This window comes from uncultured Duncaniella sp., from assembly GCF_910577345.1.
Classification (GTDB): domain Bacteria; phylum Bacteroidota; class Bacteroidia; order Bacteroidales; family Muribaculaceae; genus Duncaniella.
This window is the reverse complement of the sequence record NZ_CAJTMT010000005.1, coordinates 57,672-147,501: the sequence shown is the minus strand read 5'-3', so window position 1 is coordinate 147,501 and position 89,830 is coordinate 57,672. Positions and strand designations below refer to the sequence as shown.

Genomic DNA, 89,830 nt, shown 5'->3' with positions numbered 1-89,830 from the left:
GGGTAAGGGTGGTTTCTACCGGGCGGATGCGCGTGGGATTGTCGAGAGTGTTGTCGGCATCCGGGTCATCCGACGAGAGGGTGATGGCGCGCCCTTCCGTCAGCTTGCGTCCCTTCTTCATGCCGTCGAAGCGGAGTGTGAGCTCACGTGGAGAGTCGGAGGTGTTGGCGGCTTTGACGATATACTCACCGCTTGCATCATCGACGACTGCCGAGGCGTAGAGGCCGTTCTGACCCTCGGCTCCGGTGACAGATTTGCCTTCCATGGTAAGGGGGAGGACGCGGGTGCCTTTATGGGTGGAGTAGAGCTGCTGCACGAAGTAGCTTGCGGTCGGGATGGAGTTGAGATTGTCGAACCATATCATGTCGGGTCGCCACTGCCACCCCTCGACATGGGCGAAGAGAGGAGCGTAGGTGGCCATCTGCACGATGTCGGCGTTGCGTTCCAGACCGGTCATGAAGGCGGCTTCCATGAGGGCGGCGTTGAAGTGGTTGTATTTCTTCCCCTTGCCGTGGCAGGCATATTCTCCGGCGAAGACTTTCGGGCCTTTGCGGTCATACGAGTCGTAGCGGTCGGCCTGGGTGAGGAAGAACTCTTCGGGGCAATAGTAATGCTCGTCGACGAGGTCGGCTTTCAGGCGCTTCATCTCAGGCCAGAGGTAGTCAAATTTCTCGCCGGATGCGCTCGGGCCTGACGAGCCTACAATCTGAATGTCGGGATACTTCGCGCGGATGGCTTTCATGAAGGGTTCGAGGCGTTCGGGATACTCGGGGCCCCACTGCTCGTTGCCGATGCCGATGAATTTGAGGTTGAACGGCTCGGGGTGACCCATGTCGGCGCGGAGTTTGCCCCACTCGCTTGTGACGGGGCCGTTGGCAAACTCGATGAGGTCGAGTGCGTCGTCAATGTAGGGCTGGAGGCTGTCGACGGGGACATGCGCGTCCATACCCTTGTTCTGATACTGGCAGGCGAGGCCTACGCTCAGGACGGGGAGGGGTTCGGCACCTATCTCTTCGGCGAGCTGGAAGTATTCGAAAAATCCGAGTCCGTAGCTCTGGTAGTAGTCGGGGAAGAAGCGGTGGGGGAAGGTGTAGTGCCAGCGGTTTTCGTTGAGCGGACGGTTTTCCACGGGACCGACAGAGTTTTTCCACTGATAGCGTGTGGCGAGGTCTGTACCCTCGACGATGCAGCCGCCGGGGAAGCGGAGAAGTCCGGGATGGATGTCGGCGAGTTTCTGCGCGAGGTCCTTGCGCAGTCCGTTCTCATGTCCCTGCCAGGTGTCGGTCGGGAAGAGCGAGAGGTGTTCGAGGTCGCAGGCCTCCTTTGAGTCGAGAAACACTCGCAGACGACCCTTGCTGATTGTTTCCTTAGGGGTAAGCCGGACGGTGTAGCGCTTCCACTCTCCGTCGGTGATGTCGATTGTGGCGCTTGCCATCACCTGTGTCTCGCCCATTGCGGCGGGGTCGGTCAGCTCGACGCGGATTTTGGACGGGCGGTCACCGGCGCTGCGTGCCCACACGCTGAAACGATATTCCTCCCCCTTGCGGAAGGCTACACCGAAGAAGCCTTCGTTGGTGAGGGCGGTGCGTTTGTGGCCGTGGCCGGGAGGGGAGAGGCGGACGTAGTGTGGGTTGCGCTCGAAGGGGCCGTCGTCGCGGACACTGACTTTGCCTGAGCTTTCCCAACCCATGAGTGACTGTGGGAATTCAAAGGAGCGGTTTTTGATCATCTCGGCGTAGAGTCCGCCGTCGGCCGCATAGTTGATGTCCTCGAAGAAGAGGCCATACATGGTGGGTTGCACTGCGGCCCCGGGCTTGTCGGTGCGGATGACGAATTCTTCGGCGTTCATTCCGGAGACCGCCCCAGCGAGAAGCGCGGCAGTGAGTAGGGTTGATCTGAGATTCATGAATATTATGATTTATGATGAAAATCTAATGGGATACAAAAGAACATAAGGGCAAAAGGGGGGAGATACAGAAGGACAGAAGGGCAAAAGGGACAGAAGGGGTGGGGAGATACAAAAGAACAGAAGGGCAAAAGGGACAAAAGGGTTAATCAGAGGGGAGTTATAGGATATAAAAGATATAAGAGGTCGGATAGGCCATATAGGTCGGATAGGCTATAATTATGTAGAGTATCCATCTGCTATATATAAAAACTTTTGTCTCTTATGCTCTTTTGTTCTTTTGTATCTCTTCTTTTGCAAAGGTAGTGTTTTTCTGCAAATGAGGAGGGTAAAAAATATGTCACAAATAATCGGTTAATTCTTCAATGCCACATCGGGGAGGGGCTAAAAATATGGCCACCCGACCTTTTCCCTTGCGGGAAAGAAGCCGGGTGGCGCTCAGATTGAAATAAAGGGGCGGGTTTTTAAGTATTAAGTGGTAAGGATAAAGTATTAAGTTTTAAGTTTTAAGTGCTATTGCTCTATACTCTATACTTTAATCTCTATACTAAACAAATACTTATTTTACAACTGTTGCAGTGTAGGGGAGTTTGCTGAGGTCGAGGGTGATGGTGACTTCGCCGGTGAGGGGAGCGGGGATGTCGGCTCCGTCCAGAGTGAGATCCTGAAGCGAACCGCCGAGGTTGATGGGCCAGTCGTTGTTGGCACGGAACTTGAATACTCCATCTTTAAGGGTGGTCTTCAGGGTCCATGTGAGGAAGTCAGCTGAGGGAGTCATCACTGTCTCAGTTACCCATTCGCCTACAGTAGCATCACCAATGATGGCGATGGTATTGATCTTGGTGAGTGCATAGTCCATATCAACAAGATTAGCATCGCACCAATAGAGAGCGTTTGCAATAGGATCACCGTTCTGGTCAACCTTAATGTTGGTATCTCCGGGTTTTGTAGTGAGCTTGCCTTTTTCTTCCGAACCGTAGGCGGTAGCTTGCCAATTAGGCTCTACAGTGAGCTTGAACTCTGTGTTAAGGTGAGCGTAACCGTAATAGGTGATGTTATTGCTGGTCTGGAGAATCTGTGCCTTGGCAAAATCCCAGTCACAACCGGTGCCGATTACATAAAGCTGCTCAACAGCGTTGATCACCTTGTAGCTGCAAAGACCGTCTTCATCAGGTCGCATATTGACGATAATCTGGTAAGGACCTGCCTCTGTAATAGTGGCATAGGCGGGATTTGAAGAATATTCGCTAAGGAATCCTTCTCTTTCAGTCGCAAGTTCCGAATCAGACACGCCAAAGATTGTACCTGAACCGGCAGTGAGGGTAGAGCGGGGAACTACAGCCCACTGATAACCATTGTCGGCTTCATCGGTTGAAACTTTGATTACTGCTGAGAATTCGGGATTGTCGTAGGGGCTGCCACCACCGTTTGACAGTTTGATGGCCTTAGAGGCGTCGATGGCACCGTTGGAGCAAGTGCCGATGAGGTAGTATTCCTCCTCAACGGTGAATCCGGGATTGAGGGGAGTCATGGTTGCGGTCATCGGGCAGAAGTAAACGTTCTCGCCTCCGAGACGTATAGTTGCAGAACCGTTGACAGCGTATGCCTTGTAGCGGATATTGACAGTATTTTCAGCGTTGGGATCGATTGTGTTAAAAAACTTATGGTAGCCTGCATCGAGGTCATCGGGGTTGGCATAGACGATGTTGTCAGCAACAGAAGTTGCGAATTCAAAAGAATTGCTGAAATCGTCCGATGTTGCCATCTGACCGACGAAGGAAAGCTGATAGTCCTCGGGAAGATTTTCGACGGTGACAACATTGGCGAGGGCCACGAGAGAGTTGTCATTGTTCACCTGATCGAGATTTACAATTCCGTTGACACCGGAGGTGAGTTCGAGATCTGCAGTCTCAAAGATAGGCTCCTGAGGATTGGACTGTCCCGGAGGGTTGGGGAAGTCAAAATCATTGTCGCAGGATGCAAGACCGAATCCGAGCGCTAATATGCTGAAAAATGCAAATTTTTTCATTATTGTTGTTGTGATACTGATTTTGAATGTAGAATGGAGTGAATCCGATGTAGGGACGCGCTGTAGCGCGTATGCCGGGTGAAGTCCGGAATTATCTTCGGGATGCCATTGGAATTTTGCGCAAATTCATCCGGCATACGCGCTGCAGCGCGTCCCTACAATCTGAATCGTTTTTACTCAGCGGCTTTTACGGTGAGTGTTGCGGGTTCCACAGAGGTGTCGAGGGTGAATTCGAGTTTACCACCGCCCCAGTTGAATGTCCAGCAGCCTTCGCCGGTCACGCACTTGTATGCGTCGCCGAGTGTCATCTGCATGTCTGAACCTCCGTTGTCGGATGAGTAGGGAGTTGCGCCCCATCCGGTGAGTGCAGGATAAACGCGGAAGTAGAGGTCACCTGCAGCGATGTCGAAGGTGTTGGAGTAGATGCGTGTTCCACCTCGGTCAACAAGACGCCAGTTCTCATAGGTGGCTGCGTTTGCTTCGTTGGGTTCAGCCCATCCTGCCATTGAACCGACAAGATAGACGTAGGTTTCCTTCAAGAATTTACCTTCTTTGGCAGTGATGACGGGATTTTCCGAGTCTGTGAGGTTAATTTCGAATGTCACATCGCCACCAACCCATGTCTCGGGAGTTGTCCAGTTGTTCTGGGTAAGGGTGATTTCGGGCAAGTCGATTGATGTCGATGAGAAATTAACCACGGCTTCGTTGGTTTCAGGACCGTAGCAGGTACCGCTCCATCCGGCGAGTTCGGTGTAGAGACGGAACCATTGCTTACCTGCGGGGACGTTGACTGAACCGATGAAGATATTGGTTCCGACACCGGTCTCTTCGAAGCGGAGATCGTCGTAGGCAGTGGCATTTGATTCTGAAGGTTCAATCCAACCGGGAGAGCCAACGAAGTAAATGTAGCCGGGTTCCGGTGAATAAGGATTATAGAGTTGAACTGATTCGAGAACAATGTTGTTTGAAACACATGCGCTTGACGCTATGTTTGTAATCCATGCATGGGCGCGGATTGTCAGCTTGACGGGGGCAATACCTTCTTCAGGGTACTTAGCGAAACCGGAAATGCCCATAAGATCACGAACGATAGCAAGATCGAGCGTTTTTGCTTCAAGACTGATATTGGCTAAAGTCGGTGAATTTGGCGTGAGAGTAATGTAGTTTGCCTCCGTTGCCGGTTCTGTCTCTGTTGCCTCCTTGGCTTCGACGAACTCATCAGCGAGAGTAACGTCAACTGAGTAGTTTGTTACGGTAGACACTCCATAGTCGGGCTGCGATGTGGTGAGTTCCACATTACCGCCTGTTTCCAGAATATATGTCTGATTGGCAAAAGGAGGAGTGTTGAGGACAAAGGTTGCAGGATCGGGAGCGTAGTAGACAGGCTCCTTGTCCGCCTCACAGGAGGTAAATGAGAAGGCGGCTACTGCAAGTGTTGCTAAAATATATAACTGTTTCATTGATAAAATCATATTAAGATATTAGTAGCCGGGATTCTGACCGAGGGTCGGAATCATCTGGGTCGGGATAGCGTAAAGGTTACGGGTTTCGGCAGTGGCTGCACCGGCAGCGGCTGCACCCTTCCATGACCATACATAGTTTGAACCTGCGAATTTGCCGAAGCGGACGAGGTCGGAACGACGGTGTCCTTCCCAGTAAAGCTCACACATGCGTTCGCGGAGAATGTTTTCGGCAGTGAGCTGAGTCACTTTATCGAGACCGGCGCGTTCGCGCACTTTGTTCATCATGTTGAGACCGTCGCAGCCGGTAGCTCCGTTGAGTTCACACTCGGCAAGCATGAGGTAAACATCGGCGAGACGGAAGAGGGGGAAGTCGGCGGGATTGAATATAGTGTTGCAGTAGGGTTCTGCTTGCTTTTCGTTGTAGTAGTCATCCTCGGGAGTATAGACATACTTGATACACATGTAGCCCTGGTTTTTGTCGCTGAGGTCAAGGATGTCCTTGGTATAGTCACCCTCATAGATGAGACGGCGCTTGTCGTTCATGGCGAGAGCGTCGGCAAGTTCCTCACGCACGCGGGGGCCTTCCCAACCGGAGACTGCTACGCCGAGAGTCTTGAGGAGGTCGGAATCGCCACGATAGCTACCGCCTGAGAGGTAGGTTGTACCGCCGAAGGTTGTAAGGGTGGTTGCATCCTGAGGAATGCCCCAGAGGATTTCGCCGTTACCGACATACTTGTCGTTGGTTGCGCAGAAAAGATACTTGTAGGTAGGAGCGAGATTGTCGATTGTCTCTCGAATCTTGTTGCAGGCATTTGCTGCTTCCTGCCAACGGGCAACGCCGGTGTAGACCTCAGAGTTAAGGTAGAGTTTCGCGAGGAGCATGTAGCCGGCCTCACGCGATACACGGCCATAGACCTGCTTGGCTGCGGGCACAAGGTTGGGAATGGCGGCCTCGAGGTCGGCAACGACTGCATCGAAGAGCTGAGTGCGGTCGTAGGTGGGAGGGGTTGCGCCCACGATGGAGGACTCTGTTGTCCAGGGACCGCGACCGAAGATGTCAATCATGTGGTAGTATGAGAGGGCACGGAGCGTGCGGGCCTCGGCATCAAACACGTCAACTGAGAGGTTGTCGGTTCCGGGAAGGAGGTTGCCGTAGGCATGGAGGTCGCGGATGAACTGGTTGACAATTGAAATCTGATAGTTGAAGCGCGAGAAACACTCATAGAGCCAGTGGTTATCGGTCGACCATGTCGAGTAGACAAGCTCGTTGATACCTGCGTCAGCCCAGTTAGAGCCGATGAGAGTTTCGTCAGTACTGAGTTCCTGGAGGTTCCAGAGCTGACGGGAGTAGACACCTGCACCGCCGTCGTCAACGGTGATACCGCCTTCGAACACGAGGCCTCCGTAGATACCGGCAAGTTCGCCATAGAGTTCCTCGGCAGAAGTTATTTCTGTTTTGGTTGTAGGGTTCTCAGGCTTGACATCAAGGTCGCCTACACAAGCTACGAAAGCAGGGGAGGTGAGGGCAATGGCACCGAGAACGATATATTTTGATAATTTCATTTTGATTCTTCTTTAAGGGGAGTATGGATTTTTTAGAATGAAGCCACGATACCGAAGGAGAATGTCAAGGGATGGGGGTAGACATTATTGTCGATGCCGGAGAAAATTTCCGGGTCAAGACCCTTGTACTTGGTTATCACGAATGGATTCTGACATGCACCGTAGAGGCGGAGGCGGAGATTGTCGTTGAGAAGATTGTCCCAAGTGTAGCCGACAGTGATGTTGTCGCAGCGGAGGAATGAAGCGTTCTGCACGAAATAGCTGCTGCAGGCAAGCTCGTTTGTAACCGTGTTAAAGAGGAACGAGTTGGTGTTCAGGTTGGCAAGGGGAAGAGAGTTGTTGACTTCCTTGACCGCTGTGCTTGCTTGAGTGTCATTATAGACCCAGTTTCCGAGACTTGCTCGGAGAGTGATGCCGAAGTCCCAGTTCTTGTAGTTGAAGGTGTTCGACCAGTTCATTGTCACCTTGGGATCCTTGCTGTGGTAGATGATTTTGTCGGCGGCATTGATTTCTCCGTCACCGTTCTGGTCAACATAGACACCTTCGATAGGATTGCCGTCTTTATCATAAACCTGCTCGTAAACGTAGAAGCTGAAAGCGGGATAGCCTACCTGATGTTTCTGTATTTTGTTGGCTTTACCAAGTGAGATGCCTGAATCCTGAACCACTGTGTCTGCACCATCGGCGAGGTAAGTAATCTTGTTCTTGTTCCAAGCGATGTTGAAAGCGGAAGTCCAACGGAACACATCGTTGACGATGGGACGGGCGGTGATATTGAATTCGAGACCTATATTCTCAAGGTCACCGAGGTTCATCGGACCGACATTGGTGAGGTTTGAACCTGCGGGATAAGGAGATTTGGTAAGAAGGTCTTTGGTCTTACGCTGATAGAAATCCAAGCTACCGAGAATGCGGTTGTTGAGGAAGCCGAAGTCAATACCGGCATTCCATGTGTGGGTTTCCTCCCATTTGAGGTCGGCATTGTAGGATGCTGCATAGAAAGGATAGGTTGAGGTTCCCTGACCTGTGATGGAGGGATAGACTGCACCACCACCGGTCCACTGGTTGTAGACAGGGAGATAGGGGAAGTAGTCGTCACCAAGGTCCTGCTGACCGGTCACACCGTAACCTGCGCGGATCTTGAGTTCGTTCATCACGTCGCGTGCGCCTTCCATGAAGTTTTCCTCAAGGAGCTTCCAACCAAGGGCTACGGAGGGGAAGGTACCCCAACGGTGCTCTTTGGAGAAGCGGGAAGTACCGTCGCGACGTACAGTAGCGGTGATGAGGTACTTGTTGAGGAGTGTGTAGTTGATACGACCGAAGAATGAGACGAGCTGATGGGGATGGATGGTGATACTGGTGGGGTCGGCCTGATTGCCGAGATACTTTTCGTTTTCAGCGTCGACAACCTGGAACACGCGGCTGTAGTCGCGCTTCTTGTTGTGGAACTTCTGCCATGAGTAACCGGCGGTCACGTCGAGGGTAGAGAAGTCGCCGAAAGAGTGATTGTAGTTGAGGTAAAAGTCGAGAAGGAGGTTGACACGGGTTTGGTACTCATAAAAACGGCTTACACCACCGTCCTTGATGTTGATACGGTTGCCGTTGTCAAGAACGGTGTAACCGTTGTTCCACGCTTTCGGTGAGTTGATGAGCGGATTCGAGTAGTTTTCTCCGTGCTGATAGTCATAACCGAGGTTGAGGTTGGCGCGGAGGTCGGTGAGGAAGGGCATCTTGAGGTCGAGCTGGAGGTTACCGACTGATTGGTATGCCTTACCCTTAGAGATTGCTGCTTCATTGTCGGCAATCGGGTTGAGGGGTGAGGTGGTCGAGTCGATGGTCGAACCGATTGCATCTGGGCCTGCGATGATACCGCCGTTGACGTATGAAGTATAGTAGCCGAAGAGGGGTGAACCGTTGGGATCCTTGACAGGGAGGGTCGGGTTCATGCCGGCTGCCGCGCGGAGGGTGTTTGCACCGTAGTTGTTGGTGATGTAGGCACCCTTTACATTTGCATTTACAGAGAGGAGGTCGTTGAAGAACTTCGGAGTGAGGTTGATTGATGCGGTAACACGGTCCATGTCGGTATTCTTGATGATACCGTTGTTGTCAGTGTATGTCACACCGACGCGATAGGGGAGCCACTTGTAAGTGCCACCTACGCTGAGGCTGTAGTCAGACGAGAAAGTTGTGCGAGTGAGTTCCTTCTGCCACTCGGTGTTGTAGTCGCCGAGTTGACCGGCCATTGCGGAACCTTCACCGTACTCGCTGATGATGAATTTACGGAATTCACCGGCGCTCATCATGTCGAGATACTTCTGGGTAGTGTTGATGTAGCCGTTCATGGTGAAGTTGACCTGAGGCTTGCCCTTGGCACCTGACTTGGTGGTGATGATGATGACACCGTTTGATGCACGGCTACCGTAGATGGCAGTTGCGGATGCATCCTTGAGGATGGTCATTGACTCAACGTTTTCAGGAGATACGAGTGCGAGGGGGTTTGAAGAACCTACGATGCCCTTGGTGTCCATAGGCACACCGTCGATTACGATAAGAGGGGCATTGGATGCGGCGAGTGATGCACCACCACGGATCTGGATGTCACCGCCTGACGAGGGGTTACCTGAGGTGGTCACGACAACACCGGGAGAGGCACCTACGAGGAGGTCCTGGGCTGAAGTAGCGAGGCCGGCTTCAATTTCCGAGGGCTTGATAGTCGCCACGGAGCCGGTGGCGTCGCTTTTCTTGACGGTACCGTAACCGATGGCTACGACTTCGCCGAGCATCACGGAGTTTTCAAGAAGAGTCACGTTGATTTCGGTACGGCCGTTGATTGCGATTTCCTGAGTGTCGTAGCCGACGTAGGAAACGATGAGTGTACCGTCAGAGGGGGCGGAGATTGTGAACTGACCATCGAAGTCAGTGGCTGTGCCGAGGGTTTCGCCCTGGACCACAACACTTGCGCCGATGAGGGGTTCGCCCTCTTTGTCAACTACAGTACCTTTGACTGTAATCGTTTGCGCGAAAGCGGGGAAAGCAGCACAGAGCGCCATGAAAGCGACGAGCCACACTTTCCGAGTCATTTGAAAACAAATGTTCTTCATGCACGAATTGTTTAGAAAAATTTAGTAAATATGATAATCTCAAATAAAAAATTCAGTGTTGGTCAAGGCCTGCTGTCGGAGCAGACGGAGCAGAGTGATGAGTATTGGAGAATAGTCAAGGAATCAATCGGTGTCGTGACCGTGCATGGTTTTATCTGTTGACCATGGATGGTTTATTAAGGCAAGAAGCGTCAGGTGAAAAGAGTCCGTGTGGCCGGTAAGATGAGCCATGTTGGGGGTGTGATGACAACATTGCATGAAGAATGGAAATGGTGTCAGTTCGGGGGCTACCGCGATGCCACGGGAAGATGATGAAATCTTCGGTGACAACACGCCTGCTTGCTGAAAATCTCTACAAAATGATGATACTAAAATGTTCCTTTATTTCAATCTCTTTCTCTCTACATTCTGCAAGCCGCGGAGGCCTGCCGGTGAAAAGGGGAAGCGGAAATCATACGCCGGTCTTCGACCGTGTGTGAAATCCGCGACAAATATAAAACTTTATTTTGGTTTGGTCAAACAAATTTAAGAAAATCTGCGAAAAAGATTTGTTTTGGACTAAAAATCTGTGTTTTGGGGACGAAAAGGGGGCTGAAATGTAATGATTGGGTGATTGGAGGAGGTTTTCGTTGTCAGCGCTCGACAGGCCAGGGGTAGGAGTGGAGGAGGCGGATGAGGATGCGCTCGCGGCCGCCGCAGTAACGGTCGCAGAGAGAGTGGAATTCGGGGGTGTGGCCCGGACAGGAGAGGTGGGCGAGTTCGTGGTGGATGATGTAGTCGCGGAGCTCGGGGGTGAGGAAGACGTTGAGGAAGGAGAGGCGGATGCGGCGTTGGCGGGGGTAGCAGGTGCCGAGGACATTCATGCCGTGGGCGATTTCCCAGCGGTCGACACCGAGGCCGAGGTTGGAGGCGAGTTGGCGTGCGCGCGGAAGGAGTATGGCGGGTGCGATGCGCCGGGCTATGGCTTTGACGGCTGTGTCGATGGCAGACTGGATGGCGGGATCGGCTGTGTCGGCGGAGGGTGGGAGGAGGATGTTGAAGCGCCCGGTGGTCGGAACGGTGAGGGTGAGGCGGGTGATTCCGGGGGCGGTGAGGATGGATATTGTGATGTCGGTGGCGGGGATGGGGATGATGGTCCCGGGGTGGTAGCGCGGACGTGGACGGATGCGCTCGAAGTCGGCTGCGTGGCGCTCGATGGTGTCGGCAATCCGGCGGCTGGAGAGTCCGGCGGGGATGTTGACTTTGAGCTGTCCGGATGTCCAGCGGGCTGAGATTTTGCCTGAGCCGGATCGCTCGGTCACGGTGATGTGGCCGAGTGTCGGGTGGGTGAGAGTGAATGTGCTCATTTAGGTAATGTGGCGACGGAAGGGCGGACGGACATAAGGCTTGGGCTTACTGCTCGTCGCGTTTGGAGATGCCCCAGAGGAGTTTGGCGCGGAGGGTGTCGATGAAGTTGTGGTCGGGAGTGTGGACGACTTTGGTGACGAAGGGTGCGCGGCGCAGACGGAGCTTAACGTCGATCGGGAGGATGAGGGAGCGGCCATCGAGGGTGACGCGGTAGGTGTCGGTGCGCGATTCGACGGAGATGTCGATGATGTGGCTGTCGGCAACGACGAGGGGGCGCATGGTCAGCGAGTGGGGTGCGATGGGGCTGAGGACCCAGCAGGGGGCTGTAGGTTGCACGATGGGGCCTCCGACCGAGAGATTGTAGGCGGTGGAACCGGTCGGGGTGCTGACGATGAGGCCGTCGCCCTGATAGGATGCCACGGGCATTCCGTCGAGGAGGGTGTTGACGGTAATCATCGAGGCGGTGTCCTGGCGGAGGATGGCGATTTCGTTGAGTGCGAAGCCCCATCCTGAGACTCCGGCTTTGACCTTTCCGCCGATGCCTTTGCCTTCGAGGAGTGAGCGGGATTCGACGGTGTAGTCGCCCGCGATGAGGCGGTCGATCATCTTCGGGGCTTCGGAGATGGACTGCTCTGCGAGGAAGCCGAGGTGGCCGGTGTTGAAGCCGATGATGGGTATTTCTTTGGTGGCTACTCGGCGGGCGGTGCGGAGGAAGGTGCCGTCGCCTCCGATGCTGAAACAGAAGTCGGCAGTGAAGTCATCTTCCTCGAAGACGTCGTCGACAGGGAGCGGAGAGCCTGTTGCGCGCGACATTGCCTCGAAGAAGTGGCGGTCAACGCTGACGAAGATGTCAAGCTCTGAGAGTCGGTCGAGAAGAGCCTGGATATGGCGGATGTCGTCGGGGCTTTGGCGGCGTTTGCCGAAGATGGCTATTTTCATATCTATTACAGTAAGCTATTACTATTATATTGTGTATGCACTATGGGTTACACATTCCGCAAGGAATGCAATCATGCATCATGAACTATGCATCATGCATCTCCCTCAAAGACCGAGGTAGCGCATGAGTTCATCGTAGCGGTCGCGCATGAGGGAGTCGTCGGCAAGCGGGGTCCCCTGGGCGTCGATGACCTCGTAGCCGTAGCGTTCGAGCGAACGGCTGACGGATTCGGGGTTGCGGTGGCTGACGCGGAGTTCGGCAATGATGCGGCTGTCGGCCTCACCGTCGGAAGTGACGTTGAGGTTGAGGAGATGAGCGTCGCAGTCCTCGACGGCGCGGGCAATGCGCGATGCGCTGTAGTCGCCGCGGCGACAGGCGAGCACAAGGGTGCTGCTTTCCTCGACGAGAGGGAAGAGGCGGTCGAGCTGTTCAGCCGGAGAGGCGGAAATTGCGACGTTTTGGACAGATGTATCGTCTTTTCGGAGCAAAATATTTCTATGTTTTAGTTTTTCTGCCTAATTTTGCAATCACAAACTTGTCGGGAATGAAGCTACAAAATTACTAATAATACTTTATATAAAGAACCACTCAGCCCGACAAAAAGATTTCATTGCAAGGAAAAATGACAAATCTAAGCGTAAACATCAACAAGATAGCCACTTTGCGCAATGCGCGAGGTGAGAATGTGCCTGACCTCCTTAAAGTGGCGGCAGACTGCGAGGCTTTCGGGGCCGACGGCATCACGGTGCATCCCCGTCCCGACGAGCGCCATATCCGCCGCGACGATGTGTATCGTCTCCGTCCGTTGGTCAAGACGGAGTTCAACATCGAGGGCTATCCCTCGCCGGAATTCATGGAACTCGTGCTTCAGGTGAAGCCGGAGCAGGTGACTCTTGTGCCCGATGCTCCGGGTGCCATCACTTCGAATGCGGGTTGGGATGTCGGTGAGCACATCGAGTTTCTTACCTCGATTGTCGACCGTCTGCGCGATGCAGGCATCCGTTCGTCGATTTTCGTCGGCACGGATGTTGAGAACATTCAGCTTGCAGCCCGTGCGGGCGCTGACCGTGTGGAGCTTTTCACCAAACCTTACGCGGACCTTTATCCGAAAGATCCCGAGGCGGCGGTGGCTCCTTTCGTCGAGGCTGCCCATGCAGCGTTCTCGGCCGGACTGGGTGTGAACGCCGGTCATGACCTCAGCCTTGTCAACCTTGAGTTTTTCCACCGCAACATTCCCCGTCTGAGCGAGGTTTCGATTGGCCATGCGCTCATCTGCGATGCTCTCTATCTCGGTCTGGAGAAGACAATCAGGGAGTATAAGGAATGTCTGAGGTAAGGATTAAGTATTAAGTACTAAGTATAAAGTATTAAGGATTAAGTATAAAGTAAGATGATTCAGCAGGAATTTGTCGACACGGTGGCCACTGCCGCCATGAATTACAACGAGGCGGTGCAGGCTCAGGCTGCAACCGTGGCTCAGGAGCTTTCGGTGTGGGACCTCACGATGCGTGGCGGATGGATCATGATTCCGCTTGCCATACTTTCGATTGTGTGTATCTATATTTTCGTTGAGCGCTGTCTGGTGTTGCGCCGTGCGCAGAAGGAGGATAACTCTTTCATGGACCGTATCCGCGAGTATATCCACGATGGCGAGATCGAGAGCGCGCGCAGACTTTGTGCGAAGACCGACACACCTTATTCACGACTCATCGGCAAGGGTATCAGCCGCATCGGCCGTCCGATGAACGACGTGCTTGTCACCATCGAGAACACCGGCAACATCGAGATTGCCAATCTCGAAAAGGGTCTTGCATGGCTTGCCACCACTGCTGCCGGAGGCCCGATGATCGGCTTCCTCGGAACCGTCATCGGTATGGTGCAGGCCTTCTTCAACCTTGCATCCGCAGGTTCGAGCGCCAACATCGCAGTACTTGCCGACGGTATCTATGCCGCGCTCGTCACCACTGTCGCCGGTCTGATTGTCGGTATCATCGCCCTCTTCGCCTACAACTATCTCGTGGCACGCATCAATAAGGTGATGAACGCTCTTGAGGCGAAGACCATGGAGTTCATGGACCTTCTCAACGAGCCTGCATAAGCGCAGGGTCCCGAAATTGTCAACCTAATCAGTCCTTTTGACTATGGCTCTGAAACGACAAAACACCATGATGGCGGCTTTCTCGATGGCATCCATGACCGATGTCATCTTCCTGCTGCTCATCTTCTTCATGGTCACATCGACCTTCGTGTTCCATACGGCTCTTGAAGTGAATCTTCCCCAAAGTTCGAAGCAGACGGCTCTGAAGCCTTCCACCCGCGTGTATATCGACAAGGCCGGTGTTATCTATGCCACCGCCGATGAGAGCGAGCCGGTGGCGATGGATATGGGCGCGCTGCTCGACTTCCTCAGCCAGCAGGCATCGCGTCCGGAAGGCGCTGAGGAGTATATCGCTGTCTATGCCGATGAGGAGGTGACCTACGGGACACTCGTCAAGGTTCTCGACCTCGGTGCGCAGAACAATCTGAAGATGGTCCTCGCCACCAAACCGGCTCCTGCGTCAGCCCGTCCCGCCGAGTAGGCTCTTGTCTTCTCGGTATACGTAATCATTCTAATGTAACAGTTCTCTTATTCATATAGCAATCCACATGTCTGACACCGGAAGTGACCGTCGCCGTCACCATCTGATAGCTTTGCTTGTAACAGTGCTCTTCCACGTTCTCGTGGTTGTGGCTTTGCTCACCATTTATCTGCGTCCGGTCGCTGTTGATTCCGAACGCGTCTGGCCCCCTGTCGATTCTGCAGAAGTGCTTTTCGGCGGTGAATATGTGATGGTCGGTGACCGTCCGGAGATAGCTGAAGCCAATTCCGAACCGGCTCCTGCCGAGACGGATGCCGAAGCCGTACCTGCTCCGGAGGTTGAGGCTCTCGAAAATTCCGGCGAGGAGGCAAAACCGGCTCCTGTCGTGAGCAGCGAACGCCCGTCGCCCGCGAAGGTTGAGAAGAAGGCTGTTCCCGAGAAGACCGGTCCGACCAAGGCGGAGATAGCCGCTGCTGAAAAGGCGAAGCGCGAACAGGAAACCCGTCAGGCGATTGCCGGAAAGGTCAAATTCGGCCAGACCGGGACAGGCACATCCGGTTCCGGAAGTGCCGGCAGTCCTAATGGAAACGCTACGGTCGGTGCCGTCAGCGGCAGTCCGGGATTCAATCTTAAAGGCCGTACTCTTGAGGATTGGCACCGTCCAGCTTCGGCTCCCTTAGGTACTATTACCATCCGTGTGAGTGTCAACCGTCAGGGTCGTGTGACGGCTGCAAGCTATCAGTCCGGCACGGGAGCGGCTGCTGCAAGCCAGTCGGCCCGTCAGAGTTGCATCGAGGCTGCGAAGCGTTCGCAGTTCTCGGTCGACGAGGATGCTCCCGCTACCCAGACCGGAACCATCACCTACAACTTCAAGTAAAACTCTTGCAAGGTAAATAAGGGCACAAAAGGACATAAGTTCAGAAGGCACATAAGTTTATATAAAGCTTACTTGTACAATCAAATAGCTAAAATAAACTTATGTGCCTTCTGAACTTATGTCCTTATGTGCCCTTTCTTATTCTTCCGGAATTTCGAAGATTGAGAAGTTGACCGAGCCGTAGGCGCGATGTTCGGAGAAATGCGGGAGGGATGAGAAATCGTATTTTTTAGAATGTTCGATGATGAAGATGCTCCCGGGATGAAGGAGCTTCGAATCGAGGACCATCTGCGGGATGTCGCCAAAGCCTTCGAGGTCGTAGGGAGGGTCTGCGAAGACGAAATCGAAGGTCGATGCCGAGTCGCGGATGAATCTCAACGCATCCGTGCGCAGCAGATGGAGATTGCGGTCGTCGAGTTCGCGTTTCACCTTCTCGATGAAACGTGCCTGCGTAGCCGATTTTTCGACAGAGGTGACCGATGCCGCACCTCTCGAAAGCAGTTCGAAGCTCACGGCTCCGGTTCCGGCAAAGAGGTCGAGGCATTTGAGTCCCTCGATGTCGACCATATTCTCGATTACATTGAAGATATTCTCGCGCGCGAAATCGGTGGTCGGGCGTGCGGTGATATTGGTCGGGACGTTGAAACGCCGGCGGCCATATTTTCCTCGGATTATTCGCATAGTGGGAGTGTTATGAGTTCGAATGGTGCGAGCATGGCATCCTTCCCGGCCTTGAACATCTGTGGCGGGAAGATGATGGGCACAACGCGCGCCACGAAATTGCGTAGCATCGGTGTGAGTCTGTCGCGGAGTTCCTGGTCGCCTGCAAGCAGAAGCTCGTCGTTCCGCTCGTCAAGGCCGAGGCGCTGACGGATGGCAAGCAGATAGTAGACGGCATCCTCCGGATTGTGATAGCTGAAAGTGTTGGCCATCAGCAGACGGCGTCCGTCGGTGATGACAACGTCTATTGAATCCTGACGGATATTCGCAATCATCTTGACCTTGTTGCCGTGAGTGCCGTTTATGGCTGCGTAGCGGCAGAGCGCGGCTATGTGGCTGACAACCGTGACGCGTTGGAACGTACGGTTGATGAAGCCTCTCAGTTCCGGCTCTATTCCCGTAAGCACGAGTGCATTGACAGTGCCGGTATCGTCGGCGGTCATTTCGAGTTTGCTGTCGGGATATGCGGTATCGAAAAGCAGTCGGCGTTGCTCTTCACTCTCGCATTGGGCCGGAACAACGGTGTAGTCGCGCGTTTCCACCACGCAATAGACCCTGCGGAAATCACTCAACAGGGCGGGATGGTCGTAAATCACATTCTGTATGGCACCGATCCACGACGTGGAAGCAGTGTCGAGTGCAAAACGGCGGTAAATCAGCGAATTGTCCTCGACAATTGAATATATCACCACGTCAAGGGCATCGTGGCTCAGACGCAGCAGGAGATTTCTGATTTCAGGACTTTCAATCCTTTCACTTAAAGCTTCGGGTGTCATTCAGGGGATGTTTATAGAGGCAAAATTAGTCAAAAAACTCATATCGCGCAACTGCGGTCGATGGCTTTTGCTGATTTTCAGGCCGGGGAGGTGCGGAGAGGACGGTCGGAGCGTGAAAAAATGGGTCAATTTGGAAATCCGGTGGAAAAGGGATACAAACGAACAGAGTAAACAAAAGAAACAAAAGTATAATTTACTTTAAATTAACCTTTTGTATCTTCTGACCTTCTGTCATTATGTGCCTTTTTCAGATATTACGGCTTGTGCCAAGGAAGCGGATGGAAAACAAATATCCCATGCAAAGATAATACCTTGCATGGGATTAAAAGGTGCGTTAATACAAACGTGGTATGTAATTTTTATTGCTGCACGAGATTAGGCACTCCACCCCATTGGTTGGGGACGGGCTGACTCGGTTGAACTACGAAATACAGATAGACTAATGTTCCGAGGAAAGGTATGAGATTGATGAAAATCCACCAGCCTGACCGGCCTGTATCATGCAGACGGCGCACTGCCAAGCCAAGAGACGGAAGAAGAAGAGCAAGCGAGAAAATACCGCTCACGATAGTTTCAATTGTTTCGCTCCAGAAGAAAAGTGCGGAAATCACTGCGCCTACAATAAAGCAGAACAAGGCAAACCACCAATATTCCGAACGTGAAGCACGGCCCTGGAAATTGCAATAGTTGACTGTGACGGCGCGTTGCACAGCCTCACCGAAATTAAGTTGACGTTGATACATAGTTAATAAGGTTTGTGGTTGTAAGAGTTGTACCCGACTGCATGATCCAATACAATCGGGAGGGAGTATAATGCAAAAATACGCTTATTATCCATGAAATCCAAATATCCATCAGTGGAATTGTGAAATTTGTGCATATTTATTTATGTGGAAAAATCGAGTGGAAAATTTTTCAGTCAAACTCTTTTCATATATCAGGGATGCAGATTCTCGCTATTTTTCGCTAACTTTGCACCCTAAACGGTTTATCCCCCGAGGGGGATGGATTTGCTTTCTGACTGCATATCCACAATATACATAATAAACATACACCCAAAAGAATACACAGTAATACTACAATGGCAAACTGGTTTGAAACTAAGGTCCGTTATGATAAGACGATGGAAAACGGCGCCATCAAGAAAGTAACTGAAGCATATATGGTTGATGCCCTCTCTTTTACTGAAGCAGAGGCCCGCATCTCAGAGGAAATCGCCCACTTCACTTCCGAATTTTCCGTATCGGCCGTGAAGCGCACCAAGATTGCCGAAATCTTCCGTGAGCGTACAGGCGACAAATGGTATCTCGTGAAGGTGGCCTTCATCACACTTGATGAGAAGACCGCTGTTGAGAAGAAATCCATTTCCCAGATTCTCGTGGCTGCCGACAGCTTCAAGGAGGCTTTCGATAATTTCATGGAGGGCATGAAGGGTACGATGGCTGATTTTGAAATCAATACCATCCAGGAAACCCTTATCATGGATGTCTATGACGCCAACCTTGGCGGTGAAAACAAGGAGGGTTGATTGTCATGACCGTCAGTCAACGTCTGCTCGAACTGCGCAAGTCCATCCCTGAGGGGGTGGAACTTGTTGCCGTGTCGAAATTTCATCCCTCCGAGGCTATCATGGATGCCTACGGAGCAGGTCAGCGTGTGTTTGGCGAAAGCCGTGCGCTTGAACTTGAGGCCAAGGCCGGGGAGCTTCCTGCCGACATAGACTGGCATTTCATCGGTCATCTCCAGACCAACAAAGTGCGCAAGGTGGTGGCCCATGCCTCGCTTATCCACAGTATTGATTCCGAACGTCTGCTCCGTGCCGTGGACGATGAAGCAGCCAAGGCCGGACGCGAACCCGGAGTCCTTCTTCAGCTACATGTCGCTAAAGAGGAGACAAAATTCGGTTTCACACCCGAAGAATTGCTTGACTTTGTGACTCCCGAGCTTCTTGCCTCGCTGAAAGCGGTTGAAATCCGTGGGGTCATGGGTATGGCCTCGAATGTTGACGATGAAGACCGTATCCGCAGTGATTTCCGTGAGATCCGTACTGCGTTCGACAGTCTCCGTGCCGGTGTCTTCGCCTCCTCTCCTTCATTCTCAATCGTCAGCATGGGCATGAGTCATGACTGGCCTATTGCCGTGGAAGAGGGGGGCAACATGATTCGTGTCGGAACCTCGATTTTCGGCGAAAGGGAATATTAACAGGAATAAATCAGCATTTCGAATGACCGGAATAAGGAAAATAGCGATAGCCACAGGCACACGCGCCGACTGGGGACTGCTCAGCGGAATTGCCCGTGCGCTTGCTGCGCGCGAGGATTGCCACGTCGACATTCTTGCGACAAACATGCATCTGAGCGAACGCTATGGTCATACGATTGACGAGATAATCGCCGACGGTTTCGCGCAGCCGTTCCGCATTGAGATGCCCGATTCGACTGACTCCCCAGTCGGCACCGTAAAGGCTATGGGCGAGTGCATGACCGGCATGGCTACCGTCCTTGACGGCCTTTCCCCTGACCTGCTGGTCATTTTAGGCGACCGTTTCGAGATGCTTGCCACAGCTACCGCAGCTCTGATGCTCCGCATCCCGATTGTCCACATTGCGGGAGGTGAGATTTCCGAGGGAGCTGTCGACGACAGCATCCGCCATGCCATCACCAAGATGTCGTCACTGCATCTGACAGCTACCGAACCATATCGCCGGCGTGTGATTGCAATGGGTGAGGATCCGGAGCGCGTAATCAACACGGGTGCCATCGGTGTCTACAATATAATGCATGAACCTTTGATGGAACGCCGCGAGCTGGAAACATCCGTCGGACTTCCGTTGCCTGAGGGTTCATTGCTCGTCACATACCATCCCGCAACTCTCGACGATGAGGATCCGGGAAGCCGTTGCGACAATCTTCTTGCCGCTCTCGACCGTTTCCCCGAGTCAAATGTAATCATCACATATCCTAACAATGATTCGCGCGGACGTGTCATCATTGACCGCATCGAGGACTATGGCCGTCGTAATCCCGGGCGTGTCAGAGTCATTCCGTCCCTCGGCAAGCTGCGCTATCTTTCGGCATTGCGTTGTGTGAGTGCCGTGGTAGGCAATTCGTCAAGTGGAATTGTCGAGGTGCCTTCGATGCACATCCCGACTGTCGACATCGGCATCCGTCAGCGCGGTCGCTTGTGTGGCGAGAGTGTGATACATTGCGGCGACTTAACGGATGAAATCGCTGAGGCTATCGGACGAGCGCTTTCTCCCGAAGGGCAGAAAATAGCCCGCGAGGCAGAAAATCCATATTTCCGGCCCGACACCCTTGCCGTAATGGTCAAGGCAATCGCGGAAACTCCAATTGAAACTTTAAGAAGTAAGAAATTCTATGACATCCCGGTCTAATCAAGCTGTCAAACCGCTTTTCATCATTCCTGCAAGGGGTGGTAGCAAGGGTATTCCGCGCAAGAACATCAAACCATTGTGCGGTCGTCCTCTGATTCACTACTCCATCGATGTGGCCCGTGAGCTTGCTCCCGATACAAACGTAGTTGTGTCTACTGACGATGATGAAATCCGCGCGGTAGCCGAGGCGACCGGATTGCCGGTCAATTACCGTCGTCCTGCCGAACTCGGTGGGGATAAGGTCGGGTCGCGCGAGGTTATAATCGACGCGATGGATTGGGCTGACCGAAGCGGGATAGACTATGATGTTGTGGTCCTGCTGCAGCCGACATCACCGATGCGCACGGTTGATGACGTGAAGGGCTGTATGAATCTTTATACCCCGGATGTCGATATGGTGGTGACTGTGACGGAAGCCGCCTGCAATCCATATTATGACTGTTTCGAGACCTCGTCGGACGGAACACTCCATGTCGCAAAAGGCGAAGGCAAATTCACCCGCCGTCAGGATGCTCCGAAGGCGTGGCAATACAACGGTGCAGTCTATGTCATCAATCCTGCTTCCATCCGGCGGATGGGGCTTGGGGAATTTCCCCGTAGGATTCCGTTTGAAATGCCACGGTCGCGTTCGGTCGACCTTGACACGCCGCTTGACTGGATAATAACTGAAAACCTGATGTCACATGCAGATTGACCGCCACATATTGGCCGACAGCTCACGATTGATTGATGCTCTTGGCCGTCTTAACGAACTTTCGGGAGGAGTGATGACTCTCTTGGTGACGGATGCCGACGGACGCATGGTCGGCACGCTTACCGATGGCGATGTGCGTCGCGCACTTCTGCGTGGGGTGAAGCTCGATGCTCCCGTGTCGGAGGCGATGTTCCGCAAGTTCCGTTTCCTGAGCGTAGGGGAGGTGAATCCCGATACTCTCCGTGAGTTGCGCCGCCACAGGCTGACTCTCATTCCGGTTCTTGACGGTGACGGTCACATCCGCGATGTCATTGACACCCGCGTCACCAAGACGGTGCTTCCGGTCGGTGCCATACTCATGGCCGGAGGCAAGGGTGAACGCCTGCGTCCCATGACTCTCACGACTCCCAAACCCCTGCTGACAATCGGCGACAAAGCTATTATCGACTACAATATCGAGGCCCTTGCAGCAGTAGGTGTTAAGAATATAAGTGTTACGGTCAATTATCTTGCCGAACAACTGGAAGAGCATTTCTCAAAGCCCGTGGCAGGAGTGAGTGTAAAATGTGTGAGGGAATCGCGCCCTCTCGGCACCATCGGATCCGCAGCTCTTGTCGAGATACCTGTGGATGGCGATACGATTGTCATGAACTCAGATTTGCTGACGACAATCTCCTTCGAGGACCTCTACCTCCATCACCGCGCGCAGGAAGCCGACATAACAATAGCCGCCGTGCCCTACAATGTCTCCGTTCCTTACGCCATTCTTGATACCGATGGACAACGTGTGACAGCCCTTGAAGAGAAACCCTCATATTCCTACTATGCCAACGCGGGTATCTATATCTTCTCGAATGCCCTGCTCCATACCCTCAGTCCCGACGAACGCACTGATGCCACCGATTTAATCGAGCGCGCCATTGCAGAGGGAAAGCGCGTCAGCTATTTCCCAATCAACGGAACATGGATAGATATAGGCTCGCCGGTCGATTTCGCCCATGCCCGCGAACTGATGCGTCACTTGCAGCAGACACTTGATGCTTGAAATCCTTTCACGCCTCAAAAGTGTTATAATTTACAAATCATCAATTCTAACAACAAGTCCGCTAATACAATGGCTGATTCCAACTTCATAGATTACGTTAAAGTCCTCTGCCGTTCAGGCAAAGGCGGTGCCGGTTCGAGGCATTTCTATCGTGCGAAATATGTTCCCAAGGGTGGTCCCGACGGTGGTGACGGTGGCCGTGGCGGTCACATCATCCTCCGTGGCAACTCCCACATGTGGACACTTCTTCCGCTCCGTTACCGCCGTCATATCTTTGCCGGCAACGGTCAGAGCGGTTCCGGTGGCCGTTCCTTCGGAAAGGACGGTGAGGACGTGATCGTTGAGGTTCCCTGCGGCACCGTCGTTTTTGATGCCGAGACAGGTGAATATCTGTGCGAGGTCACATCGGACGGCGAGGAGGTGAAGCTCCTGCGCGGTGGCCGTGGCGGTCTTGGCAACTGGCATTTCAAGAGTGCGACCAACCGCACTCCGCGCTATGCGCAGCCGGGCGAACCTGCCATCGAGAAGTCAATCATCCTTGAATTGAAGCTTCTGGCTGATGTCGGTCTCGTCGGTTTCCCGAATGCAGGTAAATCCACCCTCCTGTCATCCATCTCTGCAGCCCGTCCGAAGATTGCCGATTATCCCTTCACGACGATGGAGCCTCAGCTCGGCATTGTATCCTATCGCGGCAACCAGTCGTTTGTCATGGCCGACATCCCCGGTATCATCGAAGGTGCGAGCGAAGGAAAGGGCCTTGGTCTGCGTTTCCTCCGTCATATCGAACGAAATGCCGTGCTCCTGTTCATGGTTCCTGCAGATGCCGACGACATCAAGGCTCAGTACGACATTCTTGTGGGTGAGCTCGAACGCTTCAACCCGCAGCTTGCCGACAAACCCCGCGTCCTTGCCATCTCCAAGAGCGACATGCTTGACGAGGAGCTGATGAAAGAAATTGAGGCTACCTTACCCGAAGGAGTTCCCCACATCTTCATCTCGGCTGTTACAGGCATGGGGCTCACAGAGCTTAAGGATATGCTTTGGGCTGAGATTACCGATGAGCGTAACCGTATCGAAGTCAATCCTATCACCCACCGTCCCCTCGACGGTCATCACCGTGTCCGCGAAGAGGATGAGTTCATCTTTGAGAACGCTCCTGAAATTCCCGGTGATGATGAGGAGGAATGGGACGACATTGATGACGAAGGCTTCGAGGGCGAAGACTACGGCTACGGTATGCTTGACGAGGACGGCTACGAGGAGTATAAGGACTAAGCCGGTTCTCATTACTGAAAAATAAAGGGTAAGTCACCCTGAAATTAAACAGTCCACATTGTTTGCGATTCTACTGCAAACAATGTGGACTGTAATTTTATCTGTATCTATCCTGCAAGTGGATTACTTGCCAGTGAAGACGCGGTATTCACCGGGTTTGAGGGTGGTGGGGAGAGTGGCTTGGTTTCCGGTAAAGAAATCTATTGTTTCGGTGGTGATTTCAGGAGTTTCAGCACTGAATTTGACTTCCTCTTCTTCAGCTCCGAGGTTCACGAGCACTACGACGCGGGAATCATCCTTCGAGCGGGAGAAGACATAGAGGTCGGGGCTGGTTGTGGCGTAGCGCACCATTTCGCCGCCTTCCTCTCCGGCGAGAAGTGCAGCCTGAGTGTGTTTGAGATTATTGAGCTTCTTGTAGAACTCAAAATATTTGTTGCGGGGTTCCCATTCCGGAGCCTTGTCCTTCACGAAGAATTCGAGGGCGCGGTTCATGCCTGTTTCCTGACCGGTGTAGATGAGGGGCATACCCGGAAGGGTGTAGGAGAGGACAGCGAAAGCATCGGAGAGATTGCCGAGGCGCTCGAATTCGGTACCTTCCCATGAGTTGAGGTCATGGTTGGTAATCATGTTCATCAGGTAGGTGTCCCGGGGATATTCGGCAGCCTGCGATGCAAGGAGCGAGTCAATGTCTGCGGCATGGCGTGTGGGGAAGGTGCGGACCTCGCCCATGTCGTTCTTGAAGGTGTATTGACCGGAAGTAGCGGCAATCTCGCTGAAAAGGTCCTTCATCGGCCAGTTGTAGCCCATGTCGAAGCCGTTTTTCTGGAGCGCGGGAACGCTCGCTTCGGCAAGCATGAAGAGGTCAGGTTTGACGGCCTGGAGCTGGGGACGTGCCTCATCCCAGAAATCGACGGGTACTTCCATGGCCACATCGCAGCGGAAACCGTCAACACCGACTTCAGTGAGCCAGAATTTGAAAGCATCGACCATTGCGGTGCGCATTTCAGGATTGGAGTAGTCGAACTTGTAGACATCCGTCCAGTCGTATGGGCCGAACATGTTGCCGAGTGAATCCTTTGCATACCAGTCGGGATGCTCGGTCACCCATGCGTTGTCACATCCTGAGTGGTTGGGCACCCAGTCGAGGATTACCTTCATGCCGAGGTCATGGGCTTTTTTCACTGTTTCCTTGAATTGGTCGAGAGTGCCGAATTCGGGGTTGAAAGCCTTGTAGTCCTTGACGGCATAGTAGCTGCCAAGCTCACCCTTGCGGTTCTTTTCGCTGATGGGATAGATTGGCATGAACCAGAGGATGTCTACTCCGAGCTCTTTGAGGCGGGGAAGTTGGGAATCGAAGGCTGTGATGGTGCCGGAATCGGTGAACTGGCGTACATTCACTTCGTAGATGACTGCATTGCGCGACCAGTCGGGATGGGTTACGTTGGTATAAGTTGAGTCGCGTCCGTCAGCCAGCGAGTCGTTTTTCTTCGAAGAGCTGCATGATACGACGAGAACCGTGACGGCTGCCACGGCAAGAATGGTTAGAAAGAATTTTTTCATCGGAGAATTTGAAAAATGTGAGTATGATATTCTTTTGCGAAGATACGAATAAAAAGTCATTTATCCTAAAACTCAACATATATTAATATATATTGGTATTGCCGGCAGTGGCGTTGACAATAATAAGCGCTTTTCGACCGTTAGAATATAGCTGAAAAAGAAGTGCTCTGCGCCACTCTTCCCGAGCCGACGCAGAGCATATAATCAAAAAGCTAATTCTATTACGTTGTATGTCTTTTTGACTCGACGAAGTGAGAATGGTTTAATCGTAACTTCGTGATTTTAACTCTGTTTAACACTATATTTTGAGATAATGAGCAAAACTGTCGCCACCCCTCTTGAACTGCTTGCACCTGCACGCAATGCCGACATCGCAATCGCTGCTATCACAGCCGGAGCCGATGCCGTCTACATGGGTGCATCGAGTCATGGCGCGCGCCATGCAGCCGCCAATTCCATAGCTGACGTAGCTCGTGTGGTCGACTATGCCCATCGTTTCAATGCAAAGGTTTTTGCGACTGTCAACACCATCATTTATGATGATGAGTTGAAGTCGGTGGAGCGGCTTATCGGAGAGCTGTACAGGGCCGGAGTTGACGCACTAATTGTCCAGGACATGGGTATCTTGCGGATGGATATTCCTCCGATTGAACTTCATGCAAGCACTCAGTGCGACATCCGCGATGCGGCCAAGGCCCGTTTTCTTGCTGATGTGGGCTTCTCGCGTCTTGTCCTTGCAAGGGAACTTTCGCTCAAAGAGATTGCAGCTATCCATGAGGCTGTTCCCGACACACCGCTTGAAGCCTTCATTCATGGCGCACTCTGCGTGAGCTACAGTGGCGACTGCCGTGCAAGTTTCGCCACGACCGGGCGCAGTGCCAACCGTGGTGAGTGTTCGCAGGTGTGCCGCCTGCCGTTTGACCTTGTGGATGCAAAGGGCAATGTCCTGGTCCGGAACAAGCATCTTCTTTCGTTGCGCGACCTCAACCGTTCGACCGCCATTCCAGACATGGTGGGCGCCGGAGTCAGTTCCTTCAAAATCGAGGGACGGTTAAAGGATGAGGCATACGTCAAGAACACTGTTGGAGCCTACAGCCGTATTCTCGACCGTTTCGTCGAGGAGAGCGGCGGGAAATATGTCCGTCAGTCAGTCGGAGGTGTGCGTCTTGGTTTCAACCCGTCGCTCGACAAGAGTTTCAACCGTGGTTTCACGCCCTATTTCCTAACCGGAAAGGCTCCTGCCAAGGGCATGGCCTCGATTTCATCCCCGAAGGCAACAGGATTGAAAGTCGGGGTGGTGACGGATTGCAAACCCAAGGTCATCACGGCAAGGCTCAGCGAGAATCTTGCGAATGGCGACGGCCTCGGTTACTACACTCCCGCAGGTGTGTTCCAGGGTTTCCGTCTGAACCGTGTTGAAGGCAACAAACTTTTCCCAGCATCGCCGCAGAATATTCCTGCCGGGACGGCTCTGTATCGCAACCGCGATAAGGAGTTTGACGACAGCATAGCGGCCGCAAAGACTACCCGTACAATAAGCGTTGACATGGCGCTGCAGGTTGTTTCGTCCGAGAGAATCTCGCTTGAAATGACTGATGAGCGTGGATGTTCGGCTACGGTCATTGCTGATGTGCCGGAATTGCAGAGCGCTGTCACTCCGCAGGAGGGGCCACGCCGTCGCATTCTCGACAAGCTTGGAGGAACAGGCTATCGTTCCGGACGGATAGTGGACGTTGCCGGAGCTGTCTTTATTCCGGCCTCGGCACTTGCTGCCTTGCGCCGTGACTGTGTGGAGGCCCTTGACCGCAGTGCTCGCGCCACCTACCGCTTCACCTATCGTCTGCCGGAAAAATTTGATGTCCCATTGCCCTACGGTACGCGTCTTACAGTCCACGACAACGTGGCCAACAAACTTGCCCGAGAGTTCTATCTCTCGCATGGCGCCACGGAGATTGCCCCCGCCATGGAAGTTGCCGGAAAGAGCTGTGGGGATAAAAGAGGAAAGTCTAAGTCTCAAAATGATGATGCCTCATCGGCTGCCCGGTATAATGCCTCAACGGAAGCCCTGAAGGATGCATCAGTGGAAGTCCTGAATGATGCCTCAGTGGAAGCCCTGAATGATGCCTCAGTGGAAGCTCCGGTCATGACCACCCGCTATTGCTTGCGAAAAGAGCTTGGTAAATGTCTTAAAGACCCCTCCGGCAAAGATTGGCGCGGCCCACTCACCCTCATCAGCGCCAACACCCGCCTCCGCCTCGACTTCGACTGCAAGAATTGCAGGATGCAAGTCTATCAAGCGAAATAAGCGAAATAAGCAAAATAGGCCAAATAGGGCTAATAAGTCTAATAGGGCTAATAAGTCCAATAGGCCCAATAAGCCCAATAGGTCAGATAGGCCAAATAGATTTGACTTATAAACTAAACTGAAAACCAATAAGGCCAATAAGTGACCGCGTTTCCGCCACTTATTGGCCCTATTAGGCTTATTAGCCTTATTAGCCTTATTAGCCCTATCAACCCTATTAACTCTCCATAAAAACCAAATAAACTGCTGCAATGAGCAGGCAGAAGGCAAGAAAGTGGTTCCAGTGGAGGCTTTCACCCTTGAAAAGCAGGATTGCAAACACTGTGAACACGAGAAGTGAAATCACCTCCTGCATCACCTTCAACTGTAGCAGGGAGAATTGGCCGCCGTTGCCGAGATAGCCATAGCGGTTTGCAGGCACCATGAAGCAATACTCAAACAGTGCCACTGCCCATGAAAGCAGGATGACGATAAAAAGAGGAGTGTTGGATGTGATGACCTTCATTTCCGACAATTTCAATTGTCCGTACCATGCGAAAGTCATGAATATGTTGGATACCACGAGTAGTCCGACAGTCCACCAGCCGTTCATATCAATGATAAATCTTTGAGGTTATTTGATTTGGTTCTGACACATATCAAGCGCTTGAGAAAATGGCTTCTCAAGCGCTTGTTCCTTTATTATTAAGTTTAGAAACTTCTCATTCGCTGCTGCTTGTCGGGATTGGCAAGGAGCTTGTCGAGCTTACCTTCGGCAACGTAGTCGATGAGTATCTGGTAGAGCACCTCAGGACTTTTGGCGAGGATCGTGCTGCGTTTCAGAGGTTCCATGTAGTCGTTTCCGGCAGCGAGATAGTCAATGGTGGCAAGACGGTAGGTCTTTGCATGGTCTATCGCTTTGCCGTCGATTGTCGCGCTGTTGACAGCTTTGGTAGATGGATCATAAAGAATCTCTACATTGCTGCTGACTCCCTGACCGTCCTGTGAGGCCATGATGGCGATGTTGTCGAGAAGGTCCTTGCCCTTGATTTCCATCACTACAATAGAGTTGTCGAATGGTGCGATGTCGATGATTTCACCTTGGGTGATAGGTCCGGCGGCAAGGCTGTTGCGTATGCCCCCCTTGTTCATGATGGAGAGGTCGACCGGTTTGCCGGAAAGTTCGGCTCCGCGAGTTCTGACGAAGTCGCTGAGGAGATTGACCATCTCGGGCGATTTACGTTCATATTCGTATGGCGAGTTGCCGATTTTCTTTGAGCGCATCTCCTCCACTTGTTTGCGGTAGGGAGCAACGATTTCTTCTATCTTCGACCCGACGCGGTCATCAAGACGCTTGTCTACAGGGATGAGACGTGCAGTGACATCCTTTGTCGCAAGGTTGATGTCGATTTCACCGAGGTTGACACCGCTCGAACCTGTCTGGAGGACAGAGATTGTATCGCCGTCGGCATTGGGCACTCTCCACTTCGGGACACCGCTGCGATTGTCGTTCGGGTCGATCACGGTGTGTGAGTGTCCGCCGATTATCACGTCGATGTCATGGGAGTTGCGGGCAATATCCATGTCGCTGTAGCCGGGTTCATTTTCATATCCGATATGTGTTACAGCGATAACCATGTCAACGCCTTCGCTTTTGAGACGTGCGGCTTCCTCGTTGGCAGCCTTGATACCGTCGATGTACTTGACTCCGGTATAATTGGCTTCGGAAACGATACCGGCAGGGTCAAGATTTATGCCGATGAAACCGACTGACTTGTCACCTATAGCCCTGACGACCGAGGGGACGAAGAGTCCTTCGAGTGTGCTGCCTGTAAGGTCGTAGTTGGTGCTGAGACGGTTGGCATTGAGCTGTTTCCACTCCTTTGCAAGCTGCTCCATTCCCTTGTCAAACTCGTGGTTGCCGAGAATCTGGATGTCATAGCCCATGGCGTTCATCACCTTGCGCTCTACCTCTCCTCCGAAAAGGGTGTAGTAGAGCGAGCCTTGAACGGCGTCGCCTGCATCAATGAGCATCACATTCTCGTGTGCGCCTCTCACACTGTCGATCAGCACCATCCGACGGGCCGCTCCGCCCATGTCGTGACGGTCCGGATCGATGGCCGAATGAGTGTCGTTGGTATGCAGTATCACGAGGTGATCACTGTCCTTCTTATCCGAGCAAGCACTCGCAAACACCATGCCTGCAAGCGCGCATATCGTAAATAATCTGTTGATTTTCATATATCGAATCTGATTTTTTAGTCTTGATAATTTGCTGAATTATTGAATGTCAAGCAGTGAAGTATTGTTTTAAGAACGCTTTAAGTGGATTCAGTGAATCAGCGTTGAGATTCCAATAGTTTTCATCTTCAAAAAGCCAATTCCCGCCACCGAGATTACGTCGTTTTTCACTACTCATGTGCATGGAGGTGATATATGCGTGTAATTTCCCTTTTCTATTTGGATGAACATACCTGTCTCCGAGACATAATTCATAGTCGTTAAAGCAACCGAAGAATGGCTCATGAATATCTCCGCGCGCAACTGTTTCAAGAAGAGATTCAAAATCGCCGTCATTATTGTTATCCGGGAATAAGAAAATCTCGCTGTCAATACCAAACTCAAGGAGTGTATTTTGTATTTCCGCTTTTCGGCGATTATATCCACCCAAGTTTTCGGGTGAGTCTGCATCAAAAACAATAAGATTTATACCTCCTTCGGCAGTGTTCTGCAGGAACTGATTCCTTGAATTGCGTAGATTATCCTTCCCGTTTATCGGGACTATCGTAAACTGGTCAGGATCAATATTCATGAAATGAAGAAGAGTGTTCACAAATACATACTCCGGTGTGGACCGATTTTTTGATTCGAGGTATATATTGATCATCTCATTTCCAATTCTTGATTGATTGAATATTGAAAGGACTCATAGTCATATTTGATAGCTGTCATATCTCCACTATAAGTCTTGATAAGCTTGAATGCTCCTACATCCTTTTGAAAACAAGTATAGTCCTTGTCTTTCAGAACTTGGCTCAGGCCCTTCAGGGAATCGATGTTATGTGTGGAGGCGAAAAGCTGGACGTTATTATCTTTTGCTGCAGCCAGAATTGCTTGCCACAGGACTTTCATGGCTGAGAAGTGGAATCCATTGTCGATTTCATCAATCAGCAAAACTCCGTCACGGCACCGGTAGATGGAAATTATAATCATGAGGAGCTTGCGGAGTCCGTCGCCCATCATGTTTATCGGAAGGCGTTGCTGGACACCAATGTCAACAAGAATTTCTTGTCCCACCAATTGAATGTCTTTTATCGACGGCTCGATTTTACGCAGTGCTGACAGTATGTGGTCCTCTTTTTTATTGGCGATTATACGGGCAAATTCCTCGAAAAGTGATGGCTGTGAGGTGGAGGATGGAATGTATTGTGAAAATAGGTCCTCCTTATATCGTTTGTCGATTGTCACTTTCCCGTTTTCAGATTCACCTTCCTTTATTATGAGTTCCGAACTGTAATTTGTGTCGTTTTCACCGATACGGTAGTTGAGCTTCAGTCCATACGTTTTTCCGCTGTTATCTGAGTTCCCATGAGGTAGGGAGTCGAGATTGACCACATTGCTGTGTGATTTTATCTGTGTGATTTCAAGCCGGCGGTTTTTGTCGCCGGTTGCTGAAATCGTGATTTTATTTTCAGGATTAAGTTGGTAGAATTCGATATTCAAATCACCCTCTGAGAATCGCATGTAGTTTCTCATCGAATTGATTGATAATGGCAATGCGGGATTGGATTGTCCCGTAATCAGGAACAACGCCTCAAGGATGGTTGATTTTCCGCAGTTGTTTTTTCCGAAAAGAAGATTTATCTGTTCGAGTCCCTCCAATTCAGCAGATTTGATGCCACGGAAATTTTGAATCTGTAATGTCTTGAACATTAGATAGTCATTTTTGCAAAGGTAAGAAAAATAATCATTAAAATAGACTTAACGGAGTCAAAATTGTGCTTGAGTATGGGAGGCGTTCCTTAAAAAAAATTTAAAATGTCAAGGAGTTGTTATCATAATTCAATATTTCCGTTTTTTGATACAGAAGAAAAAAGTGCATACGAGACAAAAGATATATTTTTTCTGTAAGATTGAGAGTTGCCTTCATAGCCTTTATTGTAAAATTCTTTTGTCTCTTATGCTCTTTTGTGCTTTTGTATCTCTTTTGTAGATTTGATACAGTTCCTTGGATGTAGGGGCTATTGGATGTCGATGAGTTTGTGGGTCTGGAGGGAGAGGCGCCAATGGGGGTGATGGAGGATGTAGGTGACGGTTTCGGAGGTGTTTGAGCCGCCTTCGTAGCGGGGGGAACTGCAGGGTTGGAGGAAGTAGTGCATGGCAGGGACGGATGAGGCTATGGTTTCGACATCCTGTCCTTCGTAGACTACTTTCAGTTCATCGACCATGCGGAGTTTGACCGCACACTCTCCTGTAGCATCCCCTTTTGGCGAGCAGGTCACCCAGTCTATCCCTTCGGGCAGCGGACGGGTGCCATTGGTCTCAATCTGGATGAAGTAGCCTTCGTCATGGAGGAGATCGACAAGAATCTGGTCAAGTTGGAGAGAGGGTTCGCCTCCCGTGATGATGACGTGGCGCGAGGGGTATGCTTTCAGTTGTTCGATAATCGCAGCCGGAGTCATCAGTGTGAAATCCTCATGACGCGTATCGCAGAATCCGCATTTCAGATTGCATCCGCTGAAGCGCAGGAACACTGCCGGTGTGCCGGTGAAGTAGCCTTCACCCTGGAGGGAATAGAATATCTCGTTTACGCGATAGCTCATTGATGAATGAAATATATTATGATGGTGTGTCCACGTTCTTCTTCCGTGGCCTACAACTATTCGATAACGTAGCTTGCAATGTTGCCTTCGCTTTCCTGGACATCTACACGGTAGCAGTTTGGAGTCTGCTCACAGATCCAACGGGCGATGTTTTCAGCCGTAGGGTTGAAGGGGAGGAGTTCATTGAAATTTCCGTGGTCGAGATAGGAGGTGATGCGCTCCTTGATGTGGCTGAAATCAACCACCATTCCGTCGGCGTTAAGCTCTTTGGCCCGGCAATGGACAGTCACGATCCAGTTATGGCCGTGGAGACGGGAGCATTTGCTTTCGTAGGAAAGGTTGAGGCGGTGGCAACCCGCAAGTTCGAATCGTTTGGTGATATAATACATTTGGATGGAATAATTACTCTTCGTTGGATGTTGAGGCAACGGGATGCAGACCGTGCTCGGCTGCGACTTTCAGCATGAGTTCGCGGGCTTCGTCGTAGTCGTTGTGGATGACACCGTCGAGGATTGCGTTTTTGATTGTCGATTTGATGATACCGATGAGCGGACCTCCGGTTATGCCGAAAGTCTCCATGATTTCGTTGCCGTCGACCGGCGGCTTGAAGTTGCGGATATGGTCACGCTCGTTGAGGTCGACCATCTTCGCGCGCACCAGTGCGAAGTTATCGAGAATGCGTCGCACTTTCTCCTGATTCTTGGATGTGATGTCGGCTTCGCAGAGGGTCATGAGGTCTTCAAGGTCATCATCGGCATCGTGGATGAGGCGGCGGACAGCCGAATCGGTAACCTCGTCCTCCACGAGGGCAATGGGACGCATGTGAAGTTCGACGAGTTTGGCAACATACTTCATCTTCGCATCCTGGGGCAGACGCATCCTGCGGAAGATGCGGGGTACCATTTTCGCTCCGATGAAATTATGGTTGTGGAAAGTCCAGCCGAGTTTGTCGTCCCAACGTTTGGTGACGGGTTTGGCGATGTCGTGCATCAGCGCACCCCACCGTAACCAGACATTGTCGCTTTTACGGGCAACATTGTCGAGAACAGCAAGGGTATGATAGAAGTTGTCCTTATGTCCGCGTCCTTTCACCACTTCAACCCCTTTCATGGCCGCCAGTTCCGGGAAAATGATGGCGAGGAGGCCAGATTTGAGCAGAAGGTCCCAACCGATTGACGGCTGAGAAGCGCGCATGATTTTCATCAGCTCGTCGACAATGCGTTCGTGGGAGATGATTTTTATGCGTTCTGCATTCCGGCGGATGGCTTCGAAGGTCTCCGGGAGTATGGTGAAGTTTAGCTGAGTGGCGAAGCGGATGGCGCGCATCATGCGCAGCGGGTCATCGCTGAAAGTTATGTCGGGGTCGAGGGGTGTACGCAGAATCTTGCGCTCCATGTCGGCGACCCCATTGAAAAGGTCGATCAATTCACCGAAACCTTTGCGGTTGACGCGGATGGCGAGTGCGTTGACCGTGAAGTCGCGACGGGAAAGGTCTTCCTCAAGGGTACCGTCTTCCACGACGGGTTTGCGTGAATTGCGGTCGTAGGATTCGCGGCGGGCGCCTACGAATTCGAGTTCGACCTCATGTCGCTTCACCTGTGCTGTGCCGAAATTGCGGAACACATTGAGGTGTGTACCCTTTCCGAGACGTTTCGCCACGATTTCCGCAAGCTCGATTCCGCTTCCGACGGTGACGAAATCTATGTCCTTCGACGGACGTTCGAGAAACAGGTCGCGCACACAGCCACCGACAGCGTAGCATGGACGGTCAATCGAGTCAGCTGCGTCGCCTATGGTGTGGTAGAGAGGTATGTCGAGTTGTTGTACTATATTTTCTAAAGACTGCATTGCAGGTTAGTTGTTGGTTGGGCTTATCTTAACGTTTTACACGTCAAAATATGAGAGTTCCTCCGGTGCGGGTGTGAGACATTCGACATGGTCGGCGTAGACGGCATATGTGTTCTCGATGCCTACCGCACCGGTTCCGGGAATAACAAATTTGGGCTCGAGTGCGATGACGTTGCCTTCGGCAAGAATGTCGCGGCTGCGAGGGGCAATGACAGGAAGTTCGTTGATTTCGATGCCGACACCGTGGCCGATGAAGCCGGCGTGTTGACGGTGCCCCATATAGTAGTGCTGAAGATTGCGCTCTTTGACAATCTCTTCTGCTTTGGCATAGAGTTCCTTTGCAGGAGTGCCCGGACGCATCATCTTGCAGAGTTCGCGGTGGATGTCAATTGAGCATTTGTGGGCCTCGATGGCAAGCGGGGCAATGTCGCCGAGGGCGAAAACTCTTGTCATGTCGGTCATGTAGCCGTCAAAGTTTCCGTTCATGTCAACCATGATTGTGTCGCCGGGTTTGATCGGGGTTCCGTCGGCACCGACAGGAAGTGATGGGTCAAGTCCTGCACCTCCCATAGCAAAGTCGTAGGGGGAAGGTGAGTCGGCGTTGTCGCCCACAAGGACATTGCCCATGTGTAGTTCCATCGAATCGCCGCTTATGCGGAACTGACCGAGGCAACCTTCGAGACGGCTGACGCGTTCGATCTCAACCTGAAGACCGAGGTCGGTCATGCCGGGTTGGAAAAGGTGGGGGATACGGCTGTAGACATGGACATGCTTCACTCCAGAACGGCGTATCATCTCAATCTCCTTTTCAGTCTTCACGGCACGCGCACGGCGCATCACGGTCGAGGCGTTTTTCAATTCGCTTTCCGGGAAGATGCCTTTGAGGCGTGTTGCCGTTGAATATGGGAGTATGTCAAGCTCAAGACCGATGGCCGGAGGGACGTTGAGTCCGATTGTTCCGGCTATATCCTCAGGCTTACGGATGTAGACGACTCCGTCGCCTTCAAGCTCGACAGGACGGCGCACGAAGAAAATCACCGGACCGTCGAGAGGGATATAGACGAATCCTGCGTAGACGCGTCCGGTGAGATAATATTTGTTGGCATTGTCGGAAATGAGCAGTGCCGGAATTTCGAGATCGGCCATCTGTGCCCTGACATGGTCAAGACGGCGGTTGAACTCCTCCTCGGAGAGAAGCATCAGTTTATGCAAATCAACGGGTTGCATTTTTATATAAGGATGGATTGTTATGGTTGTTAGGAATGGCGGCAGGAGAGGAAGAAATTATTCTTCCCCTACCTGATCGGCCGGGATACGGATGAGGGTGAGCATGGGCTGTCCGTTCGCACCCTTCATTATAGCCTGGTCGGCTGACGCACCTTCAGAGCAGGTGGCAACCTGTTCGAGTGCGAGAAGGAATGACTGCTCGGTTGCAATTGCGGGACATGTCATGCGGGTTGTCGCAAGATCCTTGAATTCAATACCGTCGCCCTTGTCGAGATTGACGACGATGGCACCGTTGAGAACATTGCAACCTGCGTTGCCGTGAATCTTACATTCGTCGATGTCAATGACAATCTTGATTGCCGTGTTGGCCGGAACGGGTGTGCCCTGAATGGTTGTCACCTGCCATGCGCCGTTGAGGAATGAAAGGTTACGCTTGCGGAGAGTGAGGACGGATGCGCCGTCGGCACCGTTGAGGGCGATTGTGTTGTCGTCAACAATAGAGTAGGAGGCAACTTTGCCGAGTGCCTGGTTCATAGCTGTCTCGTAGGGAGCGTCATGACAGGCTTTGAGCGACGATATGAACTCGCCGTTTGGTTCGAGCTTGCTGCCGCGGACAATCCATGAGCCGTTGAGATAGTTGCAGCCGTTGAATCCGATGACAAGAATGGCTGTCTTGGCGTCGGGGATAGCCTCGAAAGAAATCTGGGGATGATTGTCGCCGTTGACTTTCACGGCGTTGCCGTTGATGGCTGTCACTGCCCAACTGCCGATAAGCGGGGCTATCTGGGATTCGTCGTAGGATGACGATGATGTCTTCACTGTAGTTGTTTTGTCGTTTGATGTTCCGTTGGTGACGGTGGTGTTGGTTTTCTTCATAGTGCCACATCCGCTGACAAGAGCGGCTACTGTAAGGGCTGATGCAAATAGTGAAACAAATTTCATAATTACAGAATGTTTTTTTGTTAATGTCGATAGATGCTTGTTGTCCGGTATTCGGATTGCTTGTTTCTACTTTAGACCTCCCGGAAGAGAATAAGTTTAATACGAATGGACAATCTTACACGACAGAATGCAGGCTGTCAATGATAGAACGATTGAAGCCCGCAGTTTGTGCGACATTAGATTAAAAGAATTGATGGAGTCATGGAGAGCCTTGGTCTCCCCATATCGTGATTTATTTTACAAAAGTAGTCAAATTACTTAATATAAACAAAGAGCCAATATCATCTACCGGTAAATAAGCTTGTCAGGACCGAAGGTCATTCAAATCGAAGAATAGGACACGGGTGCCTTTATCTCTGTCATCGTCATTAAGAAAGGAGAAGTCGTTTCTTTGATAGAAAGGTATAGCTTCGCGATAGGCATCAACAGTGATGAATCTGCAGCCGGTTTTATTATTGATAAGGAAGAATGTTTTAATGAAATTCAGTAGATAGGTTCCGATAGCTTGCCCCCTTAGAGATTCGGAGATTGCGAAACGGCATATTTTTGCGGCAGGATAACTTTTCAGCCGTTTTGAATTTATAAATTTAGGCCTGCGGAAACGATTGTAATCTCTCGATTCCGTGAAGTCAGCAAGCCCGATCCGGTCATTGGCAAGACTAAAATAGGCTGCTACATCATTAGTGTTACGGTCCTCAAGAATATAGGTGACAGCCAGAAGTGCATCGAGATAAAAAGGCGCATCATTGAGAATGAAGTCATTCAGGTCTTCATCTCCACAATCAAACTCACTGATTGTTTCGTCCTCATTGAGTTTACGGATTATGTACGAACTTTCAATCTCGGCGTTTGTCATGATTTCAGATATTATAGCCGGGTTTTACTTGTTCACGAATATTCTCATGGCTGATTCGTAGGCGGCCATGCGTTTATTGCGTTGTTCGAGGGATTCCTTACGATCATCGGACTGAAGTATGTGTTCGATGAAGCGTTCGGCATCTTTCCCTTTTAGAATTGGAGTTTCTTTAATCGGACGTGCCATATAATCGTATGTTAAGATTACAAATATACTGATAATCTTTTAGATAAACAAATTGCTAAGATTTTTTATGAATAATTTATTTGTTCTCTTCCGCAAGGATTGCTTTGAGGGCGCGGGCGAGCTGGTCGGGGCAGGAGGTGGGTTTGGTGGCGCAGCGTATGCCTTCGAGACGGCTGATGACATCAGAGGCTTTCATACCTCTGACGAGCGCGCCGATACCTTGAAGGTTGCCGTGGCAACCGCCGATGAAACGGACATCGCAGATGGTGTCGTTCTCGATTTCAATCTCTATTGTGCGTGAGCAGGTTCCTTGGGTGGTGTATGTATAGGTCATTTGCCGTAAAATATTGATAAAATGGATTTTCGGGTGCAAAATTAGTGAAAAAACTGTCAAAAACCGTATTGGCCGTCTCCAATATTGCACAAATTTATATACCGATGTGTAAGATTTTGGGATGAAATGCGACATAATACAATAAATATCACTACCTTTGCAGCATTAAAACTACCGGAAATGGAACATAACGGCAAGCAGGATTTGCTCGACAGACGCTATCTGCGCATGGCCCGCATCTGGGCTGAAAACTCATATTGCGAACGCCGCAAAGTGGGAGCGCTAATGGTGAAGGACCGCACCATAATTTCCGACGGCTTCAATGGAACCCCCGCCGGATTTGAAAATGTGTGTGAAGATGCCGATGGCCTGACAAAAACCTATGTGCTTCATGCCGAGGCAAATGCCATCACAAAAGTTGCCCGCTCCAACAACTCTGCTGAAGGCTCCACGCTTTATGTCACCGCTTCACCGTGTCTCGATTGCGCGAAATTGATAATCCAGGCAGGAATAAAGCGGGTTGTGTTCAACGAGCTTTACCGTATCACCGACGGCATAGACTTGCTGAAACGTGCGAATGTGGAATGTTGCCATATATCCGATGTTGCCAATCAACCATCTCTTTGTGATTCATGAGGCACACATCCAATCACTTAAACTTGTCAAAAAGCTAAATTTCTATCTGTAAAAACCTTCTATGAACAACCGTCTGAAAAAAACATCCGTTTGGATGCCCCTTGCCATAGCCTTGTCGCTGGTAGCGGGTATGTGGATTGGTCATACCTTTTTCAATGGCTCCGGCAAGTGGAGTTCGCGAAGCAAGCTCGACACTATTCTGGAGCTTGTCGACCGTTCGTATGTCGATGATGTCGACACTGATTCCCTTCTCGAAGCATCATTCCCGGGTCTGCTTTCACGGCTTGACCCTCATTCTGTCTATATTCCTGCAAAGGATTTGCAGAATGTCAATGAGGAGCTTGGCGGATCATTTTCCGGCATAGGTATCTCGTTCAACTTGCTCAACGATTCAATCAATGTGCTTGAAGTGATTTCCGGTGGTCCCTCCGAGAAGGCCGGTCTGCTTGCAGGCGACCGCATCATTGCCATCAACGACACAGTCGTTGCCGGGCAGAACTGGAGCGACGTCAAGGTTCGTAGCTCACTGCGAGGCGAGAAGGGCAGTGTGGTTAAGCTGACAGTGAAACGCCATACATCCAAGAAGCCTCTTGACTTTGATGTGGTCCGCGGTGACATCCCTCTGACCTCTATCGATGCGGCCTATATGGTATCGCCCAAGGTCGGTTTCCTGAAGATAAGCAAGTTCAGCTCGACGACATATAGCGAATTCCTTACCTCGATGATGGATCTCGTTGCCGACGGTGCCGAGAAGTTTATCATTGACCTCCGTGGCAACGGTGGCGGTTTCATGGAGCCGGCTGTACTGATGGCCAATGAATTCCTTCCTGCCGGTTCGCCTATCGTCAGCATGAGGGGTAAGGCCACTCCCGATTCGCGCCCCACGATGAGCGACGGGTCCGGAAGCTTCCTCAACAATGAGGTGGTGGTTCTCATCGACGAGATTTCGGCAAGCGCAAGCGAGATTTTCGCCGGAGCCATCCAGGACAATGACCGTGGTCTCGTCATCGGTCGCCGTTCGTTTGGCAAAGGACTTGTCCAGAATCAGATGGAACTCCCCGACAGCAGTGCCATCCGCCTGACAATAGCACGCTACTACACTCCTTCGGGTCGTTGCATTCAGAAGACCTACGCACCCGGCACAGACTATGACCGCGACATTGTGAACCGCTATGAGCATGGCGAGTTCTACAATGCCGATTCAATCAAGCTTGACAAATCGCTTGCATTCGAGACACTTCATGGCCGCACGGTGTATGGAGGCGGTGGTATCATGCCTGACATCTTTGTCCCCAATGACACCACAGGCATCACGTCATACTACCTCAATGTGCTCAACGCCGGTCTTGTGCAGAAATATACTTTTGACTACACTGACCGTAACCGTTCCCGTCTGGAAGGAGCGAAGACTGCAGAAGAGATTCTTCGCCTGATTCCCGATGACGATACCCTGTTGCAGGACTTTGTCAGCTATGCTCAAAAGGCCGGGGTGGCACCTCGATGGTACTACATAAACATTTCGCGTGACTTGATTGTTAACCAACTGAAAGCCATGATTGCGCGCAATGCTCTCGGCGTTCAGGGTTACTATGAGGTCATCAATGTGGTCGATCCTACGGTACTCTCCGGTGTCGAAGCGCTTGGCAACGGCAAAGCGGCTTTCCCTATAACTCAATAAATCAACGATTACCGTAGCCTTGGTTGCATGGATACGTCCAATGTTCCGGTGAAACAAAGGGAAAACAGACTCGATGAAAAAAGAAGATATAAGGCGCAGCGTCAAGGCGCGCAAGACCCTACTGAGTGAGGAAGAGAAACTTTCGGCTGCCGAAAGGGTGTTCAATCTGCTTGAGCAGACCGCCGACTTTCTTTTGTCGGACAGGATTCTGATGTATCACTCGCTCCCCGATGAGTTGTCGACCCGCGCGTTTATCCGCAAGTGGTGTGACCGCAAGCACTTCTATCTTCCGAGGGTCAACGGAGTCAATCTTGAAATCCTTCCCTACGACGAATCGCGCCTTGCACTCGGTTCGTTCCACATCGAGGAGCCGACAGGCACCGACACTTCGGCCATCGAGGATATGGAGATGATAGTCATCCCGGCTGTGGCATTTGACCGCAGAGGCAACCGCGTCGGGCGTGGCAAAGGCTACTATGACCGTCTGCTTGCCGACAGCCGTGCGCGAAAGGTCGGCGTCGCTTACGATTTCCAGCTTGTCGATGAGATTGATGCCGAGCCCCACGATGTGAGGGTGGACGTGGTGATTACCGAGAATCAACACGTCATCATTCGCAGACGGTAATTAATTATCAGAGCCATCAGAGCTATCAGAATCATCAGTGATGGCGCGACAGCTGCTGACAGCAGAAACTTATTTTCCCCCGTGGAAGGCTATGAGCGATTCCATGGGGGCTTTTTCTATCTTGCCGATTCTATAGCCACAACTTTCGGCTGCTTTGCGGAGCTGCGGGGTGAAGTGGTAGGCTACTGAGCCTGTGAAGTGGATGGGGAGGGCTGTGGAATCGTGGTAGTTTTGAATGTTGAAGCGGAAAAATCGTTTGAACTCGTCTGTCACGAATTCCTCAACCTCTTTCTCATTGATATTTTCAGAGAGGAAGGGGACGAACGATGCAAGATAGGAGTTGGGGCGGTCACTGCGGTAGACACGGGTGACGATTTCCTGAACCGTAGCTTCCGGGAAGCGCCATTTGAATCTTTCGGCAATCTCTTTGGAAAAGCCACCTTTCATCACCATTCCGATAAGCCTGCGTCCGAGCACCGCCCCGCTCCCCTCATCGCCGAGAATGAAGCCGAGTGGCGAAACGTTGGCTGTGATTTTCACACCGTCGTAATGACATGAGTTGGAGCCTGTCCCGAGAATGCAGGCTATGCCTTCATCGTGTCCGCATAGTGCGCGGGCGGCTCCGAGCATATCGCTTTCGGCATGACAACATCCGGAATTGAATATACCGGCGAGTGCATCGGCCATTACTGCGCATCGTTCTCCCGCGCATCCTGCTCCATAATAGAAGATTTCGTCGACGCGCTGAGCTTCCGAATATAATGCCGGGGCTTCCTCGCGGAGTGATTTTGCAAGTGCTTCCGGATGGGATATGGCTGCGTTGTGACCACGCGTCTTTGTGCGGATCAGTTGGGTTCCATTGTCGTCGAGAAGCGCCCATTCGATTTTGGTGCTTCCCGCGTCTGCTATGAGTATCATTGGATGGATTTAGGGTTTGACAATGTAGGGACGATTATTGGTAAAGTTGATAGATTTCCGAACGTTTCTTGAACGAGTCGGCGTCCTTGTTCCAGAATGGTGCGAGGTCTGCAACCTTGTATGCCTTGCCGAACAGTTGGCGTACTTTCGGGGAGCCGCACACCTTGTCAAACATGCTTAACCGTGACTGTGTGGCCTTTGCGAAGGCTTTTTGTGTCGGATACATCGCAGCAAGTTCCTGCATGATGTAGAACTGCACGAGTGAAAGGGGTGCTTTCTCTTCGTCGGTCACATAAATTTCCACTCCGTTGAGATTTTCACCCTTGTAGAGTCCGTAGAAGGGTTTGTAGTAGAGCGGACGGAATTCAACTCCCGGGATTTTCAAGGCTGTCAGGCGGTCGGCAAGGGCTTGTGCATCTATCCAAGGTGCGCCCGTGAGCTTGAACGGGAGGGTATAGCCCACACCGATCGACACATAGTCCAGCTCACCCATGATGCCTGTGGCCGGATAGAGGAGCGAGGTTGCGGGGTCGGGGATATGTGGCGAGGGGAGCACCCACGGCATTCCTGTTTCGGCAAAGGTCATCGAGCGGTGCCACCCCTCCATCGGGATGACCTCGAGCTTGGCTTTCACGCCGTTTTTCAGCAGGCCTTCTCCGTTGAGGTAACGGGCGAGTTCGCCGGGTGTGAGACCATATATATAAGGTATGGGGTATTGGCTGACGAACGAGAAACTGCCTGGTTCGACGATATTGCCCTCGACTTTGTTGCCCCCGAGCGGATTGGGACGGTCGAGCACCATGAATTCCTTGCCGTTTTCAGCGGCTGCCTCCATGGCAAGTCCCATTGTGGATATGAAGGTGTAGCTGCGGGTGCCTATATCCTGGATGTCGTAGACAATCACGTCCACATTTTTCAGCATTTCCGGTGTCGGTTTGCGGTTTTTGCCGTGGAGGGAGTAGACTGGAATTCCGGTCTTGGCATCAGTCTCATTGGCTACGGATGCTCCGGCGATATAGTTGCCTCTCACTCCATGTTCGGGAGCAAAGAGAGTTGTGAGATTCACTTCGGGTGCCTCAGCGAGGATGTCGATGGTCGATTTGAGCGAATTGTCGACACCGGTCGGATTGGTGATGAGGCCTACACGTTTTCCTTTGAGAGCTTCAAAACCGGAGTTCCGCAGAACCTGTATTCCCGGATTGACGGCTTCACCTTCCATTCTGCGGGATTGGGAGGTGAAGTTGCGGTTTTCACTTGCAGTGCCCACTTGGTCACCGCTGATTTCCGAAGAGTTGCCTCCGCAGCTTATGGCTGCCAGAGACAGGAGTATGGCTGAAAACAGTCCTGTCATTTTGATTCGTTGCATGGTCGGAGCGTGTGGTTTTTATGTTTAGACACAATCGTTCCTAATTATAACATCTGTATATTGAAAATGGTGTGGCCCGAAGTCCGGAAAAGAGCCTGATTCGGGTTAAATCCATGCAAATTTAAAGTTTAACTTTAAATTTGCATGGAAATTTGGCCTTTTTACCGCTTTTTTCGTGAGAATAATGATGCTTTTTGCATTATCGCACTATTTTGGGGTGCGGGAGAGGGTATCTTTGTGGTGAGAGAATTTTTATGGTATTTGTTTTTTTATCAAGTTGAATTAATTGTTGTATAAATTTTAATGATTGACAGAATATGAAAGATTACAGAGATGATTTCAGAGATGATTGCAGATGGCATTCATTTGATTGTCAGGATTCTTTGCGTCCGAAGGCCGGATCGATTCTGATGAGGTATGTGACCCCGATTGTGGCCACGCAGCAGACCATTGTCCAAAGGAAAAAGTTCTGGTAGCCGATTGTTTCCTGAATCCATCCTGCAGCCATGCCCGGGAGCATCATGCCGAGTGCCATGAAGCCGGTGCAGATACTGTAGTGTGCGGTGCGGTGACGGCCTTCGGAAAAGTAGATGAGGTAGAGCATGTAGGCAGTGAATCCGAATCCGTAGCCGAATTGTTCGATGAAGATGCAGATGTTGATGACCGGAAGCGAGGGGTCGTTGGCAAAGCTGAGGTAGACGAAAGTCAGACAGGTCAGCGACATGCTCCATGCCATCGGACGCAGCCAGAATTTCAATCCGCGACGTGCTGCGACAATGCCGCCGATGATGCCTCCGAGTGTGAGGCCGATTATGCCTACAGTTCCGTAGACAACTCCGACTTGTCCGGTAGAGAGTCCGAGTCCTCCGGCGGTTGCAGGGTCGAGCAGGAAGGGATTGATTAGTTTGACGAGTTGCGCTTCGGGCAGACGGTAGAGGAGCATGAAGACTATGGCCGTTCCGACTTGCCTCTTGCGGAAGAATTCGGCGAAGACTTCTACAAACTCGCGCCATACGTCGCGGACTGTGGACAGCGACCGTCCGGCGGGATGTTCGACTTTCGGGAGTGCCCAGCTGTGGTACAGGGCGAATATCAGGAAAAGAGCCGAAAGAATGCCGAAGACCACCGACCAGGCAAAGGGGATGTTGCCGGAGGATTCTTCAATGGCCCCGGCAAGAATGACAAGCAGACCTTGTCCGGCTACGGTAGCGATACGGTAGAAGGTGGAACGGATACCCACATAGAGCGATTGTTGGTGTTCGGTCAGCGCAAGCATGTAGTAGCCGTCGGCGGCGATGTCGTGTGTGGCCGATGTGAAACCGACGAGCCAGAATACCGCGAGGGTCAGCGAGAAGAAAAATGGTGTGGGGAGCGCGAAGGCTATCCCGGCAAAGGCAGCTCCGATGAGCCATTGCATGGTCAGTGTCCAACGCCGTTTGGTGCTGATGATGTCGACAAACGGACTCCAGAACGGTTTGATGACCCACGGGAGATAGAGCCAGCCGGTGTAGAGCGCGATGTCGGTGTTGGAGAGGCCGAGGCGTTTGTACATGATGACCGAGATGGTCATTACGGCGACGTAGGGGAGGCCTTGCGCGAAGTAAAGGGTCGGAATCCAGGCCCACGGACTGCGGGCCGACGGACGGTCAGTTCTTTTCATAACTTTGGGAGGTATTCGCATAGCTTAATAGAGATGCGTCAATTCGGCGTTGATATAGTAATGCTTCAGGATTTCGTCGTAGGAATAGCCGCGTTCGCCCATGATGGCAGCGCCTATCTGGCATAGTCCGACACCGTGGCCCCATCCTGCACCGTGGAGGATGAAGCGGGCGGGGATTCCGTCGCTGTCCCTTTCAAGAGCTTCTACGATGAAGGCCGAGCTGTAGAGATGGCTGTCGGACAGAGCGCGTCGGATCATCAGTTCCTTGCCGATGGTCAGTTCACCCTCGGTCCCGATGATTTTGAGTTCGCGTATGCGGCCTGAAGTCCCGCGTGTGAGGGGAACGAGGTCTTTTATCTTTCCGAGGTTCTTGTCGAGACGCGTCGCAAGCAATGATGATATTTTTTCCTGCGACAGTTCCTCGGTCCAGCGGTAGAAGTCGGGAGTTTCGCGGTCGTAGCCGTTGAGCACTTGCGAGAGTATGCGTTTGTCGCTTGTGTTGCAGAAAGCTTCTGGACGGCCGAGGATCCAATCGTTGGCATTTTCCTCGTTTGTGAGGTCGGGGAAATCGAGAGGATTGACACCGTCGCGACGGGCTTCGAGGTAGGGGCGCGGTTGGTCATCCCAACAGGTCTCGAACCGTTCGAACACACCGCCGCAGCATTTTGAAAAACGCGTGTCGCAGAGCCGCCCTTCGTATGTCAGCACTTCTCCACGGGTGTCGGCAACCGCGCCTGCCGCCACAGGGGTCGAGACTCGGCTTATCCCTTGATAGCGTTGGCAATGGTCGTCGGCGCAGACATCGAAATTCAGATGGTCCTCGCGGTCCCAGTAGCGTATGAGCGATGGACCGGGATTCAGAGCCTTCGCGTCGGGGTGGTTGGCGGCAGGAGGAAGTGGTGCAGAGCTTCGGTCCATCATCGACAGCACCCAACTGCGAGATATGACGGCATGGGCGCGGAGCAGGTTGAGCGATGATGTCGCACTCATCTCACTGGAAATCACACTGACGAGATAGTCTTCGACGTTGACGATATTGATGGCCGTGATTTTGCCTTTATCGACAATAATGCGGAGAGAACCACGGAAACGCTGGTTCTCTTTTCTTTGCCAATGGAAATCCACACCGATCGTCACTCCTTCGAGTTCGAAGCTGTCGCCTATGTAGGAACTCGGGATGAATTCAACGGATGTGTAGGTCTTGTCGCCGATGGTAAAGGAGATTCCCGACTCGTTCATCCGGGCTTCGTGGGTTCCCGAAACGAGTTCGCCCTCCGGACCTGCATAAAGTCCGGTAAGGGTAAAACGGATAGATGTCGCCGAGAGTATCCCGACTCTCACCTGTGGTTCCTGATTCATATCTGCCGTCTGGTTTTAGAGGGTGTTTAATAATAAATGTTAATCCGTGGGCGGTTTATCTTTGAGTGATTATCCCGTAACGATGAGGGAGTGCGGTGGGTCAAGCCCACACGCGAGCTCTAAAGAGGTTGTGCCCATTGGCACTCGACCGAGGAGTTACGGGATAAGCGCCAAAGAGAAACCGAGGCGACGGTATTATAGTTCCATTAGATTTCATTAAAGTTTATAATCTTTGTAATGAGAATGCGTTAATCTGTAAAAGTTACTTCGCCTTTCCGTCTTTCGGGCATCTTTTACGCTTTGTTTCAGTCGTGTACATTAACTACACTCCCTCAACCCAGCGTATCATCGGCTTGTCGCTTTCGCAGAAAGAAATCTGCTCCGAAATACGGAACCCACGGGTTAACATTTATTATTAAACACCCTCTTAGTTTCTACAAAAGTAATCAAAAAACTCCAAGAATAAGAACCAATGTTCCATCGTGAAGATATATCGTGAGAAACTTTTTTCATGAGATTTTGTTTTTGATACTAAAAATAGTATCTTTGTGCAATATCTGTAAGATGGGTACGAAAGAGAAATTGATAAACCGTTTCATGCAAGCGCCGAGCGACTTCACCTATGATGAGGCTAAGCGCCTGTTCAAGATATTCGGTTTTGTCGAAAGCAATAAGGGTCGCACATCCGGTTCTCGTTGCGAGTTTGTCAGTCCTGACGGACAGATTTCGTTCATCTTGCATAAGCCTCATCCGGGTAATTCATTCAAGGCATACATGCTGAAGCAGATGATAGAATTTGTCAATATGAATGGTCTGGTTGAAAAATACTTAAAATCAAAAGAGAAGTGACATGGGACAGCTTAAATACAAGGGTTATACCGGTTCAGTTGAATTTTCCGAAGAGGATAATTGTCTTTTTGGAAGAGTGCAGGGCATCCGTTCCCTGATTTCATACGAAGGTGACTCAATTGAGTCGCTTCGGGCTGATTTTGAGGAGGCGATAGATTTTTATCTTCAAAGTTGCAGGGAAAGAGGAGTGGAACCTGCAAGGCCTTATAGCGGACGTTTTGTTGTGAGAATCTCTTCCGAACTTCACAGTGAGCTTTCTCGCTTTGCATCCGAACATCACAGCACCGTGAACCAGATCGTGACGAGAGCTATAACCAATGAGCTTCGTCACGCATATCATTCATAATATTTCTATAACTTTCCGATAACCTTCCTGAATTCATCTTTATTGAGTCCGACTTCGCGGAGGATTCTATTGGCTTCGCTGAGGTTGAGGCGGTCGAAGTCGTCGCGGCGAGAGCAGACAATTGTCCCGAGCATCTCGATTGTTGCGGGACTGACAAGCATCTGTCCATTTTCCTGCCCATAGCACTCCGGACGGTGTTTTGCACGTGGTATCACGAATGTGGTTATCAGCCGTGAAGTGCTATCGTATCGCATGGCAATGTTCATCATAGGTTCCTCCTCGCTTTCAGACTGGATTGCCTTTAAAGCGGATACTATTTTCATAATCATGGTTTCAAGCTTGACCGTATCCTGTGCTTCTATGATGAAGAATGGGAAGGGTGAAGCAGTGCAACTGTAGAGTTTCACCCTGCCACTGTTTGTCGTGTGTGTAGACGGATTGTTGATTTCCTCTTTCGGGAGAGCATCGTTGAAAAAGTTTGCGACCGCTTCGCGTGAAACCGCTTGGAAATGCAGATGGTCAGGTGCGGAGGCTCCGCAGCGCGGGCCATTGTAGAACACACACATTCCTTCAAGCTCAACTGCCAGCGCTGCCATGTCGGGAATCCGGCCTTCGATTGACTGCTGGCAGTGGTTGATTGAGGGGATGGTGAGGTGAGTAGACGCAAGTGGATAGGGGTTGATGAGTATTTCATAGTCCCTCCACCGTTGCGATGATTGAAATTCCGGACGGTTGGCGGGGCAGAGGAAGCAGCGGCGTGCGGCTATGCTCGCGGCATCGGTCTTGGCAGTGATTGACGCACGGCGATGGTTGACAAACAGTTTTGCTGTCTGCCACGCGGAATCACCATCTGAAATGACGGTGCGGTTTCCATCCGTAAAACTATCCCTTATTCTTTTGAAATTCTCGTCAGCCATCGGCCACGCCGACAGTTCGGAATTCAGAAATGCATCAATGTCGGTCGTCATGATTTCCGGTTCTTTTCGATTCGTGCAAGGAGTTCGATTGTGCGGATGCGGTCTTTGTAGAGATTGTTGCGGTTGATGCGTTCTGGACTGAGTGCATGGTCCGAATTCCCTTCCCACCTTCGGCATGAGTAGAGCGATTCATAGATGCGTCCGATTGGATAGTCACGGGAGATTGCAAGCCCCATGGCATAGTCCTCGCCATAGCTGACATCCGGGAAATTTATCTCGCGGGCAACCGGAGTGAAGAAAGCTCGCGGAGCGCCGAGCCCGTTGATGCGGAGTGCGTTGTTGGGGCCGTTCTCGTCGGTCCATTCCGCATGGTCAATCAGTCCGGGAGGGAGGGAATTGCCGTTGAAGTCGGTGAGGCTGTAAGAGCCGATGACCATTGCGCATCTGCGTTCGTGGAATTTATCGACAATCATTTGCAGTGTGTCGGGACGGCTGTAGATGTCGTCGCTGTCAAGCTGAATGGCAAAACGTCCGCAATCCTTTGAATGGAGCCCGAGGTTCCAGCATCCGCCTATGCCGGGAGCGGGCTGTGTTGTCGGGCGGATGATTTTCAGTCTTGGTTCCGTTGAAGCAATCTCATCAAGGATTTCAGATGTGCCGTCGGTGCTTCCGTTGTCGATGACTATTACATTGAAATCGAAGTCCGCCACTTGCGAAAGGGCGCTTCTGACGGCATCCGCTATCGTGCGGTGACGGTCACGGACCGGGATTATGACCGACGCTTCAACCGGGAAACCGTTGCCGGAAAAGTCAATGTTCTTAAGCTGTGTGTGGTCCACTTCTGCATTGAGCGCGTGGAGATGGGCCGTGACAGCCTTCTCCATCTCTATCTGCGACGAGCGGTTGCGCGGGTCGACATAGCTGAACTGCGCTTCTCCCTTTGCATCATCCGACACCGCTGCTGTGCGGGCGGTGTAGAGTGCTTCCGGAAGGTGGATGATGTCGCCGAGGCGTGACAGCCGCAGACGGAGGTCATACCATCCGGCGGCTGCATGCTCTTCGGTCATTCCGTCGACAGCCTTACGGAGCATCCAGGGATTGACAACCACGGTTTTCCCGAAGTCGAAATCATCGCGGAGTGCACCCGACTGCCAGTCAATGAGTTCATGACGGCAATATCGGCCATCAGTATCGACGGTATGATAGTCGGAATAGACAATCGCGGCACCCGTTTCCTTCAATGTGCGTTCAAGGCGTTCGCGACCGAATGGGGTAAAGTCGATGGTGTCATCCGTGAGGTTGATGATGACGGGGGAATCCCCCGATTCAAGGGCTATATGGCGCATTGCCTCGGTGGAGAGGCGCGAGTGGATATTAGCTTTTGCCATTGCAGAGAAATGTGATGGTGGTTGGTTATTATGTTGAGTGGCTTAGGTCAGTCTGTCGGGGTTCTGTTTCCCGTTTTCACCTTTGCGTTTACGTTTGCGCTCGTCGGTCAGTTTGTCGTCCTCTTCCTCGGAGCGTTGTGCGGTCTCGCGCGGGTCTATGTTGCGGGAATATGGATTCGGCGGGACTGTCGGTCGGCTCTCCAGTCCGATTATTGTTTCCGGAAGCACCTTTGGGCGCGCACCGGGATGTGAACCTTCGGGAGCGGTGAAAAATTTAAGAATCTGAGCCATCAGCGCGTCGCGCTCGTAGGAGCCGGTGATGGTTTCGAAGGGGAAACCTATGGTGACCGCACGGTGTGAACCCGGGTCGAAGGCGACACCGGCAATATAGTCGTTTTCCGTGTAGCGCAGTATCGGTGAGGCGCAGCTTGTGTCCATCGGTGCGAACGATTCAGGCGACTCGACGGCATAGCAGTCGGCGTTGAGTTGCTGGTTGAATGTCAGCGACAGACCCCCGCGGAACTCGCCGTAGCGCGCACGGATCTCCCTGACCTTGCCGGTCACAGTCGCCTTTGCCTGTCGCCATTGCAGACCGAGGAAGGTGTGTCCGAACTGGCTGTCGGCCACGCGCTGGTCAGCGCTGCTGAATGAGTTGTCAAACAGGTCTGTACCGATATAGCTTCCCGATACGAACAATGAGCCTCCTGCGTTGCAGAATTCGGCAAGGCGTACTTTAAGTTCGTTGGTGAAAGGCTTGAATTTGCGTTCCTCAGAGGTCCCGACAGTGATTTCCTTCTGCTTTCCGAGGATGAGGTCGACAATCGCGGCTGATGAACTGCCTTGGTCAACGAAAGCATCCACTCCACATGAAATGAAGGGGAATCCGGCGGCACGGATGGAACGTCCGTGGACATAGACGAAGTCAAACGTATTTCCGGCGAATATCTCGGTCTCATGGGTCGCGCGGCTTGCTCCGTGGCCAGGGGCATCGTTGGATGTCCATTTCACCTCCGGACGGAATTCTGTCTGGTGGCCTGTGAAATGGATGTCGCCAACGTAGGGCACTCCGTGGTCCTCCTCATAGTCAAAGCCTATCTTCCCCTCTGCATAGACCTCTGCCGGGCCGGAGATTCGAGTGAAACCGTTGACCACAAGCACCTGTGGCCTATCCGAATCGGGAATGTCGCAGAGCGACAGGATTTCCGACGGGAAGCTGAGTCCGCCGTTGTTGGCAGCGACGACTTTGTAGCTGTAGATATGGTTGTCGTTGACCTTCACTGTAAGTTGCGGGTCATCGACTACGGCAAGTTCCGTAAAGGCACCTCCGTCCACACGTTCGTAGACAATGTAATATGTCGGTTTGGCGGTCGGTTCGAGAGGGTCGTCGACAGCCTGCCATGTAAGATTATAGTCGCCGTCCGCTCCGCTTATCGAGAAGTGGCTCACCGGAAGAGGTTCGACTATGTAGGGTATGCCATCCTTCTCATGCAGATACTTCAGGATACCTTTATATATCGCACGGCTCACGGTGAAGCGGAAGGTCGGGTCGAGTCCATAGCGCATGTCGGCGAAGTTCTGATGGCTCAGAAGCTCGATGAGCATCGAGGGGACCTGCGGCTCCATCGCTTCGTGATATGGGCGGTCGCGGAGATTGCGGCGGTTCCATGTCGGTTCGTAAAGTGTCTGTATGTCATTGACCACCTGATCGGTCAGAATATCGGCAAAGCGTTTTGAGGTAGTTCTTGCCTCGCCGTTGCCGAGCTTCTGTCCCTTTGTGTAGACAATCGGCATTGTGCCTATGGTGGATGAGGCGTCGGACGTTGTTCCGGCATCGGTGTGGAAGGCGAAGGAGAGGTCGATCGGTATGCCGAGACCTTTCTGGCCGGGAAGTTCCGACGAACCGCCGGCAAGATAGTTCACCCACATTCCACGGCTCTTGTAGTCATCCTCATAATCATCCTTTCCACCTGTGACGCTGTAGACGTTCGACGGGATTCCTGCCCACTGCATCCAGTAGCGGGCACCTTCGGTGAAACGGGGATAGGTGCTGACGGTAGCTTCGCCTCCGGCAGCCGAACGGCTGACATTGCCCATGCCGCCACCGATTTTAACGGCATCGGCGGTGATGAGCTTCCCTTCCTCCGACGAGACGTTGAGAAGCTCCACCACAGGAGTCTTGCTCTGTCCGGCGGCAAAGGGGAATGAACCGAGATATATCCAAGTGCCGCCTCCGATGCGCTGATTCACTTCAAATTCCTCGCTTCCGGCAAGGGAGTTGACGATATATCGTGCATCGCGTGCCGAGTTGGGCAGGGAGGCGTAGCTGACATAGACGGCGTAAGTTCCCGCTTTCTTGAAATCGGCATACCAGCAAGCTGTCGAGGCTTTCTTCTCATCCTTGACTGTGCGGACCTGACGCACGGTACCCATGCGGAAAGGATTGTCAGTTCCGGTGAGGACATCTTTCTTATATCCGAAGCCGTTGATTCCGGAGGCTGTCTGCCACTTTTCCGACCCGTTTTTCTCGGAATATGTCTTTTGGGCGAAACCGCCGTCCATGTCGACGATGATTTCTTCGGTGTTCACGTCGCGTTCACGCGGAGTGAGGACGTAGGCACCGGCATTTTCGAGCATCGGAATCAGATAGGGGAGGACGTAGGCCTGTGGATACAGATCTTCGACTGTACCCATCAGACGTGCGCGTTGCCAGGTCCATCTGTCCTCGTTCTGGTCGAAATAACGACCGTGGCTCTGCCAGAGTGCTATGTTCTTTCCGGCAAGTCCGCCTGTGGCATTGTCGGTAGGCGAATCGATACGGCGCACGAACGGCTCGCGTGCCGGACGCGGCACGGCCGGGGTCTTCACGACCTTGGTTGTCTTGGCTTTCCTTGCGGAGCGTGTCCGTGGCCTTTTTGCTGCGCCGTCGGCAGTCAGCGCACAGAGTATGATGAGTAGTGACAGTAGTTTTTTCATAATGATAACCTCCTGCCAATTATAACACTTTGGCCCGTCAGCAAAAGCCCTTGCGGAGAATAAAAATCGACCGATTTCAGTAACTTTCGCTTTTCAGACCTGTAGATTAAAACTTTTTAAACCAAAAGGCAGGAATGATTGTGAGGGTAAAGTTACGAAAAAAATTGATACGTCGGGAGTCTTCTGCTGTCATAGAGTCCACGATTCACCCGCTGCAATCAGTAGGTTTAAACACCCTCTTAGATGGTCTATGGTCATAATTCCCCCGATTTAGGACATTATTCATTTATTCTCCAGCTTAGTAAAGTCGCAGTATTCCTTCAGCAAAGTCTGCATTTTTTCTTTAGGTATAAGCTGACGCTTATATTCCGCCACCATCGTAGGACTCATGCTCCGGCTCATCGCATATTCCACTACGGTTTTATCTGCTTCCGGACAAAGGATTATCCCGATAGAAGGGTTCTCATTGCTGCGTTTTACATCTCGGTCGAGAGCCTCAAGATAAAATTCCAGTTGTCCCAGATCCGAAGGATGGAATTTTTTACGTTTGAGTTCCACCGCAACGAGTGCCTGTAGTCCGCGGTGAAAGAATAATAGGTCGGCCTTAAACACCGTTGCACCCACCTCAAGCTGATATTCCTGGTCGACAAAGAGAAAATCCTTGCCAAGTTCAAGGATGAATTGCTTCATGTGCTCTACCAATCCCATTCGTAGCCTCTTCTCCGAATGTTTCTGTGGCAATCCGAGAAAATCCACAAAAGCCGTGTCCTTGAAAACAAGAGGTGCGTTTGGATATGTCTGTAATAAACCTTTCGAAAGGTTATGCTTTGAACCTAAGAGAGTGGAATAAGTATCATTGCTGATACATCGCTGTAATTCTTTTACTTTCAAACGTTCTCTATTGGAATATATAATATAAAATAACCTTTCTTCTGCTGATTTGCACTGATTGAGGATCGCAATATGGTTAGTATAGGAGGTTGACAGCAGTATCTCCGGCATTAGTCCAATTTTTTGATCTAATTGTGCAGTCGGCAATTGCACAATTTCAGATGGTGCAGAGATAGTCCTAACATCAGTACTCAGAATTTGTGCAGTCGGTAACTGCACAAATGAGCTTGGAAGATATGATTGTAGTGTTGAAAGAAAAGACTGGCAAGAATACTCTTCGTAAAACATTACCATGTTGTAGATATTTCTGCGGCTGAATCCCTTTTGTTCCGGAACCTTTACTTTCATGAACTCTGCAAACTGAGTGACTACCTTGCTGCCCCATTGTTGAGTCTTAAGCTTATTTGAAACATATGCGCCCACGTTCCATGCAGTGAGAAGTTGCTGCTCATTCACGGCATGTGATGCTCGGCTTCTGTGATAATTGATCATTGACAGCAGCTCTAAAAACTGTTGCTCAAGCTCTGAGGTATTATTTTGAAGAGGATTCATTCGGTATTAAATTTACAATGAATAATTACTTTTCCAAAACACTTGCCGAGTGCATATTGGCTTATGTATCTATACTATTTGTTGACATTAGATAATTCATTGATGCTATGGCGAATTTAGTTATAAATTTTGGATTGCACAAATTATTAGGTGATGATTGGATGAAGTATTTAAGTCAACGTTGTGTCAGAGTTCGTAATGGTATCTCATGGAGATTACGAGTATCTGTATCTCGTTTTCATGAACAGAATAAATGAGGCGGTGTTCTGAATTAATTCTGCGCGACCAAAGGCCAGAGAGCTGATATTTCAGAGCCTCCGGTTTGCCTATGCCTTCGTATGGGTGTTCAATCATGTCTTTCAGGAGTTCGGCGATTTTGTTCAGTAACGCTTTATTGCCTGTCTTTTTGAAATAACCGTAATCTTTTTTGGCGCGTGGTGAGAAGACGAGCTGATACATGGCCTATAATCGTGCTAAGAAATCATCGACTGATTCACCCGGTTGCTGTTCTATTTTCTTGCCTTCATTCAATTCGCGGATGCCTTCGGCAATAGCCTGCATGGTTGCGTGGGAACTCATGATATATTGGCTCTCGCTGATGGCATTGTAGTCCGCAAGCGACAGCACTACGACACTCTCATTGCCTTGCCTGTGGAGCAATAGTGGTTCGTGGTCGTTTATGACCTCATTCAGATACGTTTTGAGATTGTTCCGGAATTCCGAATAATTGGCGGTGCGCATGTGGAAAAAATTGAGGAAATAATTAAAAATATGATTTAAGTACAAAAATAAGTACTTTTATCCGGATTTGCAATATTCCTTTGATTAAAAAGTGATTGATTCAGCTAAATGGTATATTGCATTTTACCGGTTGGCAGCCAATAAGGTGATAACATGAAGCTTCGCAGCTTACCAGCTACCATCTTCTTGAAAAGATGGGTTTCCGCCAGTCCCACCCTGGGCGAGGAAAAGGTTTACATCATTAGTCCTACTCCTCTAAATATTAGTTCTACTCCTCTAAACGCGAGTCAGCCCGGCGAAAGTTTTTCTCTCGTCGGGCTGATAGTATGACTTATGAATCAGGGTTATTTCATGATTGCGGAATTTCCACCGCTAACGTTTTGGATTTCATCTCCACGTTTGATTTTCTTGCCAAATCCGAACGTGTAACTTGCCGTGATGCTGACAAATTGATGGCTGCTGGCATTATATTCAGTAGTATATTGGTCGAACCATTGACTTTTCAAACAAGAAGTCTGGTTAACCCAGTTGCGTCTGAAGATATTAACTGCCGCCACGCTGCAATTCCACTTGCCATTGCTCCAACCAACCTTCAACTGATAGAATGGCTTGGATTTAACGGAGGTTGACTCCAAACTATATTGAACGAGACCACGACTGGCAGATGAATAATAAGCGGAAAAGTAGAGATTTTTCAGATAATAGGTTGCAGATAATTGCACTGATAGATAATTGGCGTTATCGGCATACATGCCTGTCATCTTCTCAAACCACATTCTCGGAGTCAATCGAAATACAAGACTCCGGTTTAGCAACTTTGCAGACAATGTCCCTCCAATGTAAAAATCCTGATAATCGCCATTGTTTTCAATTGACCGGAGCATCATACCATTGGGGCCGTCAGGAGTAAACACGGGAACGGGGTGGTTAAAGTATCTACTCCAACCGGAAGATGCGGAAACAGAGAATTTATTATTCGGAAGCCATGTGTAATCTATCGTTGCTTTCGTCCAATTTGTATTCTTCAAATGCACGTTGCCGACTTTGTACAGCAATTCATTTTCTTGGATAATATCAGGCGTTTTGTCAGAAGCTCTCACGGCGTTGACATAATATTGAGCAGATACGTTTAGAGAATTCTTTTGGTTGAACGCATATTGGGCATTAAGTTCGGCAAGAGGTATGAAACTGTTTGTTCTCACTCCGCTTATCTTGTTGGATTCTCCTGCAAAACCGCCTACAAGTTGCCCGTAGAAATTTCCTTTGTTAAAACTATAGCCGAGGAAACCGCCATAGGCAAACTGATTGAACACCGGCGATACGGATGTATTTCCGGAATATTCAACCTTGTCGTAATAGTATATACCCAGAAGATTGATGTCAAGCGTATGATGATTATTAAAAGTTTTATTCAATTGGAACTGTAACTGTCCTGTTATTGCATTCTCTTTTGCATCAGTTAAAATATTGGTTTCGTTGGAATTATACAATCTTCTGTATTTAGTATGCTCATAGAACAGTGACGGAATTACGTTAAGTTTGAAATTTCGTCCGAGGTCGAAATAATAATTGCCTCTCCACCGAGGATAGAGATAAGTCGAATTCAATGTATTTGAATAAGTTCCTTCCTGGAATAAGTCCGATGAAAAGAGTAATCGACCACTATTGTCACTATGTGGTGTATTCTGTGCGGTAAAGTAGACACTATTTGACAGAATTACTTTTTCCGTAGTATATTTGGCTCGGAATGATGCTCCAATCTGGTTTTGTTGGAAGCGGCTATAATCGAGAAGATTACTCCTTGTTATCTCGTCGATACTTCCATTTGCATCGGGAAATCTGAACACTTGTATTTGTTCATCACCGGTATTGTGTCTGTCGGTATATTTGTCGTTGACGCTAATATCGTAGGTCATTCGTTTATATGCCATCTTGGCATACGCCAATCCACTTCCGGAACCTGCCAACACATTTCCCGTACCCGACACCTTGGCATAACCACCATAATCATAATGACGGAGAGTTATGTTGATAACATATTTCTCGTGATTATATCGTGGATCAGAGGGGAACATAAGATATTCAACCTTCTTGACATCTTCCGGACGCAGAGCATCTTTCTCTTCCTGCGTAGCTGGTTCCATATCTATGAAAATCGCCACATCATCTCCGCTTGGAGTCTGGACTGACCCACTGATAGGATTGACATTTATCTGCGGGATATTCATCTGATTCAACAGGTCGATGGCATTTTGAGCCGCTCGCTTACTGTTCCTGTCAGGATAGTAGGTCGTTGAATTGGCGGTTGTATTTTGCATTTGCGCCTCCACCACCACCTCATTGAGTTCCTGAGTCTTGATTGTGTCGGTTGGTTCATCGGCAAACGCGACCAAATTTGCCGGGAGCATTGTGAAAAGCAGAATCTTTTTTACCATGTGCAGATGTCGTTTTATAATTCAGACGCAAAATTACGTCAAATGTGACAATTAACTCTCAACAAATGTTGAGGTAACGACAAAAAGAAAACGTGAGCCAACTATGCCACGTCTAAAGTGAGGGTCGTAGGAAACCTTTGATACATATGTAACAATAGCAGCCCACGCTATGCGCGTGAGAACCACTATGCCATCTCTTGTATCAAGTCGAAAATTTCCTACGTTTTCACTTTACAAGATGAGCATAACGCTTCGTATTTTTTCAATATGTCGCGGACAGAGTTGCCTCAATCCGAGCGCAAAATTACTAAAATTCTTTGAATCAGAGGGTGTACCAACCGAAAAATCCGAGAATTTCACCGAAGACAAATTCAATTAAAATGGTGAATACTTGCCAAACATTCCAAAATCAAGGTCACGCCTTTTGATTTCACGTTTTTGCGGGTGTGGCGGTTGATGACGCCACACCCGCAACAGGGTTTTGAACACCTCCTTTCTGTGGCTGCGGTCAGGCAGCCGCATGAATTAAATTAGTGGAAAAGGGGGGAATGTATTATGTATTAAAGGGTGAGTGTATTAATTGATGTATTAAAAGGGGGATATATTAGTGGATATATTAATTGTGGATGGTCAGGACGAAGGATGCGCCGGTGGTGACTTCCGGGTCGAGGGCGAGGTTGCCGTTGATTTTTTCGGCACGGAGAGCACAGATGGGGAGGCCGAGACGGTCGCCTTCGGCGATGTCGCATTGCGACGAGAAGGCTGTGAAGAGGGTTTCGCGTTCCGCTTCGGGGACACCGGGGCCGGAGTCGGTGACGATGAACTGATGGACTTTCGCTCCACGTTTCTTATATGTAAGAGTGATTTTGCCACCTTCGGGTGTGTATTTCGCAGCATTTTCAAGAAGATGGGTGAGGATTTTGCCCACTTCCTCCGGATTGATGAGTGCATAACCCTTGGTGCCGTTGAGGGTGATGACCACGCGCGGTTTGACAAGCGGCCTGACTTTTGCAACGATTGTCTCGCAGAATGTGTCGAGATTGACCTCTTCGAGCGAATCGGCGCTATGGCCTTCAGAGTTTTCAACATCGGAAAGCTCCCCTACACGTTTGACATAGCCACGAAGGTTCTGTACGGCAGGGTCGGACTGGTCAAGACGTTCGAGGGTCGGTTCCATCTGCGACGACATATTGTGGAGGATGGCACTCTTGGCGGCACTCTGTGCGTTGGCAGCCTGCACGGTTTTCTTCATCTTGCGGTTCTTGGCAAGTATGCGGAAATAGAACAGTGCGCCGATACCGAGAGCGGCGAGAGCGATGACGAAAAGAGTGACGAAGGTCACGATCCAACCGGTGCGCGCTGCGATGGTATGGTCTTTTTCAGCGATTGTCTCCTGCGACTCTGCAAATTCCTTCTTGACCTTGCCGAGCTCGGTGTCGGCGGTGATGGCTTCGATGGAGTCAGACCATGTCATGTAGTTTTCGTAAGTATGTTCGACGAGTTCGGCATCGCCCGACGACACGGCGCGGTTGATGATTTCCTTGTAGGCCTTGTCGGCAGCCTTATAGTCCTTGGAACTGTCGAACTGCTTGATAAGGCGTGCGATACAGAGGTCGCCTTTGGCGTTTTGGTCAACGGAGTAGTAATACTGTGCCTCGTTGAAGAGCATGTCGGAAGTAATTTCCTTTGTCCCCGCCTTCTTTGCATAGGCGCCCATCTTCGAGAGTGATTTGAGCGCGGAGGCATTGTTTTTCAAGCGGCGATATGTGTCATAGCGGGCTTTTTCAGCCGTGTAGCGCACAGCGGGGAGGGAGTCGGGTCCTATTCCGGCCTTGGCGAGAGCCTGGTCGAAGTTTCCTATCAGACGGAAAGCACCGTCGTAGTTCTTGGCATCCGCGCAGACTGATGCGGCCGAAGCGACCGACTGGGCTGCCGGAAGATATTGGTGGGCGGAGATGCGTGTGTTGTAAGCCTTCAGATGGGCGTTTAGCTCACTCTGACTGTCGGCCCACATCCCGAGGGCACCAAGTGAGAGGGCAATCGTCAAAGTTATAAATCGTCTCATAATATAAACAGTTGTAATTTACGGAAAAATAGTTGAAGCAGACAAAAATAGCGGGTAGCGGGAACGTTGCGGAAGCATAGCGTTGGCGCTATGTAAGTGTTTATTTATTTAACATTTGACGGCGGTTGAAAGTTTACAGGCATGTTTATTAACATTCGGGGTGAGTTTTCAACATTTTAACACGTTTTGGGGGTTGAGAGAGTGATTGTTAGCAATATATTTCGTTACTTTGCATCATAAAATTGATAACAAAGACCTTATGGGTAAAATCATTGCTATCGCCAATCAGAAGGGCGGTGTAGGAAAAACCACGACAACCATCAATCTTGCGGCTTCTCTTGCAGCCGAAGGGAAAAAGACTCTCATCATTGATGCCGACCCGCAGGCAAATGCCACATCGGGCTACGGTATCGATCCGAAATCAATGGCTTCGTCGATTTACGAATGTCTCGTCGACGACTATCCCGTAGCGGGTTCTCAGGTGGCCACCTGCTGCGAGGGGCTCGAACTCGTCGGTTCGCGCATTGACCTCGCGGGAGCTGAGATCGAGCTTATCAACAAGCCTTCGCGCGAGAATGTGTTGAAGAAAGCCATCGGCAGGGTTGCCGACAACTATGACTACATCCTGATTGACTGCTCTCCATCGCTCGGCCTCATCACAGTCAACGCGCTCACTGCCGCCAATTCTGTGATTATCCCTGTCCAGGCCGAATATTTCGCCCTTGAAGGAATCACCAAGCTCCTCAACACCATCCGCATCATCAAATCAAAGCTCAACCCGACGCTCGAAATCGAAGGCTTCCTGCTGACGATGTATGATGCGCGTCTGCGTCTCGCAAACCAGATTTATGAGGAACTGAAAGGCCACTTCGGCCCAATGGTGTTCGACACTGTCATTCCCCGCAACATCCGTCTCAGCGAGGCACCGAGCCACGGCCTTCCCGCGCTGCTCTATGATCCGCTGTCGAGAGGCGCGACGTCGCATATCTCCCTCGCCCGCGAGCTTATCGCGAAAAACAGGGCGATGGCTTCGTGAGAATTCATGATGCATGATTCGTAATTCATGATGGGTGGATTTGTCGTTGGCATTTTTACCCGTTGTGAATTAACTGTTTGGTTTGATTGAACAGTTTGGTTTGATTAAACAGTTTTGATTAATTAATTAGGAGAAACAACAATGCTGCCGAAACGTCCGGCTCTTGGCCGTGGGCTTGATTCGCTCATCGCAATGGACGATGCTCCAGCCCGTGGCACATCAGCTATAAACGATATAGAGATTTCAAGAATCTCACCCAACCCCGACCAGCCCCGAACTCTGTTTGACGAGGAGGCGCTGGAGGAACTCTCGCGTTCAATCCGTGAGTTAGGTATAATCCAGCCTCTGTCATTGCGCAAGACCGGGCCGGACACATATCAGATAATCGCAGGTGAGCGCCGTTACCGCGCCGCAAAGATGGCCGGGCTGACAACTGTCCCCGCCTATATCCGCACCGCCAACGATGCGGAGCTGACCGAGATGGCTCTTATCGAGAACATCCAGCGTGAGGACCTCAACGCGATTGAAATCGCCCTGACATTCAAGAAGCTCATCGAGCAATACGATCTTACGCAGGAACGGCTCAGCGAACGAATCGGCAAGAAGCGCACGACCATCGCCAACTTCCTGCGTCTGCTCCGCCTGCCCGCTGAGGTTCAGCTCGGATTACGCGACAAGCGCATCGACATGGGCCATGCCCGCGCTCTGCTGAGCATCGACGACCCCAAGCTTCAGTTGCGTCTCTATGAGGAGATACTCAAACAGGGGCTTTCGGTGCGCCGTGTCGAGGAACTTGCCAAGAAGTATCAGCAGGCCGCGCTTGAAGGTAAGACCCCGGCAGAGGAGAGCAAAAGATTTTCTAACAATGATTATGATATTTTAAAAAATCATCTCTCGCAGCGTTTCAGCACCCCTGTCAAGCTTACTTGCGACTCCTCCGGCAAGGGAAAAATATCATTTTCCTTCCGCGATGAGGCGGAACTTGAAAGATTAATTGCTATCTTTGACACTGCAAAGCAGTGAACGGTTGGACACGGACCGGCGGATGCCGCTCTTGTGAATGGCCAATCGTTTGAACTACAGTCGCATAAGAACAAATGCAATCAGCAGCGGAAAAAGATAATAACTACATAAGACCTCTCGTGAGCGTGCTTGTCGGCATGATTATAATCGTGCTGACATGCCCGTTTAACATTTTTTCTGAAAATCCTCAGCAGGCATCTCCGGTGGTGACAGATTCTGTCGCCCGGCAGCGCCCTGTCAAGCCTAACCGCCCTGTCAGACCTCAGCGCCGACCCACGAATCCTGCAAATGAATTGCCTGACAGTATCCTTATCGGACAGCCTCTCACGCAGCCCTCAATGGTGGTGCTCGACAGTGTATCGTTCAGCGGTGACTCCGTGAGCATGGTTCCGATTGATTCGGTGGCCATCATCAATGCACCCCTGCGGAATCCCAACGATTCCATTGCCGGGCTGAAGGTTGAGCAGAAATTCACGTTTACGCCCAACCCGACTAAAGCCGTATGGATGTCGGCTCTTTTCCCGGGACTCGGACAGCTCTACAACCGCAGATATTGGAAATTGCCGATTGTGGTGGGAGCCTACATGGGACTCGGCTATGCTACAAACTGGAACAATACGATGTTGCGCGACTACACCCGCGCCTACTCCGATATAATGGACAATGACCCGACGACAAAAAGCTATATGGACTTCTTCGCTCCGACGGTCAAGGAGGAGGATCTCGACAAGACATGGCTCACGGACCTGCTGCGCCGTCGCAAAAACTATTACCGGCGCAACCGTGACCTCTGCATCATCTGTATGGTCGGAGTCTATGCCATAGCCATGATTGATGCCTACGTCGATGCGCAGCTCGCCCACTTCGACATAACGCCTGACCTGAGTGTCGACATTGCTCCGACACTGCTTCCGGGCGACAACCCGGGGAAACTTTCGCTTCCGAGCGTAGGGTTCTACTGGGCACTGAACTTCTGAACTCCCATCACTTCAACTCTCCACACAGTCTTAGATATACCATAAAATGAAGAAATCAATCCTTGCCACATTGCTTGCTCTCGGTATCTCGGCATTCGGCACCATCAGTGCGAGGTCGATACTTGACATAAAGCAATCCATAACAGACGACAATATAATAGCCCCTGAAAGTTTCGAGACACAGACCCGTCTGCTTGAAGAAAATTTCTATATAAAGAACTATGTCGTTCCCGGCTCCGACCTCGGCGACAACAAGAACGCCACTCCGGCTGACTACGAACAGAGGCTGAAGGTCCTTCCCACCGAGATTGAACTTCCGTATAACTCGCTTGTCGGGAACTTCATCAACATGTATCTCAACAAGAAGCGTACGCTCGTTGCCGATATGCTCGCCCTTCACAGCTATTACGGCCCCATATTTGTCGAGGAGCTTATCAAGGAGGGAATGCCCACCGAACTGCAGTATCTTCCGGTGATTGAATCGGCCATCAATCCCAATGCCATCTCGCGTGCGGGAGCCGCCGGTCTCTGGCAGTTCATGCCCGCTACGGCCAAGGGTCTGGGAATGGAGGTCAATTCGCTTGTCGACGAGCGCCGTGACCCCCGCCTTTCATCGCGCAATGCAGCCCGCTATCTCAAGCAGCTTCATGAGATATACAATGACTGGTCGCTTGCCATCGCCGCCTATAACTGCGGTCCCGGCAATGTCAACAAGGCGCTCCGCCGTGCCGGTGAGGGTAAGAAGGATTTCTGGGAAATCTATGAGTTCCTTCCCGCCGAGACCCGCGGATATGTCCCCGTATTCATCGCCGCCAACTATGTGATGAACTATTACGGCAATCATGGTATCAGCCCCACAATCATCAAGCGCCATCTGACCACCGACACAGTCGTGGTAAACAAATATGTCCACTTTAACCAGATTGCCGCTGTCCTCAATATTCCGGTTGATGAGATAAGGATGCTCAACCCGCAGTATCTGAAGGATGTGATTCCCGGCGATTACCGACCCTATACTCTCACTCTCCCGACTCAGCAGTGTCTGAGCTACGTCATGAGTGAGAAAAACATTCTTGCATACGATTCCGAACTCTACACTCGTCGCAGCCATGTGGAACCCGGTCTGACCTCTACCGAACCAGCACTTCCGGTCGGTGACAACGGTATGGCCAATCTCGCAAGCGCAAGCCTCCAGACGGTGAACGCCGATACGAACAATGAGATTGCGCAGACGCAGCAGGTTGAGCGCATGACTGTCAAGACCCATGTCGTGACGCGTGGCGAAAGCCTTCGTGACATCGCGCGTCAGTATGGAGTCTCGGCTACCGACATCAAGCGTTGGAACAAGCTTCGTCGTGGTAAGGTGAAAGAGGGTGATGAGCTGAAAATCGAAGTGTTTGAGCGCGTAAGTCCCGACAATGTGAAGGTTGTAGCCGCTTCGGAAGTTGCACAGGTGAGCCCGCAGGAACTCCGCGAGGCTGTCAAGAATGATCCTCAGACAGCCGCCGCTGCCACAAGCCGTGCGTCGTCATCTGCAACCAAGGCCAAAGCTCCCGCTAAGGCTGCAACCAAGGCTGCAGCCCCCAAGACAACGACCCACAAGGTGAAGAAGGGCGAGACCCTCGGAAAGATTGCCGCAAAATACGGAACGACCGTAGCTGCAATCCAGTCGGCCAACGGTTTGGGCAAGAGCACAAACATCCGCATGGGGCAGAATCTCAAGATTCCTGCAAAGAAAGCTGCAGCCAAGAAAACTACCACAAGAAAGAAAAGAAGACGCTAAGATTGTTGTAGTTATATCGGGAATGTCGCAGTCAGGCACATCGGTTGGCAGACAGGCCCGGACGTAACACAATATAAATCTCATAAGCTTATGGATAACGGAACATGGTGGACGGCTCCCACCGAAAGCGAGTCGGGAAAACTGATCCTCGTCACCGGACGCAAGGATGTCGAGAAATTCCGGTCTAATCCCCGCTTCAATATCCGTGTCGAGGTGACATGGAAGTATGAGGGGGATGCAAGCGGTATGCCCGACAAGGAGACCTCCACTCTCATGGAGGAAGTGCAGGATGCCTTGCAGAATGAATTCAAGAAAGACCCTGTGGCTGTGCTGACGGGAATCTTTACCGGCGATAATCAGCGCGACTGGATTTTCTATACTCTCAGCACTCATATCTTCGGCCGCAAGCTCAACGAGGCGTTGGCTTCTTTCCCCTTGCTCCCTCTGACCATCTATACCGAAAATGACCCCGATTGGGAGGAGTATGATGAGATGTCGGAGGCTGAAATCAAGCTCGATTAAGAGTTTGATTTGCAGGAAAAAGGTACAAGCCGTAATTACGGTGCATTAAATCCGTCAACATCTGAAAAGGGTACAGAAAGACAGAAGGTCAGAAGATACAAAAAGATTAATTTCAGCAAATTATACATCTGTTGCCTTTGTCTCTTTTGTTCGTTTGTATCTCTTTTCATCTTACATGAACCGGATTTTCGGATTGAACCGGAAAAAGTACAATTGCGGGAAAGGTACAAAAGGACAAAAAATCAAAAGGAACATAAGTTTTTTCATTTAAATGGAAAAGTTTGTGTTCCTTTTGATTTTTTGTCCTTTTTTGTAAGAGGGATGTCGGGGTTAGGTGTGCGGTTGATGTCGGGGGGAGGGGTTATGATGAGGTCTCGTCGCGGAGTTTTTGGATGCGGGAGAGTTCTGCGTCCATGATGCGCGAGAGGGGATTGGCGAAGGCTCCGATGCGGCTGAGGCTTTCGCGGGCTTTGTTGATGCGCGGCATGAAGTCGTCGAGGAGATTGTTGAGGAGGAGATAATCGAGTGTTTCGCCGATGAACTTCTGAATCTGGACGTAGAGGCGTTCCCTGAGCCAGTTGTCGCGCCCGATGGAAAGGAGTGTGACAGTGGTGTGTACCATCAGTTCCGCGACCGCCTCACTGCCAGGTTCGAACACTTGAAAGCGTTTGATGGCAGAGCGGAGTTTCACGATGCGCGGAGAGTAGGCACGGCGGGTGTAGCGTCGGGCTTCTTTCGTGAGCGCGGTTCTGTAGGTTTCGAGTTTCTTGTCGATGTCGGGTTCCGCAAAGAAGTCGAGAAGCTCTTTGGCCTCCTTGCTTTTGGTATATACATCAAGAAGAAGCTCCCGGAGTTCGGGAGCTTCAAAATCTTTTATGGCTTTTCGGAGAGTGGTTTTTGACATATCAGATGCTTATTTTTTGTAGCTTTTGATGCCTTTTTCGAGGAAGGCGGAGAAACGTGCCACGTTCTCATCGTAGGTGTAAGGACCGGAGAGGAGTTCGCCTTCGTCGTTGAGAATCACATAGTAGGGCTGGGCATTGGCGTTGAACTTGTAGCGCTGCAGGTAGCTCCAGCGGTCACCGTAGGTATAGAGCGTCATGTCCTTGCCGTATTCCTTGACTGTGATGGGCTGCGGAAGTTTCTTCTTCTCGTCCACCATGAGTTTGATAACGGTGAAGTTGTCTTCAATCATGGTCTTGACGTTGGGTTCGTCGAGGACAGCGCCTTCCATCTTTCGGCAGTTGACACAGCCGAAGCCCGAGAAGTCGATGAGGACAGGTTTGCCTGCTTCCTTGGCGGCTTTCATACCTTCCTCAAAGTCATCGTATTCCTTGAAACCTTCACCGTAGAGGTTGAAATCCTGAGTGAACAGCGGAGGAACGAAGGCGCTGACACCTTTGAGGGGTGCGCCCCAGAGACCGGGGATGAGATAGACTGTGAACGAGAGGGAGCAGAGCGCGAGGAAGAAGCGGAAGACACCGATAGAGCTGTCGGCCTTACCGTAGTGGGCGAAGTTGAACTGGCCGAGGAGGTAGAGACCGAGAAGGAGGAACATGATGATCCAGAGAGCGAGGAAGGCCTCACGGTCGAGGATGTGCCAGCCGTAGGCAAGGTCGGCAACGGAGAGGAACTTCAGCGAGAGAGCGAGTTCCACGAAACCGAGGACGACTTTGAGAGTGTTCATCCAACCGCCCGAGCTGGGAGCAGCCTGGAGCATTGTGGGGAACATGGCGAAGAGCATGAAGGGGAGTGCAAGGGCAGTCGAGAAGCCGAGCATACCGATTGCAGGACCCCAGAGGTCGCCCTGCGAGGCAGCTTCAACGAGAAGGGTGCCGATGATGGGTCCTGTGCAGGAGAAGGACACAAGGGTCAGCGTGAAGGCCATGAAGAAGATGGAGAGGAGACCGGTGGTCTTCTCGGCTGTTGCATCCATCTTGTTGGACCACGATGCGGGGAGCTTGATTTCAAAGGCACCGAAGAAGCTGATGGCGAAAACCACGAGCAGGAGGAAGAAGATGATGTTGCAGACAGCGGAGGTCGACAGGGCGTTGAGCGAACTTGCGCCAAAGATACCTGTGATAAGGAGGCCGAGGGCAACGTAGATGACGATGATCGAGAGACCGTAGGTGCAGGCATCGATGATGCTCTTGCTGCGGTCCTTGCCTTTCTTGAGGAAGAAGCTGACGGTCATCGGAATCATAGGCCATACGCAGGGAGTGAAGAGGGCCACGAGACCACCGAGGAAGCAGGTGAAGAAGATGTACCAGAGCGAAGTGGTCGAGAAATCTTCGGCGCTTTCAGAGTCGGCGAACGATACGGGCGCCCAGAGGTCGGCGGATTTTCCTGCAGGAGCGGATGACGCAAGAGAGTCGGCTACGGCGACTGCGATGGTGTCGGCGCTGTTGCTTGCATCAACAGGAGCAACCGCCTCTTCAGCCTGAGCTTCCTTGCTTTCGGGAAGTTCCTGAGCTGCTTTGGGTTCCTCTTTCTTGGCAGGGGCCTTTATGGTAGCTTTGCCCGAAAGATTGAAAGTCGAGCGGGAGGGGGGAATGCAGTTTTCATCGTTGCAAGCGGAGCAGACGATCATCACGTCGATGTTGAATTCAGGCTGTGTGGCTTTGAATTTCTGTGTGATTGTCACACCTTGTGTCCACCATGAGAGCTCGGCGCCGAACATGTCGTCATACTGCTTGTGGGAGGGCTTGTTGGGTGTCGGTTTCCCTTCAAGAGTGACACCGTCAAGTTTGGGATAGCTGATTTCAAGAATCTGGGGTCCGGCATCGGGGTCACAGTCGAGCGAATACATGTGCCAGCCGTTGCTGATGGTAGCGGTAAGGACTACCTGACCCTCGTCGTCGCCTGTCATATCGACAGAAGCCGACCATTTGACCGGGGTCATGATCTGGGCAAACGCCATGTTGCACATCAGCGCGACCAGAAGCGAGAAGGTTAAAGCAAGCTTTCTCATGGGGTGGTTAATTTTGCAAGTTAATCGAAATTAAATGTGTGAAATGGTTGGATAATGGTTAACTTTTACAGTGCAAAATTACTAATATTTCCCAAATATAATCAGTAAATGCCTTACTGAAACGTAAAATCCTCACAATTCTGTAACATTTAAAGTACTATTTTACCATTTTATTGACAGCTTGACCGTTCGGAATTGACAGAATGGCAACTAATCCATAACTTTGCGAAGCGGTAGACAGAGATTCCCGTACATGAAAACAATTGAAAAACTTTAACCCATCTCCATCACATGAAACATAGTCTCCTTCTCATTGCCACAGCATTCGCAAGCGTTGCGCCGTGGTTGCCTGCAAGGGCAGAAATTGTAAATGTCTCGACCCCTAACACCTCCCTCATCCTCGATGCAGAGAAGGGCGGAGACCTTAAAATCCTTCACTATGGCGACCGTCTGAGCGAAGCCGATATGGCCTTGCTCAAAGAAGCCGGGGCGATAAACCGCAGCGCCTATCCGGTCTATGGAATCTTCCCGCAGGCCGAGGCCGCGATGAGCGTCACCCATGCCGACGGCAACATGACCACAGCTGTAGAGGTGACAGGAGTCACAAGCGCTACTGCACCCGACGGGGCGACAGTAACTACTGTTGCCATGCGCGACAAGGTCTATCCCTTCGATCTCAATGTCAATTACCGCACATATCCCGGCGAGGATGTGATAGAGACATGGGTCGATGTGAAGAACAATGAAAAAGGCACCGTGAAGCTCAACCGTTTCATGTCGGGTTACCTGCCGGTGCGTTACGGCGATGTGTGGCTCTCGCAGCTCTACGGCACATGGGCCAATGAGGGTCGGCTCTCGCAGACTCCGCTCAACCACGGCGTGAGGATGATAAAGAATAAGGATGGTGTCCGAAATTCTCACACCGCCCATGCCGAAATAATGCTATCGCTTGACGGAAAGCCTCAGGAGAACACCGGACGCACTATCGGAGCCGCTCTTGAATACTCAGGCAACTACAAACTGTTCATCGACACTGACGATACAGACTACCATCATTTCTTCGCCGGTATTAATGAGGAGAACTCTACCTACAATCTGAAGAAGGGGGAGAGTTTCGTGACACCGCCTCTCGCGCTGACTTATTCCGACGAGGGACTTTCGGGTGTGAGCCGCAATTTCCACCGCTGGGGGCGCAACCACCGTCTCCATGCCGGCAACAAGGAGCGCAAGGTGCTGCTCAATTCCTGGGAGGGTGTCTATTTCGACATTGACGAACCGGGAATGGCCGGGATGATGAAGGACATCGCCGACATGGGTGGAGAGCTATTCGTGATGGACGACGGATGGTTTGGCGACAAGTATCCCCGCGATAACGACAGCTCATCGCTCGGCGATTGGGTGGTCGACACCGACAAGCTCCCCAACGGGATTCAAGGACTTCTCGACACGGCCAAGGCCAATGGCATAAAGTTCGGTATCTGGATTGAGCCGGAGATGACCAACAGCGTGAGCGAGCTTTATGAAAAGCATCCCGAATATATCATCAAGGCTGCCAACCGCCCGGCGACGGAGGGACGCGGAGGCACGCAGCTCGTGCTCGACCTCGCCAACCCGAAGGTGCAGGACATAGTGTTCACGGTCGTCGACACCCTCATGCGCAAGTATCCCGACATCGACTATATCAAATGGGATGCCAACGCGCCGATAATGGACCACGGTTCGCAATATCTCACTGCCGATAACCAAAGCCATCTCTACATAGACTATCACAAGGGTTTCGAGACTGTCCTGAACCGCATCCGCGAGGCTCATCCCGATGTCACCATCCAGGCCTGTGCAAGTGGAGGTGGACGTGCCAACTGGGGTGTGCTCCCCTGGTTCGACGAGTTCTGGACAAGCGACAACAATGACGCCCTCCAGCGCATCTACATGCAGTGGGGAACGAGCTATTTCTTCCCTGCGATAGCGATGGGTTCCCATATTTCCGCATCGCCCAACCATCAGACTTTCCGCCGTATTCCGGTGAAGTTCCGTGCGGATGTGGCCATGAGTGGCCGTCTCGGACTGGAGCTTCAGCCGAAGAACATGACCGATGAGGAGAAGGGGATTGTCAAGCAGGCAATTTCCGACTATAAGTCCATCCGTCCGATTGTCCAGTTCGGCGACATCTACCGTCTCGTTTCTCCATACGACGGCAAGGGCATCGCCTCGCTGATGTATGTCACTCCCGAAAAGGATGATGCGGTGTTCTACTGGTGGAAGACCGAGACATTCATGAACCAGCAGCTTCCGCGAGTGGTGATGGCCGGTCTTGACCCTGAGAAGACTTACAAGGTGACTGAGCTGAACCGCATCGACAACGAGCCTCTTTCGTTCGAAGGGAAGAGCTTCACGGGAAAATATCTGATGTCAAACGGCCTTGAAATTCCCCTTACCCATAAGGTGGATTACCACAAGAACACGGACTATGCTTCGCGAATCCTGCGCCTGACGGCGGAATGATGAGGTAGGACTTTATTTTCACAGACATTACTTTCACGTACAGCCCCTGCACCCGGTGAGTTTCATCGCTGATGCAGGGGCTGTCCCGCTTTTTATGCCTTCCGGCGTTTGGAGGATGGGAGAATTGTTTGTATTTTTGGAGGAGAATAACAGAGGGTTGGTATCAAGCACCATCCAACCAACAGCATCAACAGAATAGATTATGAAAATACAGGCATTGACATTTTCCCCGACCGGCACTTCTGCCCGTGTGATCGAGGGAATCATGAATGGGGTAGGAGAGGAGACGGGCCGGGATGTGGCGCTTCTCGACCTCACGTTGAAGGAATCCGTGGAGAGGACGTATGACGCTGATGATGTGGTCCTGCTTTCCGGGCCGGTCTACGGTGGAAAGCTCGCGCCGATTGCCAAGCAGCGCCTTGGCGGCATGAAGGGAGCGGGAACGCGCTGCATCGTCGTTGCAGTCTATGGCAACAGGGCTTTCGAGAATGCGGTGACCGATTTCGCTTCGTTTGTCGAAGAGCGCGGTTTCACGGTTGTCGGAGCCGGGGCCTTTGTCGGTGAGCATTCCTACTCAACGGATGAGACTCCTATTGCAGCAGGACGTCCGGACGCGGCCGATATGGAGGAAGCCCGGAGGTTTGGGCGCGCAATAGGGGAGAAGATTGCCGCAGGCACATTGGCGAAGATTGATGCGGCCGGTCTGAAGGATATTCCTGCTCCGGCTGAATCGCTGGCAAATTTCAAGGCGTTCGTCATGGACTATCAGCGTCAGCAGGCGGAGTCGCCACGTGTGTATCTTCCGGTGGTCGATGAGGAGCTTTGCAACGGCTGCGGCAGTTGTGTGGATGTCTGTCCGACCGGAGCGATCGCTGCCGATGGCATAGGGCTCGATGCCGCCAAGTGTATCAAATGCTGCGCCTGTGTTAAGGAATGTCCGCAGGGAGCGCGCACTCTCTACACTCCGTTTGCCAAGGTGCTGAGCGCGAATTTCAATGCCAGGAAGGCTCCGGTGTGGATTGTGTGAACCGGCGTGTGAAAAATGACGAATTAAAATTTTTCCAAGGTTTTTACTTAGGAAATTTCACTTTTTGTAGTAATTTTGCGGTAAATAACAAATAGCACACCATACAATGAACAACGATTTGGACTGGGGCAACCTGTCATTCGGTTATATCCCAACAGATTACAACGTACGCTGCTACTTCCGCGACGGGAAGTGGGGCGAGATAGAAGTGTCGCAAAGCGAGGAGATCAATCTCCACATCGCCGCCACCTGTCTGCACTACGGCCAGGAAATTTTCGAGGGCCTTAAGGCATTCCGTGGCAAAGACGGCAAGATCCGTGTGTTCCGTCTCGAGGAGAATGCGCGCCGCATTCAGGAGTCGGCCAAGGGTATCCTCATGGAGCCGCTGCCCGAGGAGAAATTTCGCGAGATGGTGCTGAAGGTGGTCAAGCTCAACGAGCGTTTCGTGCCCCCTTACGGTTCGGGTGCGTCGCTCTATATCCGTCCTCTCGAACTCGGCATTTCTGCTCAGGTTGGCGTGAAGCCGGCGACTGAATATGTGTTCATGATTCTTGTCACACCTGTCGGTCCGTATTTCAAGACAGGCTTCAAGCCGACAAACATCTGCATCATGCGTCAATATGACCGCGTTGCACCCAACGGCACAGGTCTCTGGAAGGTCGGTGGCAACTATGCTGCATCGCTCACCGCCGGTGAACATGCCCATGAGCTCGGCTATTCGGCCGTCCTCTACCTCGACCCGAAAGAGAAGAAATATCTCGACGAGTGTGGCCCGGCCAACTTCATGGCTGTCAAGGATGGTGTCTACATCACTCCTGCGTCAAGCTCCATCCTCCCCTCGATAACCAACAAAAGCCTCATGCAGCTTGCCGAGGATATGGGTGTGAAGGTTGAGCGCCGTCACATCACTGTCGATGAGCTTGAGGAGATTGACGAGGCCGCAGCCGTAGGCACTGCCGCAGTCGCTTCGCCTGTCGGTGAGATTCATGACCTCGACACAGGCAAGAAATATGTCGTTTCGAAAAACGGAGAGCCCGGCCCCATCACCACCGAACTTTACCACACTCTCCGCGGCATCCAGCTCGGCGAGGTGGAGGACAAGCACGGATGGTGTACGATTGTCGAATAAGCTATCCGCTGACCAATTGACATCAACAATGACCTATCAGGAAATTATTGATAAATACTATCCCGCAGGCTCACCCCTGCGGGATATTTATATGCGCCATTGCCGTTCGGTGGCCGACCTTGCTCTTGAAATCGCCGCGCGTCGTCGTCTGCCGCTCGATCCTGCCGAAATCGAGGAGGCGGCGATGCTCCACGACATAGGAATCTTCCTGACAGACGCTCCCGGCATTGAATGTCGGGGCACGGAGCCTTATATCCTCCACGGACTCCTCGGCGGGGAACTGCTGCGCAGGGAGGGAATGCCCGAACGGGATGCCCGCGTGGCTGAGCGCCATACGGGTGCCGGTATCACTGCCGACGACATCATTGCGCAAGGGTTGCCGCTGCCTGTAGACGGTGACTACATGCCGGTGACGCTGCTTGAACGGCTAGTCTGCTATGCCGACAAGTTTTATTCGAAAAGCGGCTCGATGGAGCGGAAATCCATGGAAAAAGTGGAGCGCTCGATGGCACGCATCTCACCCTCGACCCTCGAACGCTTCAACCGCCTCCGCGAAGAATTTTCGGAGGAGTAGGGGAGGGCTGAATTGGGCTGATAAGCCCAATAGGTCAAATAAGCCTAATAAGCCCAATAGGGCTAATAGCTGAGAAGGCTTTCTAAAGAAAAAGTAAGGCCAATAAGTGATTGAAAATTTCACTTATTGGCCCTATTAGCCCTATCAGTCCTATTAGTAGCCCTATTAGCCCTATTGGCCCTATCAGCCTTATTGGCCCTATCAGCCCTATTAGTCCTATCAGCCCTATTAGTCCTATTGGCCCTATTAGCCTTAATCCCTATTCCCCTCCGGCTGCTTGCTTGAAATCCGCATAATGCTCCGGGTTCTTCATCGGTGAATCGGGATGATTCAGATACTTCTCCCCGAACGCGACAATCAGCTCCCTGGCCGCCTTGTTTGCCGAGGAGCGCTTCATGAGCGCCTTGAACGCCACCAGGCGGTCCGAAGCCATCACGGCAGGCATCACACCCAAGTAGTCCACGAAATTCTGCTCCATGAACACCGTGTCGCCTACACGCTCCATATCACTGAAATCAAGATTGTCCCAGAAATGTATGGCGATGAACCCCGCCATATCCTCCGGTTCAGAAATCGTCGCCGGAATCACCGGCATCTCCAGCGCCGGAACCTCCACAGAATCAGAATTGCTTACTTCAATATCCGAACTATCTATAGGTTCATTGCTTTCTGATGACTGAAATTGTGTTTGTGAGCATCCGCTCATAGCTATTATGGATAGAAGTAGAATATAATGTTTCATAGATATTTGTCTCGTTATAATGTATAAAAAACAAACGGAATTAAAGGGGAATTTGTTTTTGATACACTATGACTGAGCCATGGTTAATAACCAAGAAGTTCCAGGATTAACGGTGCCAGCAATGCCGTAAACAGGCCGTTGAGGGTCAGGCCGAGGGAGGAGAAGGCGCCGTAGCGTTCGCCCCGTTCCATCGCCGAAGCCGTCCCGACAGCGTGAGAGGCCGTCCCGATCGACAGGCCACCCGCAATCGGACTCTTGATATGGCTCATCCGCACCATGCGGAACCCTGCCATACCACCGAAAATACCCGTGCATACCACCACCGCAGCCGTCAGCGACGGAATCCCACCCATCGCAGCCGAAATCTCCATGGCGATAGGCGTCGTGACCGCCTTGGGCGCAAGCGAGATGATCACCTCCTTAGTCGCCCCGAGCAACTCGGCCACCAACACCACCGACACGATGCCCACCACACATCCCGCCAGTTCGGCGAGCAGCAGCGGAAGCATCTGCTTGCGGATATTCTCCAGTTGCCTGTAGAGCGGCACACCGAGCGCCACCACAGCCGGCTTCAGCCAGAACTCGATGAACTGTCCACCCTCGGCATACGTCTCATAGTCCACGCCTAAGCTCGACAGAATGACGATAAGCACGATGATTGAAATCAAAATGGGGTTGAGCAGCGCCACCCCCGTGCGCCGCTGCAGTAGCTTCGCCCCAAGGAAAGCCACAAACGTCAGCGCAATCAGAAAAAACGGATTAGTCAGAAAAACCATGGTGAAAAAATTTTTGAAAAAAATTTTTTAGTATAGAGATTAAAGTATAGAGTATAGATAATAGTATGGAGGGAAGGCATTGAGTGTGGATGCACTACTAAATCTCTAAGCACAATATTGATGCATTGGATAAGCAAAGGTATTATCGATACTCTATACTTTACCCTCTATACTTGTGCTCCGCACTCTATACTCTATACTTTATCCTCTATACTTGAGCAAAGCACTCTATACTCTATACTTTAATCTCTATACTAATTTGTTATATTTGCCACGCAGTGCAAATCTAACAAATTGATGTACCCATCCCGTGACGGCGATGATGAGGAAGGTGCTGATGACGGATGCCGCCACAATCGGCAGCCACTGTTCGGAAATCAGGTTCAGGCAACGCATCAGCCCGACACCTGCAGGGACGAAGAAGAACCCGAGATTCTTGACGAGGAAATCGGCAACCTTGTCGACCCACATAAGCCTCACCACACGCAGTTTGAGCGCAGCGGCAAGCAAAAGCATACCGATGATGCTCGACGGAACGGGCACACCGGTCGCATAGACCACAAATTCGCCCATCGCGAGAAACGCGAAGAGCACCGCACATTGCAGAATCATAATTATGAAGAATATTGAAAATTCTAAAACAATCTTTGAAAGAAGTTGTAAATTCTAAAACAATCTTTAAGGCCGCAAATGTACGGAAAATCCTTGACTTGACATCCCGAAAAATGGAATAATCCATCACACCCGGAGCATAAAAACATCAAAGAGGAAAAATATCCATCATTATCAGAACATAAGAACATCAAAGACGAAAAATATCCATTGTTATCAGACCATAAAAACATCAAAGTGGGAAAATATCCATCACTCTCGGAGCATAAAAACATTAAAGTGGAAAAATATCCATCATTATCAGAGCATAAAACTATTAAAGTGAAAAAATAGTTATAAAAAAGCTTTCCAAATCCACCACCGGCCCGTCGCCTAATCGGCCGATGGTGAATTTGGAAAGCAAACCTACTTATCGTTGCTATGGAGAGTGGGTTTTGGTGCTTCGACGTGTTTCGCTGCGCTCCGCAGTGCTCTGCACAAGTATAGAGATTAAAGTATAGAGTCACAAGTATAGAGATTAAAGTATAGAGTATAGATAATGGTAGCGTTGATAAAGTACTTAGTGAAAGCATAAAGTATTATCTATACTCTATACTTTAATCTCTATACTTGTGCGGAGCGTAGCGAAGCACTGCAGGCTCAGACTGCCTTGCTGTCCTTGAGGACGACGGGGAGGGCGAAGGTGTTGACCACACCTGCCGCGTCGGTCGGGAGAGCTTTGAGCAGGACGAAAAATTCGGGAATCATGTATGCGGGAACATACTGAGCCATAGTGTTCTTGACCCATGACAGGCGGAACGACTTGGTCTTCGGGACGACATAGGCCACCAGATAGGCCGAACCCTGTTCGTCAGTGTAGTGGACCACTGTACAATCGTCGACCTCGTCGCTCTTGCGTATGGCACGTTCGACCTCGCCGGTCACCACCTTCTTGCCAAGAATGTTGACCTCTGTGTCCTTGCGGCGGATATAGACATAGTTGCCGTCGGAAAGCTGTCGGCCCATGTCGCCTGTGCGGAACACCCTCCGTCCGTCGGCAATGACGGCAAACGGCTGTAAGTCAGCGCGGTGGTCGCCCGTATAGTAATCGGCCAGACCGTCGCCAACGAGGCATATCTCACCCTCCTGTCCGGGAGCCACTTCGCGAAGATTCTCGTCGAGAATCATCACGTCGGTTCCGTTCATAGGTTTTCCGATCGGGAAAGTGCCGTCGGGAAGCACGAGGCCCGTATTGCAGCAATAAGTGGTCACGCTGACAGTCGCCTCCGCAGGCCCGTAGGTCGTATAGACCGGCACCTGTTCGAGCAAGTGGCCGATGGATGCGGCATGGAGCACATCGCCGCTGCTGATGAGCAGGCGGACAGTCACCGGGAGAGCCTTCACTGCGTTGAGCTCCATCATGAGATAGGGGAAGCCGCTGATAACGGTGACATACTGGTCATCGATGAACTTCACAAGTTTTTCGGGATCGTTGCGCGTGGCAGCCGACGGGATGGCAACCGCAGCCCCCGAAAGGAGCGCGCCGAAAATCTCCTGGATGAAGATGTTCATGATACATGCCGAGAATTGCAGCAGAATGTCGTCGCCGCTGATATTGTAGGTCTTCTTGAACGACTCTGCGAAATGCAACACCTGACTGTTGCCCACGGCCACACCGAGCGGATAGCCGTCGGGTGTCGACGAGTAGATGATATAGGCCGGACGGTCGGCGCGCGAGCGGTCGGGCAGGGGATGGAGAGCGGGATCGATGTAGATCTCGTTGCCTATGATGAGACGTTTGAAATCATTCAGCAGCCCTGCATGGCGCTCCTGGGTGATGACAAAGTCCACTCCGTTTTCAACAAGGAAGGTAACCAGGCGCCCCGGGGGGAAATCAGGCTCGACAGCCACAAAAGCTGCACCGGCCTTGATGACGGCCATCATGGCGGCTACCATCTCGACGCTGTGGTCCATCACAATTCCGACGCGGGCCGGAATGAATGACGGAAAACGGGAGATGAGAGTGTCGACTAAGCGGTCGAGACCTGCGTAGGTGACACAGGTACGCTCGTCGATGACGGCAGGATGATCCGGGTCATTGTTGACGAGCTCTTTGAAGCGTGAGTAAATCGTCGGTTCCATAATATTACATCCTTTTGAGTTCTTCTTGATTGTAACCGAATTGTAACATCTTCGGTTTGTATTAGAATAACGGAATTTCCCCCCTCCGGGTTTTCGGAAAATTGTTAAAAACCCTGTGAATTAACAGCTTCCCCCTCCACGGCAGTCCGTAGAGGGGGAAGTGTCTACAAAAATAAAGCAACGGCAGATTTTGATGGCTTAAGTGTGTGTCTGAAAATAAATTCTAAGAATCACTTGCTGAAAAATAGCCATCTTCAAAAGATTCACCGTAAGGTCGTTTCAAGCGACCTTCAAGTGGGTGCTCCTGCTGATATTTATTGTGTAAGCAGTCTGATGAGGTGGAGCAGACACTTGTTTTTTACCAGCCCTGATTTTGTGTGAGATTTCTGTTTCGATCAAGTTCGACGAGCGGAATAGGCCACACTTCGTGGCGTGGCTGATAGCTTCGTGTATACATCAGATCGCCGAATATATCGCGTGCATCCTTCACAGATTCTTCGAGCAATCCCCACCGGCGCAGATCCCAGTAGCGTTGTCCCTCGCCAGCAAGCTCACAGGCGCGTTCGTGGCGGATGCGTTCGGCCATCTCATCCTTGCTGCCGACAGCAAGCCAAGCCGCACCTGAACCGAGTCCGGGCATCCCGACGCGGGCACGGATTTTGTTGACCTCTTCAATGGCTTTGTCGGTCTCACCATTCTCGTTGTAGGCTTCCGCAAGCATGAGAATCACGTCGGCCAGACGTATGAGAGGAAATTCGTAGGGAGTGCGGTTGTATTCACCCCAGTAACCGTCAAGATTGCCGGTGGGAATCCATTTGCGCCAGAAATATGAATTCCAGCCTTCGGAATTGCGTATGAAGGCCATTGCCTCCATCGGTGCGCCACCCTGTGTCGGGTCGGCGAGGACAAACTGCTTGTCCATCGGGTTTGACCCTGCATCAGTGCCAAGGTAGTGGGAATAGGGGGTGATGACGTTGAGATACAGGCGCGGGTCGCGCTGACGGTAGGCATCCATCACCGCAGTCGTGTCGGCTTCAAGCGTGCTTGTCACCTTCGTGCTTGCCTGGTCGATGGCCACGCACATATATTTGCGTCGCAGTTGCGAGTCACCCTCGTTGAAGCCCACGAAACGGTCGTCCCAGTTGAAAGGGGAGCCGTCGAGGTTCTCATACATATCCACAAAGGTGGTCGAGGGGACAATGGCGTTGCCCGCGATGAGGCGCATTGTCGACTTGTTGCCGAAATACGACACGATGTCAAGCGCATAGCCTGCAGTGTTGCCGTCGAGCGACTGGATGGAGAAAATCATCTCCGCACTGTGCTTGCCGTTGTAGAGGCGGAACAGTTCATTGTAGTCCTCGTGCAGGGCATAGCCGTAGGTGTTGCTGCGGTCATAGACGATTTCCTCGAAATCCGCGATGGCCTTTGTCCATTCGCGGTTGAAGAGATAGACCTTTCCACGCAGCGCGTATGCCGCACCCTTGGTCGCGCGGCCGAGGTCAGTTGCCTCCCAGTTTACCGGCAGTTTCCCGATGGCTTCAGTAAGGTCGTTAATGATATGCTTGCGGAGTTCCTCTTCGGAGCAACGCGGAGAGTTGAGCGAGGCGAATTCCTCGTTGATGTCGCAGCTCTCATCGTAGTAGGGGACACCTCCCCAGCAGTTGAGCATACGGAAGTAGGCCATTGCGCGGAGGAATTTTGCCTCACCGGTCACACGGTCAATGGTTTCGGCGCTGATAGGCATACCGGCCACGTTGCGGATGACGGTGTTGCTGCGGTGGACGAGTTCGTAGAGATACTGCCAGTGGTTCTGGACACCCGAGCTTGCGGAGGAGAATGATGAGCCTCGGGAGATGTCGGCCCAGGGCGATGAGCCGTCGGCGATGTCGCTACACATGTCGAAGGTGAATTCCATGCCGAAACACCAAGGGGCTTTCATGGCGGCATACATGCCTATGGCAGCCTGACGGGCATGTTCTTCAGTGCGCCAGAAAGTCTGGCCCGACATCTGGTCGGCCGGAGTGTAGTCAAGGCTCTCGCAACCGGTCATGACAATGGCGGAAGCGGCGAGGAGTGCAAGAGGTGTCTTATGCAGAAGATTGCTGAGTTTGCTTTTCATAATGTGTGAAATTCTGACGATGAGGATTAGAAAGTGACATTGAGACCCACGGAGTATTGACGGACGGTAGGGTAGCCGACGTTGGCGGCCACCTCCGGGTCAAGGCCGGGGAAACTTGTGATGGTGAAAAGGTTGTCGATACTGGTGTAGACTTTCAGATTCTCGACAAAGAATTTGCGGGTGATGTTCTGCGGAATCGTGTAGCCGAGCTGAATGTTCTTGCAGCGGAAATAGGCTGCGTTGTGGACAAACGCGTCGCTCGCGATGTTGTTTTTGCCGTTAGAACTGTTGCGCAGTATCGGGTATTTGGAATTGTAGGGATTCTCAGGTGTCCAGGCATTGTCGGTGATGTCCTTGTTGAGCGACTGGCCCATTACGGTGACGAAGCGGAAAGCCTGGTTGTTGTAGTAGACCTGATAGTCGCCGACGCCTTGGAAGAATACGCTGAAATCGAAATTGTTCCAGTTGAGACCGAGGTTGATGCCGTAGGTGAATGTAGGGGCGGTGCCGTTGCCAATCTCGACGCGGTCATTGCTGTCAAGGTTGCCGTCGCCGTTGGTGTCGGCATAGAGGAAGTCGCCGAGCTCCGGACGCTGATATGTGGCGAAATAGTTAGGGTTGTTCTTGACAAGATTGTCAACGTAGGCAAGATCGGTCTCGTCGCGGACAATGCGGTCTACTTTCATCACATAGAGCTGATTGATGGGCCGTCCTTCCTGGATTTTGTACACTCCGCTGATTGAGGATACATCCCCTTGGAACTTGACAACTTTGTTTTTGACGTAGCTCATGTTGAAGCCGACATTGTAGCTGACCTTTCCGATGCGGTCGTTCCAATGGATGTCGAGTTCGAGACCTTTATTGTTGACCTCCCCGGCATTCTGGTTGGGGACAGTGCTCGTGCCGTGTTCAAGGGGTGCGGGGAGAGAGATGAGGATGCCCTTTGTATCCTTGTTGTAGATGTCGATTGAACCGCTCAGACGGCTGTTGAGAAGGGCGTAGTCGATACCGATATTTGTCATATAGGTCTTTTCCCATGTGAGGCGTGAATCCGACAGGATGGTCTGGGCGAAGCCACCGGCGATGTTTCCGTTGAGCACATAGTTGGCTGTGGCAAAAAGCGACTGATACATGTAGTAGCTTGTGGTCGCGTTGTTGCCGAGCGAACCGTAGGATGCGCGGAGTTTGAGCTGGTCAAGCCAATGGCGGGTGTTCTTCATGAAGCCTTCTTCCGACAATCTCCAACCTGCCGAGACGGAGGGGAAATAGCCCCAGCGGTGTTTGGGTGCGAACTTCGATGAACCGTCCGCACGGAAATTGGCTTCGAGGAGATATTTGTCGTCCCATGAGAGGTTGACACGTCCGAAGTATGAGCGCATGGCCCATTCGGTGTAGTTGCCGCCTATCGGGCCGTTGGTGGTTGCTGCGTCGATTGATGTGAGCGAGTCGTCAATCAGGTCATAGCGGAGGAAGCTCTCGTGTTCATCCTTGTCATATTCCTGGCTTGCGCCGACGAGGACGGAACCGCTGAGTTTCGAAGCCTTGAAGACATAGTTGGCGGTGATTTCCGATGAGCGGTAGGTGTTGGCATAATTGTAGCGGCGGATGTAGGTGCGCACGACACCCTCGCGGATGAGCACGGGGCCGTCCGCAGTGAAGCGGTAAAGGTCACGGTCGGTGAGATGCTGTTCCACACGGCGAGTCCAGTAATTGTAGGTGAAGGAGCCGCGGAGAGTAAGTCCTTTGAACGGCTTCACGCTTGCATAGAGTTTCGCAACCATTCGGCGGGTCTTGGTGGGGAAATCATCCTTGTAGAACCACTGGCGACGGTAAGGGTTGAAGTTGCTGACGTTTTCCTCCTCAGGATTCTGGATGCCGCCGTAGAGCCCGGTCGCGGGATCGTAGAGAGTCATACCGGGGACGGTGTTGAATGCTCCCGAGCCGAAGATTACGTCGCCACCGGCTGCTGCGTTTTCCGACGATGGATTGTTGGAGTCGATGTAGCCGAAAAGATTTGTGCCGACACTCAGCCACGGTTTGATGTTGACATCAAGATTGGTGCGGAGCTGATAGCGGTTGTAGTCGGTGTAGTAGATCATACCGGGATTGTCGACATAGCCGAACGACATGTTGTAGCGCACGCGTCGTCCGCCACCGGTGACTGAAAGATTGTGGTTCTGGACAACGGATGGGTTGCGGTAGATGTGATCCTGCCAGTCGGTGTTGGGATAGATGGTGGGATTGCGACCGGCATCGTTGCGCCACTCGTCAATCTTGCCTTGCGAGAAGCGCGCAGCCTGTCCGTTGGCAATGAGTCCGGCATTTTGAATCTCCATGAAATCGGCATAGTCAGTGACGAGGTTGAGGCGTTTCGCCACTTTTTCAAAGGAAACATTTCCTGAATAGGTCAGTCGCGGAGCGGATTCCGCCCCGTGGCGCGTCGTGATGAGGATTACACCGTTTGCCGCGCGCGAACCGTAGATGGCCGACGATGCGGCATCCTTAAGCACGGAGATGTTTTCGATGTCCTGCGGATTGATATCGCTGATGGCCACTCCGGTCATACCGTCGACAACCACAAGTGGGGCGGCATTGTTGAGCGTACCCTGTCCGCGGACAAGTATGCTCTGGGCCTCATAGCCCGGTGTGTTGCCACCGCTGTTGGTGACGGTCAGACCTGAGGCAAGACCGGCAAGGGCATTTGTGGCGTTGGTGATGGGACGGTCGGCGAACGCACCAGCGGAGATTGAGGAAACCGATCCTGTGAGGTCGACTTTACGCTGTGTGCCGTAGCCTATGACCACGACTTCGTCAAGTTCTGCCTTGATGACGGCCATTGTGATGGGATAGTGACGGATATTGGGCTTGACGGGGACATCGATGGTCTCATAGCCGATGTATGATACCTGCAGCATTAGGCTGTCGCCTTTCACTTCGAGAGCGAAACGGCCGTCAATATCAGTTATGGTTCCGACGGCAGGATCGTTGGCAAGCGCGACAGTGGCTCCGATGATGGGGATTGCGTTCTCGTCGCGTACAATTCCGGAGATGCGGCGGCTGCCGTCGGCGGTTTGCTCTATCTTTGGAAGTTCGGTTTCAGCAGTGACAGGGAAAAGTTCTGTTTCGGTTTCGGCAAAAGCATTGTTTAGTGATATGAGAAGAAAAGCAAATAATAGTGATAAATGTTTCATTGTGCCGTTTATTTCATTTTCGTGACAAATTTACATGACGGAATCCATCCGTCCAAGCATGTGTAAATGAATAGCTCGAAAGTGTTAACAAACGTCATTGCCGAAAGGTTGGAAGGTTGGAACAATAAACGTAACTTTGCACTATGAAACTATTTGAAAAAAGGATAGGTCTGCTGATTGACCTCTTTTACTGTCTGGTGTTCACACCGCTGATTCTCTTCCTCGGACAGACATACTACTGGGTGAGCTATTGCCCGGAATTTGCCTATCTGCTTGTGGCATGGCTCTATGTGTCGTTTTTCATCATCAGGTGTTGCAACATCCCGAAATTGTTTGTCGGCAAACGCTATGTCATCATAGCCATCATCCTCAGCGCTTTCATCATAGGAAGCTATCTGCTGACACTCTACCATCTTCCGGAGGTGACATTCAATGCAAGTTCACTTACTGCTCTTTACGACCGCATACAGGAGTCGAACCGCTCCCACATCGTGTGGCTGATGTGTTCGCTTTCGATAGGCTACGCGCTCTCCATGTCGTTCATTCAGGAGCTGTATCATCAGCTCATATTGAAGAAGGAGTTCGAATATCAGAAAAACAATGCCGAACTCGCCGTCTACAAAGCCCAGATTAATCCCCACTTCCTTTTCAATACGCTCAATTCAATCTATAGCCTGATTATCGGTACATCCGAAAAGGCCGAGAACGCATTCATAAAATTCATCGACATAGTTAAGTATACCTACACGAGTGTGGACCGCGAGACTGTGAGCATCCGCGAGGAGATAACCTATATCGACAATTACATAGAGCTTCAGTCGTTGCGATTGAATTCCCACACCAAGGTGGATTGGAAATATGAGATAGACAATGAGGAAGCGCGCATTCCGCCTATGATTATGCTCACTTTTCTTGAGAATGTGTTTAAATATGGCATTTCCTCCAAGAAAGATTGCAGGATTGACATCTCGCTTACTCTACTCGACGGAGTGCTGGAATTCAAGACTAAAAACAGGATAATGAAGTCGGCAGATGCTCTGAGGCGTGATGCTCCGGTCGGTATTGAGAATTGCCGGGCACGTCTAAATTGCCTGTTTCATGACCGATATTCACTGGAAGTCAGCGAGGACTCCGGATTCTTTACCGTCAACCTTAAAATTCAACTCTCATGAGCGATAAAATCAGATGCATAGCCATTGACGATGAGCCTCTTGCTCTCGAAATTATAAAGAAATTCTGTGAGCGCGCCGGTGACATCGAATTGCAAACCTACTCCGATCCTGAAGCCGGCCTTGCTGCGATAAGGGAGGGCGGGGTAGACCTCGCTTTCCTTGATATTGAAATGGAGGGTACAAACGGACTGGCCATAGCCGGGGAACTTCCGGTAGGCACTTGTTTCATATTCACAACGGCCTATCTTGACTATGCGCTTGACGGTTTCAATCTTGATGCGATAGACTATCTGCACAAACCGTTTTCCTACGACCGCTTTCTGACCGCTCTCGGCAAGGCGCGCCGGAGGATAGAATATGCCAAGCATGAGCGTTCGAACGGAAATATTATTGTCAAGCAGGAGTACAATAATATCACCATCCCGCTGAATGATATAATATATGTGGAGGCGATGGAGGGATATTCCAAGATATTCCGTACCGGTGGTGTCTGCACTGTCTCACGCGTGATTCTGAAGTCGATAGGGGCTATGCTGCCTGCCAATAAGTTCGTGAGGATACACAGGTCATATATCGTGGCTGTTGATAAAATCACCGGCTTTACCCGTCAGAACGTGACCCTCGAATCGGGCGTGACGCTGCCTGTGGGCCGTCAGTATAGTGCCGTCATAACCCAACTGCTAAATAAGCACTAAGAATCGAATTGCCCGAAGGGTACAGTCGGCTCGAAGGGTACAAAAAAACTCGAAGGGTACAGTCGGCTGGAAGGGTACAAAAAGACAGAAGGTCAGAAGAAACATAAGCTTTATATTATTTGCATCTGATTGAGACGCAAAATGTATATATCAAAAAAACTTATGTTTCTTCTGACCTTCTGTCTTTTTGTACCCTTCCAGCCGATTGTTCCTTTCGAGCCTATTCAAGGCCGGGATTATCAGATGAGGCCGAGGAGCTGTTCGCCGGCCTTTTTGGTGTCGACCTTGGTGATGATGTTGGTGATAACGTGGTTGGCATCGGTGATGAAGGTGGTACGGACTGTTCCCATGTATTCACGTCCGGCCATTTTCTTTTTCTGCCATACACCAAAAGCCTGGTTCACCTCAGTGGTAGGATCGGAAAGTAGGATAAAGGGCAGCGAGAACTTGTCGGCAAATTTCAGGTGGCTTGCCACGGAGTCCTTGCTGATACCGATGACGGTGTAGCCTTTGGCCGAAAGTTCGCTGTTGTGGTCGCGGATTGAGCAGGCTTCCGCAGTGCAACCGGGGGTGTTGTCCTTCGGATAGAAATAGATGATGAGGGGCTTGCCTGCAAAATCTGAGCTTTTGACTTCTTTACCTTCGGCATCGAGGCCGAGTATTTCGGGGATTTTATCGCCAATATTCATAGTTTATATTGATTATTTGGTTTATGGTGGCAAATGTAAGGAAATTGCTCAAATAATACTAACTTTGTGAGCATGAATTCACCCGTTACTATAGTTATTCCGGCATATAACCGCGCGTCGGTCATCCGTCGCACTCTCGACTCTGTGGCTTCGCAGAAGGAAAGACCGGCGAGGGTCGTGCTTGTGGATAATAACTCTACGGATGGCACGATGGGTGTCATGCGCCAATGGGCAGCTGCAAATCCTCAGCTCGACGTTGTCGTGGTGCAGGAGATGAAACCGGGGGCATGTGCCGCTCGAAACCGCGGACTGCGGGAGGTCGAGAGTGAGTTCGTTATGTTTTTTGATTCTGACGACGTGATGCTCCCTTCGCATGTCGGTGATTTTGAATCGGCAATTGCATTGCATCCTGAAATTGATATTTTCGGTCGAAACATCTATCTGCAGGATATTGACGGGAGTCGCCGCAAGCTGTACTATACATCGCACGCACCGATGTTCAATCATCTGTTTCGCGGATGTCTGTCAACGCAGCGTATGGTGGTCAGAACATCGCTTGTCCTCAGTGTCGGTGGGTGGAATGAAGCTCTGCCCGGATGGAATGACTATGAGTTGGGTGTGCGGTTGCTGTTGGCAACAGACCGCCTGTATGAGCTGCCGGGCGAACCGAGTGTCGTTACCTACAGACTTGAAAATTCAATCACCGGTACATCCTACAGTGCGCGGCCGCGAAACTGGGAGCTTTCATTGGATGCGATTGAGAAGCATCTGCGCGATGCCGGGCGAACCGATATTGTCGCCCTGATTGATGCGAGAAGGATGATACTTGCCGCGCAGTACAGGCTGGAGGCCGAAGGGAAGGCGGAGGAATCAGCAAGGCGTAATGCCGTCAAGCAGTCATCGCGTTTGAACAATGAGGTGACATCGCGGACCGCGTTCCCGCTGCGGATGCGCCTGATTTATCTCCATAACCGTTATTTCAAACGCCTGACATGGGTTGTGGTGAAGATGTTGTTCCCAAAGATATGATTAATGCGGCTTGACAGATAAAAAATAAGGATTGAGCAAGTTTGGCACGGGCTCTCACACGTTCGTAGTCGAGAAGTCGCTGATGGACAAGCTCCGCACGGCGTGTCTGGACTGCAAAATAGTTTTGCGCAAAGGAGATTTCAGGTTTCCGAGGATCGCCGTTTTGCGCGACAAGATAGCAGGCATAACGTGTCAGCATCACGTCATCTATCCGGTGTTCAGCGCCTTTTGGCATTGGTATCGTTTTGCTTACGCCGGCAAAATGATTGGCTACATTTTCACCGGCATTTTCAGCTGATTCCTTCGCTTTTTCAATGATTGATTGGAAATTACGCCATTGGACATATCCCATAACCGGGGCAAGTTCTCGGGCGCTCCAGCATTCCACACCTTCATATTCAATGGCAATGGATTCGAAACTGTCAAACAGGTTTTTGATTTCTTCGGCTTTCATAAGGTATCGTGGTTAAGGGGTTCTGATTCGATTTGTAGGGATATGATGTAAACGCAGTTCATCGGCATCATGAACCATCCAACTCTGCATTGATGAGGAGTAAACTCATGATACGCAAAGATACCATAAATTACTGATTAATCATACTGAATATGAAATAAAAATCACGACATCTGTCACATATAAAATTTATTGCTGCAAAGCGACTTCATTGATGATTTTACCCATTATTATCTTATTTCAAATTCAACATAAGCAGTATCTGATTTTAAGGTCGGATATGGAGGATATGAGAATTTCTTGGATAATCGGTAGTGACCAGGCACCAAAGTTTCATTGTACGCTTTGGTCCTATTTGAATATCTCCGGACAGAATGAGGGCGGACAGGATAACCTACGTCATTAAACACCATTTCTACCCCGTCTTCTTCCAACAATTTTCTAATCTTATCATTATAAGGCAAATCTACCCACTTGCCGTTATCGTATTTTTCTAAGTTATAATATTCTCCGAATGTTGCTTCATTGTCTGAGTTATTCTTCATTTCTACAACAATGGAGTCAACCGGCATTTTTATATTATCAAGATTTACAATGCTCATTGTTAATCCGTCGTTGGTAGAATAACTTTTCTGTTTCATGGGTTCCGGAATAATGATTTTCTCGCCGAGAAAATGAGGTTGCTTACCAAACCATAGGTCAAGCATCATCTTGTCCCGCGCAAGCCACTCCCGAAAAGTAAGTCGGACACGCACCCATCTGCCGGCTCTGATTGGTGCAGATATGGAAACTGCGGTAATCCCATTCGCTTCCGCAAGATATAAAGCCCTTTCACAATGGTCGGATTGCGATATGATGGTAAGCGAATCACATCCGAACACCTCTTTGGCTCTGATTACGGAATCAAGGGTGCGGAATCCGGCAAAATCAAGAATTATTCTGCCTTCAGGAACGCCACGGGCAATCAATGAATCGCGCATTGCAGTCGGTTCATCATAACTTTCTATATGATTATCTCCGCTGGCAAGGATATAGTCGACCTTACCTGCATGAAATAATTCTGCAGCAATCTTAATACGATTGGTAAAGTAGGTGTTAGGGCGCCCCAATCTATTGAGAGGATTAGTCCCGAGTAACAACGCGACTTTATTATGAGGAATAGAATCCACGCAATCGTAAATCCTGCCATTTACAGTTGATGCCACCTTTATATTGACAATCAGGGTAAAGATTGCCAATAAGCCAAAGAGGGTTACAAGCCCCAACAGTATTCTCTTGTATGATTTCATCGTCCTGCTATTTTGATTGTAGGGTTTATTTCTTTGAGTTTGTCAATAAAACCATCTCTGTCTTTGGGGGATATTTCCAGCGGAATGGAACTTTTCAGAATCTTTTTGTCTGAAAATTTGATAGAGACGCGTTTCGCTGAAAGTGCAGGAGCCGATAATATTCCATTTGTCTTCTTGATCTCAGAGATTTGGTCAATCGGGAACCACTCCCATTTGTAGAATAAATTCCGTATGCCAAGTTTTCCATCACAAATCCGATACTTCACGCTGGCAAACATTACAATTTCCAGTGTGCCAAGCAAGGCAGCAATAATAATTCCGACGATGAAAATCTCGCCGTCAATTATCGGACCGAGAAATGCCACAGCTACCGTTACAGCGACTACAGCCGGTATCCACCAATCGATCTTCGATTTGTAAACAGTCTCCATTGTCATTCTCTCATTTTGTTTGCCTTGTAAAGCAGATGTTTTTGTGTTTCTTCCGGCAAACATTTCAAGTCATCAGGCGTGAGATTGCCTTCGTTCAGGAACATAGCGATGCCGGAGGCAAGCAAGGACTTGTCATACATGTTCTCCAGTCTCATCGCTTCCTTATAGAAATCCTTTGCCAGACGCGTTATTTCCATACTTCGGTCAAAAGCATTCTCATTTTTTGCGTATGGACTTTGAATAAATGTGGCCATGCCATTCTGCCAATTCCGGTGATAGCTCAAAATCCCTTTTTTGAGGATCTCCGTCGCTATTTTTCTTTCTTCCTTAGAGAACTCCACTTCTCCGAGATATTTATCAGACAAGCCGGATGACATATCCAATTCAAGAATAATGGGAACGCTTTTGCCACTCCCGAAATCCGTAAGAATGTCTGAATTTATTACTTGTGGCATCAGCGATTTACTCACAAGGGCATAGTCTATCCTCCAACCCGAATGAAGCGCTTTCCTAAGATTGTCGAAATAATATGAATATTTATTTTCATCAGGATGCCGCTCTCTGAAAGAGTCAACAAGATGGGCGTCAGTTAATAGACTATTGAAATTTTCACGTTCCCAATCGAAGAAACAACCCTTGTTCTGTTGGAGGGGCGCGTGACCGTCATTATCCTTTTCGGTGTGGACTATGTTCATATCGCCGAGGATAATCATTTTTGCATCCTGCGACATGCGGGTTACCACATCATGCAGAGTTTCATCCCATCTTTTGCGGAGCTCTACTGATTCGGGTATAGCTGTATTAGAGTATGGCACGTAGGCATTACACAGGCACAAATCCTCCAATTCAAACATTTGGAAATGCCCGTCTTCGCTAAGTTCCGGAACAGGTAGATGATGAAGCGATATGGATTCCTTGCAGTATGTAGCGACACCACTGTAAGGAGCCGAGTCGCCAAACCACCACAACTGACTGTATCCCTCAATCGGAAAGTTGACGTTGCCCTGTTGATTCTTGATTTTTTGGAGAAAAATAATATCCGGCTGATACTCCTCCGCAAGTTGAGTCAGTTTCTTGTATCGTCGGCCAATGCCGTCTATGTTCCAACTGATGATTCTCATGGTTGTTTATTGATTAGGAGTACTTTCAGTATTTTGTTACTCTTCACCCGGTGTTGAGGATGATTGTTCGTAATACGCAAAGATACAACAAATTACTGATTATCCTGCTAAAGATGATATGAAAAAATCACGACATCTGTCACATATAAAATTGTAGATGTGGTAGATGTCGTGATGTGATATTATTGTCGGATTATGACAATGTATGGACAGAGGGTTCTTACATCAGCATGGCGCTGACGCGTTTGAGGGCATTGAGGAAGAGGTCGCATTCCTCGATTGTGTTGTAGACGGCGAATGATGCGCGGACTGTGCCTTCGATGCCGAGGGAGTGCATGAGGGGCTGGGCGCAGTGGTGGCCGGTGCGCACAGCTATGCCGAGCTTGTCGAGGAGCATTCCCATGTCGTAGTGATGCTCTCCTCCGACAAGGAATGAAATGATGGCACATTTGCCGGGTGCGGTACCGTAGATTTTCACCCCCGGTATCTCTTCAATCATACGTTTGGTGGTGTATTCGAGCAGTTCATGCTCATGTGCGGCTATAGCGTCAATTCCGATGCTTTGCATATAGTCGATGGCTTTGCTCAGGGCAGCAATACCGATAAAATCCGGAGTGCCTGCCTCGAACTTATAGGGAAGTTCAGCAAAGGTGGTCTTTTCGAAACTTACTGTCTCG

The 89,830-nt window shown here is 51.0% G+C and carries 77 protein-coding genes and 1 pseudogene (1 of these 78 running past the window's edge); 28 read left to right on the top strand and 50 right to left on the bottom strand.

The genetic code is table 11. The features are described from left to right. From QZ310_RS04155 to QZ310_RS04120, 8 genes are all read right to left on the bottom strand, one after another. Nucleotides 1-1,849, bottom strand: a 1,849-nt coding sequence (locus QZ310_RS04155) for an alpha-L-arabinofuranosidase C-terminal domain-containing protein (protein WP_297070684.1), incomplete at its 3' end; no start/stop codon positions are given. A gap of 616 nt (nucleotides 1,850-2,465) precedes the next feature. Then, nucleotides 2,466-3,935 carry a hypothetical protein gene (locus QZ310_RS04150; protein WP_297070676.1) on the bottom strand — a complete coding sequence of 490 codons (1,470 nt, stop codon included), beginning with the start codon at nucleotides 3,933-3,935 and terminating at the stop codon, nucleotides 2,466-2,468. 173 nt (nucleotides 3,936-4,108) lie between these two features. Then, nucleotides 4,109-5,395, bottom strand: coding sequence for a SusE domain-containing protein (locus tag QZ310_RS04145; RefSeq protein ID WP_297070674.1), 1,287 nt, complete (start codon nucleotides 5,393-5,395; stop codon nucleotides 4,109-4,111). Between the two features lie 21 nt (nucleotides 5,396-5,416). Further along, entirely contained in the window at nucleotides 5,417-6,961 is a 1,545-nt protein-coding gene (locus tag QZ310_RS04140) for a RagB/SusD family nutrient uptake outer membrane protein (protein ID WP_297070672.1), read from the bottom strand. Between the two features lie 32 nt (nucleotides 6,962-6,993). Next, nucleotides 6,994-10,041, bottom strand: coding sequence for a TonB-dependent receptor (locus QZ310_RS04135; RefSeq protein WP_297070670.1), 3,048 nt, complete (start codon nucleotides 10,039-10,041; stop codon nucleotides 6,994-6,996). Between the two features lie 653 nt (nucleotides 10,042-10,694). After that, on the bottom strand, nucleotides 10,695-11,408 hold the full coding sequence (locus QZ310_RS04130; protein WP_297070668.1) for a YgjP-like metallopeptidase domain-containing protein: 714 nt from the start codon (nucleotides 11,406-11,408) through the stop codon (nucleotides 10,695-10,697). 46 nt (nucleotides 11,409-11,454) lie between these two features. Next, nucleotides 11,455-12,348: an NAD kinase gene (locus QZ310_RS04125; protein ID WP_297070665.1), complete on the bottom strand. Its 894-nt coding sequence runs from the start codon at nucleotides 12,346-12,348 to the stop codon at nucleotides 11,455-11,457. Between the two features lie 105 nt (nucleotides 12,349-12,453). Then, nucleotides 12,454-12,837 carry a hypothetical protein gene (locus QZ310_RS04120; protein ID WP_297070663.1) on the bottom strand — a complete coding sequence of 128 codons (384 nt, stop codon included), beginning with the start codon at nucleotides 12,835-12,837 and terminating at the stop codon, nucleotides 12,454-12,456. Between the two features lie 134 nt (nucleotides 12,838-12,971). Here QZ310_RS04120 and QZ310_RS04115 point away from each other — a divergent pair, with 134 nt between their 5' ends. The 4 genes from QZ310_RS04115 (at nucleotide 12,972) to QZ310_RS04100 (ending at nucleotide 15,805) form a co-directional block, all read left to right on the top strand. Further along, nucleotides 12,972-13,685 (top strand): pyridoxine 5'-phosphate synthase, encoded by a 714-nt coding sequence (locus QZ310_RS04115; RefSeq protein ID WP_297070661.1) that lies wholly within the window; start codon nucleotides 12,972-12,974, stop codon nucleotides 13,683-13,685. Between the two features lie 96 nt (nucleotides 13,686-13,781). Further along, nucleotides 13,782-14,447, top strand: coding sequence for a MotA/TolQ/ExbB proton channel family protein (locus QZ310_RS04110; RefSeq protein WP_297070682.1), 666 nt, complete (start codon nucleotides 13,782-13,784; stop codon nucleotides 14,445-14,447). Between the two features lie 43 nt (nucleotides 14,448-14,490). After that, nucleotides 14,491-14,928, top strand: a complete 438-nt coding sequence (locus QZ310_RS04105; RefSeq protein WP_297070659.1) for a biopolymer transporter ExbD — start codon at nucleotides 14,491-14,493, stop codon at nucleotides 14,926-14,928. Between the two features lie 67 nt (nucleotides 14,929-14,995). Further along, the gene (locus QZ310_RS04100; RefSeq protein ID WP_297070658.1) at nucleotides 14,996-15,805 is read left to right on the top strand and encodes a hypothetical protein; all 810 of its coding nucleotides are present in this window, start codon (nucleotides 14,996-14,998) and stop codon (nucleotides 15,803-15,805) included. 138 nt (nucleotides 15,806-15,943) lie between these two features. On the opposite strand, the gene QZ310_RS04095 is transcribed toward QZ310_RS04100, so the two are convergent. The 3 genes from QZ310_RS04095 to QZ310_RS04085 form a co-directional block, all read right to left on the bottom strand. Next, nucleotides 15,944-16,486, bottom strand: a complete 543-nt coding sequence (locus QZ310_RS04095; protein WP_297070655.1) for an RsmD family RNA methyltransferase — start codon at nucleotides 16,484-16,486, stop codon at nucleotides 15,944-15,946. Next, complete coding sequence (locus QZ310_RS04090) at nucleotides 16,477-17,301, bottom strand: DUF3822 family protein (protein WP_297070653.1); 825 nt, start codon at nucleotides 17,299-17,301, stop codon at nucleotides 16,477-16,479. The genes QZ310_RS04095 and QZ310_RS04090 overlap by 10 nt, the downstream gene beginning before the upstream one ends. Nucleotides 17,302-17,660: 359 nt before the next feature. Continuing rightward, entirely contained in the window at nucleotides 17,661-18,044 is a 384-nt protein-coding gene (locus QZ310_RS04085; RefSeq protein ID WP_297070652.1) for a DUF805 domain-containing protein, read from the bottom strand. Between the two features lie 338 nt (nucleotides 18,045-18,382). Between QZ310_RS04085 and QZ310_RS04080 the strand changes: the two genes are divergently transcribed. The 6 genes from QZ310_RS04080 (at nucleotide 18,383) to obgE (ending at nucleotide 23,709) form a co-directional block, all read left to right on the top strand. Then, nucleotides 18,383-18,829, top strand: coding sequence for a DUF4494 domain-containing protein (locus QZ310_RS04080; RefSeq protein WP_297070650.1), 447 nt, complete (start codon nucleotides 18,383-18,385; stop codon nucleotides 18,827-18,829). Nucleotides 18,830-18,834: 5 nt separating this feature from the next. Next, nucleotides 18,835-19,503, top strand: coding sequence for a YggS family pyridoxal phosphate-dependent enzyme (locus QZ310_RS04075; protein WP_297070647.1), 669 nt, complete (start codon nucleotides 18,835-18,837; stop codon nucleotides 19,501-19,503). A gap of 22 nt (nucleotides 19,504-19,525) precedes the next feature. Further along, nucleotides 19,526-20,695 carry a UDP-N-acetylglucosamine 2-epimerase gene (neuC, locus tag QZ310_RS04070; RefSeq protein WP_297070644.1) on the top strand — a complete coding sequence of 390 codons (1,170 nt, stop codon included), beginning with the start codon at nucleotides 19,526-19,528 and terminating at the stop codon, nucleotides 20,693-20,695. Beyond that, a complete protein-coding gene (locus QZ310_RS04065) occupies nucleotides 20,679-21,389 on the top strand; it encodes an acylneuraminate cytidylyltransferase family protein (protein ID WP_297070642.1) in 711 nt (236 codons plus the stop codon). Before neuC ends, QZ310_RS04065 begins: the two co-directional genes overlap by 17 nt. Then, nucleotides 21,379-22,434 carry a sugar phosphate nucleotidyltransferase gene (locus QZ310_RS04060; protein ID WP_297070640.1) on the top strand — a complete coding sequence of 352 codons (1,056 nt, stop codon included), beginning with the start codon at nucleotides 21,379-21,381 and terminating at the stop codon, nucleotides 22,432-22,434. Before QZ310_RS04065 ends, QZ310_RS04060 begins: the two co-directional genes overlap by 11 nt. 69 nt (nucleotides 22,435-22,503) lie before the next feature. Further along, the gene (gene obgE, locus QZ310_RS04055; protein WP_297070638.1) at nucleotides 22,504-23,709 is read left to right on the top strand and encodes a GTPase ObgE; all 1,206 of its coding nucleotides are present in this window, start codon (nucleotides 22,504-22,506) and stop codon (nucleotides 23,707-23,709) included. Between the two features lie 123 nt (nucleotides 23,710-23,832). Here obgE and QZ310_RS04050 read toward each other — a convergent pair whose 3' ends face one another. Continuing rightward, nucleotides 23,833-25,269, bottom strand: coding sequence for an alpha-amylase family glycosyl hydrolase (locus QZ310_RS04050; protein WP_297070636.1), 1,437 nt, complete (start codon nucleotides 25,267-25,269; stop codon nucleotides 23,833-23,835). A gap of 313 nt (nucleotides 25,270-25,582) precedes the next feature. Here QZ310_RS04050 and QZ310_RS04045 point away from each other — a divergent pair, with 313 nt between their 5' ends. After that, nucleotides 25,583-27,574 (top strand): U32 family peptidase, encoded by a 1,992-nt coding sequence (locus QZ310_RS04045; protein WP_297070634.1) that lies wholly within the window; start codon nucleotides 25,583-25,585, stop codon nucleotides 27,572-27,574. A gap of 217 nt (nucleotides 27,575-27,791) precedes the next feature. Here the strand turns inward: QZ310_RS04045 and QZ310_RS04040 are convergent, their stop codons facing one another. The 12 genes from QZ310_RS04040 to QZ310_RS03985 form a co-directional block, all read right to left on the bottom strand. Then, nucleotides 27,792-28,166: a DMT family protein gene (locus tag QZ310_RS04040; RefSeq protein WP_297070633.1), complete on the bottom strand. Its 375-nt coding sequence runs from the start codon at nucleotides 28,164-28,166 to the stop codon at nucleotides 27,792-27,794. Nucleotides 28,167-28,264: 98 nt separating this feature from the next. Continuing rightward, a complete protein-coding gene (locus QZ310_RS04035; protein ID WP_297070630.1) occupies nucleotides 28,265-29,794 on the bottom strand; it encodes a bifunctional UDP-sugar hydrolase/5'-nucleotidase in 1,530 nt (509 codons plus the stop codon). A gap of 49 nt (nucleotides 29,795-29,843) precedes the next feature. Beyond that, the gene (locus QZ310_RS04030) at nucleotides 29,844-30,440 is read right to left on the bottom strand and encodes a DUF3226 domain-containing protein (RefSeq protein ID WP_366141963.1); all 597 of its coding nucleotides are present in this window, start codon (nucleotides 30,438-30,440) and stop codon (nucleotides 29,844-29,846) included. Further along, a complete protein-coding gene (locus tag QZ310_RS04025; protein WP_297070626.1) occupies nucleotides 30,437-31,486 on the bottom strand; it encodes an AAA family ATPase in 1,050 nt (349 codons plus the stop codon). Before QZ310_RS04025 ends, QZ310_RS04030 begins: the two co-directional genes overlap by 4 nt. A gap of 308 nt (nucleotides 31,487-31,794) precedes the next feature. Next, on the bottom strand, nucleotides 31,795-32,376 hold the full coding sequence (locus QZ310_RS04020) for a radical SAM protein (RefSeq protein WP_297070624.1): 582 nt from the start codon (nucleotides 32,374-32,376) through the stop codon (nucleotides 31,795-31,797). 56 nt (nucleotides 32,377-32,432) lie between these two features. Further along, a complete protein-coding gene (locus QZ310_RS04015) occupies nucleotides 32,433-32,765 on the bottom strand; it encodes a 6-carboxytetrahydropterin synthase (protein WP_297070622.1) in 333 nt (110 codons plus the stop codon). Nucleotides 32,766-32,778: 13 nt separating this feature from the next. Then, the gene (locus QZ310_RS04010) at nucleotides 32,779-34,224 is read right to left on the bottom strand and encodes an HD domain-containing protein (RefSeq protein ID WP_297070620.1); all 1,446 of its coding nucleotides are present in this window, start codon (nucleotides 34,222-34,224) and stop codon (nucleotides 32,779-32,781) included. Nucleotides 34,225-34,260: 36 nt separating this feature from the next. Then, entirely contained in the window at nucleotides 34,261-35,451 is a 1,191-nt protein-coding gene (locus QZ310_RS04005; protein WP_297070618.1) for a Xaa-Pro peptidase family protein, read from the bottom strand. A 57-nt stretch (nucleotides 35,452-35,508) separates the two neighbouring features. Next, nucleotides 35,509-36,393 carry an META domain-containing protein gene (locus QZ310_RS04000; RefSeq protein WP_297070616.1) on the bottom strand — a complete coding sequence of 295 codons (885 nt, stop codon included), beginning with the start codon at nucleotides 36,391-36,393 and terminating at the stop codon, nucleotides 35,509-35,511. A 304-nt stretch (nucleotides 36,394-36,697) separates the two neighbouring features. Beyond that, nucleotides 36,698-37,249 carry a GNAT family N-acetyltransferase gene (locus QZ310_RS03995; protein WP_297070613.1) on the bottom strand — a complete coding sequence of 184 codons (552 nt, stop codon included), beginning with the start codon at nucleotides 37,247-37,249 and terminating at the stop codon, nucleotides 36,698-36,700. 24 nt (nucleotides 37,250-37,273) lie between these two features. After that, on the bottom strand, nucleotides 37,274-37,435 hold the full coding sequence (locus QZ310_RS03990) for a hypothetical protein (protein ID WP_297070611.1): 162 nt from the start codon (nucleotides 37,433-37,435) through the stop codon (nucleotides 37,274-37,276). 76 nt (nucleotides 37,436-37,511) lie between these two features. After that, nucleotides 37,512-37,769, bottom strand: coding sequence for a TIGR03905 family TSCPD domain-containing protein (locus QZ310_RS03985; protein WP_297070609.1), 258 nt, complete (start codon nucleotides 37,767-37,769; stop codon nucleotides 37,512-37,514). Between the two features lie 180 nt (nucleotides 37,770-37,949). Here QZ310_RS03985 and QZ310_RS03980 point away from each other — a divergent pair, with 180 nt between their 5' ends. The 3 genes from QZ310_RS03980 to QZ310_RS03970 all read left to right on the top strand — a co-directional run bounded on the left by QZ310_RS03980 (nucleotide 37,950) and on the right by QZ310_RS03970 (nucleotide 40,708). Further along, entirely contained in the window at nucleotides 37,950-38,405 is a 456-nt protein-coding gene (locus QZ310_RS03980; RefSeq protein ID WP_297070607.1) for a dCMP deaminase family protein, read from the top strand. Between the two features lie 61 nt (nucleotides 38,406-38,466). Then, nucleotides 38,467-40,083 carry a S41 family peptidase gene (locus QZ310_RS03975; protein WP_297070605.1) on the top strand — a complete coding sequence of 539 codons (1,617 nt, stop codon included), beginning with the start codon at nucleotides 38,467-38,469 and terminating at the stop codon, nucleotides 40,081-40,083. A gap of 73 nt (nucleotides 40,084-40,156) precedes the next feature. After that, nucleotides 40,157-40,708 carry a 5-formyltetrahydrofolate cyclo-ligase gene (locus QZ310_RS03970; RefSeq protein WP_297070603.1) on the top strand — a complete coding sequence of 184 codons (552 nt, stop codon included), beginning with the start codon at nucleotides 40,157-40,159 and terminating at the stop codon, nucleotides 40,706-40,708. 69 nt (nucleotides 40,709-40,777) lie between these two features. On the opposite strand, the gene QZ310_RS03965 is transcribed toward QZ310_RS03970, so the two are convergent. The 4 genes from QZ310_RS03965 to QZ310_RS03950 form a co-directional block, all read right to left on the bottom strand. Continuing rightward, entirely contained in the window at nucleotides 40,778-41,626 is an 849-nt protein-coding gene (locus QZ310_RS03965) for a BadF/BadG/BcrA/BcrD ATPase family protein (RefSeq protein ID WP_297070601.1), read from the bottom strand. A gap of 34 nt (nucleotides 41,627-41,660) precedes the next feature. Next, a complete protein-coding gene (locus tag QZ310_RS03960) occupies nucleotides 41,661-42,845 on the bottom strand; it encodes a DUF1343 domain-containing protein (RefSeq protein ID WP_297070680.1) in 1,185 nt (394 codons plus the stop codon). Between the two features lie 520 nt (nucleotides 42,846-43,365). Beyond that, the gene (locus QZ310_RS03955; protein ID WP_297070598.1) at nucleotides 43,366-44,652 is read right to left on the bottom strand and encodes an MFS transporter; all 1,287 of its coding nucleotides are present in this window, start codon (nucleotides 44,650-44,652) and stop codon (nucleotides 43,366-43,368) included. Nucleotides 44,653-44,676: 24 nt separating this feature from the next. Next, a complete protein-coding gene (locus QZ310_RS03950) occupies nucleotides 44,677-46,011 on the bottom strand; it encodes a SpoIID/LytB domain-containing protein (RefSeq protein WP_297070596.1) in 1,335 nt (444 codons plus the stop codon). Nucleotides 46,012-46,608: 597 nt separating this feature from the next. Between QZ310_RS03950 and QZ310_RS03945 the strand changes: the two genes are divergently transcribed. After that, a complete protein-coding gene (locus QZ310_RS03945; protein WP_297070594.1) occupies nucleotides 46,609-46,860 on the top strand; it encodes a type II toxin-antitoxin system HicA family toxin in 252 nt (83 codons plus the stop codon). A gap of 1 nt (nucleotide 46,861) precedes the next feature. Next, nucleotides 46,862-47,206 (top strand): type II toxin-antitoxin system HicB family antitoxin, encoded by a 345-nt coding sequence (locus QZ310_RS03940; RefSeq protein ID WP_297070592.1) that lies wholly within the window; start codon nucleotides 46,862-46,864, stop codon nucleotides 47,204-47,206. A gap of 5 nt (nucleotides 47,207-47,211) precedes the next feature. Here QZ310_RS03940 and QZ310_RS03935 read toward each other — a convergent pair whose 3' ends face one another. The 8 genes from QZ310_RS03935 to QZ310_RS03900 form a co-directional block, all read right to left on the bottom strand. Continuing rightward, the gene (locus QZ310_RS03935) at nucleotides 47,212-48,174 is read right to left on the bottom strand and encodes a DUF4922 domain-containing protein (RefSeq protein WP_297070590.1); all 963 of its coding nucleotides are present in this window, start codon (nucleotides 48,172-48,174) and stop codon (nucleotides 47,212-47,214) included. After that, complete coding sequence (locus QZ310_RS03930; RefSeq protein ID WP_297070588.1) at nucleotides 48,171-49,511, bottom strand: glycosyltransferase; 1,341 nt, start codon at nucleotides 49,509-49,511, stop codon at nucleotides 48,171-48,173. The genes QZ310_RS03935 and QZ310_RS03930 overlap by 4 nt, the downstream gene beginning before the upstream one ends. 42 nt (nucleotides 49,512-49,553) lie before the next feature. Further along, the gene (locus tag QZ310_RS03925) at nucleotides 49,554-52,484 is read right to left on the bottom strand and encodes an N-acetylmuramoyl-L-alanine amidase (protein WP_297070586.1); all 2,931 of its coding nucleotides are present in this window, start codon (nucleotides 52,482-52,484) and stop codon (nucleotides 49,554-49,556) included. 282 nt (nucleotides 52,485-52,766) lie between these two features. Beyond that, on the bottom strand, nucleotides 52,767-53,927 hold the full coding sequence (locus QZ310_RS03920; protein ID WP_297070584.1) for a PDDEXK nuclease domain-containing protein: 1,161 nt from the start codon (nucleotides 53,925-53,927) through the stop codon (nucleotides 52,767-52,769). 186 nt (nucleotides 53,928-54,113) lie between these two features. Beyond that, nucleotides 54,114-54,386, bottom strand: coding sequence for a Txe/YoeB family addiction module toxin (locus QZ310_RS03915; RefSeq protein WP_297070582.1), 273 nt, complete (start codon nucleotides 54,384-54,386; stop codon nucleotides 54,114-54,116). 3 nt (nucleotides 54,387-54,389) lie between these two features. Then, a complete protein-coding gene (locus tag QZ310_RS03910; RefSeq protein WP_297070580.1) occupies nucleotides 54,390-54,668 on the bottom strand; it encodes a type II toxin-antitoxin system Phd/YefM family antitoxin in 279 nt (92 codons plus the stop codon). 344 nt (nucleotides 54,669-55,012) lie between these two features. Beyond that, nucleotides 55,013-57,103, bottom strand: a complete 2,091-nt coding sequence (locus tag QZ310_RS03905) for a hypothetical protein (protein WP_297070578.1) — start codon at nucleotides 57,101-57,103, stop codon at nucleotides 55,013-55,015. 616 nt (nucleotides 57,104-57,719) lie between these two features. Then, nucleotides 57,720-59,168, bottom strand: a complete 1,449-nt coding sequence (locus QZ310_RS03900) for an ATP-binding protein (RefSeq protein WP_297070575.1) — start codon at nucleotides 59,166-59,168, stop codon at nucleotides 57,720-57,722. Between the two features lie 259 nt (nucleotides 59,169-59,427). Here QZ310_RS03900 and QZ310_RS03895 point away from each other — a divergent pair, with 259 nt between their 5' ends. The 5 genes from QZ310_RS03895 to QZ310_RS03875 all read left to right on the top strand — a co-directional run bounded on the left by QZ310_RS03895 (nucleotide 59,428) and on the right by QZ310_RS03875 (nucleotide 64,509). Then, a complete protein-coding gene (locus tag QZ310_RS03895) occupies nucleotides 59,428-60,204 on the top strand; it encodes an AAA family ATPase (protein ID WP_297070572.1) in 777 nt (258 codons plus the stop codon). A gap of 141 nt (nucleotides 60,205-60,345) precedes the next feature. After that, nucleotides 60,346-61,227, top strand: a complete 882-nt coding sequence (locus QZ310_RS03890; protein ID WP_297070570.1) for a ParB/RepB/Spo0J family partition protein — start codon at nucleotides 60,346-60,348, stop codon at nucleotides 61,225-61,227. 74 nt (nucleotides 61,228-61,301) lie between these two features. Continuing rightward, entirely contained in the window at nucleotides 61,302-62,204 is a 903-nt protein-coding gene (locus QZ310_RS03885; RefSeq protein ID WP_297070568.1) for a DUF5683 domain-containing protein, read from the top strand. A 46-nt stretch (nucleotides 62,205-62,250) separates the two neighbouring features. After that, nucleotides 62,251-63,987 carry a LysM peptidoglycan-binding domain-containing protein gene (locus tag QZ310_RS03880; RefSeq protein ID WP_297070566.1) on the top strand — a complete coding sequence of 579 codons (1,737 nt, stop codon included), beginning with the start codon at nucleotides 62,251-62,253 and terminating at the stop codon, nucleotides 63,985-63,987. 90 nt (nucleotides 63,988-64,077) lie between these two features. Continuing rightward, complete coding sequence (locus QZ310_RS03875) at nucleotides 64,078-64,509, top strand: DUF695 domain-containing protein (protein WP_297070563.1); 432 nt, start codon at nucleotides 64,078-64,080, stop codon at nucleotides 64,507-64,509. A 361-nt stretch (nucleotides 64,510-64,870) separates the two neighbouring features. On the opposite strand, the gene QZ310_RS03870 is transcribed toward QZ310_RS03875, so the two are convergent. Both QZ310_RS03870 and QZ310_RS03865 read right to left on the bottom strand, forming a co-directional pair. Further along, nucleotides 64,871-65,413, bottom strand: coding sequence for a DUF6155 family protein (locus QZ310_RS03870; RefSeq protein ID WP_297070561.1), 543 nt, complete (start codon nucleotides 65,411-65,413; stop codon nucleotides 64,871-64,873). Nucleotides 65,414-65,422: 9 nt separating this feature from the next. Further along, nucleotides 65,423-67,480, bottom strand: coding sequence for a cytochrome c biogenesis protein CcdA (locus QZ310_RS03865; RefSeq protein WP_297070559.1), 2,058 nt, complete (start codon nucleotides 67,478-67,480; stop codon nucleotides 65,423-65,425). Between the two features lie 291 nt (nucleotides 67,481-67,771). Between QZ310_RS03865 and QZ310_RS03860 the strand changes: the two genes are divergently transcribed. From QZ310_RS03860 to QZ310_RS03845, 4 genes are all read left to right on the top strand, one after another. Then, nucleotides 67,772-69,982 carry an alpha-galactosidase gene (locus tag QZ310_RS03860; RefSeq protein WP_297070557.1) on the top strand — a complete coding sequence of 737 codons (2,211 nt, stop codon included), beginning with the start codon at nucleotides 67,772-67,774 and terminating at the stop codon, nucleotides 69,980-69,982. Between the two features lie 202 nt (nucleotides 69,983-70,184). Then, nucleotides 70,185-71,009, top strand: coding sequence for a 4Fe-4S binding protein (locus QZ310_RS03855; protein ID WP_297070555.1), 825 nt, complete (start codon nucleotides 70,185-70,187; stop codon nucleotides 71,007-71,009). A gap of 106 nt (nucleotides 71,010-71,115) precedes the next feature. Continuing rightward, entirely contained in the window at nucleotides 71,116-72,138 is a 1,023-nt protein-coding gene (locus QZ310_RS03850; RefSeq protein ID WP_297070553.1) for a branched-chain amino acid aminotransferase, read from the top strand. A gap of 28 nt (nucleotides 72,139-72,166) precedes the next feature. Beyond that, nucleotides 72,167-72,712, top strand: coding sequence for an HD domain-containing protein (locus QZ310_RS03845; RefSeq protein ID WP_297070551.1), 546 nt, complete (start codon nucleotides 72,167-72,169; stop codon nucleotides 72,710-72,712). A 259-nt stretch (nucleotides 72,713-72,971) separates the two neighbouring features. Here the strand turns inward: QZ310_RS03845 and QZ310_RS03840 are convergent, their stop codons facing one another. From QZ310_RS03840 to QZ310_RS03815, 6 genes are all read right to left on the bottom strand, one after another. Further along, nucleotides 72,972-73,418, bottom strand: coding sequence for a DUF5106 domain-containing protein (locus QZ310_RS03840; protein ID WP_297070549.1), 447 nt, complete (start codon nucleotides 73,416-73,418; stop codon nucleotides 72,972-72,974). A gap of 119 nt (nucleotides 73,419-73,537) precedes the next feature. After that, entirely contained in the window at nucleotides 73,538-74,230 is a 693-nt protein-coding gene (locus QZ310_RS03835) for an LrgB family protein (protein WP_297070547.1), read from the bottom strand. A 249-nt stretch (nucleotides 74,231-74,479) separates the two neighbouring features. Then, nucleotides 74,480-74,842 carry a CidA/LrgA family protein gene (locus tag QZ310_RS03830; protein ID WP_297070545.1) on the bottom strand — a complete coding sequence of 121 codons (363 nt, stop codon included), beginning with the start codon at nucleotides 74,840-74,842 and terminating at the stop codon, nucleotides 74,480-74,482. Between the two features lie 639 nt (nucleotides 74,843-75,481). Next, on the bottom strand, nucleotides 75,482-76,963 hold the full coding sequence (locus tag QZ310_RS03825) for an AMP-binding protein (protein WP_297070542.1): 1,482 nt from the start codon (nucleotides 76,961-76,963) through the stop codon (nucleotides 75,482-75,484). Nucleotides 76,964-77,321: 358 nt separating this feature from the next. Then, on the bottom strand, nucleotides 77,322-79,082 hold the full coding sequence (locus QZ310_RS03820) for a RagB/SusD family nutrient uptake outer membrane protein (RefSeq protein ID WP_297070540.1): 1,761 nt from the start codon (nucleotides 79,080-79,082) through the stop codon (nucleotides 77,322-77,324). Nucleotides 79,083-79,108: 26 nt separating this feature from the next. Further along, nucleotides 79,109-82,273 carry a TonB-dependent receptor gene (locus QZ310_RS03815; protein WP_297070539.1) on the bottom strand — a complete coding sequence of 1,055 codons (3,165 nt, stop codon included), beginning with the start codon at nucleotides 82,271-82,273 and terminating at the stop codon, nucleotides 79,109-79,111. A 143-nt stretch (nucleotides 82,274-82,416) separates the two neighbouring features. On the opposite strand from QZ310_RS03815, the gene QZ310_RS03810 reads away from it, so the two are divergent. Further along, nucleotides 82,417-83,445, top strand: coding sequence for a sensor histidine kinase (locus tag QZ310_RS03810; RefSeq protein ID WP_297070537.1), 1,029 nt, complete (start codon nucleotides 82,417-82,419; stop codon nucleotides 83,443-83,445). After that, the gene (locus QZ310_RS03805; RefSeq protein WP_297070535.1) at nucleotides 83,442-84,140 is read left to right on the top strand and encodes a LytTR family DNA-binding domain-containing protein; all 699 of its coding nucleotides are present in this window, start codon (nucleotides 83,442-83,444) and stop codon (nucleotides 84,138-84,140) included. The genes QZ310_RS03810 and QZ310_RS03805 overlap by 4 nt, the downstream gene beginning before the upstream one ends. Nucleotides 84,141-84,379: 239 nt before the next feature. Here the strand turns inward: QZ310_RS03805 and QZ310_RS03800 are convergent, their stop codons facing one another. Then, nucleotides 84,380-84,829, bottom strand: coding sequence for a peroxiredoxin (locus QZ310_RS03800; protein WP_297070533.1), 450 nt, complete (start codon nucleotides 84,827-84,829; stop codon nucleotides 84,380-84,382). Nucleotides 84,830-84,901: 72 nt separating this feature from the next. Here QZ310_RS03800 and QZ310_RS03795 point away from each other — a divergent pair, with 72 nt between their 5' ends. After that, nucleotides 84,902-85,858: a glycosyltransferase family A protein gene (locus QZ310_RS03795; protein WP_297070531.1), complete on the top strand. Its 957-nt coding sequence runs from the start codon at nucleotides 84,902-84,904 to the stop codon at nucleotides 85,856-85,858. A gap of 28 nt (nucleotides 85,859-85,886) precedes the next feature. Here the strand turns inward: QZ310_RS03795 and QZ310_RS03790 are convergent. The 5 genes and pseudogenes from QZ310_RS03790 to QZ310_RS03770 all read right to left on the bottom strand — a co-directional run. Further along, nucleotides 85,887-86,312: pseudogene (locus QZ310_RS03790) on the bottom strand (BRO family protein); the annotation flags it as partial. Nucleotides 86,313-86,542: 230 nt separating this feature from the next. Continuing rightward, on the bottom strand, nucleotides 86,543-87,601 hold the full coding sequence (locus QZ310_RS03785; RefSeq protein ID WP_297070529.1) for an ElyC/SanA/YdcF family protein: 1,059 nt from the start codon (nucleotides 87,599-87,601) through the stop codon (nucleotides 86,543-86,545). Beyond that, complete coding sequence (locus QZ310_RS03780; protein ID WP_297070527.1) at nucleotides 87,598-88,032, bottom strand: PH domain-containing protein; 435 nt, start codon at nucleotides 88,030-88,032, stop codon at nucleotides 87,598-87,600. The genes QZ310_RS03785 and QZ310_RS03780 overlap by 4 nt, the downstream gene beginning before the upstream one ends. Before the next feature lie 2 nt (nucleotides 88,033-88,034). Beyond that, nucleotides 88,035-89,153, bottom strand: coding sequence for an exodeoxyribonuclease III (locus QZ310_RS03775; protein ID WP_297070525.1), 1,119 nt, complete (start codon nucleotides 89,151-89,153; stop codon nucleotides 88,035-88,037). A gap of 220 nt (nucleotides 89,154-89,373) precedes the next feature. Then, on the bottom strand, nucleotides 89,374-89,830 hold the final stretch of the coding sequence (locus tag QZ310_RS03770; protein ID WP_297070523.1) for a cysteine desulfurase. 761 nt of this gene lie beyond the right edge of the window; the window shows 457 of its 1,218 coding nt (coding positions 762-1,218); its start codon lies off the right edge, out of view — the gene reads right to left on this strand; its stop codon occupies nucleotides 89,374-89,376.

Bases quoted from the DNA above. Each gene is read 5' to 3' on its own strand.
- QZ310_RS04080 (WP_297070650.1), top strand. From the start codon at position 18,383: ATGGCAAACTGGTTTGAAACTAAGGTCCGTTATGATAAGACGATGGAA.
- QZ310_RS03780 (WP_297070527.1), bottom strand. From the start codon at position 88,032: ATGGAGACTGTTTACAAATCGAAGATCGATTGGTGGATACCGGCTGTA.
- QZ310_RS03975 (WP_297070605.1), top strand. From the start codon at position 38,467: ATGAACAACCGTCTGAAAAAAACATCCGTTTGGATGCCCCTTGCCATA.
- QZ310_RS03795 (WP_297070531.1), top strand. From the start codon at position 84,902: ATGAATTCACCCGTTACTATAGTTATTCCGGCATATAACCGCGCGTCG.
- QZ310_RS03885 (WP_297070568.1), top strand. From the start codon at position 61,302: ATGCAATCAGCAGCGGAAAAAGATAATAACTACATAAGACCTCTCGTG.
- QZ310_RS03990 (WP_297070611.1), bottom strand. From the start codon at position 37,435: ATGGCACGTCCGATTAAAGAAACTCCAATTCTAAAAGGGAAAGATGCC.
- QZ310_RS04130 (WP_297070668.1), bottom strand. From the start codon at position 11,408: ATGAGCACATTCACTCTCACCCACCCGACACTCGGCCACATCACCGTG.
- QZ310_RS04110 (WP_297070682.1), top strand. From the start codon at position 13,782: ATGAATTACAACGAGGCGGTGCAGGCTCAGGCTGCAACCGTGGCTCAG.
- QZ310_RS03955 (WP_297070598.1), bottom strand. From the start codon at position 44,652: ATGAAAAGAACTGACCGTCCGTCGGCCCGCAGTCCGTGGGCCTGGATT.
- QZ310_RS03775 (WP_297070525.1), bottom strand. From the start codon at position 89,153: ATGAGAATCATCAGTTGGAACATAGACGGCATTGGCCGACGATACAAG.
- QZ310_RS04150 (WP_297070676.1), bottom strand. From the start codon at position 3,935: ATGAAAAAATTTGCATTTTTCAGCATATTAGCGCTCGGATTCGGTCTT.
- QZ310_RS03820 (WP_297070540.1), bottom strand. From the start codon at position 79,082: ATGAAAAGCAAACTCAGCAATCTTCTGCATAAGACACCTCTTGCACTC.
- QZ310_RS04000 (WP_297070616.1), bottom strand. From the start codon at position 36,393: ATGAAATTTGTTTCACTATTTGCATCAGCCCTTACAGTAGCCGCTCTT.
- QZ310_RS04095 (WP_297070655.1), bottom strand. From the start codon at position 16,486: ATGCGAATAATCCGAGGAAAATATGGCCGCCGGCGTTTCAACGTCCCG.
- QZ310_RS03925 (WP_297070586.1), bottom strand. From the start codon at position 52,484: ATGAAAAAACTACTGTCACTACTCATCATACTCTGTGCGCTGACTGCC.
- QZ310_RS03895 (WP_297070572.1), top strand. From the start codon at position 59,428: ATGGGTAAAATCATTGCTATCGCCAATCAGAAGGGCGGTGTAGGAAAA.
- QZ310_RS03945 (WP_297070594.1), top strand. From the start codon at position 46,609: ATGCAAGCGCCGAGCGACTTCACCTATGATGAGGCTAAGCGCCTGTTC.
- QZ310_RS03805 (WP_297070535.1), top strand. From the start codon at position 83,442: ATGAGCGATAAAATCAGATGCATAGCCATTGACGATGAGCCTCTTGCT.
- QZ310_RS04145 (WP_297070674.1), bottom strand. From the start codon at position 5,395: ATGAAACAGTTATATATTTTAGCAACACTTGCAGTAGCCGCCTTCTCA.
- QZ310_RS04020 (WP_297070624.1), bottom strand. From the start codon at position 32,376: ATGAGCTATCGCGTAAACGAGATATTCTATTCCCTCCAGGGTGAAGGC.
- neuC (WP_297070644.1), top strand. From the start codon at position 19,526: ATGACCGGAATAAGGAAAATAGCGATAGCCACAGGCACACGCGCCGAC.
- QZ310_RS04025 (WP_297070626.1), bottom strand. From the start codon at position 31,486: ATGTTCAAGACATTACAGATTCAAAATTTCCGTGGCATCAAATCTGCT.
- QZ310_RS03920 (WP_297070584.1), bottom strand. From the start codon at position 53,927: ATGAATCCTCTTCAAAATAATACCTCAGAGCTTGAGCAACAGTTTTTA.
- obgE (WP_297070638.1), top strand. From the start codon at position 22,504: ATGGCTGATTCCAACTTCATAGATTACGTTAAAGTCCTCTGCCGTTCA.
- QZ310_RS04105 (WP_297070659.1), top strand. From the start codon at position 14,491: ATGGCTCTGAAACGACAAAACACCATGATGGCGGCTTTCTCGATGGCA.
- QZ310_RS03965 (WP_297070601.1), bottom strand. From the start codon at position 41,626: ATGATACTCATAGCAGACGCGGGAAGCACCAAAATCGAATGGGCGCTT.
- QZ310_RS04035 (WP_297070630.1), bottom strand. From the start codon at position 29,794: ATGAAAATCAACAGATTATTTACGATATGCGCGCTTGCAGGCATGGTG.
- QZ310_RS04100 (WP_297070658.1), top strand. From the start codon at position 14,996: ATGTCTGACACCGGAAGTGACCGTCGCCGTCACCATCTGATAGCTTTG.
- QZ310_RS03950 (WP_297070596.1), bottom strand. From the start codon at position 46,011: ATGAATCAGGAACCACAGGTGAGAGTCGGGATACTCTCGGCGACATCT.
- QZ310_RS04045 (WP_297070634.1), top strand. From the start codon at position 25,583: ATGAGCAAAACTGTCGCCACCCCTCTTGAACTGCTTGCACCTGCACGC.
- QZ310_RS04050 (WP_297070636.1), bottom strand. From the start codon at position 25,269: ATGAAAAAATTCTTTCTAACCATTCTTGCCGTGGCAGCCGTCACGGTT.
- QZ310_RS03835 (WP_297070547.1), bottom strand. From the start codon at position 74,230: ATGGTTTTTCTGACTAATCCGTTTTTTCTGATTGCGCTGACGTTTGTG.
- QZ310_RS03900 (WP_297070575.1), bottom strand. From the start codon at position 59,168: ATGAGACGATTTATAACTTTGACGATTGCCCTCTCACTTGGTGCCCTC.
- QZ310_RS03915 (WP_297070582.1), bottom strand. From the start codon at position 54,386: ATGTATCAGCTCGTCTTCTCACCACGCGCCAAAAAAGATTACGGTTAT.
- QZ310_RS04005 (WP_297070618.1), bottom strand. From the start codon at position 35,451: ATGCAACCCGTTGATTTGCATAAACTGATGCTTCTCTCCGAGGAGGAG.
- QZ310_RS03880 (WP_297070566.1), top strand. From the start codon at position 62,251: ATGAAGAAATCAATCCTTGCCACATTGCTTGCTCTCGGTATCTCGGCA.
- QZ310_RS03845 (WP_297070551.1), top strand. From the start codon at position 72,167: ATGACCTATCAGGAAATTATTGATAAATACTATCCCGCAGGCTCACCC.
- QZ310_RS04140 (WP_297070672.1), bottom strand. From the start codon at position 6,961: ATGAAATTATCAAAATATATCGTTCTCGGTGCCATTGCCCTCACCTCC.
- QZ310_RS03810 (WP_297070537.1), top strand. From the start codon at position 82,417: ATGAAACTATTTGAAAAAAGGATAGGTCTGCTGATTGACCTCTTTTAC.
- QZ310_RS03930 (WP_297070588.1), bottom strand. From the start codon at position 49,511: ATGGCAAAAGCTAATATCCACTCGCGCCTCTCCACCGAGGCAATGCGC.
- QZ310_RS03850 (WP_297070553.1), top strand. From the start codon at position 71,116: ATGAACAACGATTTGGACTGGGGCAACCTGTCATTCGGTTATATCCCA.
- QZ310_RS03855 (WP_297070555.1), top strand. From the start codon at position 70,185: ATGAAAATACAGGCATTGACATTTTCCCCGACCGGCACTTCTGCCCGT.
- QZ310_RS03890 (WP_297070570.1), top strand. From the start codon at position 60,346: ATGCTGCCGAAACGTCCGGCTCTTGGCCGTGGGCTTGATTCGCTCATC.
- QZ310_RS03905 (WP_297070578.1), bottom strand. From the start codon at position 57,103: ATGGTAAAAAAGATTCTGCTTTTCACAATGCTCCCGGCAAATTTGGTC.
- QZ310_RS04115 (WP_297070661.1), top strand. From the start codon at position 12,972: ATGACAAATCTAAGCGTAAACATCAACAAGATAGCCACTTTGCGCAAT.
- QZ310_RS04125 (WP_297070665.1), bottom strand. From the start codon at position 12,348: ATGAAAATAGCCATCTTCGGCAAACGCCGCCAAAGCCCCGACGACATC.
- QZ310_RS04060 (WP_297070640.1), top strand. From the start codon at position 21,379: ATGCAGATTGACCGCCACATATTGGCCGACAGCTCACGATTGATTGAT.
- QZ310_RS04030 (WP_366141963.1), bottom strand. From the start codon at position 30,440: ATGATCAATATATACCTCGAATCAAAAAATCGGTCCACACCGGAGTAT.
- QZ310_RS03970 (WP_297070603.1), top strand. From the start codon at position 40,157: ATGAAAAAAGAAGATATAAGGCGCAGCGTCAAGGCGCGCAAGACCCTA.
- QZ310_RS04090 (WP_297070653.1), bottom strand. From the start codon at position 17,301: ATGACACCCGAAGCTTTAAGTGAAAGGATTGAAAGTCCTGAAATCAGA.
- QZ310_RS03935 (WP_297070590.1), bottom strand. From the start codon at position 48,174: ATGACGACCGACATTGATGCATTTCTGAATTCCGAACTGTCGGCGTGG.
- QZ310_RS04085 (WP_297070652.1), bottom strand. From the start codon at position 18,044: ATGTATCAACGTCAACTTAATTTCGGTGAGGCTGTGCAACGCGCCGTC.
- QZ310_RS04135 (WP_297070670.1), bottom strand. From the start codon at position 10,041: ATGACTCGGAAAGTGTGGCTCGTCGCTTTCATGGCGCTCTGTGCTGCT.
- QZ310_RS04065 (WP_297070642.1), top strand. From the start codon at position 20,679: ATGACATCCCGGTCTAATCAAGCTGTCAAACCGCTTTTCATCATTCCT.
- QZ310_RS04040 (WP_297070633.1), bottom strand. From the start codon at position 28,166: ATGAACGGCTGGTGGACTGTCGGACTACTCGTGGTATCCAACATATTC.
- QZ310_RS03875 (WP_297070563.1), top strand. From the start codon at position 64,078: ATGGATAACGGAACATGGTGGACGGCTCCCACCGAAAGCGAGTCGGGA.
- QZ310_RS03840 (WP_297070549.1), bottom strand. From the start codon at position 73,418: ATGAGCGGATGCTCACAAACACAATTTCAGTCATCAGAAAGCAATGAA.
- QZ310_RS03800 (WP_297070533.1), bottom strand. From the start codon at position 84,829: ATGAATATTGGCGATAAAATCCCCGAAATACTCGGCCTCGATGCCGAA.
- QZ310_RS03960 (WP_297070680.1), bottom strand. From the start codon at position 42,845: ATGGAAGGTGAAGCCGTCAATCCGGGAATACAGGTTCTGCGGAACTCC.
- QZ310_RS03785 (WP_297070529.1), bottom strand. From the start codon at position 87,601: ATGAAATCATACAAGAGAATACTGTTGGGGCTTGTAACCCTCTTTGGC.
- QZ310_RS03985 (WP_297070609.1), bottom strand. From the start codon at position 37,769: ATGACCTATACATACACCACCCAAGGAACCTGCTCACGCACAATAGAG.
- QZ310_RS04015 (WP_297070622.1), bottom strand. From the start codon at position 32,765: ATGTATTATATCACCAAACGATTCGAACTTGCGGGTTGCCACCGCCTC.
- QZ310_RS03940 (WP_297070592.1), top strand. From the start codon at position 46,862: ATGGGACAGCTTAAATACAAGGGTTATACCGGTTCAGTTGAATTTTCC.
- QZ310_RS03995 (WP_297070613.1), bottom strand. From the start codon at position 37,249: ATGACAAACGCCGAGATTGAAAGTTCGTACATAATCCGTAAACTCAAT.
- QZ310_RS03860 (WP_297070557.1), top strand. From the start codon at position 67,772: ATGAAACATAGTCTCCTTCTCATTGCCACAGCATTCGCAAGCGTTGCG.
- QZ310_RS03980 (WP_297070607.1), top strand. From the start codon at position 37,950: ATGGAACATAACGGCAAGCAGGATTTGCTCGACAGACGCTATCTGCGC.
- QZ310_RS03910 (WP_297070580.1), bottom strand. From the start codon at position 54,668: ATGCGCACCGCCAATTATTCGGAATTCCGGAACAATCTCAAAACGTAT.
- QZ310_RS03870 (WP_297070561.1), bottom strand. From the start codon at position 65,413: ATGTCAAAAACCACTCTCCGAAAAGCCATAAAAGATTTTGAAGCTCCC.
- QZ310_RS04010 (WP_297070620.1), bottom strand. From the start codon at position 34,224: ATGCAGTCTTTAGAAAATATAGTACAACAACTCGACATACCTCTCTAC.
- QZ310_RS03825 (WP_297070542.1), bottom strand. From the start codon at position 76,963: ATGGAACCGACGATTTACTCACGCTTCAAAGAGCTCGTCAACAATGAC.
- QZ310_RS04075 (WP_297070647.1), top strand. From the start codon at position 18,835: ATGACCGTCAGTCAACGTCTGCTCGAACTGCGCAAGTCCATCCCTGAG.
- QZ310_RS03815 (WP_297070539.1), bottom strand. From the start codon at position 82,273: ATGAAACATTTATCACTATTATTTGCTTTTCTTCTCATATCACTAAAC.
- QZ310_RS03865 (WP_297070559.1), bottom strand. From the start codon at position 67,480: ATGAGAAAGCTTGCTTTAACCTTCTCGCTTCTGGTCGCGCTGATGTGC.
- QZ310_RS03830 (WP_297070545.1), bottom strand. From the start codon at position 74,842: ATGATTCTGCAATGTGCGGTGCTCTTCGCGTTTCTCGCGATGGGCGAA.